Origin of the sequence: Paenibacillus donghaensis (genome assembly GCF_002192415.1) — a bacterium.
In the GTDB taxonomy this organism is placed as follows: domain Bacteria; phylum Bacillota; class Bacilli; order Paenibacillales; family Paenibacillaceae; genus Paenibacillus_AQ; species Paenibacillus_AQ donghaensis.
In genome coordinates this window covers 3,054,628-3,169,970 of record NZ_CP021780.1, presented here as the reverse complement: position 1 = coordinate 3,169,970, position 115,343 = coordinate 3,054,628, and the positions used below count along the sequence as shown (strand labels likewise).

Sequence of the window (115,343 nt, the reverse complement as noted above, 5' to 3'; positions counted from 1 at the left end):
ACTGGCGATAGCCAAGCTGGACGGACTGATTCTCCGGTCGGGAGAGGCTTTCTCCTATTGGCGGAACATCGGCAAGCCTACAAGGCGCAAAGGTTACCTGGATGGAATGGTGCTGCATTATGGCGGCTTCCACTCCGGCGTAGGCGGCGGATTATGCCAGCTATCCAATCTGATCTATTGGATGACGCTGCACACCCCGCTTACCATCACGGAGCGGCACCGGCACAGCTATGACGTTTTTCCCGATGAGCAGCGGACGCAGCCTTTTGGAAGCGGTGCTACTTGTTCCTATAATTATCTGGATCTGCAGCTGCGCAATCCTACGGAACATAGCTATCAGCTTAGGCTGTGGCTGGACGATACACATCTGCACGGAGAATGGCGATGCAGCGGACAGCAGTTATACAGCTACGAGGTGTACGAAAGTGATCACCGGATCAGTCTGGAGCCTTGGGGTGGATATATCCGCAGCAACCAGATCAGCCGGAGGGTGTTCACGATGAGCGGAGAGCTTGCGATGGACGAGGAGGTTACCGGAAATTACGCCTTGATGATGTATTCACCGCTGTTGCAGGGATAAGGAAACGGGATTTGGGGTTATAACATAATAAGGAATTCTCCATTTCCCGAAGGAGTGAGATTCATCATGCGAGCAGTCACCTATCAAGGCAAGAAGAAAGTCGAAGTCAAGGAAGTAGCGGATGCCAAGCTTGAGCAAAAAGATGATATTATTGTCCGTATTACCTCTACAGCGATCTGCGGCTCGGACCAGCATATTTTTAACGGTAGAATTCCGGGCATGCATGATGACTATATTATTGGGCATGAGCCGATGGGTATTGTGGAAGATGTCGGTCCCGAGGTAACTGGAGCATGCGAAACGCACCAATAACGTTGAGGTCTTCAACTTCGAGGAGACCAAGGATATCGAGGTGCATCTGAAGGAAATTACGCGCGGGGGAGCGGATGTGGTGATCGACTGTGTCGGTCTGGATGCCAAAATGTCGGTGATGGAGACGGTCGAGACCAATCTGAAGCTGCAGGGCGGCTCGCTCAGCACATTCAGGATTGCCGCTCAGGTGGTACGTAAATTTGGCACCATTCAACTGATCGGAGTCTATGGGTTGATTTATCATCTGTTTCCGCTTGGCCAGCTGTTTGAACGCAATATCAGCCTCAAAATGGGCCAGGCGCCAACATTTTTTGGTTATCATGTTTCAGTTTTAAACATAAACTGATACAATTAATGTATGGATAATTATAGAAGAACCAACACAACCGTATCGCTAATCAATTATCACTTTGTTTTTTGTCCACGATATCGAAAGAAAATCTTTCTTGAATTTGATGTTGAAAGTAGATTTAAGGAGTTGATTAAAGATGTTTGTGATGATTTGAAAATAGAGATTATCGCAATCGAAACAGATCAAGATCACGCACATCTATTTTTGAATGCTTTGCCGACATTTAGTCCTGCTGATATTATGGCAAAAATTAAAGGAGTCACATCTAAACGACTGAGAGAGGAGTTTAAACATTTAGCTCATTTGCCTTCACTTTGGACACGTTCATACTTTGTAAGTACCGCAGGAAATGTGTCTAGTGAAACGATCAAAAGATATGTTGAACAACAAAAAACAAGGGGGTGATAGAAACGATTGCGATAAGTCTCAAATTAAAATGCCAAAGGGATATATACGACAAATATTTTGGCTAGGTGGCTGGTCTTTAATTAGAGAATCAACATTTGACGAGTATAAATCAATCAAAAGAGCCAAACAAATTAAGGAGAGAGGTGAAAACTTATGCAGTCCGTCACTATAAAGATAAGATTATTTCCAAGTAACTCAATCGAATTAAAGGTATTAAGTAGAGAATATATTCGAGCTATTAATTCATTAACAGAACAAGCAGAAAAAGAAGGTTCATTCCCCAAACTCACAACGAAAGATGTAGAAGCTAAACTCCCTTCTGCTGTACTTAATCAAGCAATTCGTGATGCTAAAAGCGTATTTAAGAAAACGAAGAAGGAAATGAAGCGTCCAATATTAAAGAAACCAACCTACTATATCAACAACCAAAACTATTCCATTGGCCATTCCTCTATTGCTTTTCCTATCATCGTGGACAACAAAGTGAAAAAGACGATTTTTCCTGCTCTTTTAACAGAAAGAGATAAACAATTTCTTCAAAATGCAACATGTGGTCTTATGAGAATCGTTGAGAAATCAGGAAAATGGTTTGCTCAAGTTTCACTTGAAATTCCTACAGAGACAACAACAGGCGAACAGGCAATAGGCATTGATTTAGGATTAAAAGTCCCTGCTGTTGCTGTGACTAGCGAAGGAAAGACGAGATTTTTTGGAAATGGTAGAGAAAACAAATATATGAAACGCAAGTTCCGTAGTGAACGAAAAGGATTAGGAAAGAAGAAAAAGCTACGTGCTATTCGTAAACTGGATCATAAAGAACAAAGATGGATGAAAGATAAGGACCACAAAGTAAGTAGACAAGTTGTCAATTTTGCCATGGAGAATCAAGTGTCTGTCATTCGCTTAGAGAAGCTGACAAACATCAGAAAAACGACAAGAACAAGTCGTAAAAACGAAAAGAATTTGCACACATGGTCATTCAATCGCTTGGCACAATTCATTGAATACAAAGCAAATATGGCAGGGATCAAAGTGGAATATGTGAATCCTGCGTATACATCGCAAAAATGTCCATCTTGCTCTACGCTAAATAAAGCGATAGATAGAAAATATTCGTGTCCATGTGGGTTTCATACTCATCGTGATAAAGTCGGTGCAATGAATATTATTCACGCACCTGTGATTGGTGGTAATAGTCAATCAGCCTAAGATGCTAAAACGCACTGTCTTAGGAGGGCTGATGGCACAGCCCAATCTTGGGGTCATACTTCGATCGCAGAAATGCACTTCGACTTAATCACCCAAGAATCCCACAGCTCTATAAGATGATTAAAGAGCATACATTCGATCCGACGGATATCATCCCACCGGCTGCCAATTTCCTGGGCGGAGCATGGCTACAAGGTGTTCGGTGATAAGGAAGAGGACTGTATCAAGGTTATTCTTAAGCCTTAAGGATAACCCGGCGGGCGTATAGTGCTTACGGTACAGAAGCATTTCTCGCAGAAACGGATATCGCCTCTTTCAGAGGACGGTGAAGCCGTTTCTTTTTGCATGATTATTTTTGTGAAAAAATGCTGCAATTTTCTGCAGTCTGCGTTACATTATCATAAGTAAACTGCTTGTTATGGAAAGGACGCCTAGCCGTGAATCATAAAAATCCGCCAGTCCCCGTTCCGCTGCTGATGCTGATCGGGATTATCGCCATTTCATTCTCATCGATATTTATCAAATGGTCGGCTGCTCCGGTGTCAGTTCAGGGGATGTACCGCCTGCTCTTCACCTCGCTGCTGATGCTGCCCTTTGCCCGTCCTTATACGGGAGCTGCCGCAGCTCTCCGTGCCAGAGACTGGTTGCTGCTGCTGTTCTCCGGCTGTATGCTGGCCTTGCATTTTCTGCTCTGGATGGGCTCACTGAGCTATACCTCGGTAGCCAGCTCGACGATGATTATGGCGCTGGAGCCTGTTTTTATTATGCTGGGTGCGTACATCTTCTATAAAGAGAAGACGGCTGCCGCAGCGATGCTGGGGATGGCTGTAGCCATCGGTGGCGTTGTATTGATAGGGTGGGGGGATATTGGCATCTCACCGGACAATCTGAAGGGCGATCTACTGTCCATTGGCGGAACCGCGGCTGTGGCCGTCCATTTGCTGGTGGGTCAGAAGCTGGTGATCCGCATGCCTTCTTACCTGTACAGCTTGATTGTTTTTGTGGCGGCGGCAGTAGTGTTTGCCGTTTACAATCTGGTGATGGGTATCTCATTCTTCCATTATCCATCCAAGGAATGGGGCATATTTGTACTGCTGGCTGTTGTTCCTACCGTATTCGGCCATATTTTGTTCAATTGGCTGCTGCAGTATGTCTCCGCTACCACGGTATCGATGAACATTCTGGGTGAACCGGTGGGTGCGAGCATTCTTGCCTTTCTATTATTGGGTGAACAGCTGAAGGTACTGCAATGGGCAGGGGGTCTGCTGGTCATGTTGGGTTTAGGGGTATATTTGTATACCGGCAGGAAAAAAACGGCTCAGTCGGAAACAGCACTGCCCAGCGCCTCCTGATGCTTGAATAAGTGAATACACATAAAGGGGTTACATTAGATGAAGGAACTGGAAGACGAACCGATGCAACAAACAGGAGCAGACACCGCTCCATCAAGCGAAGAGCTATGGAATGAGGATACGTATGCCGCTTGGGTCAGTCGCTTCGGCACACCGGCGGAGGCTGCGCTGAAGCTTAAGAAGGACCCTGGGGCGAAGCTGTACCCGTTGTCTGCCTATTTCGGTGAGGTGAGCGGGCGCAGGATGATGAATCTAATGGGCTCCAACGGCATGAAGGCCGTGGCGTTGGCACTGCAGGGTGCGCAGGTCAGTGTGGCCGATTTCTCGGAAGCCAATGCACGTTATGCCGGGGAGTTGGCGGAGCAGGCCGGGGTAGAGCTGAACTATATCGTCTCGGATGTGCTAAAGCTGCCGGAGGAAGTAACGAATGGTACATATGACATTGTATTTGCCGAGCTGGGGATCGTTCATTATTTCACCGATCTCGCGCCATTTATGGATACGGCGTACAAGCTGCTGGCTGCCGGTGGACGTTTCGTGCTGCGTGATTTCCATCCGGTGACCACCAAGCTGATTACCTCCAAAGGTTCTACGGCCAAGGTCCGCAAGCACAAGGTAACCGGGGATTATTTCGATACAGCTTTGCAGGAGAAAAAAGTATCCTACTCCAAATATCTACCCTCCTCCGGTGAAGTTACGGGAGCAGCAGCGCATAGTGTGGTGTATTGGCGCCGCTGGACGCTGGGCGAGCTGGTAACGGCGGCCGCAGCCAGCGGCTTGATCATCAGGCAGCTGGTGGAGGAGCCCAACCTATCCTCCGACGTCTATGACCGGGGAATTCCCAAGACGTTCACGCTAGTTGCTGAGAAGGCTTAAGTTGTTGCTATATTTTGGTGAAAAAATTGTAAAAAGAAACGGCCTCGGTGTCCTCTAAAAGGAGGCCGGCATCCGTTTCTGACAAAAAACCGTCACCGCCTCAAGGCTGCAGCCTTGGAGGCGGTGACGGTTTTTTGTTTGAGAATAGCTCAGACTTGGCTTCGTGATGGTTTCAAAGATATCCGAGCCCTTGTTTTAGTTGCCACAACTGTGTAACTACTTAGGCCTTATTATGACGAGAACCCTCGAAGATTCGCTCCGTGGCGGTTTCATAAGTTCGAATCATTAATTAGTTGCGAAACTGCATCTAATTGGCGGGATTCTTGCGTTTTGGTGGAAATAAATGCAAAAAGGGTTACTACTTAGGTCCCCTAGCCCTCTTCGCTCGTAACCCTCGCTTCGATTTCAGACGGTTGCGGACTCAGGAGCCTCTATTTGCTGTACATAGGCCGTTTTGCAGGATTAACGGACCCAGGAGCCTCTATATCACAGAAAACCCTCGCTTTAGAGCCTGTTTTGACGACTTAGGGGCTATACGATCCGTAAGACGTCAAAAGATCGCAGATAGGAGGAAATAGGGGCTATACGGTCCGCTAGAATGCAGGTTACCTAGTTCAAGGGCTTGGAGTGTCGCAGGGTCCTAAGTAGTAACCAGTTTCGCATCTATTTACTTCGAACATTCCAGGGCAACATTGCTTAGTAGCATCCGTAGGCGGCATATGGGTATGGGGAAAAACTAGCGCTAGATTCTGGCTAATCCCTCCGTTGTAGTGGCATATAGGGAAAATTCCCCATCAAATCATCCATCGATGGCATTTCGGAGCAGATACGCAGTAATTAGTGGTAGGAAATCCCTATAATGAGTCTGAAAAGTCAGCCTACGTTCACAATGACAGGAATTACGCTCGCGGTCGGCGATCCAGTTATATGTAGATGTTACCTGGCTTGTGTTTACTTTGAAAGATCGATTTACTCCTAAAGTGCAGGGCAATATTCTAATCGGGAGCGAGCCATCGGGCGGGAAAGAGAGGCATAAATGCCTCTGAATGCGTACGGAAGCGGGCCATCGGCGGAAAGAGAGGCATAAATGCCTCTGAATGCGTGAGGAAGCGGGCCATCGGCAGAAAGAGAGGCATAAATGCCTCTGAATGCGTGCGGGAGCGGGCCATCGGCAGAAAGAGAGGCATAAATGCCTCTTACTCGCCCGCAGCAGGCGGCTCCCCGCCCGCGATCATCGCGGCAAAAGCCTCCTGCAGCGGCGAAAGGTCGTAATCCTTTCGCCAAGCCAGCACGAATCCGCCGCTCTCCGGGAGAATACCCGGCAGCGGGGCGGATTTGAGCTGGCCGAGGGCCAGCTCGGCGGCAATCCCCGCGCTGGAATACACGCCCGCGCCGCCACCAGCGGCAATCAGCCGCTTCACGCTTCCGGGCGAATTCAGCTCGGCGCGGTTCCACAGCCGCACATGGTTCAGCTCCGCCCAGCGCTCGGAGGTGTGCCGCAGGAAGGAGCCGCTGTCCTGCTGAATCCACGGCTCCCGGGCCACCTGCTCCGGGGTCAGCGGCTCCGCTACATCAAGCGGATGCCCCGGCGGGAAGATCAGCACCGGCTCGTCCCGGGCGATCAGCCGGAAGTGAAACGATTCATCGTTCCAACTGCTGCTGTGCAGCACGGCCAGCTGAATCTCACGGCTGCGCAGCCGCTCCCGGACATCAACATCGCTGTTCACCGCCAGCTTGAACTGAATCCCCGGATTCTGTTCCATGAATGCGGAGACCGCTTTTGGCAGAATATATGTAGTAGGGATATAAGCCGCTTCCAGCTCCAAATGGCCTGTAGAAGAGGAAGCCAGCTGCTTCACACTGCGCTGTGCATCCGCCGCGAGCGCTACAATCTTAACCGCGTAGGAATGAAGCGCCCGTCCAGCATCGGTCAGGAGCACCCGGCCGCTGCGGTAATGAAACAGCGAAGCGCCAAGCTCCGTTTCCAGATTCTTCATATGAAAGGACACCGTAGGCTGCTTAAGGCCAAGCTCGGCGGCTACATCGGTTACCTTTTTGTATTTTTCAAGTAAAACTACAATTTGAAGCTTCATAATATTCATCTTTTTTCCACCTGTCTAAAGAACTTATATTACAAATTATATCGTTATTATCGAAAAAATCTATCTGAATATACATAATCTATTCGAATTTTTATCTTTCATTTTACATAACCAAGATGTTCACCTAATGAACGAGCCCTAGAATAAGAAGAGTCAGAAGCGCGGCAGTGCTATGACAGCATCAACCCAATATGCACTCGAAAAAGGGAGTCAGACAATCGGGGCGTATAAAAAAAACTCTACAACACAATCAGGAGGAGACAAACAAATGCAATTCAAAAAATCTTGGGTCATGACTTTGGCTTTAACCAGCGTACTGGCACTTTCAGCCTGCGGCAACAATAACGGTACAAATAATGCGGCAACCAATAACGGAGGAACAAACGCAGGGGCAACCAACGCTCCTACGGAGACAACCGCTCCAGCAGCAATAAGTGGTTCGATTCTGGCTTCCGGCTCCACAGCACTTCAGCCTCTGGTAGAAATGGCAGCTGAGAAATTCATGGAAGCTAACGCAGACGTGGACATTCAGGTTCAGGGCGGCGGAAGTGGCACAGGTCTTACCCAGGTAGCTGAGAAGCAGGTTGATATTGGGAACTCGGACGTGTTCGCTGAAGAGAAGCTGAAGGATGCCGATGCTGAGAAAGCCAAAGCACTGGTGGACCACCAGGTGGCAGTAGTAGCAATCGCAGCAGTATCCAACCCTGACGCAGGTGTAGATGGCCTGACGAAACAGCAGCTGGTTGATATCTTCACTGGCAAAGTAAAGAACTGGAGCGAGGTTGGCGGTGCTGACCAGAAGATCCAGATCATCAACCGTCCGGGCAGCTCCGGCACACGCGCAACCTTCGAGAGCTTCGCGCTTGGACAGAAGACAGAGGACCAGGGAGGTTCCATTCAAGAGGATTCCTCCGGTACTGTTAAGAAGCTGGTTGGCGAAACACCGGGAGCTATCGGTTACCTGGCTCTGTCCTACCTTGATGATTCTATAAAAGTTCTTACTTATGACGGTGTTGAGCCTTCCGTTGACAACGTAATTGCTGGTAAATATCCGGTATGGGCTTATGAGCACATGTACACTAACGGTGAGCCAACTGAAGTTGTAAAAGCATTCCTGGACTTCATGATGACTGAAGAAGTGCAAACTGGTGAGGTTGTAGAGCTTGGTTATATCCCGGCTTCGCAGATGCAGGTTGCCCGTGATGTGGAAGGCAATGTTACAACGAAATAAACCAGTATTCTAGCTAAGAGTATTCATTCGAATTTCAAGTGATTAGAGGCGGGATTGTCCTGCCTCTCTTTTCACTTTAGAAAGAGGGAGCAGCTTGAGGGTGAAACCAAAGAAATCGCGGATTGAAAAACATCATATTGAGGATTTCATAGGACGTTCTTATATGTCCTTTTGTGTATTGCTATTGATCGTAATTATTATATCGATGGTTTATTTTGTAGCTTCTAAGGGGCTGTCAACCTTCTTCAGCGGCAATGTCAGCGTGGCTGACTTCTTATTCGGCCGTAAATGGGCGCCTGAAGCAGATACACCCTTATACGGTGCCTTGCCGTTTATCTCGGGTTCCTTCCTGGTAACCCTGCTGGCCGCACTCATCGCGAGTCCGCTTAGTATTTGCGCCGCATTGTTCATGACCGAGATCGTTCCTGGTTGGGGCAAAAAACTGCTGCAGCCGGTCATTGAATTGCTCGCAGGAATTCCTTCTGTAGTCTACGGATTCATCGGACTCAGTGTCATTGTGCCGTTCCTGCGGAACACCCTGCCTGGACAGGGGATCGGGGTAGCTGCAGGCGCGCTTGTGCTGTCGGTTATGATCCTGCCGACCATTACAAGCGTGGCTGCAGACGCATTGGCTTCATTGCCGCAAAACCTTAAAGAATCTTCCTTTGCGCTTGGTGCCACCCGGTGGCAGACGATTTCCCGTGTCATTATTCCAACGACATTCCCGGCGATTATGACCGGGATTGTGCTGGGGATGGCGCGTGCCTTCGGTGAAGCGCTGGCGGTGCAGATGGTTATCGGTAACGCACCGTTCGTGCCGAAGTCGCTGTTCGAATCGGCTTCTACCTTAACAAGTGTAATCACGCTCAGCATGGGTAACACGACTATGAATTCACCGCATAACAATGCGCTGTGGAGCATGGCGCTGGTCCTGATGGTGATGACCTTCGTATTCGTCTTCCTCGTGAGATTGCTTGAAAGGAGAAATAAAATTTGAAGCCGAGAACTGTAGATAAAATTGCCACCAGCCTGATCGTCTTCTTCGCCTTAATTATTGTTGCGATTCTCGTAGGACTACTGGGGTACATTATGTTCCGTGGATTAAGCCATATCAGCTGGGATTTCCTGACCTCCGCGCCGCAGAAGATCCGTGCCGGGGGCGGGGTAGGCCCACAGTTGTTCAACTCGATCTTCCTGCTTGTGCTGACGCTGATCATAACAGTGCCACTTGGTCTGGGAGCCGGTATTTTTATGGCTGAATATGCCCGTCCCGGCAAGCTGACCGGCTTCATCCGCCTGATCGTGGAAGTGTTGTCTTCCTTCCCTTCCATCGTAGTGGGTCTGTTCGGACTCCTGCTGATTGTGAATTACTTTAACCTGGGCTTCTCGCTTATATCCGGCGCGCTGGCCTTGACGGTCTTCAACCTTCCGCTGATGGTGCGGATTACCGAGCAGGCCTTCCGCAGTGTGCCGAAGCAGCAGAAGGAGGCAGGGTTCGCGCTTGGCTTGTCCAAGTGGAAAATCGTAACCTCTGTGCTGCTGCCGGTCGCCTTGCCTACGATCATCACCGGTACGATTCTGTCGGCGGGCCGCGTGTTCGGGGAAGCCGCCGCGCTGATGTTCACCGCCGGCATGAGCAGCCCGCGCCTGGATTTCACCAACTGGAATCCGCTCAGCCCGTCTTCACCGCTGAACCCGTTCCGTCCGGCCGAGACGCTGGCCGTGCATATTTGGAAGGTCAACAGTGAAGGGCTTGCCCCGGACGCAGCCCAGATTGCTGCAGGCGCATCCGCTGTGCTCGTAATTACGGTGTTGATCTTCAACCTGGCGGCACGCTTCTTCGGAAGACTGATCTACCGCAAGCTTACAGCATCCAAAACAATGAACTAATAGGTTTCAGGAGAGAAGAAACGAACTGGAGGCGTGGGATATGGGAGCAGCAACAATAGCACAACCAATGGCAACACCGGTCGATGAAGCCTTTCAGACCGAGGACTTAAGTATTTTTTACGGAACCTATGAGGCGGTTAAGGGAATCAGCCTGCCTTTTGCCCAGAACACAGTAACTGCGCTGATTGGTCCTTCAGGCTGCGGGAAGTCGACCTTCCTGCGCTCGCTGAACCGGATGAATGATGAAATCTCCGGCTCCACCACCAAAGGCAGCATCTGGATTGACGGGATAGACATCAATGCCCCCGGCACGGACGTAATCAAGCTGCGGCAAAAAATCGGCATGGTGTGGCAGAAGCCCAACCCTTTTTACAAATCGATCTACGACAATATTGCCTTCGGTCCGAAATATCACGGGATTAAAGGCAAAAAGGCGCTCGATGAAATCGTCGAAAGCAGTCTGCGCCGCGCCGCATTGTGGGATGAGGTCAAGGACAGGCTGAAGGACTCCGCCCTGGCACTCTCCGGCGGCCAGCAGCAGCGACTGTGCATCGCCAGAGCGTTGTCGGTTAATCCGCAGATCCTGCTGCTCGATGAGCCGGCATCTGCACTCGACCCGGTATCCACAGGCAAAGTGGAGGAGCTGATTAAGGAGCTGAAAGAAGAGCTGCGCATCGTGATTGTAACCCATAACATGCAGCAGGCAGCACGGATTTCCGATTACACGGCTTACTTTTACCTGGGATCACTGGTGGAATACGACAAGACGGACAAGGTGTTCACCAACCCGGACAATCAAATGACTCAGGAATACATCATGGGCCGTTTCGGCTGATGCGTATTATGGAGAGAGGGCTGCTGAGAAGCAGCTCTTTTTTTGTGACACTAGAAATAATGATGAAATATATAGTGTACATAATGACGGATATAGATTACAATGGATGAGGTTGGAAAACGATTTGAAGGAGTGTGAGCCGTGGGGGAGAACAAGAATGTCAGGCTGAAGCTGGCCCGGATTCAAAAGGACCTGTCCCAGGAGCAGCTGGCAGAAGCGGTAGGTGTCACCAGACAGACCATCGGGCTGATTGAAGCGGGGAAATATAATCCAACCATCCGGCTGTGCAACGCGATCTGCAAAGTGCTGGAGACGACATTAAATGATATTTTTGGGGAGGAATAAGGTTGTTGAAGCAGCGACAGGGGAAAGTAAAGGATGAACGGATTATGGCGGAGGTGAACCGCTTCAGCGCGCATGGATTTGCGATTGTTATGGTTGGCCTACTGGTGAGTCTGGTAGTGAAGATATGGATTCTTGAGCTGGATGTGAGTGCTTATCTGGATACGTTTCTGATCCTTATGGCGGCCTGCCTGTATGTGACGGTCCGCAATATCCGTGCAGGCATGTTCCTGCTGCCGGACAAGCCGTCTGAAGTGAAGAAGCTTAAGTCAGCCAATCTCATGGGCAGTGCTTTGTCGGCAGTGATCTATACCGTGCTGATGTTTGTATATGACCTGCGTGGGAGTGGTGAGGTGGAGCTATGGAAGGAAGTTTCGGGTGCCCTGATTGGAGGGGTGATCTTCTTCTTCGGTACACTTGGTCTGCAGTGGCTGATGCTGAAATGGTCCAATAAGAATGCGGAAAAAGAGCTGGAGTAACCGGGATGAAAAGATAATTGTAACCTGCCTCTTGTAAAACTAATTCGATTAGTTTATATTATGACTAATAACATTAGTTTTGGAGGGGATATCCACTATGAGAGTGACACGTGAAGGTAATTTGCTGCAGTTGACTTGGCTGCCCGGAATTTTTCCTGTGAATTGTTATCTGGTTGAAGAACAGCAGGAATTGACATTGATTGATGCGGCTATGCCGTTTAGTGTGAAGGGGATTCTTGCTGAAGCGGCGAAGTTAAATAAACCGATTACGAGGATTGTGCTGACCCATGCTCATGATGATCATGTGGGTGCGCTGGATGAATTGAAGAAACAGCTGCCTAACGCCAAGGTGTACATCTCGGAGCGGGACTCGGCGCTGCTGGCAGGCGACCGTTCCCTGCGAGCCGGTGAGCCGCGGACTCCCATTAAGGGCAGCGTGCCCAAGAAGGTGACTACACGTGCAGATGTGCTGCTGCATGAAGGTGACACTATCGGGTCTTTGCGGGCGATCAGCACCCCGGGGCATACACCAGGCTCGATGTCGTTTCTTGACCAGCGTAGCGGGGCTGTGATCGCCGGAGATGCTTTTCAGACCTTTCGGCGCACGGTAGTGGCGGGTACGGTTGTCCCTTGGTTTCCGTTCCCGGCGCTGGCAACCTGGAATAAACAGCTCGCTCTGGCGAGTGCACGGAAGCTGCTGCAGACAGAGCCAGCCTTGCTGGCGGTAGGGCACGGTGATCTGCTGATATCACCGGCAGGCAAGATCAGCCAGGCGATCAAGCGGGCGGAGCAGCTGCAGAAAGGAAGGAACTAAATGTCACCAAGAGCCGGATTGGATTCACAGACGCTGGTAATGGCGGCCGCTGAAATGGCGGATCAGCAGGGGATCGGGGAAGTGACGCTGGCGGCGTTGGCGGCCAAGCTGGGCGTGCGTTCTCCTTCATTGTATAATCATATTAACGGTCTGACCGGCCTGCGTACACTGCTGGCCGTGTATGGACTGGAGCAGCTGAGTACGGCCATTGCTACGGCGGCTGCTGGACTGGAAGGCGACGAGGCGGTTCATGCGATGAGCCGCGCATACGTTGATTTCGCCAGAAGCCGTCCTGGCGTATATGAGACTACGCTGCGGGCACCGGAGCCGGAGAATCAAGGACTGCAGGCGGCGAGCGAGCAGATCCTGGAGCAGATCATCGGGGTGCTGCGTTACTATCAGCTGGGAGCCGAAGGCGAACTGCACGCAGTCAGAGGATTGCGCAGCATTCTGCACGGCTTCGCCTCCCTGGAGCATCAGGGAGGCTTCGGAATGCCGCTGGATCTGGGCGTCAGCTTGACGCGGCTGGTCGACACTTTTATCCGCGGAATCGGGTGCATGAAGGATTGAGAGTAAGCGCTTTGAGCAGAAGAACACCCATCAGTATTGGGAAGATTTGCTCGGCAGATCACATTTGAATTTGATAAGGAGAGAGAGTCGTGGACCATTTAGACATTCCTGAGGTTGTCACAACTTACGAAGAAGCGGCAGAGGTAGTTGCGCGTATGGGTATGCTGCCGCTGGCGCCGCTGATCCCGCAACATCCTTCCCTGAACGGACTGACGAAACCCGAGAACTGGCACACGGGCACCGAATTGGACCCTTGGTCCTGGCGGGCGAGATTTCCGGGAGACGGCTTGGCCGGGTATGGCAAGTTTATGAAGAAAAAAGCCCTATTGGTATCGAAGGCTTGGTTTCCGGCTTATGTAGCTGCAGCAGGCAGTCTGCGATCGTTGGAGGAACGTTATGACAGCGGTCTGTGCAGTAAGGAAGCGCTGATTCTACTGCAGATCATCCGTGCCAATGAGGGGATTGAAACCCGCAGACTGCGGACGGAAGCCGGTATGAAAGCACCGGAGCAGAAGAGAAGCTTCGATAATGCGGTCATAGAGCTTCAAGGCTCCCTGGACATTGTGATTAGCGGAGTCAAGCAGCGGGTGAATGAGCTGGGTGAGGCTAGTGGCTGGAACAGCACCTCCTTTGAGACCACCGGTCACTGGATGGAAGCAAGCGGGATTTCGCCGTTTGCAGGCGAGCGGGGAGAGGCAATTACCTGGCTGCATGAGCAGATGGCTGCTGCGGGCTGGTCACCGGCTGCGGCAGCGTGGATCGACAAAGCGTTGTCGTGGTAACCTGCTGCATAATCGAAACGGCAAATAAAAACGGCTAGTCTCAGCCCCGAAAGGGAGGGATTAGCCGTAAGCGCTTTCCATAGTTTCATTATATAAGGTCAAACCCTTACAGCATAGGGCCAAGGTACTGGACGAGAAAGTAAAGGAATCCGAACAGCAGCATTACATAAGCAGTGTATTTTATGGCATCGGAAGCTTGGATACTGGATGGTGTAGGCGGCTGCAGTTTCACTCGTGTTTCTTTTGTCTCTTCCGTCTGGAGAGGCAAGTGATCACTGGCCATCATAATCTCCTCCTTGTAAATACAATCCTTAATTGTATTGTGACATATTTGTGAATTAAAATCAACGATATTGTGAACAAGGTTTGAACAAAACTTCAAATTTGGACTAATCTACTCCGTGCCGAGGTCTGCTGAGAGGATACTTTCAGGGAAACCTGCAAAAGTACAGGCTTTTTAAGAGCGAAGCTGAAGAAATCTCGAATACCTGCAAAAATACATCTTTTGGAGCGGGAAATAGTCGTTTGAGTCAACTAAGCTGGGAATGCCTGCACTTTTGCAGGCATTTCTTTTTTTACATCTGATTTGCTCGAAAAAACTGTACTATTGCAGTTATTCTATTGTGACCTACTGGTAAGATACTGCTAAGAGGTATTGCCAGGATATTAGAAGAGGGAACTCTCAAGCGTATGTAGATGCACAGCAAGCCTATGTAGATGCAACTTTAGGGCACTAATTAGGCCTCGTTAAGATTAGAAGTAACCTAACTACATTTGTATGTAGTCCTTATGCATCCGCATTCAAAGGTTCTCCAATCCGTATAGATGGGGGCATGGTACCGACTATTTTTTAACATTTGATAAAATATAAAAAGGGGCGCTGAGGGTGATTTATTCCTTACGGCTGTAAAATACTATATGGACCGAAAAAATCGCGACCTGCAGGAACTGATGGATCAGCCGGGAACGGTCACTGACAAAGTGGAGCAGGCCTTTTATACGATGTACTTTCACAACCCTTTTGACATTTTCCGAATTATAACATATATTCAAATGACAATATTTTAAAAGCGTTGAACAAGGATCTGTGCTTTAACTATCACCAGAACAGAGAAGGGACTCACCGGCTGAAAGGTCTCTCGAAAGTGATGAAAGCATATCCTGCCTTGGTAGCTGTGGCGATGCCACCGGTCCCGACCGTTATCCGGCGTTGAGGATTGCCGTGCTTGTCATAGCAATTGAAAAAGGGTGGTATCACGACACATTCGTCCCTGACGGATGTGTCTTTTTGCGCTTTTGTAAGAATTCGACGAAAGAGGGTTGGTTGATATGCGCCAAAGAGATCTTTTAACAACTACACTTCGAGAGACATCTGCAGATGCAGAAACGATTAATCATCAGCTGTTGCTGCGAGCAGGATATATTCGTCAGCTGGCGGCGGGAATTTACACCTATCTGCCCCTCGGACGTCGTGTGTTACGAAAGATTGAAGAGATTGTACGTAAGGAAATGGATGCTGCGGGTGCGCAAGAGATACTTATGCCTTCGATGCAGCCTACGGAGTTATGGAAAGAGTCGGAAAGATATGATGTGTATGGGCAAGAGCTCATGAAGCTTCAAGACCGCCATAAGCGCGAATTTGTGCTTGGACCTACACATGAAGAGGTTGTGACAACGTTAGTTCGGGGAGAAATCAGCTCCTACAAGAGGTTGCCAGTCACACTGTATCAAATTCAGACCAAATTCCGCGATGAACGCCGGCCGCGTTCAGGATTATTACGAGGTAGAGAGTTTTTGATGAAAGATGCCTATTCGTTTGACACGGACTGGGAAGGATTAGATGATTCCTATGTGAAAATGTTTAGTGCCTACCAAAGGATCTTCGCACGCTGTGGTCTAGATTATCGAGCAGTTCATGCGGATTCTGGTGCTATAGGAGGCGAGGGGGGGAGTCATGAATTTATGGCTCTTTCAGACATCGGAGAAGATACGATTGCCGTCTGTTCCCATTGTGATTATGCAGCCAACCTGGAGCAGGCAGAGGTTCGTACTCATGCTGCAGATGCTAATTCAGACTTACTGGAGATTCCAACCTATGAAAAATTCCACACTCCCGATACAATAGATGAGTTGGTGAAGGGGCTGAATATTCTTCCGGAGCACATCATCAAGACATTAATTTATGCAGATGAGGGTCAATTGTTCGCAGTGCTTGTGCGGGGTGACCATGAAGTAAACGAAATTAAACTGGGACAATTTTTAGGCACAAGTGATCTAGCCTTAGCGGATTATCAAACCGTACAGGATGTTACAGGAGTTGAGATTGGCTTTGTTGGTCCTACCGAATTGCTGCTGCCTTTATATGTGGATACAGCTGTGGCTGCAATGTCTCAAGGGGTATCAGGAGCCGGGGAGAAGGATTACCATTTAAGGAATGTGGTTCCAGGTCGTGATTTCTCCTTAGAGCGCATAGGCGATTTTCGTAATGCCGTCGAAGGTGACAGTTGTCCATCCTGTGGGGAAGGGGTGCTTCACCTCCATAAAGGAATCGAAATTGGGCATGTATTTAAGTTAGGAAGAAGGTACAGCGATAAGCTTGGTGCTTCATTTCTAGATGCTGCTGGTAACAAAAAATCGATAATTATGGGTTGTTACGGCATCGGTATTTCTCGTTTGATGGCCGCAGTTGCAGAACAGAACTATGATGAAGAGGGACTTGTCTGGCCAGCGTCGTTGGCTCCTTACGCTGTTCATATCCTACTGATGTCTGTCAAAGATAAGGAGCAAGTAGCTTTAGCTGAGGCCTTGTATAAACAACTTACACAATTAGGTGTGCAGACCCTTTTAGATGACAGGGACGAGCGGGCGGGAGTCAAATTTAAGGATTCTGGGCTGATAGGTATTCCCGTATCCCTGATAGTAGGCAAAGATGCTGCAATGCAAAAGGTTCAGTATATGAGTCGACTGACAAATACTAAAGAGGTCCTAGACATCTCTGAGGCTATAATGAGGATTACTACTTCCTAATTCTCTGATCTTCAGTATGATTAAAACCACCCGCAACTGTTGTTTAATAGTTGCGGGTGGTTTGGTTTCTGTATAGGACAGGATGATTTACTTGTGTTGTGGTGCGTTGTGCAGGAACAGCCTGCCTTTGCTGTTAACCTCTCGCCCAGTTCCCGTTACGGAAAATGGGCTCGGCCGTTCCTTCATCGGTAATACCGTCGATGTTCATATCGGCAGATCCCATCATGAAGTCGACATGGCTCAGACTCTGGTTCATGCCGTAAGCTGCCAACTGCTCCTTGGTCATGGAGACGCCTTCCTGCAGCGTAAAGGCATAAGCGGCGCCAATCGCCAGATGGCTGGAGGCATTCTCGTCATACAATGTATTGTAATAAAGAATGCCGCTCTCGGAGATCGGGGAATGATGCGGCACCAGAGCCACTTCGCCCAGGTAAGCAGAGCCTTCATCGATCGCCAACAGCGAGGCCAGTGTATCCCGGCCGGTCTCGGCGGTATATTCGGTGATCTTGCCGTTCTCCAGCGTCAGGGTGAAGTTGTCGATCACTTTGCCGCCGTAGCTAAGCGGCTTGGTGCTGCTTACCTTGCCGTTCACGCCGCTCTTCAGCGGTGCCGTGAATACTTCCTCTGTAGGAAGATTGGCCAGGAAAGACACGCCGCGTCCGTTCACGGCTCCGGCCTGACACCAGATGTGCCCTTCGGGCAGTTCAATCGTCAGGTCCGTTCCAGCTGCGGTATAGTGCAGCTTGCGGTATTTCTTCGCATTCAGCACCGCGCAGCGCTCTTTGAGGCCGCCGAGGTGTTTCTCCCAGGCGGCGACAGGGTCCGGCTGATCAGCACGGACCGCCTTGAAGATCGCGTCCCACAGCAGTTGGACCTGGTCTTCTGCCGGAGCCTCTGGAAATACTGTGGCGGCCCACACCGGAGAAGCGAAGCCAATCAGGCTCCAGCTGGCATGATTGCCCATCAGCAGCTCCCGGTAAGGGGCCAGCGCCTGTCTGGTGGTGCGCTGATTGTCCGTAATCCGCTGCGGATCAACCCCGCTCAGCAGGCCGGGATTGGCCGATACTATCGACAGGAATGCCGCACCGTCGCGCGCCAGCTCCTCCATCTCCTCAGCATGGTGTTTCGGAGCCTCCAGGAACGACTCCGAAGGTGCCAGATCATAACGGATGCGGGTAGTGATCTCATCGGCGTAATTCACTTTAATAAGCTTGGCGCCTGACTCATACGCTTTGCGCACCACAAGGCGCACCAGCTCGGCGGAAGCGATATCCGCGTTCACGACCAAGGTCTGGCCAGGCTGGATATTGACTCCAATCTTGACGGCCAGCAGTGCATAATTCTCCAGCTTTTGACTAAAACTCAGCATAGCTATTGCTCCTCTCCAAACCTAATCTCTCTATATCGGCCAGCAGGAATTGACGTGTCTTCAAACCTGAGCTTCAGGAGGATTTGTCCTCCGAATCACCGGGTTGGAAGGCACCTCCTAGAACGCCCAGTTTCCGTTCAGGAATACAGGCTCTTCCTTGCCATCCGCGGTAATGCCGTAAATATTCATCTCTGCCGAACCAATCATGAAATCGACGTGAGTGACGCTGTCATTCAGTCCGCGTTCCATTAATTGCTCCGGAGTCATTTCCTTGCCGCCTTCGAGGCAGAAGGCATAAGCCATGCCAATCGCCAGATGGTTGGAGGCATTTTCGTCAAACAGGGTATTATAATACAGAATATTGGATTCCGAGATCGGAGACTTGTGCGGTACCAGGGCCACCTCGCCGAGATATTTCGCACCTTCATCCATGCCGATCAGATACTCCAGAGCTTCCTGGCCTTTCTCTGCGGTCACCTTGACAATCCGGCCTTTCTCGAAGGTGATGGAGAAGTTGTCAATGATGTTGCCGGCATGGCTGAGCGGTTTGGTGCTTCGAACGGTACCGTCTACACCTGTCTTCAACGGTGCGGTGAATACTTCCTCTGTAGGCATATTGGCCACAAAAGAAAATCCATTCTCATTGATGCTGTCGCCCTGCGCCCATAAATGGCCTTCAGGAAGTTCGATGGTCAGATCTGTACCGGGGGCTATGTAGTGAAGTTTCTTATATTTCTTCTCATTTAGCACGGCTGCGTTCTTATCGAGCGTATCGAGATGCTGCTGCCAGGCGGCAACCGGATCTTCGTGGCCCAGGCGGACCGAATGGAAAATCGCCTCCCACAACTTATCTACACGCTCCTCGGCCGGAAGCTCGGGAAATACCTTGTCTGCCCAAGGCTGTGAAGGGATGGCTACGATGCTCCAGCTGAATTTGTCCGACATCTGGTAGGCCCGGTATTTGGTTAATGCGGCTCCGCGGGTCTTCTGCCAGTTGGCGATCCGCTCCTGCTCGATACCTTTAAGGGCATCCGGATTCTCGGCAATAACGTGAAGAACGGCGGCGCCTTCCTCCGCCAGTTCGGTCATTTCCCCGGCCAGCCAGGTTGGAGACTTGGTGAATACCTCGGGTGCGGCGTGTTCGAATTGCTGACGGGTAATAAATTCGTCATTCCAATTGACCTTTACCCATCCGGCTCCTACTGCGTAAGCCTTGGCGGTAATCATTCTTACGAATTCTGCGGCCAGTACGGGCGCGTTGATTACCAGCGTCTGTCCCGGCTGAATGTTCACTCCAATCTGTACAGCTAAATCCGCGTATTTACTGAGCTTGGCTTCAAAATTACTCATATTAATATCCTCCATTCAAATAAGGACCGTCAGATCCTGCTTAAGTATTGTGGCTCAAAACCAATATCAGCAGTTCCCATCTGTGAATAAATCCGCTGCGGGTTCGGAGGGTTGTTGAGATCGTTGTGAAATCCCTATTTCCTGATTGGAGTAGGAGTAAGCATCCAAGATTAAGCATCTGATCGCCACAACAGTCCAATCCACCGAATTAGTTGCAAATCTGCATCTAATTAGCCGATATATTCCGTTTTAGAGCAAATAAGTGCGTAAACGCATCTAATTTCGGATTCTGAGCGTTAAACCAGCGTATTTCTCGAAAATAGTTGCGGATTCGCACTTATTTGTCCGGGGACAGGTGTTCCAGCTGAAATTAGATGCACTTTCGCATCTAATTTCTCTGAAAGCTCTAGTGTAGTCTTCTACATCTTCAATGCGGCCTAGGTAGTAACGAAATCGGTCTTTAAAGGCGAGCACTATCGTTTCTCCAGAATCCCTCAGGGCCCTCCGCTCTGTTCACCCGTATATTCGACCGCTGATTTAAAATTGAGCCAGTATTGTATTAAATTATTAACCGCCGGATGAAAAAAGTCAATTAGTGCGTTAAAGCAGTATAAAGAGCAGGAATTGCTGCGCTTTGAGTGGTATACTGGACAAAGGATTGGAACCGATGAATGGAAGGAAGATCAACAGATGAAGATCGAAATTATAAGCGCGGAATTAAGCCGCCAGGAAGACCGGAGTTATGTGGGCAGAACGGTGTTTACCATCGAGAACCACAAGGAGCCTTATGAAATCACTTTCTCTAGCAAAAGAGGGACGGAATGGGATTACAGTCTCAGCTTCGCCGCCGAGCCGGGGAATGAGGATCAATTCCTGGAGACGGATGCGCTGCTGGAGAATGATGATGAGGTCTACAACCTGCTGCTGGATGCAGCCCTGGACAAGCAAGAGCTTCCAGAAGAATAGAGAAATCAAAAGCCGCTTGCAGGATATATCTGCAAGCGGCTTTAAAGTATATAAAGGTCTTGCGCATTCCACGGGAACAGCTGGCCTTTGTCCTTACGATCTTGCGCATTCCGCAGGAACAGCCAGCCTTTGCCCTTACGATCTTGCGCATTCCGCAGGAACAGCCAGCCTTTGACCTTACGATCTTGCGCATTCCGCAGGAACAGCCGGCCTTTGACCTTAGTCCCGGCGCGCATCCCGTCAGGGATAGCGGGCCGCCCAATCCGGCGTTCAAGCGGTCCCGCAGGGATAAGCGGTCCATCCTCCAGCCCGCCTAATCACAGTACCGCCCAGCTCATTCGCCAAACTTGCGGGAGTCCAGAGGGTGCAGCCCTCTGGGGCCCTCCCTTGGAAGGGAGGGTTTGGGAGGGTTCGAGTCACCCGATCGTAATATCCCCCTCCGGATATCGATACAGCTCCTTGTTCTTCTTGGGCTTCAGCGCATAAGCCAGGGTGAGCGGGCCCGTCCGGCCGACGAACATCAGGACGATGATCAGGACTTTGCCGACCGTGGTAAGCTCGGTGGTTAGACCCATGGTAATTCCCGAAGTGCCAAATGCCGATACCGCCTCGAACAGTACACTCAGAAAGTCGGCGCTTTCGGTCACGGACAGCAGCATCGTGGCCATCACCACCAGCATCAGCGACAGCAGGGTCATCGTAATGGCCCGGTACACATTGTCCTTGGAGATACGGTTGCGGAACAGGATGATATCCTCGCGTCCTCTTACTCGGGCGTACACAGTGGCGATCAGGATCGCGAACGTCGTGATCTTGATGCCTCCACCGGTCGAGCCTGGTGCAGCCCCGATGAACATCAGCAGAATCATCAGGAACTGGGTGGACTCCCGCAGCAGCGGAATTTCAATCGTGGTGACGCCTCCCGAACGGGGGGTGATGGCCTGCAGGAACGACGCCATGACTTTGCCTCCGGCATGCAGCGGCTTCAGCGTGTGGTGTAGCTCCAGCCAGAAGAACAAGGCGGCACCGAGCACGATCAGCGCGGCAGAGGTGGTCAGCACCACTTTGGAATGGAGAGTCAGCCGTTTGCGCTTCGGAAACTCCAGCACATCCGACAGCACGATAAATCCGATCCCGCCGAGGAAGATCAACACCATCGAGGTGAAATTGATGATAGGGTCCTCGACATATCTAGTTAATCCGCTGTAAGGCCCGTGAATATCGCCAAACAGATCAAAGCCTGCATTGTTAAAGATCGAAATGCTGTGGAACAGCCCGTAGTACAAAGCCCTGGCGAACGGCATATCCGCCATAAACCGCACGGCCAGTACAATCGCTCCTGTCAGCTGGATCACCAGGGAATAAATCAGCACTCTGCGAATCAGCAGCACAATGCCCTGCATGGAGTGCTGGTTCATCGATTCCTGCAGCAACAGGCGTTCCTTCAGCGAGATCCGCTTGTTCAGCACCAGCGTGATCAGGGTAGCCATCGTTACGAACCCGAGTCCCCCGAACTGGAACAGCACCAGCAGCACAACCTGCCCGAAGGTGGTCAGCTGGGTGCCGGTATCAATCACGGCAAGGCCGGTGACACAGGTGGCCGAGGTCGCCATAAACAAGGCATCGATAAACGATATTCTTCCAGCAGTCGAAGCGGCTGGCAGGCATAGGAGCAAGGTTCCGGCAGCGATCAGCAGCACGAAACCAAGCGAGAGTATTTTGGGCGGGGTCAGCCTGAGTCCTCTGAAATTAAGATTGGCCAATGGTGATTTCTCCTGACGTACATATACTTTGGAATAACTGCTGCCAGCATTATACCACATCCCCAAATCGCTTCCTAAATAAGATGAACTTAAGAATGAGAGGGTAGAGTTATCAGAAAGCCTGGCGCACAGGGCTACTCGGACAATTCCAAAAAGTACATTCTTAAGTTCACGTTCTATAAGCCTAGGGAGGAAAATGACATATTTTATCGAATTGGTACAGAGTAGACCTATCCCGCAAGTTCAAAAGGAGGCCAATGTACTGTGACAAGTCCGATTCTGAATCAGATTGGTGCAGTGTTTATTTCAGTCAGCGACATTGAGAAGTCGAAGGAGTGGTATTGCAGATTGCTGGGGTTGCCCACGGACGGCGAGGTGCTCTTCGGACATCTCTATGCAGTTCCCATGAAAGGGCCGGGCCTTGTGCTCGACAGCAAGCTCTTCACCTCCGAGTCCGTGCTGAAGGTGCCCTCCTTTCATCTGAACACGGAGGATATTGATGCCGCCTATGATTTCGTCAAACAGAATGGTGGGGAGATTATGACCGATATCGAGCATGATCATTGGTTCAACTTCAAAGACCCGGACGGGAACGTCATTATGGTGTGCCGATGTTAGAGCAGGCTAAAGTCGTCATAAGAGAGCTGACTGTAGAAGATGCTCCCAAGCTGACGGCCCTGCGGGAGCAACTGGACCGGGAAACAAGCTTTATGCTGATGGAGCCGGGGGAACGGCAGGTCACGCTGAAGCAGGTGGAGGACATGCTCGACAGCTACGACGGCTCTGACAACTCACTGATGATCGGTGCTGAAGCAGAAGGGCGGTTGACAGGGTATTTATCTGTTCAAGGCGGCAAGGCAAGGCGCAACCGGCACAGCGCGCATATCGTCGTTGGCATTCTGCAGGAGGCGCAGGGGATAGGCATAGGAAGCGCTTTTTTTGAGCGTATGGATACATGGGCTGTAGCGCAGGGAATCGTGCGTCTGGAGCTGACGGTCATGGCCCATAATGAAAGAGCCTTGAGGCTGTATCAGAAAAGCGGCTTCGAGATTGAAGGCACCAAACGCAAGTCACTGCGGGTAGACGGCAGATGGGTTGATGAATATTATATGGGCAAGCTTCTGCCCGAACAAGAACCAGAGCAAGAAAGCCCGACTTCCCATTAAGGGAGCGGGCTTCGTTTTTATCAGAAGACGGAATTCGCTTCTTGACCGCCACATAAGTCCAATCCACCGATTTAGTTGCGAATATGCATCTAATTAGCTGGTTTTTTCCGTTTTAGAGCAAATAAGTGCGAAAACGCATCTAATTTCGGAGTTTGAGCGCTAAAGAATCGATTTACTCGAAAATAGTTGCAGATTCGCACTTATTTGCCCGATAACATGAGTTTCAACTGAAATTAGATGCACTTTCGCATCTAATTTCTCTGAGAGCTCTAATGCGGCACTCTAAATCCTCAGTTGGACTTAAGTAGTAACCAAATACGCATCTAATTTACTCTGAACGTTCCAAAGCAACATTCTAATTACTTGCTGGACTCAGGCAGTAACTAGCTTTCTTGCTTAATACGCGTTATTCTTCCGTCTTCTCCGATGCTTGCGTATCTGCCGGCAGCTCCATCTGCAGCTCCACCTTGCGGATCCGGTGCCGGTTCATCTCACGGATGGTCAGCGTCACATGGTTCAGCACAATGCTTTTGCCCAGAGCCGGCTCGGGAAGGTGGCTGTACAGCCATCCGCCCACTGTAGTTACTTCAGCGTCGTCGAAATCAAGTCCGGTCAGGTTCTTCACTTCAAGCAGGGATACCTTGCCGTCGAACAGATAATTATATTCGCTCAGCTTCTCCACATTCTTGCGTTCGTCTTCGTCAAACTCATCGCGGATCTCTCCGACAATCTCTTCGAGAATATCCTCAATCGTTATCAGGCCGGAGGTTCCGCCGTATTCGTCAAGCAGCAGGGCAATATGCACACGCTCTACCTGCATACGGGTCAGCAAGGTCTTGACCGGAGTCACCTCGGAGACCGTCAGGACGGGCTGGATCAGGCTTTTGAAATCAAAGTCCGGGTTGTTGTCATATTGCAGATACAGCTGCTTGGTATTAATCATGCCGATAATATTGTCCTTGCTTCCTTCAGCTACCGGGAAACGGGTATATTGCTCTTTGCGTATAATGTCAAAATTCTCTGCCAGGGAATGGTTGGTGAACAGACAGACCATATCCGTGCGGGGAACCATAATTTCTTTAGCCAGCATTTCATCAAAAGTGAAAATACGGTTCACATATCCGTATTCCGCCTTGTTAATCTTGCCACTCTCATAGCTCTCGGAGAGGATCAGACGGATCTCTTCCTCACTATGCGCATCGCCATGCTCACTGGCAGGCTTCATTCCAAACATACGGACAAGAAGATTAGCGGAGCCGTTCATGGTCCAAATGAAAGGGTACAAAATTCTGTAGAACCAGATAATCAGCGGGGCTGTGAATTTACCGACTTTTTCCGGAATGTTGATAGCGGCAGTCTTCGGTGCCAATTCACCAACAACCACATGCAGGAACGTTGCAATCAGGAACGCCAACGCAAAGGCAAGCGGATGACTCAGACTCGGACTCATAGGGGTCAGGTCAAATATCGGCAGCAGCAGCTGCTCGAACGCCGGTTCTGCCAAAGCCCCGATTCCGAGCGCGGTGATCGTGATCCCCAGCTGGCAGGCTGACAAATACCCGTCCAGATTGGCCGCAACCCGTTGAACAGCTAATGCGTTCTTCTGCCCCTCAATCACCATTTGGCTGATCTGGCTGCCTCTAAGCCGTACCATTGCAAACTCCGTAGCAACAAAAAAAGCGGTTAAAACAATTAAAATGGCCACCAACGTCAAACTAAGTCCTATACCCATATAATCTTTACCATCCCTCTCGTTCTTAAAATAGGTTATACTTTAAATAATAAGTTCTTATGAACTATTCTACGAACTTTCTGCCAAAATATCAAATGTGGAGGGATGCCACGACATGGAATCATTTACACTCTCACGTATAGAGATGTCCAGTCTTCTGCTGTCTTTAAGCGGAATGTCGGAATGCAAGCCGCTTGGCATACTGCAGGAGGCCTGGAGCAAATTCCACCGGGAAGAAGTCATGAAGGGCAACTCATTGTCTGCTTTCTTAACCACGGAAGTACCGCCCATCCTGCAAAAAATTATCAAGGGAGGGCGTGTTGAGGGGCTGTCGCTGGGCGAGATTTCATCGCTGGGTCAACTCATAGAGTATTCCACACTTACCGTGACCTCTATGCAGAATTGGGTGAAGCGGGATTTCAAGGAGTATCTCGGAGCGCCTAAAGTTGGCAAAAAATATTCCTTCAATCAAGCCGCGCTGCTCTTCATTATTGATGATCTAAAGGCCGCTCTGGATTTCGAAAGTGTGCGCCAGCTATTCCGGATTCTGTTTCTGCAGCCGGAGCGGGATGACGATGACCTGATTGAGCCGGTCCAGCTGTATTCAGCGTATGGCGGATTGTTTGAAGAGATCAAACTCAGCGGCACACTGCCGCCGCAGGATAAGCCCCTTCAGGGAACAGAGCAGGAGGCTCCCGCCAAGCCGGACAAGGCCTTGGCCGCTTCAGCGGATGGTATTATCAAACGCTTGACCCATTTGACCCAGCCGCAGCGCGAATCGGTCCGCAATACGCTGCTGATTGCCGCTATTTCCGTGCAGACCTGTTACTTTCAGGCAATGGCCAGACAATATTTTAATGCTGCATTATTTCTTGATTTTTGAAGGCTCCGATTCTAGAATGAGGAAAGAATGGACAGGCTGTGCCGTAAGGCGCGGCCTAATGTTACATAAAGAGGGGGCTCCAAAGTGAATCAAATGACGCTGCTGCGCAATCCGAAGCAGAGAAAGCTATTATTCAGCGCAGGCTTAAGCTGGATGTTCGACGCGATGGACGTCGGCATGATTTCTTTTGTTGTGGCGGCACTGGCGAAGGACTGGAGTCTAGGGCCGGAACAGGTGGGCATTCTGACCAGCATCAACTCCGTAGGGATGGCTGTTGGCGCGGCGGCTGCCGGAATCCTGGCCGACCGCTTCGGACGCAAGCCGGTTCTGCTGTGGACGCTGCTGATCTTCTCCATAGCCAGCGGCTTATCCGCATTCGCGGCAGGCTTCGGTATTCTGTGCGTACTGCGGTTTATCGCGGGTGTCGGTCTCGGCGGCGAACTGCCGGTGGCTTCCACTCTGGTATCGGAGAGCATGCCTGCCAATCAACGGGGGCGGGCCGTGGTGCTGCTGGAGAGCTTCTGGGCCTTGGGCTGGATTGTCTCCGCGCTGATTGCCTTCTTCATTATTCCTGATTACGGCTGGCGTATCGCCTTCGGTATCGGAGCATTGCCGGCACTTTACGCGCTGTACCTGCGGAGGGCTATCGATGATTCGCCCCGCTTCGCAGAGATCAAGCGGAAGCCGATCTCCCTGCGGAACCGGATTGCGACCGTATGGTCACCGGAATACCGCCGCTCTACGATCATGCTGTGGATCTTGTGGTTTACGGTAGTCTTTTCCTATTACGGGATGTTCCTGTGGCTGCCGACGGTGATGGTTATCAAGGGCTTCAGCCTGGTCAAAAGCTTCGAGTATGTGCTGATTATGACGCTGGCGCAGCTGCCGGGCTATTTCACCGCCGCTTATTTCATCGAGAAATTCGGGCGCAAGTTCGTGCTTGTCGTCTACCTGCTGTTCACTGCCGTCAGCGCTGCCTGGTTCGGCAATGCAACCACGGAAGGCATGCTGCTGGCTGCGGGAATCTGCCTCTCCTTCTTCAATCTGGGAGCCTGGGGCGGAATGTATGCCTATACGCCTGAGCTGTATCCGACCTCCATCCGCTCGACTGGGGTGGGGCTTGCCACCTCCTTCGGACGAATCGGCGGGATTATCGCTCCGCTGCTCGTAGGTGTGCTGGTAGGGCGTTCGATGGCTATCGGTACGATCTTTATGCTGTTTTTTGTCACGATTCTTGTGGGTGCGGCTGCCGTGCTGTTTCTCGGCAAGGAAACCAAAGGAACAGAGCTGCTCTAAGGGTACAGGTGTTTGCATCTTTAGCTTGAAGTACATCTGTTATCAGTGCTAATATTAGAACAGTCAGAGTTGCTTATACTTGATCATCAACGGTTCTTTCACCTATGTGAACAGAGCCGTTTTCTATAGGACAATCTTTAATGGGCAATGCCGGAATGGAGTGATAGCTATGAGTCAGGAACGGAAGCCGCATTTCAGTGAGCTGGTCTGGGAGAGCACGGAGCAGGGTATCCCAATTCCGCCGCGCGGCTCGTCAGAGACGCTGCCCGCTAAGCCTGCCAAGGCGAAGACAAGCTCCGGGTATGATAATGTGCAGCTGCAGCTCTGGGATGTGGAGCTGGAAACCCCGGAACCGGTAACCACTACGGAGAGCCAGTTCGTGCAGCGGGCGAAAGAGCTGGAAGAGCACAAGGAGGAGGCCTGCCTGCTGGTTCCCTTCAAAAGCTACTGGCCGACCTACGGCCATATGACTGGCGCGCAGAGCCGCTGGTATTTCTATTGGCGTCATGAGGTCCGGCAGGGAAAAGCACCTAAGACGGATCTATCATACATTTTTCTGCATGTGTATGAGCTGATTAATGGGGTAGGCTGGAAGGAACCGCAAGAGGGCTACCGTCAGCTGTGTCATCTCTGGGAATCGTACCGTGAGCAATATAAACGGCTGGATCAATACTTAAGCGGCTGGATCGCAGATTTCACGCTGGTGCACAAGCTGGAGGTTCCGCTGACGCTGATCGTCGCCCGCTCCCGTGGACTGGCTGGCGACCTTGCTGAGCTGGAGCTGATACGCTGCCTGTCCTCGGCTCCCGAGCAGCTGTCGTTCGAAGTGCTGAGCGCAATGAGCGATTATGATATCAGTAAATCCAAGTTCTATCTGGGAGAGGGCAAAGCTGCTTGCGAGCTGTATATTCCAAGGGTGGTCGCCCTGATCGACGCTTACGTAACGCGCAAGCATGGCAATCATCTGCTCGGGCTGTTCCCGCCGGGAGAGCCGGTGACACGGGAGCGTTATTTATTCCGCAGCGCGGTATATGACATTTCACTTTATGGGTACTCTGTGCTTGTGCCGGTGGTTCGGATCAGCAAATCCCCGCCGCTGCGCAGCCTGATCACCCGGCTGTTCCGCCTGACGGAGAATAAGCTGCGTGGGCTGCTGGGCTTCCGGGGACGGCTGAAGGATGTCAAGGTGGACGCTGATATGGAAGAGCTGGTGACCCGGTTCCTGGAGCGGGAATTCCGCAGGGAGAAGCAGCAGGACAAGGGTCCGGCTGTGGTCATTGACCGTGAGAAGCTGGAGCGCCTGGAGCAGGATTCGGAGATCGTCCGCAGCCTGCTTACTATAGAAGAGACGGAGCCTATGGAAGAGGCTGAGTCAGTTGTGGAAGCTGTAAGGGAAGCGGGCATGGAAGTGATGCAGGAATCAGCGGCTGCGGATGCTGTAACAGGGGCTGAAGACGGCTTGGATAGGGCGGCTGTGGATACAGCAAGCGGTATGGAAGCGCAAGGCGGTCTGAATCGGGCGGCAGTAGCTGCTGTAACAGGAGCAGAGGACGTTCTGGAAGAACCAGCTGCGAACGCTGGAACAGAAGAGCAGATCGCCTTGGGAACAGCGTCCGTGACAGCGGCAAGTGCCATTTCATATACGCGTGCACATACGGCAGAGGATGAGAATGGAACAGAACGGGCTTCAGAAGCGGAAAAAGCGGAAGAACCAACGGCATTGGAGCAGCTGGCAGCAGCGCTCAGTCCGCTTCAGCAGCAGCTGGTCAGCTTATTAATAGAAGGTGGCGGTCTGCAGGAAGCTTCACGGCTGGCTGCTGCCCAGGGATTTATGGCAGAGCTGCTGATGGATGAAATGAATGAGCTGGCGATGGAGATCATCGGCGATCTGCTCATAGACGGCGATGAGGTCGCTGCAGAATATAGCTCGATATCGCAATACTTAAAGAGGTGAACGTTAGAATGAACATGCTGAGAATACCGAAGAGAATGACAACGGCGCTGGTCAATTCCCTGACTGCGGGTGTTGTTCCACGTATCGGGCTGGAGCATATCGCCGTCGGCCGCAGGCCGGAGGTTGAAGCTATCCTGAAGGATATGGACAACATCGCCGAAGGCGGGGCCGCCTTCAAGCTGATTACGGGCAAGTTCGGCAGCGGCAAAAGCTTCCTGCTGCAAATCATCCGCAACTATGCGATGGACCGTGATTTCGTGGTTGCGGATGGCGACCTGTCACCCGAGCGGCGGCTGGTAGGCACCAAAGGGCAAGGTCTGGCCACCTACCGTGAGCTGATGAGCCACATGTCTACGAAGACCCGCCCGGATGGAGGGGCGCTGGAGATGATCCTGCAGAAATGGATCTTCGGCCTGCAGCAGGCCGTGATGCAGACACACGGTTATGCGCCGGACCACCCCGGCCTTGGCGAGGAGGTTGAGCAGCGGATCTATGCGGTCACCTCCGAGATGAGGGGGCTGGTGCATGGCTTTGATTTCGCCAAGGTGCTGGCCTCTTACTGGAACGGGCACAAGCTGGATAATGATGAGTTGAAGCAGGCCTCGCTGCGCTGGCTGCGCGGCGAATTCCCCACCCGCACCGAAGCGCGGAAGGAACTGGGTGTAGGCGTCATCATTGACGACGACAACTGGTACGATTATATGAAGCTGTGGGCGGAGTTCACCGCAGCGATTGGCTATAGCGGGCTGCTGTTGTTCATTGATGAGGGGGTCAACCTCTACAAAATCACCAACAGCATCTCCCGTCAGAGCAACTATGAGAAGCTGCTCACAATGTTTAATGATACGATGCAGGGCAAAGCGGAGAGTCTCGGGATCTTCATCGGCGGCACTCCGCAATTCGTCGAGGATGGACGGCGGGGGCTGTTCAGCTACGAAGCGCTGCGCTCGCGGCTGGTCGCCGGACGTTACGGCAGCAGCGGCATGAACAACTACACGGGACCGATCATCTCGCTGGATATGCTCTCCCATGAGGAGATTCTCGTGCTGCTGCAGAAGCTGCGCGACATCCATGCGCTGCATTACGGGTACGAAGCGCAATTGACGCAGGAGCAGCTGGTGCATTTCATGGAGGAGGCCGTCGGCCGGCTGGGGGCGGACGAGCTGCTGACCCCACGCGAGGTGGTGCGCGATTTCATGGATCTGCTGCATACGCTGCGCCAGCATCCGGAGGCCACCTTCGGGCAACTGGTCGGGGAACGTACAGCGAAGCCGGCAGAAGCCGGGCAGACGGAGCTGGACGGCTTCCTCGCGGAGTTCGAGCTATGAGCGGCAACCCGTTTCACCGGCTGGCTCCGTTCATTAAGGAATTTATCTACAGGAACCGCTGGGAGACCCTGCGCGAAGCGCAGGTGGATGCCTGCCGGGTGCTGTTCGATACGCCGCATCATCTGCTGATCGCCTCGGGAACGGCTTCGGGGAAGACGGAGGCGGCTTTTTTTCCTGCGCTGACCGAGCTGTATGAGCATCCCAGCGCTTCGGTCGGCATCCTCTACATCGCGCCGCTGAAGGCGCTGATCAATGACCAGTTCACCCGCTTGAACGATCTGCTCCGCGAGGGCAGCATCCCGGTCTGGCATTGGCATGGCGATGTGCCGCAGGCGGACAAAACCAAGCTGGTGCAGAACCCCTCCGGCGTGCTGCAGATCACGCCGGAGTCCCTGGAAGGCCTGCTGATGAACCGTCCCAATGCCATCCCGGCGCTGTTCCATGACCTGCGCTACATCGTCATTGACGAGGTGCATGCCTTCATGGGCGCGGACCGCGGCATCCAGGTGCTCAGCCAGCTGGCACGGATCTCGCGGATGGCCGGCTGCCATCCGCGCCGGATCGGGCTGTCCGCCACGTTGAGCGATTATGCCTCCGTCACCACCTGGCTGGCGGCAGGCACGCGGGAACGCGTGGAGGTGTCTGCTCCGCAGGGCGGGCGCAAGCTGCGCCTCAGTGTGGAGCATTTCTCCTTCCCGGACGCGCGGGACGAGGTCCAGGCGGAGCAGCTGGAGCGGGCACGTCAAGCGTATTATGACTTCATCTATGACCACACCCGCCAGAAGAAAGCGCTGATCTTCACCAACAGCCGCAGCGACGCCGAAACGGCGATCCTGGAGCTGCGGCGGACGGCGGCGCGCCGCAGCGAGCGGGATGTGTTCCATGTGCACCATGGCAGCATCTCCGCCATGCTGCGCGAAGAGACCGAGGCCGCGCTGCGCGAGGGCTCGGGCCCAGCCGTGGCCGCAGCGACGCTGACGCTGGAGCTAGGCATCGATCTTGGCGAGCTGGAGCGCGTGCTCCAGCTCGGCGCACCTTACAGCTGCGCGAGCTTCGTGCAGCGGCTGGGCCGTTCCGGCAGGCGGGGCGACGCCGCCTCCGAGATGATCTTCGTCACGCCGGAGGAGGAAGACGAAGAAGCGCAGCTGCCCGCCCGCATGCCGTGGACGCTGCTGCGGGCGATTGCCGTGATCGAGCTGTATGTACGCGAGAAATGGGTGGAGCCGCTGGAGGTGCGCAAGCTTCCGGTGGGGCTGCTCTACCACCAGACGATGAGCATGCTGAAGAGTATGGGCGAAGCCGAGCCGGACGAACTGAGAGCGGCTGTGCTCAGTCTGCCCTCCTTCCAGGGCATTACGGAAGAGGATTATGAAGCGTTCATGGCCTATATGCTGGGCATGGGTCACATTGAGCGGATGGATGAAGGCAGTGTGCTGGTCGGTCTGGCGGGGGAGAAGATCGTCAACAACTTCCGCTTCTACGCCGTGTTCAAGGATGACGAGGAGCATGTGGTCTACAACGGCACGGAGGAGATTGGCTCGATTACCACTGTGCCGCCCCCCGGCTACTGCTTCACGCTGGCAGGCAGACTGTGGAAGGTTGAGGAGGTGGACACCCGCCATAAGGCCGTTTATGTCAAAACCTCGCGCGGCAAGGTGGACACCCTCTGGCTCGGAGCAGGAGGCGATGTGCACACGCGCATTATGACCAAAATCCGCGAGGTGCTGGGCGCGACGATGCTGTACCCTTATCTCGCTCCCAGTGCGGCGGCGCGTCTGGAACGGGCTCGCCGCCTGGCGAAGGAGAGCGGCTTGCTGACGCGTTCCGTCCTGCCCGCAGGCGGCGACTCCATGTTCATCCTGCCTTGGGCTGGCAGCCGCCAGTTCCGCACGCTGGAGCGGCTGCTGAAGAACAACCTGAAGGGCACTATGGGCCTGCGTTCCGTCGTACCGATGGAGCCGTATTATATGGTGGTTGCAGGCAAGGCCGATGCGGAAACGCTGGAAGCGGAGATTCTTGCCGAAACCGTAGCTGTGCAGGATCCGCTGCAGCTTCTGTCGCCAGACGAAGCGCCTTATCTAGGCAAATATGATGAATTTATTCCGCATGACCTGCTGCGCAAAGCCTTCTCGCTGGACGGCCTCGATCTCCCTGGACTCACCGAGGTGCTGAAGCTGTGGAAGGGGCAGGATCAGCCGCCGGAATAAGATCACTGGTTAGTTAAACAACTGCGAAAGACAGCTCCTAGTTCGTACATCGCAGGTTAAAATGGAAGGTGGACCAGCCATTCCAGAGCTGCATGCGAAAGAAGCTGCTACTTCGACTAATAACATGAATTGTATCCAGGTTTGGAAACACCCTGAGATAAATTGCGCACCCGGTAAGGGGTGTCCGGTAGCGTCAAGACAAATTAGTTGCGAAAGTGCATCTAATTTCAGCTGAAACTCCTGTTTCGGGCAAATAAGTGCGAATCTGCAACTATTTTGGAGAAAATCGCTTCTGTACTGCTCAAAACTCGAAATTAAATGCGTTTTCGCACTTATTTGCTCCAAAACAGAAAAAATCGGCAAATTAGATGCGTTTTCGCACTTAAATCGGTGGCTGGACTAATGTGGCGATCAAGAGACCAAGTCTTGGATGCTCCTATCTAATGGAGGCCTAAGCAGCAACCGAATCTGCAAGTATTTCAGTTAAAACACCATTTTCAGTCCGAGCACCAACCTATGAGTAGAAAACGAAATTGTCTGCTTGTGTCTACTTGTATCTGCTTGTGTGTGGTGCTATTTGCTCTAATGGTGCTAACAGCAGATTTAGTGATAGAGAATGAATACCGCTAATGTGTCTGAGAACAAGAATAGGAGTAGTTAGAGTCGATAGACGAAAGGGGCCATACTCATGAACATGTCATTATCTTACCCTTTGGGTCATTTCACCCCGCAGGAGCAGCCGACAGCGGAGCAGCGGGCAGGCTGGATCGAGGATATCGCCGCTCTACCGGCCGATCTGAAGCGTACGGTAGCAGAATTCACACCCGAACAGCTGCGCATACCCTACCGGCCGGGAGGCTGGAGCACGCAGCAGGTGGTGCATCATCTGGCCGACAATGATATGAACGCGTACATCCGCTTCAAACGGGCGTTGACCGAGGAATCCCCCTTGGCCGGTTCTTACCGCGAGGATCTATGGGCGGAGCTGGCCGACTATGAGGAGACGCCGATAGTGTTCTCGCTGCAGCTGCTGGAATCCCTTCGCCACCGGTTCGTGATCCTGCTGCGGACATTGCCTGCGGAGCAGTTCCAGCGCTGTTTCACAAGTCCCACACATGGGGCGATGACCCTGGAACAGGCTACGCAGCGGTTTGCCTGGCATGGCCGGCATCATCTGGCCCAGATCAGCTCGCTGAAGCAGCGTTTGAACGGATAACATGGGTGTCGATAGGCGTCCAGGTTCTTGCGAGTAACACAGCCGCTCCATCGCTTGCCTAACATACGAACCAGCGAACCGGCTGAATCCTATAGATAAGGTGAACAGGATTGTCTCGTCAGCGGAATTGCTGCGAATGAGACAGTCCTGTTCCAATTTCTATACTATATAAGTTGAACTTTAGATTTTCATATTGGGTCTGGTCGTAACTGCGGGGAATGTTTGGACTTCCGGCCGCTGTTGTCTGCAGATTTCTTGATGGGTCCGCTCCTACAGTTCTAAACATTCTAGAAAAAACAAACCTTTATCCTTAAGTTCGCATCTTGTTGGAAGCGCTTCACCAAACGATAATGTAGCTATATAAGCTGAGCTTGCGCAAGAAGAGTGACGCGAATTACAGGGCACGGGGTGCATGCGGACTTGGATTTTCATCTTGATGCATACCTGCCCAAGACTAAGCGTCCTTATTCGCTGCCACAGCTTGCTTAATATACCACGATAACAGGGGGCATTAAATATGGTCCAGAAGAAGTCAAAAACAACCTTTGTATGGGTCCTGTCGGCTGCGTTGGCACTTACTCTGGCAGCTTGCGGCAACTCCAACAATGAAGGCAGTGACACCGGCAACAAAGATGCCGCTGCGAATACCGGCACGAACACCAAGGAAACTACGGCTCCGGCCAACACCTCCAGCGACAAAAAGGTATCGATCACGTTCCAGAATATTTACCCCGATCCGGCCGCTCCGTCCTACAAGATGGTGCACGAACTGTCCGAGCAATATGAGAAGGAGCATCCGAATATTCACATTGAGCTGGATACGCTGAACACCGACCAGCAGAAGGTGAAGCTGAAGACCCAGGCGGCTTCCAAGGAAGTACCGGACATCACGATTGTCAATCCGGCTGCGCAAATGAAGCCTTTTGTCGACGCAGGGCTGTTCGCACCGCTGAATGACATGCTCGGACAGAACGGGCTGAAGGATACCTACCAATCCGGCCTGCTGGATTATTACAGCTTCAACGATAAGGTGTATGCGCTCCCAGACGGCAATAACATTGAAGTGGTCTTCTACAATAAAGAGCTGTTCGAGCAGGCGGGCATCGCCAAGACGCCAACCACCTTCGAGGAGATGCTTCAGGATGTGAAGATTCTCAAAGACAAGGGTATCACACCGCTGGCTATCGGCGAGAAGGATTCTTGGACCGGCTCGTTCCTGTTCATGAACATTCTGCTGCGCACCAACGGCGGCCCGGGCTTCCTGCAGGATGTGCAGGATGGCAAAAGAACCTTCGAAGACCCTGCCTTCATCGAAGCCGTTGACGCCTTCCAATCGCTGGTTCAGGCGGGTGCGTTCCCGGATGGGGCGACCTCGATCGACGCCACGGCAGGCGGCAATATTTTCAAATCCGGCAAAGCGGCGATGTGGGTCATCGGCTCCTGGGAAACCGGGGCGATTGATGCTTCGTCCGTATCCGGCAAAGTAGGCGCGTTCCAATTCCCGACCGTAAACGGCAAGGGTGACCCGAATGAATTCATGCTGGCTCCAGGCAGTGCTTTTGCTGTATCCGCTAACAGCGAGCACTTGCAGGAAACGATGGACTTCCTAAATTTCTTCGCGCTGAACCTGCCCAAGAAGCAGTTTGAGCTGAAGAATGCGGTAGGTATCGGGCAGAAGGTGGACGGCGACCTAAAGGCAGCAGGATACTCCGATCTGGCGATCAACATTGCCGGCCTGTTCAACCAGGTGAAGGGCGGCGATCTCGCTTTTGACAATACGATGAATCCGGCAACGGCCCAGGTGCACTTGAGCAGCATCCAGAACCTGTTCGTGCAGAAGGTGGATTCCGCGCAGGTAGCCAAGGAGCATCAGAGTGCTTTTGAAGCCAATAAATAAGTAATAAGCAATAAGGAAACGCCGGCAGCGACCAACAACTGCCTTCCCGGTGTGAAGCGAAGCGCCCCACGCGGCTTCACACCGGATTAATCTGATGTTTCACTTGCTGGGAGGCGGAAGTCATGAAAGTTCTGAAGGTGCCCGCACGCACAATAGCCGTCTTCATCCTGCCGTGTCTGCTGCTGTATGTGTGTCTTGTATTTATCCCGATTCTGGTGTCCATCTACACCGGGCTGCTGAAATGGGATGGCATTAATCAGGCGGAGTTTGTCGGACTGGCGAACTTCAGAGAGATGTTCCTGCATGATCCGGTCTTTTGGCCTTCGGTCAGACGGACCCTGCTGTATGCGGTAGCATCGATGCTCGAAATCCCCTTGTGCCTCGCGATGGCCATACTGCTGAACCGTTATCTGCGCAAAGGCAATACCTTGGTCTCGATCTATTTCACTCCGGTCATTCTGTCGGTCGTTATTATCGGCCAGCTGTGGAAAACGGTCTACAACCCCACCTCGATGGGCGGCATGCTGAACGGCTTGCTGATCTCGCTCGGACTGGACAGCTGGACACATAACTGGCTGACTGAGCCGAAGATTGCGATGTTTTCGATCTATCTGGTGTCACTGTGGCAGTATTTCGGCTATCATCTGCTGATCCAGTATACGGGGGTGCGGAACATTCCGGACGAGCTGTATGAAGCGGCAAGGATTGACGGCGCAGACGGCATCAAGGCGGATCGTTATATTACGTTTCCCCTGATTGTGCCGATTTTCAAAATATCGATGGTGCTCGCTTTTATCGGGTCCCTGCAGGCCTTCGACCTGGTGATGGTAATGACTGCCGGAGGTCCGGCGCATGCCACCGATGTCATCTCAACCGTGATGTACAACAATTCGTTCCTGTCCTTCAAATACGGCTATGGCAGCTCGATTGCAACCTTTCTGGTCGTGCTATGCCTTGTCTTCACGGTTATCATCAACTTCCTGTTCAACAAGCTTGAACGCAAATTCAGTTAGGAGAGGAGTGCGCGGTCATGTCTCAATGGAAAAAAGGATTCGTGTATCTTCTTTTTGCCGTGCCTGTAGTTACCCAGCTCTATCCGCTGCTCTGGCTGCTGCTCTATTCCCTGAAGACCAACGAAGAGATTCTGGACGGCAGCTTCTTCTCCTTCCCGAAGGAATTTCAGTGGCATAACTACAGTGAGGCTTACAAGTCCGGCAGCTATCTGAAGTACCTGTCCAACAGTGTGCTGGTGACCGGAGTGACGATGCTCTGTGTAATTCTGCTCAGCTCGATGGCGGCGTATGCGATATCCCGTTTCCGCTGGCGCTACGGCAGTGTGGTGATGACGATTTTTCTAATGGGGATGATGATCCCGATGCAGGCCACCTTGCTTCCCTTGATGATTATTTTCAAAAACATGCATATTCTCAACACCCATCTGTCGCTGATCTTTCCGTATATTGCCTTCTCCACCCCGATTGCCGTCTTTATTCTCAGCGGGTTCATGAACAGCATCCCCCATGAGATTGAGGAGTCGGCGTTCATCGACGGGGCGAGCGTCTACCGTATCTTCCGCAGCATCATCCTGCCGGTGTCTGTGCCGCCGGTGATGACTGTCTGCATTCTGACCTTCATCAACATCTGGAACGAATATATCCTGGCCGCCACGTTCATCTCCTCGGAGAAACTGAAGACGCTGCCCTTCGGAGTCTACACCTTCGTTAGCCAGTATTCGGTCAACTACGGAAATATCGGGGCTTTCCTGGTGATGGGCGCGCTGCCGGTTATCCTGATCTACTTCTTCCTGTCCAATCAAATTACGAAAGGGATGGTTGCCGGAGCGGTTAAAGGTTAATTGATCTTGCATAATCGCAAAGCGGATTTATAATGATGATACCAGGGCAGCAGAACACAGTTGGGGGAGGGGAGAGGTACTGCGACGCTTTCATTCCATTCACCAGCGGATGTTTTTGCTGTTTCTTTTTGGCATGTCCAGTATTCTGCTGATTGTCAGCCTGCTCTATTACGGACGGACCACGAACCAGTTCCATGAGAAGATCAGCGACCTCTCGCAGAAAAATGTGGCGCAGACCGCCGGACTCTTCAACCTGCTGTATAAGGGTTATGACAGCCTCTCCAAATCGCTCAGCAACAACTTTGAGCTGATCCGGCTGCTGAACGAAACCACCGATGAACCGGCGGTAGCCTATATTAACGAGCAGACGATTACGAATATTATCGGGGCGATATTCTACTCGCGGGATGATCTGGTTGGCATCCATGTCATTACCGATTACGGCAAGATCTATAACTATGGCAACAATATGAATGTGGTGGACCCAAAATACAGGGAGAAGGATTGGTACCGCCAGCTGCAGGCCTCTTCAGGCAAAATGGTCTGGCTTGGCGTCTATGAGCATTCGCTGATTGACCAGGTCGAGGACAGTCCGGTGTTTGCTTTTGGCCGCCAAATCTATGATCTGAATGAACACAAGCCCATCGGCATTGTGCTCTATGAGACGAATCCGCAGCGTGTCCTGGACGCGCTGGATAATGTGAAGCTGGGCGAGCACAGCCAGGTGTACCTGCTCTCCGAGGATGGCCGCTTCGTGACCTCGGCTACAGATCCGAAGCCGGCGCTGGACCGTCTCCCGTCGCTGAAGAACTCGGAGGAAGTCATCGTGAGGCAGGAAGCGGACCGGTTGGTCGTCGCCTCCAAGCTGACCTTCTCCGGCTGGTGGGTGATGATTATTACTCCGGACCGTGACCTTAACGTAGAGCTGGTGGAGATGAAGCGCTATCTGCTAATTGTCATCTTCATCCTCATTCTGCTCTCCACCCTGATTGCTTCGCTGGTGTCCAGATCGTTGTCACTGCCGCTGAAGAAGCTGATCCGTGAGATGAAGCAGGTCGAGATCGGCAACTTCCGCGGCATGGTCAAGGTGTCCTCTTATCAGGAGATCAATATTCTGGTGGCCTCCTTCAACCGGATGGTTCACCGGATCGAGGAATTGATTGAACAGGTGAAGCATTCTTCTGTCAGTGAGAAGAACGCGGAGCTGCATGCCCTGCAGTCGCAGGTTAACCCCCATTTTCTATATAACACCTTGGATATGATCTACTGGATGCTGGATGAGGAAGGCAATGAGCAGCTGGGTGAGCTGGTGCTCTCGCTGTCCTCGATGTTCCGCTACAGCAGTGCTTGGGAGGACGGTGTAGAGGTGACGCTGCAGGAGGAGCTGGAGCAGATTGGCCATTATCTGAAGATCATCTCCCTTCGTCTGGAGGGGCGGCTTACCGTTGAATGTGAGATTGAGGAGCGGTATCTGCAGGTGCGGGTTCCCAAGATGACTCTGCAGCCGATTATTGAGAACGCAGTCAAGCATGGACTGGAAGCGCTTAAGGATGGGGGTGTGCTGAAAGTGTTCATTCAGGAGGACGGGGAGACGCTGAGGATCATCGTGGAGGACAACGGCAGCGGATTGGAGGCGGCCAAGCTGGAGCAACTGCTGGAATCGCTGGCATGGCCTGGACGGCAGTCGTCCAGAGACAATGGCACAGGCGGCATTGGCCTGCAGAACCTGCACCGCAGGCTGCAGCAGCTGTTCGGCAAGGCCTACGGTCTGGAGATTCACAGCACCCCCGGGGCAGGAACACAGGTGGCCATTGTATTGCCGGCTCCGCAGGAAGGAGGCACGCACCCAACATGAATATCTTGATAGCGGACGATGAGCGGGTGATCCGGGAAGGGATCAAGCGGACGATACAGCAGATCAGCCCGGATCACCGGGTAGTGGTGGCTGCCTCCACAGAAGAGGCTGTGCGCCTTATGGAGGAGCAGCAGATCCAGATTGTGCTGACGGATATTCTGATGCCAGGCATGAACGGCCTGGAATTCATGCGCATTTCAAGGCGGCGTTATCCGTACGTCAAATGGGTGGTGATCTCTGCACACAGCGAATTTGCCTATGCGCAGGAGGCGGTCCGTCTGGGCGCGAGGGATTATCTGCTGAAGCCGATCGGCAAAAGCCGGCTGCAGGAGCTGATTGCAGACCTGACCCTGGAAATTGAGCAGGATAACCAGCTCAGTCAGGCCGGGGCAAGGCTGAAGACCAGCCTGAAATATTTGCGCGAAGGCGTATTCCAGCGGCTTGCGCGAGGACTGGATGTCGGCAATCTGGATATTGGTCCGTTTATCGCGGATTACAGCAGCTTTTATCTGGTTATGGTTCAGCTGAATGCAGTTAGGCAGAGTGTGACGCTGGAGCATTTCATTGTCGAAAATGTGCTCTCCGAGCTGATTGAGGGCCATGGGTGCGGGGTTGTCGTCAGCTATGATCGGCAGAGCCTGCTGGCGCTGCTCAGCTTGCCGGAGGGGGCCGGAATTGAGCCCTTCCGGCAGGAAGCGCAGGTCCATCTCAAGCATTATCTGAAGGTGCCGTTCCAGCTGCTGCATTCTGGCCTCTGCTTCGACTTCAAGACTGTTCCGCAGGTCGTGAACGGGCTGAGGGAAACCTCGGCGGCACAGGCCTGCGAAGCGGGGCCTCATACAGGCAGCGGAGAGAAAGCGATTAACGTGGCATTACAGTATATCAAGGAGCATTGCTATGAGGACTTGTCTTTGGAGAAAATCGCGTCCGTAGTCTTTCTGAATCCGGCCTATTTCAGCCAGCTGTTTAAACAGAAGACCGGTCAGGGCTATAAGGAGTATGTCACTACGCTGCGGCTTGCACAGGCGAAGCTGCTGCTGCTCCATTCCAGGTTGAAGCTGGCCGATATCGCCGAGCAGGTTGGCTATCAGGATATGAGACATTTCACGCAGATGTTCCGCAAGCGGTTTAAGCTCACACCTACTGAATACCGCCAGCAGCATACGATCTCTGCCCTGCCGGCCAGAGGCAAGGAAGAATAACTTTCCTGGCACTTGTCCTCCAGATTCCTTTCCTGAATACCCAAGCGTAGAAGTAGCCTCTGCATATTCTGTGATGTACTCAATTAAAAGGAGTAAAAGGAGGCGTTAGGAATGAGTGAATGTGGAGTCGGCGGATACGGCGGCGGGTTTACTTCTACCACAAGTATTCTGGTATTGTTCATCCTGCTGGTTATTATCACCAAGGCATTTGTGATCTAATTTAAAATATTGCTGCAAGGGTCTGCTGTTTTATTTGATCCGCTGGTCTGCTTAGCAGGCTGGCGGATTTTTTTGACATTTGTAAGCCTGTACGTATGCGAGTATAATACAAACAAATGTTCGTATTTGAGAATCGTCAGGTCATGGAGGCAGACAGCATGAGAAAGAAACTGGAAGGCAACGGTCTCTGGGAGAGCAGCCGGATGATGTTGATTGAGCACAAGGATCGGATTCTTGACGACGCACAGCGGCAGGAGCTGCGGCGCAGACCCGAGCTAGACCCTCAGGCGCTGGACGAGCTGCAGCACATCTTCGCCCAATCGATGGAGGAGCATAGCGCGATTACCTTGACGCTATTCGATCCGGAGGGAGACAGAACTGCCCGCGGCATCGTGATGATGGTCAATGTTCAGCACAGACAGCTTAAATTCAGGTGGTCAGAGGATGATTGGGACTGGATCAGCATCAAGGATGTGATGGATGCGGCCCCGTGAGTGGCTTGATATAATAAAATGAACATAAATTATGGATTGCTTAGGAGGTTAATATCATCGTGGCAAGAACACAAGCCATAGAAGTAGTACCCTATAACCCGGAATGGGCGCATGAATTCACTAGAATCAAAGAATACTTGCTGCCCTATGTGGACGATCTGATCCTTGCCGTTGAACATGTCGGCAGCACCTCTGTCCCAGGGCTCGATGCCAAGCCCATTATAGATCTGGATCTGGTAATGGCAAGTTATGATGTGCTGCCGGAAATCATCGAGCGGCTGGCGAAGATCGGGTATGTGCACGAGGGGAACCAGGGAATCGAAGGCAGGGAGGCATTCAAGCGGATACAGGAAGACGAATTCATGAAATATCACTTGTTCGTCTGCCCACAGGACGGCAAAGGGTTCGTGGAGCACCTTGCTCTGCGTGACTATTTGTGTTCCCATGAGGCGGACCGTCAAGCTTACGCTGAACTTAAGAACAGGCTCGCCGGGCAGCACCGCAACGATAGGGATGCTTACGGCGCTGGCAAAACGGCTTTTATACAAGCTATTCTAGAGAAAGCACGTGCAGGTGCGGATACATCCTGGTACAGGCGTAAACAGTAATCAAGGCAAGGATTGCGAGCTACAGAACAGGACTAGCTTAGGTTTGGAATACATAATGAACCTCCTTTAGTGGTAAGGGTATCATCGACAAGACACGGCAGTCTGCTCTAGCGCAGGCTGCTGCGGAACTCGCTCGGTGACATCCCGCACCATTTGCGGAAATGCCTGGAGAAATATAGAGCATCGTTATAGCCGACCGAAGTAGCCACCTGATCAATCGTCAGCGGGCCGTTAAGCAGCGCCTGCGCCTTGTCCATTCTTACCTTCAGCAGATACTGCTTGGGGGACAGTCCGGTCCGCTGCTTGAAGACCTTGGATAGATGCGCCCGGTGATAACCCAGCGTAGAGGCCAACTGGTCGATGCTAATCTGCTGGTGGAACTGCAGCGAGAGCCAGCGGATCGCCTGGTCAATCTGCAGCTCGATCACGTCCGGCAGCAGCACGGAATGCTCGGGCAGGCTTGCGGCATTGGCGAGGCCAAGCTGGCAGAGTAAGAGGCGCAGCCAGCCGGAAGCCTCCAGATTCTCCAGCCGGGGATAAGCAGACTGCTTGAAGGACAAGCGGATGCGTTCATACAAGTGGTGCAGCTCGGCGACATTGGCGGCTTGCTGCAGCGGACGGCCACGGATAATGCCAACCTCGGCGAACAGCTGCTGAACGTCTTCACCTTGCAGGGCAACCCAGGCATAATGCCAGGGATTGGACGAATCGGCCTGGTAGCTGAACAGCGAGCCGGGAAAGATAACGAAGGTGTCCCCGGCCCGGCAAGTCTGCGAGAGGCTGCCACTCTGGAAATGGCCTTCACCGGTCAGCACGGTATGGATCAGATAATAATCGTGGACAGAGGGGCCCATCTTGTGACCGGGAATCGGTCTGCCTTCACCGCTGAACAGCACGGTCAGCTCACGTTCCTCAGGTTGCGGATTGAAGCCCACCATAAATTCATAATGTTCAGGGTTCATAGCTTCCTACCTTCTTTTATCCTAACATTGTTCTCCCTTCAACATACGATACCGCTTGCAACAATGCAACAAATATCCATAATCGAATTAGGTTTCTCCATAGGGTTTGGGAGCGCTCTACTCTATAGTAGATAAGGAAGAGAGCAGCGGAGAATGCCGACATTGCAGCAGTTATTGGCTCTGGAAGCATAGGCCGCCTTAACTAAGAGGAGGAATATTTGCCATGCCCAAAATTACATTTATCGGTGCGGGAAGTACCGTGTTCGCCAAAAATGTGCTGGGGGACTGTATGCAGACCCCCGCGCTTCAGGGCTTCGAGCTGGCCCTGTTCGACATCGACCTGCAGCGCCTGAACGATTCGGAGAATATGCTGAACCATATCAAAGCAAGCAGCGGCAGCACCTGCCAGGTGAAGTCCTATACCGACCGCAAGGAAGCACTGCGCGGAGCCAGCTATGTGATCAACGCTATTCAGGTCGGCGGTTATGATCCGTCTACGATTATAGATTTTGAGATTCCAAAGAAATACGGACTGCGCCAGACCATTGCCGATACTGCGGGTATCGGCGGGATCTTCCGCAATCTGCGCACGATTCCGGTCATGCTCGATTTCGCGGCCGAGATGCGCGAGGTCTGCCCGGATGCACTGTTCCTGAATTATACCAACCCGATGGCTGTACTGACGAATGTTATGAACACTTACGGCGGCGTGCAGACGGTAGGTCTGTGCCACAGTGTGCAGCAATGCATCCCCGGCCTGTTTGAGCATCTGGGTATCGACCAAACCGGTGTGCAGGCCAAGATCGCCGGGATCAACCATATGGCCTGGCTGCTAGAGGTCACTAAGAATGGAGAGGATCTCTATCCCGAAATTAAACGCCGGGCGGCGGAGAAGCAGCAGGAGCACCATGGGGATATGGTCCGCTACGAGATGATGCTCAAATTCGGCTATTACATTACTGAGTCCTCGGAGCATAATGCGGAATATCATCCGTATTTCATCAAGCGCCATTATCCCGAGCTGATTGAACGTTTCCAGATTCCGCTGGACGAGTATCCGCGCCGCTGTGTGGAGCAGATCAGCAACTGGCAGCAGATGCGCGAGGAGCTGGTGGGCAACAAGCAGCTGGAGCATACCCGCTCTCATGAATATGCCTCCTACATTCTGGAGGCGATGGAGACGAACATTCCGTTCAAAATCGGCGGCAATGTCATGAACACCGGCCTGATCACGAACCTGCCGCGGGAAGCCTGCGTCGAAGTCCCTTGCCTAGTAGACAGCAGCGGTGTTACGCCTACCTTCGTCGGTGATCTGCCGCCGCAGTGCGCGGCTCTGAACCGCACGAACATCAACACCCAGCTGCTGACGATCGAAGCGGCCATGACCCGCAAGAAGGACCATATCTATCATGCAGCCATGCTGGATCCGCATACCTCGGCTGAGCTGTCGATGGATGATATTGTCAGCATGTGCGACGAGCTGATCGCGGCTCATACGGCCACCGGATTCCTGCAGGACGTCTACAAGTAACCGTGTTGGCTTCCTGGCAAACAGTAATAATCAAGCACAGCAGTGATTCTCGGGTGATTGGAGAATCGCTGCTTTCTTTTTGTGGTTGAGTGTGGCTTGATGTTTTTCTATTTCTTGCGATGAAAAAACTTATAACTGAAATAATTAATAAAATTGAAGTTAGTATTACATAGATCTCAAGGATCATAAAACACGGGCATGAACTGTCAATGAATGTATCGGTAAGTACAGGTGAGCCGAATAAAGAAAACCAGTATTACAAAGGTTTGCAATTCACTTTAAAGACAGTTATAGGTGAAACGGAGTATTACATTGGTGATGGAGGTTTTGTAGATGGACACAAAATATGTTAGGTAACAGGAAAGAACGGCTATTAATTAGTGCAATTGGTCTGGATAGACTAACAGAATGTATGAATAACAGACCTTCACCTCGTGCATAGTAAAGACGAACTCTGAATATGAAGTGAAATAAGAAGGGAGAGATATTGAGCATGAAAGACAAAGAAATTAAACAGAAAGCCATTGAAGCGGACAATTTGAACTTTCACGACCGTACTGATGATGTAATCCGAAATGTGCCCGCCACGAAGGGTGTCAACGAAGCAGTTGAAGCTATAACCTCACATATCGATAAATACGACGTACCGGATGAGCTGGAAGAAAATAGTTAATAAATCAAGCGCGTGCAGGTTACCCTGATCCGCGCTTTTTACATATTCAAGAGCTGGGCAGGAGGCAGCCTTTGAGCTGGTCTAAATCATAATCCTGTTTCGAACGTCCCCTGTTGGCTTTCTGGCCGATTAGGGCTTGGGGCTAGCTTCAGCGGCCCCTCCGGTGCCCTGAACTCCGTAAACACGCAAGCCCGTAACCCCACAACCCCACAACCCCACAACCCCACAACCCCACAACCCCACAACCCCGGACCATCGCACTCAACCAGTTATGTTCTCTGCTAACGGACCCCAGCGCCGCTATTTGTCCAAAAACTGCGTATTTATGCGGCTAACGGACTCCAGAGCTCGTATGTGGGCTACAACCGCTGGTTTAGCACTCATTTGCGGGAAATAAGGTCACTGGAGTCCGCTACCCAAGCAAAAGTGGCCACATCTGCACAAATAGCGGCTATACGGTCCCTAACGAAAGGCGGGGCACTCCAGAAGCAACTTTCCAAAAACTACGGGGACAGCAACCAGAGTAGAATTCATCGACTATACAGAGTAGAATTCATCGACTATAAGGAGTTCAGCCCGCAGCCGGAGAAGGTTACTAAGTTTTAAATCAAATGTGACGCTTTATTAACATCCTTAAGGAATGGGTATGGAATAATTAAACAATACATGACTTATTCCACCTAAGGAGGAAGTGAATTGAAGAGCAAGGACATGTTTCTCACCGCTTACGGTGCAGATCGGAGACCAGTCGAGCGCCTATGAGTGGAGAAATGTGGGCAACCCTTCTTTTTATCCGGAGATCGCTCTGGGCAATCTAGATGGCAAGGGGGAAGACGAGTTTGTGCTCATCCTGACTACGGGAACCGGCACAGGGGTGCATGAATCGGAGGTGCATGTGCTGACCCGGGAGATGGCAGAGATTCCGGTCGTTGCTAGCCGTTCCGGATGATACCTACAGCGTCCCGCAACCCATTAAACGGTTGTGAGGACGCTCTTTTTGTTTTGCCGCCAAGGGATTGACAACCCTGTCTATAGTGTATATATTACATATATACATTAATCACAATAAATACAAAGAGATGATGGTGCTGCAACATGAATATTTTGATATCAAGCACCTCGGGTGAACCAATCTATGCCCAGATAGTGGGCCAGATCCGCCAGCTGATTCTGCAGGGAGAGCTGGTCTCCGGTACACCGCTGCCTTCCATCCGGCTCTTGGCCAAAGAGCTGCAGATCAGCGTCATTACGACCAAGAGGGCTTACGAGGAGTTGGAACGGGAAGGGCTGGTGAATTCCATTGTCGGCAAGGGTTCGTTCGTGTCGGGTGCGGACCAGGAATTCATCCGCGAGCAGCGGCTGCGGATCGTGGAGAGCCGAATGAAGGAGATTATCGAGGAGAGCAAGCTGCTGGGCATTGATTTTGCCGAAATTACGGAAATGATGAAGCTGCTCTATGAAGAGGAGGACAAAGAATGAGTAACAACGTGATCGAAATCAGTCAGGTGAGCAAGACCTATAATCGCTTTGCGATCAAAGAGCTGGATTTCACCATCCGCAAGGGGTTTATTACTGGCCTGATCGGGCCTAACGGTGCTGGCAAAACCACGCTGATCAAGATGATCATGGGCATGGTGTACCCGGACCAGGGCAGCATCCGCATTTTTGGCGAAGAGAACTTGCTGCATGCCGCTTCCATCAAAGACCGGATCGGCTATGTGTCGGACGAGAACTATTACTACGAGCACCTCACCGTGAAGCAGATGAAGAAAATAACCGCCCCCTTCTACAGCCAATGGAATGAAGAGCTGTGCCAGCGGTACCTGGATCACTTCAAGCTTCCGGAGGATAAGAAAATCAAGGAGCTGTCCAAGGGAATGAAGATGAAGTTCGCCCTGGCGATCGCCTTGTCCCACGGGGCCGAGCTGCTGATTATGGATGAACCGACGGCAGGGCTGGACCCGGTGTTCCGCAGAGAACTGCTGGATCTGCTCAGTGAACATATTCAGGATGAGAATAAATCGATTCTGTTCTCCACCCATAATACGACCGACCTGGGCCGGATTGCGGACTACATCGTTTTTGTGAATGATGGCAAGCTTGTGTTTGATGAGATGAAGGATGTGTTGCCGGAGAAATACATGCTGGTCAAAGGCGGCAAGGAGCTGCTGGACCGCGATGTGCGTGCCTGGTTCACAGGTCTGCGGGAGACGGCGCATGGCTTCGAGGGACTGGTGAGCAACCGGGCGGAAGGGGAGAAGTATTTCAAGAGCATTGCGATTTGCGAGACGCCTACGCTGGAGGAAATTATGTATTTTACCGTCAAGGGAAGTGGTACGCTGCATGTCTAATGTGGTCCGGCTGATTCGGAAGGATTGTTATCTGGTCCGCTATTTCAGCTGCTTTGCGGTCGCGTACAACCTGTTTATCTTATACAATCTGCCGGAAAGCTCGGGTCTCGATGTTATGATCACTTGTCTGCTGCTGCTCATGTTCGGCTGTTCTATCGAGGTTCGTCAGAATAACTGGCAATATGTGATGAGTCTTCCGGTAACCCGCACGGAGATTGTCAGGGCTAAATACTTAAGTCTGATTCCGTATCTGCTGTTTGCACTGCTCTGTTCGTTCGTGCTCTCCAGTGTGGCTGGCCTTCTGGGCATCATGGAGAAAAGTGGTTACGGGAACGCTTTGATCCTAAGTATAGTGCTTATTCCTATCGGTGCTGCCCTGTATCTGCCCGTCTATTTCGGAATGGAGTACAGGAAAGTAATGAACACGCTGTTTAATGTTAGTACTAGTTTACTTATTATCAGCGCCGCCAAGCTGGACGTTGATGTTCTGATTGCCCAAGAATTGGGCTATACCGGACTCCCGGATACGTTGTTGTTGGCAGGTGCTGGTGTGTGTGATCTACTACTGCTCTATGCCTCTTACAGACTGTCATTAGTATTATTTAGAAGTTAAGATTATTGTTGCACATATATGATTACATAGAGGAGTGCTGTACATGACAAGCGCTGTCTACCTGATCCGCAAGGACATGATTTTATCCAAAAAATTTCTGCTGCCGATTCTGCTCTATTATCTGCTGATGGCTTATACGAATATCGATAGCTTCAGTCTATTCACCTTGCTGCCTTCCTTGCTGCTGCTGATCAATGCCTGCTCGATCGATGGCAGTGAGATGAACCAGCGGTATCTACTCAGTCTGCCCTTGCGCAGGCAACAGATTGTAGCCGCCAAATATGTCTCAACGGTTCCGTTTGCGCTGCTCGGCTTTCTTAGTGTTGTTGTCATTTTCATTGCAGCAACCGTGATGGGGAAAGAGCTGGGCGCTGGATTCTGGAGAGAAACTGGCCTTACGACTGCTGCGTTCCCGCTGCTTGCCGCTATTTATTTGCCGCTCTATTACTGGCTGGGCTCAAAAGGCTCACAGTATGTGAATATCGTGTTTATGGTGGTAATCATGGCCAGCTCCAGCGTGTTCGCTAACTTATCTACCAAGCTGCCTCTCATCAACAGCTGGTCTGATCTGGGCACGGACCGGAAATGGCTGCTGTACCTGATCTTTGCTGTGGCGTATGTGCTAATCCTAGGCTGCTCTTACCTGATCTCCCTGCGGATCTATCGGAACAAAGATGTTTGATTGAAAACCTCCTGCTACATTTAAACGGCTATGCCATCCTCTGGGAGGACGGCATAGCCGCTGTTAGCATTCGGACACGGTTAGAACCCCATTATAGGCTTAATAGCCATGACGCACCGCCAGCCCATCCACATAATCCTTGGCATCCTTCAGCGACATATTCGTCGCTTCACGCATCTCTTTAATAGCCTTAATCTTCTGCCCCTGCGAAATCAGCGAAAGCAATCGTGCGTCAAGATCAGCGTTGTTTGTCACAGCAGCCCCCGAACTGTACGCATAAGGCAACGGAACGGTAAGTGGCGCAGGGGCAGACTTCGTCATTCCCGGATGGCCGTTTATGCTGCTCAGCCGAGCAACGTCTGAGCGCAGCTCATTGACTTTGCCCTGCAGACTGAATACCTTGACCATTAGTAGAAGGGCAAGAATCAGAGCGGCAACGGCGATAATCTGTGTAGTTTCCACTGGGAATTCTCCTCTCTATAGCAAACTGCATAATTATGTTCATAACGTGGGCATGCTTAATTGTAAACGATAACAGCCAATGAGATGCCCTTTTATTTCATACCCCGTTAATCACCCATTAACACAGGTCGTCTATACTTAATAGAATGGACAACAGAATTCATCCCAGCAAAGGACGGTTGAACACATGGGCATACACAAATATTTCAGATCACTGAACGAATTGGAGCGGATCATCCGCTGTCCGGGCAAATTTAAGTTTGAGGAGCACAGTGTCGCGGCGCATTCATGGAAGGTCGTCCAATATGCCAAAACGTTGGCCGATATTGAGGAGAAGCACGGCGCACAGATCGATTGGAAGAAGCTGTACAATATCACCAGCAGCCATGATTACGGCGAGATTTTTATCGGGGACATCAAGACACCCGTGAAGCATTCCTCCATGCAGCTGCGGCAGCTGATTCAGCAGGTAGAGGAAGGCATGGTCAACCATTTCATTGAAGAGCATATCCCGCAGGAGTTCAAGGGGACGTTCTACCACCAGCTGCGCGAAGGCAAGGATGACTCGCTGGAAGGGTTGATTCTTGAGGTTGCCGACAAAATGGACCAGGTCTACGAAGCATTCGCCGAGCTGCAACGCGGCAATACGGAGAAGGAATTTGTCGTGATGTACCGCAACGCGCTGATCAAAATCAAACATATCAAACTCCGCAGTGTTGATTATTTCCTCGAAGAGATTCTCCCCGACATGGTGAATGAAGAAACGCTCTCCTCCATTAATATCCGCCAGATCACCGAAGAAGCACTCGCACTTTAAGATGCTTCACCTTAAAACTGAATAACTCACTGGAGGAATCATACATGTCTATGGGAATTGACCCCAAATCGAAAGCGAAATTCCGTACGCTGCTTGAGGTAGGGTTGGTCTCAACGAAGTTAGGACTCACCTCTTTCGGAGGGCCTGTTGCTCATCTTGGGTATTTTCATGTCGAATACATACAAAAAAGAAAGTGGCTGGACGAGCGCAGCTATGCTGATTTGGTTGCCCTGTGTCAGTTTTTACCAGGTCCAGCGAGCAGTCAGGTGGGGATAGGTATCGGCCTCCTGCGTGGTGGTTTACTCGGAGGTATGGTTGCCTGGCTCGGCTTCACACTTCCATCAGTGATCGCGCTCGTATTGTTTGCCTTGTTGTTGAAAGGATTTGAACTTGGAAATAGCGGTTGGATACATGGATTGAAGATCGTTGCTGTTGCCATTGTCGCACAGGCTGTTTGGAGTATGGGCCAGAAGCTAACACCGGATCGAACACGGCAAACGCTTGCTATTCTAGCCATGGTCTTTACACTCGTATGGCAGACTGCATTTAGTCAGGTTATCCTAATTGTGCTTGCTGGAATCGTCGGTTTGTTGCTTTATCGAAACAAGGAAGTTCCCCTAGCTTCGGAGTTGCACGTTCCCATCAAGCGTGCGGTAGCTGCAGTTTGTCTAATTCTATTTGCTGGCTTACTTTTCGTGCTGCCTATACTGCGCCAATTGACCGATTATTCCTGGGTTGCACTTGCCGATAGTTTTTACCGATCAGGTTCCCTTGTGTTTGGTGGAGGACATGTGGTGCTGCCTCTGCTTGAAAGGGAAGTCGTTCCTATGGGATGGATTAGCAAACAAGATTTTCTGGCCGGATACGGCGCGACTCAAGCTGTACCTGGTCCTTTATTTACATTTTCGGCATATCTGGGCACTATGATTCACGGAGTTTGGGGAGCTGCTGTAGCTACTGTAGCCATTTTCCTGCCTGCCTTCCTTCTGATTGTTGGAGCCTTGCCTTTCTGGAATAGTGTGCGTAAAAGCCCTGTTATGCAAGGTGCGCTAATGGGTGTGAATGCTGCGGTTGTGGGTATTCTTCTTGCGGCATTGTATAACCCGATTTGGACTTCTGCAATACTTTCTACGGGAGATTTTGTCCTTGCAATTGTCTTATTCGGTATGCTGATCTTTTGGAAATTGCCACCTTGGGTGATCGTAATTGTAGGAGCCCTTGGAGGAGAGCTTTTTTTAAAATGATTCACCGAGGAATCCCTCGCGTTATAAGATTCACCTGATCATTCATCTTTCGAGTTGCCGCAGAAACGGATGCCCTCCCTGCAGGATGGCGCAGCCGGTTCTTTTTGCCGTTCTAAGGGGGAGACTAGTACGGATTTGCAACTTCAGGACATATGTCCTTCCGTAAGATCATTATCTATTATTTAATTAGACAAGAAGAACTAAAGAATAAGGAAGCAGAGTTGACAGAGGGAGAGAGAGCAGCAATGAAGGGATTTATATTTGCAATACTGGGTGGGGCTTGTATTACCTTGCAGGGTGTGGCCAACGCAAGAATCGGTCAGGATATCGGAACGTGGCAGGCGGCGACGGTTACCCAGTTGACCGGATTTCTGATGGCGCTGCTGATTCTGCTGTTCGTGCGGGACGGCAACTGGCAGGAATTCCGCAAGGTCAACCCGCTATATATGACCGGCGGCGCATACGGCGCGGTAGTTATTTTCAGTGAAGTGACGGCCATCCAGCAGATCGGGGTTACATTTACCATTGCCGCCCTGCTGATCGCCCAGCTGTGTCTGACGATTGTGATCGACACGAGCGGCTGGTTCGGGGTAGTGAAGCAGAAGATGAACCGGACGCAGTTTATTGGTCTCTTCATGATGATTGCGGGCGTCATTATTCTGAAGCTGTAAGGAAAGGCATGATGGCTCAGGAAGACTGAATAACACACTGGAGGAATTACACATGGTTATGGGATTACTATTGGCGATGATCGCTGGAGCGCTCGTCAGTCTGCAAAATATATTTAACAGCAATGTCAATCAGCGCACAGGGGCGTGGTCGGCTACAACACTTGTGCTGGGCATGGGGTTTGTCGCTTCCTTTACGATCAGCCTGATCGTGGAGGGCAGAGCTACGTTTGCGCTGCAGAATATGCAGCCATGGTACTGGATCAGCGGTCTGATCGGTGTCGGCGTCGTGATCTGCCTGATGCAGTCGATGCGGATGCTGACTCCCACGTATGCCATTTCCATCGTAATGGCTTCACAGATCGGGTTCGCACTCTTGTTCGATTCCCTGGGCTGGCTGGGGCTGGAAAAGGTTCCGTTCACGTTTAATCAGCTGCTTGGCGTGCTGGTGATCATCGGCGGCATCTTCGTATTCAAGCTGGGTGGAAGCCGCCAGGCGAAGCTGAATACGAAGCCTGCGGGAGAATCCCTATGACCGCTGTCATCGATAAGGTCGCTTGGATCTGTATCCGCGATCAGCGGGTACTGGTCGCTCGTTCCCGCGGCAAAGAGCTGTATTACCTGCCCGGCGGTAAGAGGGAATCCGGCGAGTCGGATACCGACACGCTGGTGCGCGAGGTCGCCGAGGAGCTGTCGGTGCGGATCAAGCGGGAAACCGTGTCGTACATAGGTGTGTTCACCGCGGAGGCTAATGGCAAAGCGGATGGTATCCAGGTGAAGATGTCCTGTTATTCGGCGGAATATGAAGGTGAACTGCAGGCAGCGGCCGAAATCGAAGAGTGGGCATGGTTCTCCTATGATGAGCGTGACCGGGTATCTGAAGTCAGCCGGGTGATCCTGGAGAAGCTGCATGAACTGGAGCTGCTGTCGTAAGACGTGGTAAACTGGTTTATAAGAAATTGAACTTGATCATTTATCATGCTCAAATCCGACGTATGGAGGAATACACATGCAGACGCTGTTTCAATACAACTGGATCGTCAGGGATGAGTGGTACCATTGGTGTGAGAATCTGTCGGAGCAGGAGCTGCTGAAGCCACGTTCCGGCGGGGTGGGCAGTATACTGAAGACCTTGTTCCATATCGCCGACGTGGAGTGGAGCTGGATTCAATCCATTCAGGGCAAACCAGATTTCCAGGAGGACTTCGAAGGCTATCGCAGCCTCGCCAAAGTGCGTGCGCTGGATGCCCGTTTCCGGGCGGATATCGAGCCGTTTGTACGGGGCTGGGATGAATCACTGGAGCGTAGAATTTATACGCAGCAACGCATGGACGGAAGTATGGAGGACTTGGCCTGGGGCGAAGTCATGCGGCATGCCCTTGCCCATGAGATCCATCATGTTGGCCAACTGTCCGTCTGGGCAAGAGAGGTGGGCAAAACCCCGGTCTCGGCCAATCTGATTGGCCGGGGACTGGCAGACAGCCTGCCCGGGAGAAAAGCGTAACACGAATAGCTACGGCAATGAGCATCCCGGGCTGGCTGACGGTGATGCTTTTTGTGTTGAACAATAAGCTGATACTGGAAGGGAATTCTTATAGGATAAGAAGAACTCCTTTTTCGAAGGTTGGATCGATTTGCAACAAAGGAATAAAATGTTATATATACAAATATAACCAAAAAGTGTAGAATGGGGACAAGCTGATGTCTACGCTTACATTTTGCCTGAGGAGGAAGATGATGAGAAGAAAAAGCTTGGTTGCTGCTGCCGTCGCCCTGGTGCTGATGTTCAGTATGTTCTCTTCCGTTTTCGCCGCTTCGTCTACAGTAGTGATTCCGAATCTGAATTATTTCGTCCAGCACAGTTTGAAGAATGACGATACCGTCACCTTCAAGTACACTAACCCGCAAGCGGTCAATCAGACAGCCATTTTTCGGATAACTAACGTAGGACCCCTCGATACTGCAACCGACCAGGTAGCTGGTAAGCTGAATGTCCAATATTCGCTGGTGTATGCCAACGGTTCGACGGTTAGCCTGGGAAGCGGAACTTCGCTGTCCGGCGGAATCTCGCTGGCTCCCAATGCCTCTCTGGTAGTCAAAGTGAAGAATGTCAATACCAACAGCCAGGTGGGCTTCAAGATCAGATTTGATAATCAATAAGCTGTAGCAGGTTTCTATTATGCCAGCCATTCTCAGCATTTCGTGAGAGTGGCTTTTTGTTGTAGCTGCAAATTGTCTGTACAGGGATAATATGGACATGGTAGGCTGATAGGGATGAGTGGAACAAAAGAATACATACGAGGTGGCACAATTGACCCAAACTGAAGTGGAAATGACCAGATTCAAACGAAGGCTGTACGGTATCAAGAGGAGGATGGCAGCCCTCACTCCCGGCTGGAAAGGAGCTTGTGCCGGTATTGGTTTGACTGCACTGGTGCTGTTTCTCTTTCAAGCTTATTACATACTGGAGTTCCGCAGTATCGGGGAGAAATTACTTGGAACTGCGCTATTGCTAGCAGCGTTTCTGCTAGTATCTGGATTGCTCGCTGCAATGTTTCATCTTATTAAGAAACTGCCGACACGTTATGTCTGGATAGCTCTTGCATCGATGCTGATGATTCTATTCTGTTTCATCGCTGCGATGCTGATCGGGATTCTTATTTGGTTGGCAGTTCTTGTAGTGTGTTCTGGATTGGGGGCATTGGTCTACCGCTGGTCTGCGGGTAAATACCGTGAGGCCAGATTCAGATCCAGAGCGGTTGCCCTCGTGCTGGCCTTATTCATGCTGCTTATGGGATTGACCGGTGGATATTGGTTATTGTCGAACGGCTCTACCGAACAGCCTGTCGGCTACCTGCTGCAAGAGCTGAAGACAGCGGAGCGCTACGCCAGTGATCTGGCCAATCCGGCTTCTAAAGGAACGTACAAGATAGGCAAGATCACTTATGGCAGTGCAGACGGCTACAGGAAGGAATTTAATCAGGAGAACTCCCTGGTCACAGAACCGGTCAACGGCTCTGCTTTTGTAGACAACTGGTCCTCTCTGCGCAAATCAACCTTCGGATTCGGCTCGGACCGGATGCCTCTTAATGGTCATGTCTCGTATCCTGAAGGTGACGGGCCATTTCCTCTCGTAATCTCCGTTCATGGGAATCATGATGCGACAGATTATTCAGATACTGGGTACGAGTACTTAGGGGAACTGCTTGCCAGCCGGGGATATATCTTTATTTCGATTGATGAGAATTTCCTCAATTCCTCACCGTATGACGATCTGATGCTGCTGAATACGCTAGAAGCTGAGAATCCGGCCAGAGGCTGGTTGATGCTTGAACATCTGAAGGTGTGGGAGCAGTGGAATACGAGTCCCGGCAATCCTTTTTACGAAAAAGTGGATATGAACCAGCTTGCGCTGCTTGGACACTCGCGGGGAGGAGAAGCGATTACTTCAGCCGCCGCATTTAACAGAATGTCAGCCTACCCTGAAGACGGCAATATCAAATTCGATTACGGCTTCAATATCCGCTCGATCATTTCAATTGCGGGGACAGACGGACAATATAAACCGGCGGGCCAGCCAACGTACTTGAAGAATTTGAACTTTCTGGCGCTGCAAGGCGCACATGACATGGATGTTAGTTCTTTTAGTGCGGCCAGCCAATACAACCGGCTTTCTTTTGCCAAGGACAGTGACTTCTTCAAAAGCTCAGTCTATATCTATGGAGCCAATCATGGTCAATTTAACACGACATGGGGCGACAAAGATAGTATAGGCCTCAACAACAAGCTCTATAATATCGCTCAGCTCATGCCCCCGAATGAGCAGCAACAGGTTGCACAGGTGTTGATTTCAGCTTTTCTGGATGCCACGCTCAAAGGGGCGGATGAGTATCGTGCCGTGTTTGCAGATCTGGGTTATGCGCGGGAATGGCTCCCGAATACGATGTATGTCAGTAATTATATGGATTCACAGACCACGTTGCTTAGCAATTATCAAGAGGACGTAGACCCTGGCAGCTCTTCGCTACCTGGTGGGGAGTGGACCGGAGAACATCTGGAGCAGTGGAGTGAGCAGCAGGTGGAGATGAAGTATGGCCCGGAACTGTACCGTGCGGTGCAACTGGGCTGGGATCAAGCTACTGCCGGCGGCGGTGTTCCAGCTTATACCCTTCGTTTGCCGGATAATCAGGTGGGTGCGGGGAGCGACAGCCTGATCGTTTTTGATATGGCTGACCAGAATGAGTCCGGCGAACCAGCTCTGATCGATATGAACGTTGCCCTAGAGGATACACAAGGTCATGTGGCAACCGTAGCACTGAGCAAAGTGTCCTACCTGCTGCCGATGGTGACTGGGAATCTGCTGAAATTTCCCTTTACCTCTTTTACACCGACGAAAGAACCTGTGTTTCAGAGCTTTGCTATACCCGTGTCCGAATTTGTAGCCGCGAATCCCGAGTTTGATCCAAGCGAATGGCGTTCGCTCAGCTTCAGGTTTGAGCTAACGCCAGCAGGAACCGTTCTGCTCAGAGAAGTTGGCATTCGTGAGCCTGTTAAAGAGTGAATTGACTTTTGGCATCCGGCATATTACGATTTAACGAAACGCTTTGGAGGTGAGAGCTGCCCTGCTGAAACAGCAGTCAGCGAAATCATGAGTATTCATATTGGTGCACAAGCCGGTGAAATTGCCGAAACGATCCTGTTGCCAGGTGACCCCCTGCGCGCAAAGTATATCGCGGAAACCTTTCTGGAGGATGCCGTTTGCTACAACCAGGTCAGAGGAATGTTCGGATTTACAGGTACATACAAAGGCAAACGGATCTCCGTACAAGGAACCGGCATGGGGATTCCCTCCATCTCAATCTATGCGACTGAGCTGATCCGGGATTATGGAGTGAAGCAATTGATCCGTGTCGGAACCTGTGGCGGCATTCAGGACGATATTAAGGTGCGTGACGTGATTATTGCCATGACGGCAAGTACGGATTCCAATGTTAACCGGCTGCGTTTTCCAGGCTTTGATTATGCCCCTCATGCCGATTTTGGGCTGTTGAGACATGCCTATGAGGCGGGCGTGAGCAATAACCTGTCGATCAAGGTAGGTAATGTGCTTACAGCAGATACGTTCTACCGGGACAGCATGGAGCCTGTGAAGAAGCTGGCCGCTCATGGTGTGCTGGGTATCGAGATGGAAACTGCCGCCCTCTATACGATTGCTTCCTCTTTTGGTGCCAAAGCCTTGTCGATTCTGACCGTCAGCGACCACTTGTTCAGCGGTGAAGCAGATACTACGGCAGAGGAACGGCAGACTACCTTTAACCACATGATCGAGATGGCGCTGGAAGCAGGCATTCAGGAGTAATGTTGGTTGAAGGATAAGGGTGCTGGAATACACTCCGAGGGTAGTTAGATAAGTTGGAACCATAAATTAGATGAAAAACTGGTTACTACTTAGGTCCCCTAGCCCTCTTCGCTCGTAACCCTCGCTTCGATTTCAGACGGTTGCGGACTCAGGAGCCTCTATTTGCTGTACATAGGCCGTTTTGCAGGATTAACGGACCCAGGAGCCTCTATATCACAGAAAACCCTCGCTTTAGAGCCTGTTTTGACGACTTAGGGGCTATACGGTCCGTAAGACGTCAAAAGATCGCAGATAGGAGGAAATAGGGGCTATACGGTCCGCTAAAATGCAGGTTACCTAGTTCAAGGGCTTGGAGTGTCGCAGGGTCCTAAGTAGTAACAAAAACTGCAACTAATTGGCTAATGTTAATACCTGGCTCATGCTCGATTGTCGTGGCTTATAGGGAAAAGTGACCACTACATCGTCCATTTAGGGCTATTCGGAGCGGATAGGACCTCATCAGTGGTAAAAATTCCCTATAATCTCACCAGAACGCCCAACCTTCGTCCAACTAGCGGTAGAATTTCCCTATCATTCCTCACTGGACCTAAGTAGTAACCCATTTCGCATCTAATTTCTCTGAACGCTCTAGTGCAGCACTCTACACCCACAGCGGGTCCTAAGTAGTAACCATTATGTTACCTATACTAACTCTTGAGCATGTACTTGAGTAACGTTGATCTGAATTGCTCCTTGGAGCGCCGGTTGGTGTAATGAGAGGCATAAAGGCCTTTGAATTGCTCTGAGGAGTGCCGAATGGTGAAATGAGAGGCATAAAGACCTTTGAATTGCTCTGTGGAGCGCCGAATGGTGAAATGAGAGGCAAAAAGGCCTTTGAATTGTTCTGAGGAGTGCCGATTGCTGAAATGAGAGGCAAAATTCCCTCGAATTCCTCGCTGGGCCTAGGTAGTAACGATGTAGTAACCTTTTTCTGCTTAACCAGCGGAGAGGACGGACTGATTGTGGAAAAGCGGCAGCGGTCGCCTCAACGATTGGAACAACGGTCCGTTCGCGGAGCGTCCACAGCTATAGCCTACATCGATCCTGTTCAAAATTATAAGGGTGTCCCAAGCAGCCATTTCAAGTAACTTAATTGCCAGCACAAAAGAATCCGATCCCATTTCCGGGATCGGATTCTTTGTATTATACGGGTCGCTTCTATACGACCGTCTCGAACTCCACCTCGTCCGCCGCACACAGCTGGACAAACCGTCCGCCGAGAATCGCGTTATGGTGCAGCACAATATCCTCCCGCTGAGATAGGCATTGTCAAAGGTGCTGTGGGCATCCTCGACCAGGATGCTCTCATACCCCAAACTGTAAGCGCGTCTGCAGGTGGTATCGAGGCAGAATTCACTCTGCATTCCGGCGATGACCAGCCGTTTAATGCCTCTGCGCTGCAGCTCCTCATGCAATACCGTCTGGTGAAAAGCATCCCAGGTAGGCTTCTCGACAATCAAATCACCCGCTTGCGGTGCGATCCGCGCGCTGATCTGCCAGGTGGGGGTTCCTTTGGTATATTCCTGATCCTCTGTATGCTGGATATAGACTACCGGCACCCCGTTCCGGCGTGCTTTGCCCAGCAGGGCGATGATCCGCTTCATCACTCCAGCCTCATCATATAAGCGGATACCAGGATAGGAGAACATGGCTTCTTGTACATCTATTAAGAGCAGTGCGGTGTGTTTATCCGTATTCAATGTTAGAACCTCCTTAATAGGTCTCTAAGAGAAAACTATACATTTTTACGGAAGAAGAGACAAGAGGGTGGGGGAAGCTTTCATTAATCATATGGAATTCCAGATGTTCAGATTCAGGCTGAATATCAATGGACCATATGTTCCATCCTATAGGATAAGGATACAACGCTAATCAAGATTATAAAGGCTCCGTTAAGGGTAAACATTGATCGTCTAAAAAATAAAAAAAATCCATTGCCGGAGGCTTAACTATGAACCTGCTGAACAGTAACTCCGAGGCGGCGATTCTGGGAATTGGAACGGCCTTGCCCGTCCATTCAATTGCACAGTCAGACGTTGCGCAGTTGATTGCTTCCTCCCTGCAAGACCACCCGGATCTGGCCCGCTTCGCCAGAAGAATCTTCAAATCCTGCGGAGTTGAAACGCGTTATACCTGTGATGACAGCTACTTGGGTTCTGCAGAGGGCTGCCGCTATTTGCTTTCGGGAGACCAGTCAAGCATCCCGACAACCGAGGAGCGGATGAAGAAATATCAACAAGAGGCGCTTCCGCTGGGACTAGCGGCGGCTGAGAAGGCCTTAAGTGATGCGGGGCAGTCTCCCGGAGACATCACCCATCTGATTACCGTCAGCTGTACAGGCCAATACTTGCCGGGATTGGATGTCATGCTGATCAGGCAGTTGGGGCTGTCGCCGCGCGTGAATCGGCTCCCGCTAATTTTTCAGGGCTGTGCCGCCGGCTTGAAGGCTATCCAAATGGCGCGGGATGTCGTCCAGGGCGCCCCAGGCTCCAGGGTGCTGGTCGTCTGTGTCGAGCTGTGTACGCTTCATTTCCAACCCGCTAAGGAAAGAGAAGCGTTATTTGCGGCTTCCTTCTTCGGCGATGGGGCATCTGCTTGTGTGATCGGGGCTCCGGAATCCCGCCACCACCACTATTTGAGCCTGGGTTCGGGCTACTCTGTACTGCTGCCGGATTCAACGGAGGATATGACATGGGAGGTGGGCAATACCGGTTATGATCTGTATTTATCCCCACGGATTCCGAAGCTGCTCGGAACTCACCTGGAATCAGAGCTTGGGGTGCTGCTTGGAAACGACAAGCTTCCTGAGCTATGGGCGATACATCCAGGCGGACGGGGTATTGTCGATTCGGTGCAGAACGTAATGAACTTGAGCGATCAACAGACTGGGTACAGCAGGGAGATTTTAAGAACAGCAGGCAATCTGTCCTCCGTTACCATCATGTTCGTGCTGCAGGCGATGCGTCTGGACATGAAAGCTCAGGAGGGGGCATTAAAGGAAGGTGTAGCGATGGCGTTTGGACCCGGTTTGACAGCGGAGCTGATGCGCTTCACCTATGTTCCGGCGTATTCTCCGTCTGTTAAGGAGCAGGACCATGCCGTTCTTTAGAACGTTGTCGGTCCGGGCGCAGGAAGATGAGCTGATGGATGACTTCTCCATGGGTGGAGAAGAACTGAGCGAAGCACTGAAGCACCTGAGACGGCTGAATCGAATCTTTGCTGCGCCAGGTCCCACCAAGGATGGCGTAGAGAAGTTATGGCAAGCAATCGGGGAGCCTACCACCCTCAGCATTCTTGATGTGGGCGCAGGCTCGGGTGACGTGAATCATAAGCTGCTGCAATGGGCCGATCAGAAGGGAATTCAGCTGGAGATTACGCTTGTTGACATGACGGAAGAAGCCTGCGAGGAAGCCAGGCGTCTATTCCGTAATGAACTCAGAGTGAAGGTTCAGCAGGCGGATCTCAAAGATTTGGCGGATGCCTCTGCTGATATCGTGACAGGTTCCCAGTTCGTTCATCATTTTGACGGAGAACAGCTGGTCGATATGGTGTCCCATATGCGGAGAGCTTCCAGATACGGCGTGGTGATCAACGATATTCACCGGCATCCGGTATCTTATACGGCGGTCTGGGTTATGACGCGGATCATCTCGCGCAACCGGTATATCCGGCATGACGGACCGCTGTCGGTGGCCAAGGGTTTTAAGGGCAGGGACTGGCAAGAATTAAAGCATAAGCTTCAATCTGAAACGATGACTTATACGTGGAAACCGCTGTTTCGCTATTCGGTTGTGATTCCTAACGAAAGCAGGTGAACTGATCATGTTGAAGCAAGTAGACGCCGTTGTGATAGGAGCGGGGATTGCCGGCAGCAGCAGTGCGCTTCAGCTTGCCCGCCTAGGTCACCGGACGATCCTGCTGGATCGCCAGGACTTCCCGCGGCATAAGACCTGCGGTGAGTTCATGTCTCCGGAGACGAAGGAAATGCTTGAGGTTCTCGGCGTAAATCTCCTGAGTCAAAAGGTTTCACCCAGCACCATGGACAAAGCGCGCATCATTATGCCTCACGGCGGGGAGATTGAAGCCCCTCTGCCGGGGCAAGCGTTCGGTATTAGCCGTTATGAGCTGGACCGAATTCTGCATGAGAAAGCTAGTGCAGCGGGAGCGGAAATTGTAACGAAAACTACAGTTACCGGCATCCGCAAGTTGGATAATCATATATACGAAGTGGACACTAGGCAGGGAGGCAAGCAAGTTCTTTATCAGGCTAGAGCTGTCGTAGGTGCCTATGGAACCAAGAAACCTCGCGGGGTAGCTTCCTCTGAAGAGGTTGCCCGAGATGTTACCGTATACATCGGTGTAAAATCTCATTACAGCGGCATTAGTGTGCCGGCGCAGGTAGAGCTTTATTTCTGTGATGGAGGCTACATCGGAATTTCTCCGATTGAAGACGGAATGACGAACGTAGCCGCGCTGCTGACCTTGGATTCCGTGCAAGGGAGCGGAAAGTCAGTGTCGGATATTCTGCAGGCAGCTGCCCTCACAAACAGCCGATTAGCTAAAAGGCTTGCCGAGGGAACACCTGTACCAGGTTCACAAGTGTCGATTGCGCCAGTCCGCTTGTCGGACTTACCGGAACCTTGGTCTGAATTCCCGCATGTCGGGGATGCGATGCTCATGATTCCCCCGCTGTGCGGCGACGGAATGTCGATTGCCCTGCGATCTTCGCTGTTGTGTTCCGGCTGGACAGATAAGTATCTCAAGGAAGTGATTAGCTATAATCAGTGGCAAATCGGCTATACAGAAGAAGCTAATCTTGAGTTCACCCAACTGCTTAAGCGAGCTAGACGAATTCAGAAGCTGGCCTTCGCCAGAACCAACCGGCTGTATCCTGGACTGGCCCGAATATTCCCCGGTTTAGCGAAGTATGTGGTTAAGGCTACACGACTGTCGGAAACCGGGATGATTCGTTGATGGCAGCGGCTTAGGGCTAGCCATTTCACTAAGAATTGTCAGGCAACACGGAGGTGAACTTGCAGCAGGTAACCATCCAGAGGGTGGAGCGCTGCTGTCGGGTTGGATCCCTATGGCAGCCCTGGATTAAACATGGATTCGGATGGCTGTTCGGCAAAGTTTGACACTGGAAAGATAATTAATTATTATTAACTCAACATACGTTTGGTGAAAGGAGCTTAGTTAGCTATGGTTCAAGATCATAAATCAAAACGGATGACAAGTCGCGATGTACAGGCAGCGGAGAGAAGACAACAAATCCTCGATATCGCCAAGCGTTTGTTCGCGGAAAATGGATATCATGCCACTTCCATGCGTGAATTAAATAAAGAGATTGGCATGGCAGAGGCTTTAACATATCATTATTTTCCTGGTGGCAAGCTGGAAATCCTAAAAGCCGTTTTGCAAAATGCACAAGAAGAAAGAATGACCAGCATAGTCGGTTTTTTTACAGTAACGTTCCATGCGGACCTGTCCTTGCAGACTGTGCTACTTAACTTAATTCAAGGAATCACCGAGCGTATTGTGAACGATCGGCAATACTTCCAAATCCTGATTCGGGAAAGAACCTTATTGGAACAGGAGCAGAAATTCGCGTTAAATGAACTGGCCAAACAACCATTTGCGGCCATGTCTACTTATTTGATGAAGCAATTCACCCAAGGGTATATCCGCGAAATGGATTTCCCAATCGCTGCTTCACAGTTTTTGTCCCATATCGTGGTTCTCATTGTTCAGCAAATTGGGAACGACAGAGTCATGGATCAAGCGGAAGTGGAACGAATTGTCGATTTTTATGTTCAATTATGGTCCAAATAAGGGATGAATTTTTTTGCATATTTAACTCAACGATCGTTAGGTGAATTAGAGTGGTTAACGCAATAAAAAAGGATAAGGAGCAATTAACCATGAAGGAAATGATTCGAACCGTGAATCTGACAAAACGATACGGGGATAAAACCATCGTTGATAATGTGTCGTTATCGGTAAACAAGGGAGAAATATATGGTTTTCTGGGATTGAACGGGGCGGGCAAAACAACCACTATTCGCACTCTTTTGGGCATGATTAGGCCAACTTCCGGAGATGTTTATCTATACGGTAAACGTCTAGCTGAGGGAGGACAAGATTTATGGAAGCGTGTGGGCTACATGGTCGAAATGCCCTATGCTTATCCAAGTTTCTCCGTTAGGGACAACTTGAAGCTATTTGCACGATTGCGAGGCATCTCGGATCAAAGGGCGATTGACGAAGTGATGGACAAGATAAACTTAACTTCGTATGCGAAGACAAAAGCTAAAGATTTGTCATTGGGTAATGCACAGAAGTTGGGTTTGGCGAAAGCACTTATTCATAACCCCGATATTCTCATCCTGGATGAACCCACCAATGCGCTTGATCCGGTCGGGATCGTTGAAATCCGGGGATTACTGAAAAGACTCGCTTCTGAGCACGGGGTTACGGTGTTTATTTCAAGCCATATTTTGGAGGAAATATCGAAACTGGCTTCACGAATTGGCATTATCCATCAGGGCGTTCTCCTTCAGGAAATTACGGCGCAGGAGTTTGACCGTATTCGCCAGAAGCGATTGTATATGGATGCCTGCGATAAAGGAGCTGCCGCAATGTCCAGACTGGTGAAAGAAGGATATCAAGTTCAATTATCCGACAAGGGGCTGCTCGTGGTGGCGGATGAGCGAGCCGTTCGTCACCCGGAAGTCATTGCAAGGCTTCTCATAAGAGAAGACATTCCGCTTTCCTTATTGAAAGTGGAGGAAGAGGATTTGGAATCCTATTTTTTGAAAATAGTCGGGGCGAATGGAGGACAAGGGCAATGAAATCGTTCTTGGCAGCTTTTAGTGTTGAAAGTTATAAATTGCGCCGCTCCTATGTGTTATGGGCAACCCTTCTTTTCATCATGTTCGTTACGTCATTGCGTTCCGTGGAACCTGATTGGACATCTTATTTAGGAGAGGTCACTTTCTTGTTTGCCTCTGTATTTGGAATAATGGCTTTTGGTGTAGTGATGAGCTGGGTGTTTGGCCGCGAGTATGCGGATCGTACCTTTAAGGATTTACTGGCGCTACCCGTATCACGAAGCAAGATCGTTATGGCGAAATATATGTCAGTTGTCCTCTGGTGCTTGATTATAACCCTAATCAGTTTTGGCTTTGCTATAGTACTCGGGCTTATCGTCGGGATTCCTGGATTCTCAGCAGCGATTGCACAGCATTATTTTATTCTGTTTATGCTTCTCGCGGTCTTTCATTTATTATCTTGTGCCCCTATTGCTTTTTTGGCGAGTATATCGCGCGGCTATTTAGTACCGATCGCATTTGCCTTTACGACGTTGATGGTTGCTTTGACTGTGGGCCCCACTAGTTTTGGAGCTTATTTACCCTGGTCTATACCGGCTCTGCATCTTAAAATGAGCGATTCGGTTGTATTCCCCTTGGACGGGATAAGTTATGTCATTCTTTTACTGATCGGCTGCATTGGTTTGATTAGTACATTGGTATGGTGGCGTTCGGCAGACCAGAAGTAATCAGAGCATGGACGATGGACGACAAACTCAAAATGTATCACGAATCAATGAGGCTACAGTTGCTTATACTCGATATATGAATTGGGACAAAGACGCTATATTCAAAGCACTTGGCGACTCGACTCGGCGTCTTATATTAGACGAACTATCCGAACGCAACGAGCTGACGTTGTATGAACTTACGGTACGTCTCATTATGAAGCACGACCTTTCCATTTCGCGACAAGCGATAGCTAAACATCTTGCTGCATTGGAAGATGCAGGACTCGTAATATCAAAACGAAAGGGAAAATATCGAGTAGTTTCGTCAGTTTATTGCTCATGACTTTGGTGAAATTAATAAAGAGAACCGTAGGATTTACCGTTTCCATGAATTTAATCGCGAAAGAGACACGGCTATTGTATCATTAATTTTAGGTTCCGGCCTTCGTTTATCAGAAGTAGCGGGTATAAACATTTACGATTTAGATATGAACAAAGGCCAGGTGCATGTGCTACGAAAAGGTGACAAAGAACAATACGTATATTTTAGTCAACAAGCTCTATTGGATCTGGAGAGTTACAGAAAAATAAGGGAATCTAGGTATGCACCAGAAAAATCATCTAATTATCTCTTTTTAGCTGCTCCTGTTGGTCGAAAGGGAACCAGTAGACGGTTAACACCGAGAGCTATTGAAAAGTTGGTTGAAAAATATGCTAATGCATTTGGCAAACCAGCTTTAACCGTTCATTCGCTGCGACATTCTTTTGCAACAAGATATCACCTTGAAAACAATGATGTACCTAGATTAAGAAATCAGTTAGGACATTCATCAATACAAACTACAATGATCTATACACATTTATCTGATCAAGAAATGAGAAATGCAGTTAACAATATGGACAAGATAATACAAAGTTAAATGAAGAAAATGACACAAAGATTACCCCTTAAGAGGAAAATGACACCAATATTAGTCCTTACAGGGAGAGTGACACAATGTCGCTGAACAACAACAGGACAAATAAACTTGCGGCGTTAAGAGGTTTTTCTTAGTCATATGCACAAAACCCGTATTTTGTACATATGTTTGTGAGTAAGAATTAGGTGATGTCCTGTCAACTTTTCAAGTGTCATGTCGGTGGACAAGAACGTTCCTTCGCTCTTCCCACATTTCCCTCGTGTCCCTCGTGGATCACTGTCAGAATATTAAATTCCACCTGTTGGCGCCGGAGTTGTCCGATACCAGCCATCATATACCGAGCTTCAAAACCTACATCGGCCGGTTGATGCTGCTCCAGCATCACGGCTAACTGACGACGCTGCTCCTCCGTGAGTTTTGTCGGTTGTCCAGGAGAGTGATCCATCTGAAAGGCCGGACAGTCCCTGTTCCTGGTAGGCATGCCAATAGAGGCTGATAGTTTGACGTGCACGTCCGAGTATATTACCGATCTCTTCCAGTGTATGGCCTTCCAGACGAAGTCGGACCGCCAGAACCCTTTCGTAGAGTCGTTTGTCTGATACCTCTTTCATTGCTGTATTCAAATACTCGATTTCTTCGTTGTTCATCTTCATCGCCGCCTTGTGGAGAGTTAACTTTATTACCCAATTTGGCGATTGGAGTGAATTTAGTACCTTATTAATTGCGTTCTATATAACCCTTATTTTCAAAGGTAATTTCATCCGGCTGCGGTCTTATCCGCTGCGCACGTCCTTGCCGGCAAGGGCGCGGCGAATGAGACCTAAAAGCCGGGTACGGCCGGACTGGCATCATGCGAAACGCTAGTCCGGTTCTATTTGTTATTTTTTCGCTTCGCCAAGCTTCTTTCGCTCGATATGAGCCGCGCCCCATTGATGTAAGATTTCCAAAACCGGAGACAGGCTTTTGCCATATTCCGAGATGGAGTATTCCACTTTCGGCGGGATTTGCGGATAAATGACCCGTTTAACGATCTCTTCCTCCTCCAATTCGCGCAGATGGAGCGTAAGCATCCTTTGCGTGATATCGGGCAGCAATCTTCTTAATTCATTGAACCGCAAAGGTTTACCTTGAAGCAAATGATAAAGAATAATCGGCTTCCATTTGCCGACGATCGAATCCATCGCCACAACGAATTTACACTGGTTTGGGTTCTTTTGCACACATATGCCTCCTTACAGTACCTTTTTTCATACTATACCACATTATTGTGCCTACTTAACAAAAGAAAGTAAATATAATATGATAACCAATGAAATTGTAATTACTCTGATTAGAGAAAGGAAGTTTTAGTTCATGGCAACTGTACTGTATATCACCGCACATCCTCTTGATCCTCAGGAGTCGTTTAGCCTCGCGGTAGGAAAAGAATTTATTGAAGCGTACCGTGAAGCAAATCCAGCAGATGAGGTTGTTCATTTGGATCTGTACAAAGTGAATATTCCGCAATTCGATGCTGATGTTTTACATGGCTGGGGAAAGCTCCGGTCCGGTTCCTCTTTCGATCAGCTGTCTGATGCGGAGAAATTAAAAGTAGCCCGTCTTGAAGAGATTGTCGATCAATGGCTGAAGTGTTATACGGTGCAGTGCTGCCCAGGCTCGCAAATTCTGCTTCATCATCGCCGTAGGTGACTACATTGTTCAGGGTCTTTCCGTCTTCGGACAGTCCTACAATCCAATTGCCCCCGGCTCCGTTTACTCCGTTATCTCCAACTCCCGGAATTGCCCCGCCGCGGATCAAGGGAAGCTTATCCTCACCCGCAAAGAGTTTGAAGAAACCGTGGTCGCCCTTCAGTGCCAGAGGGATCATCTTGGGGTCATTTTCCTGTACTTTTTTCAGGTAAGCTTCGAGGTCATCGTAGCTTGGAACCGGCTGCAGACCGTATTTCTCGCGCAGATCCTTGCGGATCAGTACTGCTTCAATATCATAGTAGTATTGGGTGAACGGAACGGCATAAATGTGACCGTCGATCTTATTGGAATTCAGAAAGTCCTCAGAGAAAGCTGCTTTCAGTCCAGGGTAAGCATCATTATTAAAATATTCATCAAGCGGCTGGTATAAACCCTGGCTGACATTCTGGTATAGATTCATCCAGCTGGCATCAAACACAGTATCCACTTCTTCACCCGCCGACATTTTCAGCTTCAGCTTCTGCTTGTGGTCATCGGCCGAGTTAAACTCAATATTCAGCTTCGTATTCAAGGTATCTTTTGTTCTTGTTTCGAATTCTGCAAGCACCTTGTCTAAATCAACCGGTTTATCTCCGAACAGCATCATTTTTAAGGTAACGGGGTCCAGCTTAGCTGACTTACCCGAATTAGCACTAGCTTCTGGTGAGGCCGCATTCCCAGTGTTTGTGTTCGCAATCCCGACCATCTCACCAATATGACTGCCAGATCCGTTCCGCAGATTCCTGTCATTTCGATTTTCACTTTGACATCCGTAGCACGTATAATTACCGGAATATTAAGTTCAGTCAGGTTCAAATGTTGTGACTGCCAGACCAATGCAGGCATTTTCTCCGGTTGTCTACCAATAGGATGAAATGGATGCATTGCTTAATAAGCCTCCCATCCCCTTACGCTAACTTACAGTTCATTTCAATCCAATGCACATTTTTCAGAAAAGATCATTTTTCGCCTCCATTTGTTCGTAAAAGAGAGTAACTGCAACGCAAAAAAAATCGCGCAGCGCGCGATTTATGATGGTACCAGACTGTTAATCTGTTGAGTTTATTCCTCCCGTAAAATCCCTTATTTTTTCAGAGATTTCTTTTGGATGGGAACGATACAGATAATGTCCCGCGTCCAATAAGACCATTTCTCCATGCACAGAGTTCTGGATCTGCTTCTCATGTTCCGGAATCCATCGGTCCGTCGCAGGGTGATTCGCCTGAACAAAGAAAAGGACAGGTAAATTGGCAGGAAAAGTAAGCTTTTCTGCTGCTTTAAAGTTGGAATACATGCTCACTGCCTCATTTAATTGAGTTGTATTATACATGTTTTTGCGTATCAAGATGTCCAATTGTTCTTTAGCCGCTTCATCATAGGGCAGTCCTTCATAAGGGTCAGCACTCAGTTTCAATTGTAACCGGGCGAAGCCCAGGTTGCGGAACCATTTAAGCGGTTCTATATCAGACGAATCAATTTTCTGTTCGCTTAGTGACGGAACACTGCTGTCCAGCCCGATAAAGGCTTTCACTTCATTTGGATATTGGTTCACATAATCCAGACTATAGAGCCCGGAAATGGAGTGAGCAATAAGGATGTAACGATCGATCCGGAGACTTTGTAACGCTTCATGAATTTCACTTACAATGTTAGCTGAACTACGCTCCTTCCGGGATTGATCGCTCAATCCGTAACCAAAAGGTTCGATCACGACGACTTTATAATAAGGGCTTAACTCTGATAGGAGTGGCTTAAAATCAAGTGCAGGCGCCGCTGTTCCATAACCGGGAAGAAGCACTACGGTTTCTTCGCCTTTGCCTTGGATGAAAACATTCATATGCTTACCATCTACAGACACAAGCTGACCATATTGTTCCATTCTTTTTTGTTCTGAATGACTGCTGATTTTCTTTACGGTAAACACGATGGCGATAAAAAGTAGAATAGCTATAACCACTGCGGCGATTACTTTTAATGAAATATGCAGCACTCTTTTTACTATTGAACGCTTCCTTACTTCCTCTACTGCTGGTTGTGTCAAACTCTCTCGCTCCTCTTATTATCTGAATGGTTGTGTTTGCTTCATGTATGCTTTGAATGCCCCGGCGATTTCTTTGAATTTCGTATGATGCAGGTAATGTGAGCCTTCCATCGGGATCATTTTTCCCTGTGCCGATTGTTTGACTTGTGCCTCATGCAGCGGAACCCACTGCTCATTGTTCTCGTTATTCGACTGGACGAAGAGAAGCACCGGCAAATCGTTAGGGTAGGTAAGTTGTTCTCCATTTTTGAAATTGGTACCGAGATGTCTGAGCTCATCCATCATTGTTGGATTGGTCGCGACTTGATTCGAAATGAGACGCATTTGTTCTTTAGTATACTCATCGAAGGCAAGTGACTCATATGGATCTTCGCTCACCTTTTGGAGCAATCTCATCAGACCTGATTTTTGCAGAAACTGCATGGATTTCAGAGGCAATTTGACATCCATGCCGGGCTGATTCGGAACACTGCTGTCGATGCCGACAAAAGCAAGAACCTCATCCGGGTAGCTGTTCACGTAGGACACTCCGTATAGTCCAGTGATGGAATGTCCCATAAGAACGTAACGGTCAATACCCAACTGCTGCACAGCTTCGTGAACTTCACTGACGATATTCTCTGTTGTTCTTGCCTTCTCAGTTTCGTCGCTCAACCCGTATCCGAACGGCTCAATCGCTACGACTTTGTATTCTGGAGACAATTCATCGATCAGCAATTTGAAATCAAGCACTGGCGAAGGAGTTCCTTGTCCAGGAAGAAGGACGATTGTCTGTTCGCCGCTGCCTTGAATAAACACATTCATTTTTTTACCATCCACATTGACATACTGGCCGTACGGTTCGATTTTCTTTTTCTCGACCCCGTTACTGATCACATTAACGATAAACAAGATGCCCATGAACAGCACAAGCGCTCCGAGAAGACCTCCTATTATTTTCAACCATAGTTTCTGCTTTTTGCGGATTCTGTTCCCTTCCTTGATTTCCACCGTTCCTGTCACGTTCATCTTCTCCTGTCCTTATATCTGTAGAGCCGCGCTAGCGACATATTCAAAGTGTAATCAACCAAGATGTCCCCTTCGTGACGGCAATATGAACGGAGTATGAACAGGCACAGAAAGAACGTTATCATGACAGCCAAACCTGTGAAACCCTTCTCATGTCCTGCATAGCAATGAACCGAAATATATAACTAATACTAGCTTTGGAATTACAAATTAAATACTTCGAGTACTACTTTACTTATCCAATATAATAAATACTCTCTTTTATTTGCTATACAAGCAGATAAAAGAGAGTATTTTTGTTCCTAAGCTATTCCCACTCAATCGTTGCTGGTGGTTGGAAGTAATGTCATACAATACTGGTTTACGTTTTCAATTCGTTGACGATACGTATAGAGATTTTCTCAAGAACATCCCGTGGGATTCATCGATGGAAGTTACTGGGGTGAATTAATTACCTTATTATGACAAAATAACGAAACCTAAACTTAGGCATCTCGTTTACGGTAAAATACAATAGCTACTGTAATAAAGATCAGTGTCCATAACATTAATATACATGTCCCTTGCACTGGTGTAAGGCCATTTATTTCATCAGAGGAAGGCGGCATATACATATAATGTCCTGCCGTATCCGGAAAATAAATTCTAATACTAGGTAGAAAATCTCTCGTCAATGGACTGACAATGAAATAATAACCCAGTAGTATCACTAAAGCAGGAGTGGTCCGTCTTAGTAAACCACCTATAGCTGCACTGAGAAGTGTGGTTAATGTTAGATAGCCTGTTGCACCTGCTAATGATTCTATTATTGCGTCTATTTCAATCACTACTGCTGTGTCTTTCATCATGATAAAAGTATATAGTACACCTGATGCAGTAATAATAAACGCCGCAGGAATGGTTATAATGGCCATTGCCAAGTGCTTCGCGGATAATTGAAACCCGCGCCAAGGTATCACAGTTAAAGTAGTTCGAATCTGTCCACCCGTATACTCCGAACAAGTAGCTAAGATACCAAGAATAATGAACCCTGCTTGAAGATACCCCATAGAAGCAAGTCCTATATTCAGTATATTTTGCGTTCCTGCTGCCCCTTGTAGACCAACAGAAGTATAAGCTGCGGCTAAAACTAAATTAAGCATGAATGTCCCCATAAGAGTGATCCATATCCATGGTAATGTAACTAATTTATCCAGTTCAGCACCAAGGATTGGTGTTATCTTTCTACTAGATGAGACACTCATGCTGCAACGTCCCTCCTATGAAATACAATAGCTGCAACAATGAAAATAACGGCTACCCAGGTAAACATGACTAACCCCCCTGTGAACGGGGTGTGATATCTATCGAATAAACTGCCTGTAAGCGGGGTGTGATATCTGTCGCTCGTAAACATAAACATTTCAAAGCCAGCCCTATCTGGTAAGTAAAACGCCAACTTTGTAACCCTATAAAGCAGGACACTAAATGATACAACGGATGAATTTATCATGAGCACAGCAAGCGGGATGATGCTATTCTTAGTTAGAACAGTAATCCCAAGTGCTAAAAGAGCAGTGAATGTCCAGTAACACACTGCACCGATAAGTCTAGACCATTCCAATGCAGGGGTATATTCACCAAGAATAAGATGCGTTGCTGACACAGTTGTTATAATAGCAACCATACAAAGCAGGATGCTGATCACTGTCACCGCACCTGCTTTTGCCAGCAAAAAATGAAGCCGGGATGAAACAACAGTTAAACTTGTTGTAATCTGTTGTCCTCCACCAGATTCACTGCTCTCTGTTAAATACTCACTGCTAACAGCAAGCACACCAAGAATAATGACACCTTGTACACCAAGAGCTAATCCGATATAGCCAACTTCCGATAGCCGTGTGCTAACTCCAGCTATAATCTCTTCCTTTTGTGCTATACTGTCCAAGGCAGCAATGACTGCTGGGGCAAATACTCCAATAAGGAAGGCAAGCCAAATGCCCGGCAGGGAGAACAATTTAGATAGCTCCGCGTGGAATGCTCTCATACACCATCACCTGCATGTTCAGATGTCAGGGCAAAAAAGGCCTTCTCCAGCGTGGAATGGTTACCTATTACTACTTCCAATGTTCCATCTGCAACGATTGTTCCATGCTTAATAATCACCACATCATCAACCGTCTCTGCAAGCTCTCCCATTAGATGACTGGATAGTAACACCGTGTTTCCAGACTCAGCACGTTCACGCAGAAATGTCCGAATCCACCGAATTCCTTCCGGGTCTAGCCCGTTTACGGGTTCATCTAAAACCAATATTTCGGGATCACCAAGTAGCGCAGCTGCTATTCCAAGTCTTCTCCCCATACCAAGAGAATACTTCCCAACTCTTTTCCCGGCTGCATTAGTAAGACCTACTATTTCCAGAACTTCCTCGACACGTGAGTTAGACAATCCTGCGGCACGGGCAATCCAACGCAAGTGTGCCCGTCCTGTTCGCATACGATGAGCTCCAAATCCATCAAGTGCGGCACCTACTGTTGCTAGAGGATTATGTAATTCTGCGAATGGCTTTCCATTGATTAGTGCACTCCCTGAGGTGGCACGATCTAATCCAAGCAGGATGCGAAGTGTAGAACTTTTACCTGCCCCATTTGGACCTAAAAAACCAGTTACTCTACCAGGTCTTGCTTTAAAACTGATACCTGATAAGATTTCCCCAGTTCCGCGATGTTTGACTAAGTTATTAATAGTAAGCAACCATAACACTTCCTTTCTGTTATGGTTCTAATTATAAAGAAGCAAAGTTACATCTCGGTTATCCTGCTGTTTACTTCTGGGTTAACTTTAGGTTAAGCTCTACCAATAGCTACTCTTGTGCCGTTTTCATTTGATGTAAAGTCAGCTTTCAGCTTCATTTTATTCAACATATAATTTGAAGTCGATAAACCTATCCCCGCCCCACGCTCATTGGAAGAGTTATCCATCCCCGGACCTCTGTCTGCAACAATGATCTGTTCTTTTTCTACATCAACTACAATGTTTACATATTTCCCCTCTGCTGCGTGGCGAAGAATATTCTGAAATAAATTATCCAGAATCCGTGTCATCCATTTAGGATCTGCTTCCCAATAAAAAGTCTTCTCTGTCGGTAAATCAACATCGATCTGAATTTCTTGTTCTTCAAATACAGGATACCACGCAGCAACAGATGCTCTTACTAAACGTCCAATATCTGTTGAAGTGGGCCCAAAAGGATGTTTCCCTGATGTAAGCAATGTATAGGAAAGTAAATCATCCATTAGATCTCCGACTCTTGTAATCGTATGGTTCATCTCTGTTAATGAGTTTTGCCCTTCTGAACTTAATGATTCTTTATTTAATCTGGTGACATGTCCTCTCAAAATGGTTAGTGGCGTTCGTAAGTCGTGAGATAAATTCGCAATGAGTCGATGTCGTAACAATTCCTCTTCATATGCTCGCTTGCGACTGTCTTCAAGCTGCTGAATCATCCAATTAAAAGAACTTCCTAACTGGTCTATTTCATCCATACGATCACTTTGAACAGATATGGGTTTAGGAAATGAATTATGATTAGCTGAAAATGACATGACTTCCTGTAAGCGGGTGAGACGTTTACGAAGCCTCAAGAAGAACAGCCAAGATATTACAACAAATGCAATCATAATAAAACTAAACAAAAGCAGTGTAACGTAAAATAGATTTAACGTATTCAGATCTTCTTCATTGATACCCGAAAACTCAAAAAACGCAGAGAAGAAAAAAAACACAATTGGAGGAAAAAAGATAAACAGAAAATGCACTTTTAGAAAACGGCCAAATAATGATCTAGTCTGCTTCATAGCTTCACCCGATAGCCTATTCCCTTCAGCGTTTCAATAATCTCCGGGGAATCTGGATGACGTTCCAGCTTTTGACGCAATCGATGGATATGCACCATTAATGTTTTATCACCAGTTATATAGGTTTCTTCCCAAATGGCTTCATAAATTTGTTCTTTTGGTAAAACTTGACTAGGGTGGCGTAGGAAGTACATTAAAATTTGATGTTGTTTCCCTGTCAATATAATTTCTTCTCCGGTACGTGTGTCAATTACCATTTGGGCTTCTGGATCTACTTCAATATAATTTCCTAATGAAATGCGTTCAGAATGTGTCCCGCCGCTTCGACGGATTAATACTTCTAATCTTGCAACTAATTCATCCGTATGGAATGGTTTCGTTAAATAGTCATCAGCAAATTGTAAACCTTCTACCTTATCATCTATCGATGTTCGAGCAGTTAACAGCAAAATAGGAACAGCAGGAGCTGCCCTTTTTAATCGTTTTCCCACAGTAAATCCGTCTAAACCGGGTAACATGATATCCAAAATAACGATTTCATACTGATTTACTTCTTTTTCGGCTCCATCACCAGAAAGCAGCCACTGAACTGAAAATCCTCGCTGTTCCAATTCTTCTTTTACCCAACTGCCTATTTTCTCATTATCTTCGATATATAATACGTTTCTTTTCAAGTAACATCCCGCTCTCTAAATTGAGTTCACTATTAGACAGAATAACACAATCTAAAGAATGGCTTCCAGTTAAGGGAATTTTATTGTTCGTTAATAGAGATACACCGGCGCAGCCGTTTCCACTTGTTATTGTCCAGTTTCAGCAAATTGTTTGATGCGCCCGCCCACTTGATCACGAACCCGCTGGAAGACAGCCCATTTTTCTTCATCTGTTCCTTGCGCTTTCGCCGGATCATCAAATCCCCAATGTTCACGTTTCACTTTAGGCGGAGTAATTGGGCATTTATCTGCTGCATCTCCACACAATGTAATCACGAGGTCAGCGTTATTAAGCAGCTGCGGATCAATAATATCCGAAGTTTGACCTGAGATATCAATTCCTGCCTCGCTCATCGCCTGAACGGCTTTCGGATTCAGACCGTGAGCTTCTATGCCGGCACTGTATACATTCCATTCATCGCTCAAGTATTTCTTGGCCCAGCCTTCGGCCATCTGGCTCCGGCAGGAGTTTCCTGTGCACAAAAAGTAAATGTTTTTCTTATCCATGAGTCGTAATCTCCTTTGAGTTTAAAATAGGGTCAGTGTTATATATAGGCCAAGCAGTGTGATAAACAGCGTAGGGATCGTCAAAATAATGCCTGTTTTAAAATACGTTCCCCAGGATATTTTCACACCTTTGGTGGAAAGCACATGCAGCCACAGCAAGGTAGCCATTGAACCGATCGGTGTAATCTTCGGTCCTAAGTCAGAACCGATGACATTCGCATAAATCAAAGCTTTCTTAATCAGTCCCGAGGTATGCGTAGCATCAATGGCCAGTGCATCAATCTCAGGTTTTTTCAGCTGGGAGCTATCAAAGTTTCTTGGAATACTTTTACGGAAGAAGAGATAGAGCACGAGAATACTTGCCCCTAAGGAAAAGAAGGTAGGCATTAACATCCGACCGGCATATTCCATAAAGGTAAGCCCGAAAAAGTCAGCCGATACGATATTCACCAGATTGCTTACAACCAGCGGCAATGATGTAGTATCGGCAATGAACCCGCTGGCAATGATGAATGGAAAGACCTTCTTCTCATCAAAATTCAGCGCACGAACCATAGCCAGCACAATCGGTGTTAAAATGAGCGCAGCTCCGTCGTTAGCGAAGAACGCGGCAACTATCGCACCAAGAATGGTGATATAGATAAACATCCGGGTTCCATTCCCGCTGGCAGCTCTGGCCATATGTAGGGCAGCCCATTCGAAGAATCCAATTTTATCGAGGATCAACGAGATTAGGATGATTGCAACAAAGGCCAGTGAAGGTAACTACAAATATGAAACTTGCTAATAGCACCGAAGCCAATCCGCCTACCTCCAATTAATCACATGAATCCTTAAGCCTTTTTTATCAAGTTCTTCTAATTCATGATCTTGTGAAGGAACGAAGGCAATCAGATTCTGAATCAATTCATGCTGCATACTGTTTGGATTAGCCGAGTAATAAATCCATTGGCCTTTCCTGTTTTCTTTTACTAGGCCTGCATCTTTTAGTTTCCGCAAATGCTAGCTTACGGATGGCTGACTCGTCTTGGAAATTTCAACGAGCTCACATACGCAGTATTCTTGCTTCACCAGAAGCTTCATCATCGTCAGCCTGGTTTTATCGCCTAAAAGCTTCAAGGTCTGCGATACTTCATCCAACTCATCCAAATCAAAGCTCATCGTTCGTCCTCCTCTTTCATCATTATATAAGCATGTGCTTATATAAACAGGTGCGAATATAATGCATAACCTTACTTTTTCACTTACAATCACATGGTGTATATTTGCCCTTCAATAAAAATAATTGTGATTCCGTATCTGGTAGTGCATTCAATATGGTCTGAATATAGGAATCCTCTTCGATATCTAAAGCGTAATATACCCATTGTGCGCATTTTGTTTCTTTAACCAGTCCTTGTACCTTTAATTTTCTTAAATGTTGGCTCACACTGGGTTGAGACATATTTAGTATATCCACTAAATCACAAACACACTATTCTCTATCCTTTAACAGTCCCATAATTGTGAGTCTGGTCTTGTCACCCAGTAATTTTAACTTCTCAGCCATTCCGTGTTGAACATATACACTGTCCTCTCAAAATTCTAAATCAATGGCACATAATTTCACAGTTACCGGATTTTCCGGTGTTGTAAGACGCGTAAAGCTACGTAAACAAGACCGCCTTCAGTAAGAGCGGTCTTGTTCTATACACTCTTTTCAATCATACCTTAACCTTGTTGAACTGCACAACACCGCACAAATTAATATTCCAAGACATCCGTTTTAAGAGTTTTGCAATTGTCTATAATGTAAGATTCCCTTGTATCCTCTCTCAGCGAATGGAACCTTACCCCATCCACCACGAGCCGTTCAACATTTCTGATATCCATGAAGCTCGTCCGGCTCCAGGACGGATAATAATTTTCCGATACGTGTTCCGGATGATCAAACCGCATGTCCCACACCATCGGGTATTCCGCAGGAATATCCTCTTTTCTCACACCGCCGGCAGAGGTATAGATAATATTCTTCAGCGTCAAATCGCGGATCGGGTGACTCTCGCAGGCATCGACCCGTATCCCGTTGAAGGAAGGCGAGCCCATGATATCATCGGTGAACCGGTAATGGGTATTGTACATCTCTTCGTCATCGGTTGCGATAATATCGGACAGTATAATTCGCTCCATGATACCGATCTCAGGCATGACTTCAAGACCTATAGAGGAACCGATGAAATCCAAGCGGTTGTTCAGCAGAATAAAAATCGGTCGTGTTACATTTCGCATAACAAGTCCCGAGGCTACGATGTCGGTGATGCTCCCGCCTTCGGTACATTCAATCTTGATGCCTTCGCGCCACACATTCTCAAAGGTGCTGTTATGAATGGTGACGTTCGAAATGTCGCCTACGGATTTAAGACCAATCCGGATGCCGGCACAAATAGAGGTGAAATGGCAGTTTGAAATATGCACATTTCTCATCGGGTATTCCTTGCTGCTGGCCTGCAGACAGAGGTTATCATCAGTCCCGAGGATTTTGCAGTTTGAGATGAACACATTCCTGCAGCCGTCATAATCCAGCCCGTCGCCGTTGTATTTTTGGTCGTTGCGGATATCGAGATCCTCGCACCATATATTCTCGCTGTCCAGAAAAGCCGTCGTCCACGCAGTCGAGTTATAGAGTCTGAGTCCTTTGACGTGAATGTTGCTGCTGCGTAAAAAGCGCATCATCATCGGCCGGTAAATGCTGCCTTCGTTCGGAAATTGCTCGGCGTTGCCGTTGATCTCGCCTTGACCGATAATACCTATGTTCGTGGCATCCTCGGCATAAATAAAACATCTGTCCATATCCTTCTCATTGGTATATCGGTTGTAGTGCGTCCCGTCCACAAAGTCGTTAATATCCGGACTCGCAAGCAGCACCGCAGAAGGATTCACCTGTAAGTATACATTCGATTTCAAGACAATCGTGCCAGAGACGAACGTGCCGCCGGCCAGCACCACATAACCCCCGCCTGCACTATGGCAAGCATCTATGGCTTTCTGGATTGCGATTGTATCCACCGTAATGCCGTCGCTCATCGCGCCGTACTGCTTCACATCGAATTCATCACGCATAGTCCGCCACTGCTCCCTTTGGGTCCCTGTTGTAGTACTCAAAATAATCAAAGTCGGCAGGCTTACGGAAGCCGGTTAAATCCTGGCAGCAGATACCGACGAATGACCCGGTGAACCAGCCTTCCTGGCAAGCCTCATCAGACAACGTACTGGCGTCCAGTACCGGGCCGATAGTAATGAATCTGTCTTCCCCGTTTACGGAGTAAGCAAACTGGAGTTTATCATGATCAACTTTTGCGCGCAGCCAAATTTGCTCCGTCTCATCCGGCAGCGCAATATATCCGATGGGTTCAGAGTTGTTGTTGTTGACGGCACATACAATGCTGATGCAGCGTCCCAAATCCTCGTGATGCGTCACATGCAGGTAGTAATAATTCTGTGTGTCATAGAGCAGGATAAGTCCAGCCATCTGCTTGTAGCTTGCCGGATCAAATTCCAGGCATGTACTGGCGGTAAAAGCATGTTCTTGCCACCTTCTTGCGACCAGGCTTTGCCGGTATTTCGAACCCAGGCCTTCTCTGCCGTAAAGCCGCAGAAATCCGGCCCGCTCAGTCAGGGAGTAGAATGTATGGTCAAGCGGAATCCGTAACGACTGGAAGTGAATATCGAGCTTGTCGCCATTAAAATCATCTCTCGCCGGCCTTACCGGGAAAGGATGCAGCGGCAGATCAGGTGCGTCTACCTCTATGTCCGGCAATGTGGTGCCATTAGCAAGTCTCAGCCAGCCGTCCTCCGTCCACTCCATTTTCTGCAGCGCTGTTTCACGCCCTAGAGTATACTTACGGTCACCTTTTTCTGTACGGTTCTCAAGTGCCCGGCCGCATAAGTGCGCCATATACCACTCACCGTTCTGCGTCTCGACCAAATCGCCATGCCCTGCCTTCTGCAGCAGCAGCTCCGGGTTGTCTCTGGAGGTCATCATCGAGTTGCCTTTATAGGCTTCATATGGACCTAATAGATTTCTGGATCTCAGAATGCTCTGTCCATGCCCTTCACCTGTGCCTGTATCCGCCGCGAACAAATAATAATAGCCGTTACGCTTGTAAATATGCGGCCCTTCCAGATAAGTGTCGTTGCTGGCATAAATCGTAACGGGTTCCCCGATCATCACCTGTTCGTCCACGGAATACTCCTGGATCACCAGATGGCCTCTGTACCGCTTGTTTACCCGGTGATCTGTCACCATACTGACGATGTATTTGCGGCCGTCATCGTCGTGAAACAAGGAGGGATCGAACCCGTAGCTGTTCAAATACACGGGCTCCGACCATTCTCCGCGAATATCTGTTGCGGTTACGAGGTAGTTGGGCGTATCGTACATTTTGACATAGAATGAATTGACGACTGTGTATACCAGATAATAGATACTGTTATCATAGGTCAGGCAGGGTGCCCAGATTCCCTGGGAAGCGCCGACTCCTCTGAGATCCAGTTGAGCCACGGTGTTAAGCGGATGCGTGAGTAACTGCCAATGAATCAAATCCCTGGAATGATGAATCTGCACGCCCGGGAACCACTCAAAAGTGGAAGTTGCAATATAATAGTCGTCCTCTACTCTTACAATAGAAGGATCGGGATTAAAGCCTCTCAATACCGGATTAATAATTTTATTGCTCATTGAATGATATCCTCGCTTTCCATTCCCTACCACAGATACAAGTCATTTCCCTTCAGCTTGAACACCGCTTCCATGAAATAGAAATCTCCGTAAATGATCGGGTGATGATGCTTATTGCGTGGCTTGTGATAAGACTCCGAACCTTTTTGGAGGATGCAGTCGCTTGCCTCTGACCAGTCAGATCTCTCATCCAGCGCCCGGAGCAGCTTGAGCGCCGCGTTCAGATACAGCTCACGCTCCAAGTCACCTACAGCCTTGGCAATTTCAATTAGACCGCAGGCGGCAATTGCAGCTGCTGTGTCGTCTTCCAGCTTCGGTTCAGCAGGCTGCCGGAAATCTAGTGGAATGACTCCGTCTTCAGGAATATTAGCAATGAAGTAATGTGCGATCATCTTTGCTGTCTGTAGATACTCCTCTTTGCCTGTATGAATATAACTCATCATGAAACCGTACAGCGCCCATGTCTGCCCTCTTGTCCACGAGGAGCCGTCTGCATAACCTTGCCCGCCATAGGTGTGCACAACACCGCCGTTAAACGGGTCGAACTCCACGATGTGATGCACGGAACCGTCCGGACGGACGAACGTGGACATGACTGTATCCGCATGCCGCATCGCGATTTGCTTAAACCGCGGATCACCGGTTTCCTCTGTCGCCCAGTATAGAAGCGGAATATTGAACATACAGTCGATAATCGCCCAGCCTCGGGTATCGCCATCCTCCAAGTCATTCCATGCGCGGATGAATCCGCCCGCCAGGTTGAAGCGTCCCGCCAACAGGTTGGCGGCATGCAGTGCTCTTTTACGTGATTCCGGATTCTTGGTCACCTTATAATTAGCTACGCTGGTAGGCAGCCACATGAATCCTACGTCATGATGCAGCCCGTAGAAATCTTGAAAGCACCGGTCGAGGTACTCTTCGGAAATAGTAGCAATCTCTTTGTACTTCTCATTTCCGGTTTCGTGGTACATCAGCCACAGCATGCCGCCCCAGAAGCCGTTGGTCCACCAGCAGATTCCGTCTGCATCGAAACCGCTTGCATTATGTGACGCTTTGTCGTCATGATTTCCTTCGAATGCTGTATAGGGAATTTTATGGCGCGATTTCTCGCTGACTGTATCCATTTTGACTGTGATTTTCCCGATGATGGAGTCTATCCAACTGCGGTCTTGTTCTTGTAGCATCCCTTAACTCCCACTTTCTGTTATTGATATTCTGATTTGTCTTCATTTTATGGCACAAGCTCCGGCATTGGTATGCGACTTTTATAGGATTACATGCACATTTTTAAGAAGTTTGGCCTGATTGAGCTCCCTTGTGAAAAGAAAGAACCGGTCAGCGCATTTCTTCGCCGGCCGGTTCATCTCAGTTACTTATTGGCCGCCTGCATCCAGGTATGCCTGAACCTGCGATTTGATCTCTTCACGGATTTTATCCAGTCCCAGACCTTTCAGATCCTTGTTTATTAGGACGAATTCTGCTTCCCAATCCTTGATTTGACCGGCTTTCAGCGTCTGGATGAATGGGTCTGCTTTGGATTGAACATTAGCGAATTCACCTTTTACACTGGAGGTATCGAAGGCAAACTTGGCAAGTACAGGTGCGTAATACGTATCCGCATTAGCAGAATACTCGAGATATTTCTTGGCTGTTTCATCCAGATCCTCAGGTGTGCGGATCATATTCGGATTCCAGGTGAATTCATAGCCTGGGAATGTGTAGTTATCCGACTCATCGAGCAGCTTCAACTGATTCTCGCCAACCGGCTCCCAATGCTTGCCCTGAATTCCATATTCGAACAGATCGTGGTTCTCGCGGCTTTGGAACATCCAGTCGAAGAACTTCATAGTCCGGTCAATATTTTTGGAGGACACCGGAATCGCGACCGAATTGTTGGATTTGTAGTTGGTCGCAATCGCCTGCGGCTCCATGTTGCGGATATGCTCTTTAAAGACAAAGAACTCCAGATCTGCGCCGGCAAGGGTTTCCTGCAGCATTTTCTTGTCGGCTGCATAGGATGAGATCGTTCCATAGAAAGAAGCTGCTTTACCAGACATGAAGTAGGCCTTCTGGTCCTTCTGGCTGAGAACATCCTTCTCCAGATACTTGCTCCACTCCGCCCATTTGTCATACTGCGGGAATGCCGATTTCATCGTGTTGAAAGGAGCCGGCAGCTTCGCCCATTCGGATTCCGCATCACCAAAGGCCACTACATTCTGCACCTGCTTCAGATCATCGGTTAAATGGACATAATAGACAAGTCCTCCCAAGTTCAAAGGACGGACAGTATCCAGTTCTTTCCGGTCCGGTGCAAAAATCTCCTGGAAACCTCCGTTACCCTTAACAGCCAGTGGAGTGATGCTCTTCTCTGATTCAAGCAGCTTCTCGTAGAACTGCTGAAGCTCCTCGTAGCTGGTAATCGGTTCACTGAAGCCCAGCTTCTCACGAAGGTCCTTACGGATGTACACAACCGGAATATCATAGAAGTATTGTGTGAAAGGAATTGTGTACAAATGATCGTCATACCGTTTGTTCATCTCGATGAATTCAGGCGAAAATGCGGCCTTGAGTCCCGGATATTCATCGTTGTTGAAGTATTTGTCCAATTGCGCATACGCGCCTTGCGGAATCAGCTCCCGCAAATTCTGAAACTCCGCGTCGAATACAAAATCAACCTCTTCTCCCGCCGTCATCATGAGCTTTACCTTCTGCTTATGATCGGAGACCGGATTCCATTGAATATCCAGCTTCGTATTCAGGGTGTCTTTAGTTTGCTTCTCGAACTCTTCGAGTACAAGCGGCAGATCTTTAGGCTCATCACCAAAGAGCATGCCTTTGAGCGTAACTGCTTTAGGCGGCTGTGCTGCCGAGCCGGAATTGCCGTCTTGGGCGGACTGCTCCGGTTCATTCGTGCTGCTGCTGCATGCGGCCAAGGAAGCGGCCAGTGTAACGGACAGTATTGCAGTTGCCACAGGTTTCATTTTCATATTACTTATTCATCCCCTTTTCTTCTACCCCATTTTTAAGACATATACTAAACCGCCCGGAAGCGGAATTAGCCCTTCACGGCACCTACCATAAGACCTTTTACGAAATACTTCTGCAGAAACGGATACAGGAACACGATAGGACCGATAGTCACGACTGTTGTGGCCAGACGGACAGTCATCGCCGGCGGGATGAAGTTCGGTATACTGATATCCGCCGAGATCTGGTTAATGTAATCCAGATTGTTCATAATGCGCTGAATCAGATACTGGAGCGGAAACAAATCTTTATCGTTAATGTAGAGAACAGCATCAAACCATTTGTTCCAGTAGCCCAAAGCGTAGAACAGGCCGATGGTCGCCATAGCCGGAAGCGAAATAGGCAGAATAATCCGGAACAGAATATAGACATCGTTAGCCCCGTCGATTTTGGCGGATTCCGCGATTGAATCGTCAATAGAGGCGAAGAAGTTGCGGAGCAGGAACATATTCCATGCGCTGATCATACCGGGAATAATGAGAACCCATATTGTGTCCTTCATATCCAGATACTTTGAGATCAAGAGATAAGAAGCGACCAGCCCCCCATGGAACAGCATCGTAAAGTAAATATAAAAAGCCAGATGATTGCGGTATTTCACGGATTTGACCGATAGGGTATACGCCATGGCGCTTGTGAAAATCATGGACAAGATCGTGCCTACTACGGTCACGAAGGTTGTAATGCCGTACGCCCGGTAAATGGTATTGTCCTTAAAAATCATTTTGTAGGCATCCAGGCTGAAGTCCGAAGGCCAGAACATGTATCCATTTTTGACAATAGACGCTTCCGAGGTGAACGAGCTGGCTACGACAGACCAGAACGGTATCAGGCAGTACAGCGAGAACAATCCGATAGAGAGGTAGAAGAAGCCTTTTAGCAGACGATCCGGCAAGCTTTCCTTAATCATGATTCTGTTTCACTTCCTTATTAGAAAATAGCTGACTCAGGTGCAACTTTTTTGGCGATGTAGTTAACTGTCAGAACGAGGATGAAGCCTACCAGCGATTGCATGAAGCCGATGGCTGCTGACATGCTCATATCACCAAGGTCCATCATGGCCCGGAAAAGATACGTGTCGATCACATCCGTCGTCGGATACAGCATCGGGTTACGGCCGATAATCGCATAGATCATGCCGAAGTCTCCGTTAAAGATGCCGCCGACAGCGAGAATCGTAAGCAGGATCACCGTAGGCTTCAGCAGTGGCAGCGTAATATAGCGGATTTTCTGGATTCTGCTCGCGCCGTCTATAGAGGCCGATTCATAGATATCCGGATTAATGCCTGAGATGGTGGCCATGTAGACAATTGATCCGAAGCCTGCGCCGTGCCAGATCTTGAGCAGTACAAGTATCAATGGCCAATAACCCGGCGATGACAGAAATTGGACGGGAGCGATTCCGAACATGGCCAGGATTTGGTTAATAAAACCTCCGTCTGTCGAGACAAAAGCCATTACGAACATGGCGACAACGGTCCAGGACAGGAAGTGAGGGAAGATCATGACGGATTGGGTGATTTTCTTGAACCATTTACCGCTCATCTCTGTGACCATAATAGCGATAATAATGGCCGCCAGTGTATTAAAGAAGATAAACAGTACATTCAGGAACACCGTGTTTGTCACGATTTTAATCCAGTCGCTCGACTGGAAGAAAAACTGAAAGTTCTTCAGTCCGACGAATTCGCTGCCGAAAATGCCCTGCATTGCCCTAAAATCCTGGAAAGCGATCACAATCCCTCCCAAAGGCAAGTAGGCGAATACAAAAAACCAGATTATCGCGGGCAGAGCGAGCAGATACAGAAATCTGTTTTTCACCAGTTCAGAAAAGAATGCCCCGATTTTCCCCTGCTTCCTCTTCTTCGGGTAAGGTTGCTCGGGAAGGCTCACTGCGGTATTGCTCATTGTAATCCTCCTTCAAATTCGTTGCTGTTGCTTGAGTTCACTGTATCTCCGTCTGCCTGCATGTAAAACCTCAAATATCGTGTAAAATGCATAATTCCACAGGAAAGACAGGGTGTAAAATGTAATCATCCGTTCAATAACTGCGAAATGAGCATAAAAATCCCCTTTGTTCTTTGGAACAAGGGGACTGTAATGCTGCTTTTTTAGGTGAATCCGCTGCTCTCTTCGCTGCTTTTCCGGAAATGATCCGGTGTTTTCCCGCTGTATTTCTTAAAGGAGATGTAGAAGTACTTCGTGTTGTCGATCCCCACCATCTCGCCTATACGGTTAGCCGGCAAATCCGTCGTCAGCAGAAGCTCCTTCGCTTTCTCGAAGCGGTAATCACTGATGTACTGGTTCAGGGAAACGCAGACGATATCCTTAAATATCTTCCTCAAATAGTTGACGGAAAGCCCCGCCACACCTGCCAGCATTTCTACCGATAGATTAGGATCTGTATAGGACTGGTGAATGTGCCCTCTTACCTTCTCCGCGATCATTATGTTTTTCTGTGAAGATTGCCTGTCTCGCATGCTGATGGCCGTCTCTGCAAGTCCTGTAAACCAATCCTCCGCCTGTTCCAGCGTCTCGCATCTGTACAATTGCTGGCCCAAGGTTCCGATATCGGTGCTAAGTCCGCCCGTGTCTCCCGCTGCCATAGCTTTAGACGTTCGTGTAACAGTAAATAAAAGCTGGTTAAGCAGAATGATCATTTCATCAAAAGGAGCTTTGCGGAGCAGTGCAGTATACTCCTTCAGGGCATGGACGGTCTTCCCGGAATCCCCCAGCTTCATGCTGTCCGACACCTGCTTTTCCATGGAAGCTGATACGCTGCCCTGCACGGGTTTACGGCTCTCTTCCACATCCTCCGGGATGAGGCAGCGCCTGCCGAACGCCATACGGTATCTTGAAGCATTGTAAGCATTTTGCCAAGACAGCGGAATTTCCCGCAGACAGGCTGCATGTGACCCAATGGAGGCTGATACGGTGAGCTTGAGGAAACGCTCTGTATTATCTTGAATGTCTGTTAGAAGCAGCCGGAGCAAAGGGTCTGATCCTTCGGGCTTCACTAAAAGAATGACGACCCTGTCTTCCTCCCCATCGAAACTGTAGGCTGGGAAATGTGCCCCGCTTAATTCACCCGCTATATTAGAAATTGCATATTTCAGGAGTGACAGATCGTTCAGGCTGTAGGCTTCCGCAAGCTCGTTAAATCCATCCAGCCGCAGTATGCAGACCTGGAAACCGTCAGACCCAAGCTGAATACCGATCCGCGATAACCTGTTCACCATATCTTCTTCGCTGCTCCAGCCTCCCGTCATAAGCAGCCGAAGCGCATCTTTCCGCTCTGTATTGTGATAGCCAGCCATGCTGGTCTGCAAATCCTGTACCTTCCGTTCCAGGTAGTGGAACGCGCCTGAGAGTATAGCGAATTCGCTGGCCGGCCGAACGGTGGATCCGGAAGCAGGTGTCGCTGCGATATTTTTGACCAGTCTGTGAATGGGGCTGTAGATCATGCGGGTGAAGAAAGAACCGCTCAGTAATACGATAATTAATATAATCGCTGTAACTGAAAGGATGTAGGTCCTGATCTCATTTACCTGGCTTAAAAGGGCCATGTAATTCACATCGCCGATGAATACCCATCCCAAGCTGTCGGACTTGATATAAAACAGGCGGTGGGCTGTTCCGTCCAGCTCCGTTTCGATGACCCCTTGAGCGGACTCCGATAGCAGAATCGGTTGAATCGCTTTTGAACCGGATAGACTTGAGCTGATCAACGAATGATCGGAATGGGAAATGACGACCCCCTGCTTGTTCAAAATCATCGATTGGAACGATTTATTTCCTGCGCCGTTCATCATCATGGTCTGCAGAACCTGCTGATCCAGATTCAAAATCATGGCTCCGTTCACCGCGCTTCCGTCTCTCAAGCTCATATAAGCTATGGAGATCAGATTGCCGCTAAACGGCTTTGTGTCCGAGACAAACGACGTGTTCCTGGGAATAAAGATGCTGTCACGCATGGCTTCCATATTCTTGAGCAGATTCAAAATTTGCACATCATAGAATTCATCAAAAGACCTCACCGTAGTCAGTGAAGAAAACACCATCTCTTGCTGGGTGTTGACCAGGTAGACGGAATGCACCAGCGGATTTGTATTGGCCAGGTCGGTCAATTTGTTCCCGATCCGCCCCATCATACCTGTATCAAATTCATTGGCGTAGAACCCGGCTTGAATGTCTGCCGAAACGTAAGCGCTTGCAAATTGCTGGTAGGTCGAGCTTAATAGAATATTCGCCGTATTGTAGGACTGCTCCAAAGACCGGTCCGTTGACACCGTTAATTCATTCTTCAAGCTTTCGGATACTTTAGAGGTAATCACAATCGTCAGCGCAGCAATGATCAGCAGGCCGACGAACAGATAAGACAGAATAATCCGGATCAATAAGCTTTTCTTTAGCAAAAAATGACGTACCGTGCTCATGGGCTCCTCCTGTTGTGTTTAGTGGTAGCTTTAATTATAAGAAAGGATATCTTGCCAGGGTATGTCTTTTTTTAAGTTCTTAGTCAGGTTGTTTAAGAAGGTAGTGCGAACTGTACAAATTTGAACAAAAGCAAAGGCATGAAACGGGTGTTTCATGCCTGACTGCTTATTTGTCCGCCGCCAGCTCCTCGGTGATCAGAATGCCGTTCCGGTATTCGCGTAATAGCAGTGAGCAGTATCCGGATTCAATATCATTGACGGTAATTTCCTGTGTCCGTCCGTCTATCAGCTCTACCCGTACGGTATTTGGGTCTGCCGCCTGTACAGAGTGTATCATCTGCTGCGACTCGTAAGGCTCTACGATTGTAATGAACCGTCCGAGTTTGCCATGCGTCTGGATCCCGTAGGTCATCCGTCTTTGGGCTTCTTCGCCCGGGAATGCATCTGCGCCAATCAGGCCGACGAAGCGAACCGCCTGCAGCCCTTCCAGATTGACGCTGATTACAGCCTCATGCTCATGATTTACCGGACTTGTCGGCATGGCATACGGATATTCCTCTCCCACGATGGTTACGCGGCCGTTCTCATAATCCTTTCCAATTCCGAAGCCGTTGTCCACATTCTCATATTTGGGAGACAATTCGCTTAACGGAAGCTTCGCCCCATCCGCAGTGATGACATACGCTTCGCCCCAGAACAAACCTTGCTTCGTATGGATAGGGTACTTCTGCTCGGTGTAAATCGGATGGTTTTTTACCCGCAGAGTCAATAGTTGAATGTCAGCTTCCAGCTCCAGTTGGACCTTGCCTTCACCAAGGAGCCAGGCGCCGAATCCCCCTTCCGCGAGCGTAACCCCGTCAGCCTCCACCGTATAATCCAGCGGGATTGTAATTCCATGATACTCAGCCGCCCGGCCTATAATCTGTTCTGTCTGCTGCGGCCAGGCTGTATGCACATCCATCTTAAGCAGCCCGGGTGTATTATAAGCCGTTCTTGTTCCCCGCAAATCTTCTCCTTCGCCGAAGATTGTCTCAAAGCGGGCAACGCTTGTACCTTTCGCCTCGTACCAATGACAATCTGTAATGAACTGCCCATCGGAGAGCGGATTGTTACACCATTGGCTGGTATGCTTGAGCTTGGTTAATTCCGTTGCCTGCAGCTCCTTGAAACCCTTAATCTGGAACAAGCAATCGAATGCATGCTCCTTCTCCCCTTGTACGTAGTCGAACAGTACGATAAAGTCATCCGTTAAGCCCATCACCCGCTTCTGACGGACAGGCTCCGTATAGTCTGACAGCTCGCCGTATTGGGCACCGTCCGGTGCCTGGGGCAGGGAGCTGGCATTCATCGCGCAGCGCTCCTCCAGCGTCTCGCCATCAGTATAGATCATCCCGCCGTAGGGCGGGTGCGCCCACCGGGCTGTTGTCTCTACTGCGACTGCCTGAATGGCGCTCCCGCTATAGAACAGGCTCCGTCTGGAGTCAGCAGGGATCTGCATTTTCCCGTCGATGACAACCATATTCTTGGTCATTGAGTTTTGTACGTAGAATTTATACATGAAATGGCCGTATCCCCACCATACATGCTCCGGATTGAAGAAGCTGCGGCCATATCTCATGACGGAGAGCAAGCCTGTCTTGTCGAAATGACCGTGGGCATACCCGTGAGAACCGTAACGGAGAACAGCCTGAATCTGTTCCTTCTGCTCTCTGCCTTCAGCTTGGCTCCGCAGCATCGCAACCCCCACATTATCCGAGAAGGCATTGCTCTTCACACTGGAAGATTCATGGTCAGGAAGCTGTGCATGGCCGAATACCGGATCGACCGCATGGTTCATCCGTATGACCGGGACGTATTCAGGATCCTTGTAATAGGTATAGGCTAAATCGTATGTTGAACCAAAATGTACACCCTCCAGCTTCTTCTCTTCGGAATCACTGATGCCGAACAACACACCCCTATAGTCCAAAAAAGGAATTGTCGCATCGAACATATCTTTAATGCGGACGAAGCCCTTACGGTTTCCGCCCCATCGCTTGTTGTACATTCCGAAGCGGAGTTCGGCAGGCTCTCCGTTAAACGTGCTGCTCACTTCGTCATTAAACGGAGCAGGAAAATGCGTATGGACAATATTAATGCCGAACGGTAAAAGCGCATGCGCCGTATGGATATACATTGACGATACCCAGGTGTTGTAGCTGACAGAGCATTCATGCCACCAGCCGTCGTTGAACAGCCCGAACTTCAGCTGCTCGATCGTTCCTCCCGGTCCAAATACGAAACGAAGCGCTCTCTCCATATCCTGAATCGCCAGTGCGCAATAGAAAGCACCTGTTATTTCTGACAACAGCCAGTTGGACATATGCCCGCTGCGGATATGGTGATCGAGGATGTCCATATACATTCGGAAACATGTCTCAACCCCTTGATGTTCTGCTGGTGTCAGCACCCCTGTGTCATGGATGATGTCATAGGGAATAGCCAGATGCTGAAAGAAATGACCTTCCTGTACGTAACTCTGACTGCAGCCCTTCTTCTTTGTGGGATAGCCGGTATCCTTATCAATAAAATAACGGAAGAACTGCGCTACCTTCTCCGCATAACGTTTATTACCAGTCAGTGCATAAGCGTATGCGGCAGACATGATGTAATGCTCTTCCGCAGTGTCGTAGCAATAATCCCGTTCATCAACAGGTACAGGTGGTTGTACAACCCATGAGTCCGCATCTTCCAGAATCCGTTGATATCCAGGTATGAAGCTTTCATGGCGATCGATAAGCATCCTGCGCTCAGCCCACTGCTCTTTCGACCAGTAAATATAGGGATGGGCAAGACTTCTTAGCGTCTTCAGTTCAACAAGCACGGCACTTCCGCCATCCCCGTTAGCTGTAAAATGGAGTACAGTGTTCTCATGACCGCCGGGTACCATCGAATCGTGCACTTTTACGGCTGCAGTCAACTCTCTGCTTGCATACGGTTCAAGGTCGAACTCCCCGGGAGTCATTTCAGCCAGGAGCGATTCCCAGCCGTCCAAACGCTGCTTCACAGATACGTGCTGCCGAAGCTCTGTGCAGTTATATACCGTCATCTTATAGACAACTGCTTCCCCCGCCTCGCCGGACTTGCCCTTCACATCCGCTTGGACGAACAGCTTCTCCCCTCTTACCAGGCGCGCCGAACGAAGCTCAGCATTGCCTTTCAGCTCAAAGCTCCGCAGTAAGCGCCAGATGTTGGCCTTGGCCGACTCGATTGCGAAATCCTCCAGCTTCACCTTCAGCTCGTGGATCCCTGGACCTGATATCCCTGCCTTGGCCTGAACCGGCGGATGGCCGATAAAGTTCGCCTGGAGAGTTATCGCTGTCGATGCATCTAGCGTATTGATTGTTAGAATTAAGCCGTACCAGTCCATTGCATCCAGCGCGCCATTGTGGCCCCGCTCGAAGCCGATCGGATACCAGCCTTCGGCATCAAGTGCGACAGGATATTCCAGAAGAAGCTTACGGTCTAGGCTGTACCCTGATTCTGAAGGGCTTCCTGCAGCCTTCCAATCGCTAAGCAAATCAATATGGACGTTCATTGTTTACCCTCTCCTTGGTGCACAGTCTGATATAGCTTGACTCCATATCGCTCGGAGCTAATTTCTAACCGATAGCAATGATCTCCCGCCTGCAGAGATATGGAACCAGCCTGATCCGTCTTTACTTGGAGTTTCCGCTGTCCGCGTTCCTTCGGATATAAAATGGTAAGGAATCCGTCCTTTGCATCCGCAACGGCACGGATATAGTCCATCAAGGAAACGTCTTTGTCCGTATCGCCGCTATCGAAGAATGGAGTGGATCGGCCCTTCTCCACCTGGATCGACTGCACCGGACACAGGAAGATGGTTTCGAGATCAACACCATATACACCTTCAGATAAGAGTCTGCTTCCTTCGGCTTCCGTACGTTGTGCCGCAACCAGAAGATTAAATTGAACCAGACCGGTGAAATTCTCCACCGTATCCCGGATGACATAGAGATCAGCCTGCTTAACATAAGTCACATGCCGGATATGCTTTCCCTGTTCTTCGGGATTATTAATCTCAATCGTGATACTGTCTGCCTCTTCACTCAGCTTCACGTCCAGTACCCGGCTATTGCGCGGCACGTCCACCCATCCCCGCTCCAGACTGTAGGTTCCCGCCGAAAGATTGATTGCGCCTGATTTATTCTCCGGCATAGCGGTTTGTCTGGTTGCAAACTGCAGACAGGCGTGGGAATAGGAGCTGATATGCCAGCTTGTGCTGCTGTCGAAATAGCCTTCAATCCCCGAATCCATCACAAGCGGGATTGAGTTTTTGTACAGAATGAAGGAGCCTTGGTCCAAATGTCCATGTGCGATCGGCTCGGGACTGGACATGATGGCAAAGTAGCTTTGCCCCGGGCTTCCGTAAGAGTTGCGGAAAATGTAAATGCCGGCATTGGGGAAGCAATCCGTCGAGCTTAGGTCGAGTGTTGTTGCCGGTACGTAGCTGTCCCCTTGACCCAGTATATTTTCCAGGACGATGGCCTCCCCCCACAGCTTCTTGAATGGCTTGCCGGCAGCGGCCCATGTATGATACATCCTGTCCGCCAGTTTGCGGTCAACCTCAGCAACATCTTGCAGATAGGCCGCGAAGCTGCCGAATTCGCCCCTCCGCCGAGCGCATGATCGCCGAAGGGAGGCGTGCCGATCCGTCCGCCGAAGTATTCGTAACCCGGTGTCTGCATCTCAATGCTGAATCCGAACATTTGCGCTAGCGGGGTTGTTTGGAACCAATCGTCTCCCAGGACATTACGCGCTGCCTTGGCATAGCCGGCGAATCGTTCAAGCGCCGCATGATGGTAACGAATGGATTCCGGCCAGGAGTTATCCGGATTTACATTCAGCTCTAATTGGGCCTTCAGAATAGTGTCCGCATTATACAGCCAGGTGTGGCGGTTCGGAAAATCGGTTAACGTCATCATCATCAGCCCGGTGCCGGCGCACATGTCTGTCTGCCAATTGCTGCAGCCTGCCTGCGCCTCCCGGTGCGTCCACTCTGTCCGGTCCCGCAGATCCAGCATGTAGCGGAGAAGATATTCAACCAGCTCATAGAATCTTTCCTTGTCCTGACTTGAAAACACTCCCGCTTGCTTAATCAAAGAGTAGCTGACGGCCGCGCTGCTAAGCAGCCTTCCGCCTTGAACTGCGCCGTAGCTGTCACTTCCTTCCGGGCGGAGATTACTGACCATCCAATGCTCTGCGCCCTGGCAGAAGTCGTGAAGAATATACAGAAGGGCATATTTGACCTTTCGGGCGTAATCCAGCTCAGCGGTGATGGCGTACTGGATGGCGTCGCATTGCATAGCCAACTGGAAGCGGCCTCCGGGAAGTGAGGATTTCCGGTTGAACAAGTATTCGTATCCCCCTGCCGGGTTCCCCGATTCGTCATAATACGTAATGACCGTCTTCAGCCCTTGCTTCAGCTTGCCGTCAAGCTTGGCATTGAAGGTTAATGTGTAGCGGGCTCCGCCTTCTATCTTGAATTGCTCACTGTAAGTCCAGGCTCCCTCATCCTCACGGCCTGGATTGCAGAGATACAGCGAATGCTTGGCAACACCGTCCTTGTAACGAGGTGTTGCCTGTGATGAAGGGTTGGCCGTCTCCAAGCGTTTCCGGTCACCGCCGCCGCAGTAAGGATATCGGCTCTCCCACAGCATGACGGGATTCCCCTTGCGGACTTCCGGCAGCCAGCAGCTGGGTCTCCCGGTGCCTTCATCGAACCCGGGATTGCGGATTTCCAGGCTTCCCCCGCTTGCCGACAAAATTTCCAGATTGTCGATCCATACATGCCCCAAACCGTCTTGCTCGTTCTCTTGTGCTGGCAGCACGAAGGAAATCGTTGCGGTTACTGCATTCTCCGGTGCCTGGAAATTCACGATTTTGTCTGTAGAGCTCCATAGATAGAAACGGCGGTTCAGCTCACTGTAATCCGCTTCCTTGCCGATGATCATGGCCGCAGCATCCTTCAGGTCGTCTATGCTGAAATGCCCAGCAATGGAAGCAATCTGTTCGTACTGGGTCCGGACAAGGCGATCGGATGCGATTACACCTTTAACCTGCTCCAGTCCCTGCTCCGGCAAATAAAGAGAAGATGCCGGCTCCACATCCATGCGGAGCACGCGGGAGTGCCGGCATTCGCGGACCTGGTTAAAGCAATCCACAATGGCAAGTGCAAGCTCTTCACCGGATTCCTCTGAACGGAAGTTATTAATGCCCTGTTCCAGCATCCTTACAGAAATTTTAAGCTTACAGACTGCTTCTTCCCCGTAACAGCCGACTTGTGTTCCGGGTATGGCCCCCTTCAGTAGCTCATTCGCTTTTTCCAGCGCCAGTTCTGCTTTGGACGGAAGCAGCTCCTTGCCTCCATGGAACATATCCTGCTGCTCAAACCACTCCAGTGCCGGCTCCAGTCCATAGCGGGTATACACGCTGCCCTCTTCCGCAAAGGGAGGGACCATCGTAAACCGCCTGGTCGCAAACAGCACTTCCTCTTCCCCGCGCGGGATGTAAAACTCGCGGTTCCGCTTGAAAGGCAAACCGTTCCCGTCATTTAACGCTTGATCCGCTGCTTGCATCATGTCGTACAAAGCCAGCTTGGACCCGTTCGTGTAGTAGCGGCTTCTTGCTTCTATTAAGTCTTCAGCCCGCTCCAGCAAGGCTTGAAGCTTCTTCCTGTTCTCTGATACTTCGATAGCCATCTCTTTCCCGCCTTTTCTATAGGTTATCAAGTTGATTTCCTGAAAAGGATGACAGATGTTATGGAGAATGAATAGCACCAAATCGTAACGATTACCTCAATATTGAACTTCATGCTTCCTGATAGGTTCAAAATTTCCTTTTCTTAAGAAACCCGCATATCCTCCTTAAAAAACTGCACTTGCGTTTATGCTACTTTTTCATAAGGAGGTGAATCTGTATTGGCAATATAAAATCTGTTACGAATAACAACGTAGTGACGAATTCTTACTTTTCCTACTTGGAGGTATGCCGCAACATGAAATTATGTAAACAACACATTTCGTATATCCTGATCATAAGCATGATCGTCGGTCTCTTGACGGGGATAGTCTCTCCTGTTCATGCCGATGAACAATCATCGCCAAGCACAGTGATCGTCAGGCTTAGTCCGACGGATGATGCAAGCGTTCACAATGTAAATGTCAATACAAACTATGCGTCAGGGACGTTGATCTTGGGAGCCGGCAGACAATTTCTGATGAAGTTCGATCTGTCCGGCATTACAGATCCCATTACTAATGCCACGCTTAAGCTGTACAAGACCAACACGAACTCGGCTAACTTTACAGTGTTCCGCAGTGTATATGATGATTGGTCTGAAAGCACAGTGACTTATAGCAGTCTGCCGGGAGATTCTACGGGTGAGCATCTGATCGATGAAGCTTGCGGGGGCCATTCGTGTGTGGCTAGCGGCGGCAGCGGAACGATGATCCCGATCGATCTGAGTAACACAGTGCTCTCGGAAATGGACGGAGACAAGAAGCTTTCGCTTGTGTTCAAACGGGATAACACCGCCGCTTCTAAGTTGAAAGACATGATATTTAACATAGTTTGAGCATGCTCACAGTCACATCGGGAAAGACTTAACTGTGTTACGTTATAGCTAATTACTCCAGAGGAGTTTTTATAATGTCTACAACTTGTGAAAGAGGTGTGTAATTGAAACTTCCAACCATCCAATTCGGACATATTAAATCCAGAGTTCCTGTTATTCAAGGTGGAATGGGCGTAGGCATATCCTTAAGTGGACTAGCCGCTGCTGTAGCCAATGCAGGCGGGATCGGCACCATCTCTGGTACAGGGATCACTACTGAAGAGCTGAGAAAGCATATTCGCACAACAAGAGAACTCTCTAAAGGGATTGGCTATATCGGTGTGAACGTACTATTCGCAGTGAAGGACTTTGCCGAAAAAATGAAGGTTGCTTTGGAAGAAAAGGTTGACTTTATTATTTCCGGAGCCGGAATTTCTAGAGATATTTATGCTTGGGGTAAAGAATATGGTACTCCTGTAGTAACTATTGTTTCATCCGCCAAATTAGCCAGAATTTCCGAAAGACTTGGTGCCTCCGCAGTCGTTGTGGAAGGGTTCGAAGCTGGGGGCCATTTAGGTACAGACAGATCCATGTTTGATATCCTTCCTGAAGTCTTAGAGGCCGTTTCGATTCCGGTTATTGCTGCGGGTGGGATTCTGACAGGGGATGATATCGCAAAAGCCCTTCGGATTGGCGCATCTGGTGTTCAAATGGGTACCCGTTTTGTGGCTAGCCATGAGTGTGATGCTCCCTTAGCCTTCAAGCAAAAGTATGTAGATGCTCAGCAAGGAGATACTGTCCTCATCAAGTCTACAGTGGGTCTAGAAGGTAGAGCGATTCGGAATGAATTTACGGACCGGATCAGTGATGATGCCAAATTAAAGATAGTCAAATGCTATGATTGTCTAAAGGTTTGTTCACATCGCTTCTGTACAATGGAATCCCTGCTTACTTCCCTTAGAGGAGATGTTAAGAACGGTTTGGTTTTTGCTGGGTCCAGAGTTCATGAGATTAAAGAGATTTTGTCCGTACAGCAGATTATCGACAATTTAATGAATGAGTATCAAGGGGCATTGAACCCGACAACTTAAGGTTGTTATAAGATATAAAAGCACGATTAACCACTTAAGCTTGGGATTTCCGAGCGTAAGTGGTTTTTTATTTCCGTACCTTTCTTTTTTAATATGGCAACAGCCTTAAAACTCTTCCAAAACCTTGGATTTTTCCCCATGAACCTTTTCCAGGTGTTCTTCTCCCCAATAGCATAAATGGTCTAGCGCGGGTTTTAGTCCCCAGCCGTACGCCGTTAACTCATACTCCACTTTAGGTGGGATCTCTGTATAAACCTTTCGTGTAACAATCTCATCCTTTTCCAGGCCTCTTAGTTGAGTGGTCAGCATTTTTTGAGTAATACCAGTCATTAACCGTCGAAGCTCAGACGTCCGTTTCCGTCCAGTCATCAAATGATAGATGATTAAAGGCTTCCATTTCCCCCCCATTACTTCTAGTGCTGCCTCTACTCCAACTTTATACTTTTTTTGAACGCTATTTTCCCTCTTTTCAGTCATCTCTTATTCCTCCGTTAAAAGGCTGTGTTTTTGTTAGGAACATAGTATTCATTCCCTTCAGTCGGCTCTTGAGGTAAGTTTCTAGTTCATCTATGTAGGGCACTTCCATGTTCCTAAGGCACCTATATCATCCTATAGAACTTGAAAGTGCGTACTTCCAGATTAATTCATTACTGTTTATAATAGCATCAGCCATTGATCATGGCTACAAGTTAACTTTCAGAAAGGTAGTGAAGATACAAGCATGAGCGTATTAATCGTTGTTTCGCACCCGAGAAAAGATTCCCTGACCTTTAAGGTTGCCGATCGTTTCGCACAAGGTCTTGCCGAAGCTGGCCACGACTATGAGATATTGGATTTACACGGGATAGGCTTTGACCCTGTTTTAAAAGGAGTAGATGAACCTGACTTGTCAGTTGAGGAGCAATCCTTTTCACCTGAGGTGGAAAGGGAAATTAAGCGAATGAAGGAGCATGATGCCTTGGCATTTATTTTTCCGGTCTGGTGGTGGCATTTGCCAGCCATGCTAAAAGGTTATATTGACCGTGTATGGAACAACGGGTTTGCATACGGTACGAACCAGCTTCATCATCAGCATGCTTTGTGGATTGGTTTGGCAGGCGTTTCGAAAGAACAGATGAAAAAGCGTAACTATGATGAAATGATTACTCATCTGCTCAATGTGGGCATTGCAGATTATTGCGGTGTTTCCAATTCCAAGGTTGAATTTTTATACGAGACTTTAGATTCCAATCCCGAGCATTATGAGATGCTGCTTAACCAAGCTCATCACTTAGGGTTGAATTATGCCAAGGAACAGTAAGCTAGTTCTCGTCCCGAGCAAAGGATAAGAACTTGATCCCTTAAAATAGAAAACCCGCGCCAGGCGCAGGTTCCAATAGGACTATGTTCTTGTCCTTAGACGACCGGAGCTAAGAAACCGCAACCCGCAAAATTGCTTTTGCGGGTTGCGGTTTCTGCTTATGTCTGTGTCTGCCGTTACTTTTTCCCCTGCGCCTGCTGGGTAGGACCATAATTGACGGCCCCGGTGAAATGAACATCTTCCGCGGATGGATAGTATTTCGGGATGTGTAAATTCCGCTGGTATAGTCTCAAGTGCTCTCCGCGCGGAAAAATATCGATGACATCACAGCCTCTCCATGATACCGAATATTCCTCGCCCCGCACCGTTTCTTTCACCACCGCCGTCTCCAAAGGATGCTCCAGCTCCACAATATCCCCTGCTGCTACATTGCGGAACACTACCAGATTGCCCTCCCTTGAGGGTACGCAGGTTATTCCATTAATCCTCCCGCCCAGATCCTGACCCATCCAGTCGTAAGCCCGTACTGCAACGTCACACCGCCGCTTGGGCGTGATGGAAATATAACCTGTATCGGGATAATTCATGCTCACCGTGGCTTCCTCAGTTTCCTTATCAACGGGGATATTGACGAGAACCATCTCATCGCGGAATTCCACCGACCGGTTCCATACCATTTCCAGGGCCACCGGAGCCATGCCGACGCAGCAGCCCGCAATGGAGCGGAACTTGGACAACGAAATGGAATTGACGAGGGAGCCTCCGGTGAAGCCGCCAATCATTCTCTTGTCAATCTCCCTGTAGCTAACCCCCTCTCCGTCAGGCCGGGTATTGTCTGTAACTACATAGGAAGACACCTTCAACTGATTTTCCACCAGCTGGTTCCGTGCAAACAGGGTCATATCCTCCCAATATTCCTCGTACCCGGCCAGAATCAATTCATTAGCGCATTCGATCATATCTTTAATGCAGCAGGTTTCACAGTGCTCCTCATGCAGCGGATGCCACTGGGCATATTCGGGCACCCAGCCGAAGGAGGAGGACAGGGAACGGATATAGTCATATATCCCTTTGCCTGCGGCAATGTACCGTTGGCTGCCGGTGATGCGGCCAAGCCGGACGAGTCCAGAGGCAACCCAACCTGCCGAATGGACATGGCCGAAAAACTCCATTTTGAAATTAAAATAGCGCGAGGGTCCCAAGAGGTGGTTGGCAATGCCAATAGCCAAATCAAGCGCAACCTCGTCTCCGGCGATTTCATATCTGCGCACCAGGGAGTGAAGCACAATGGCATTGCGGATCCCCTGCTCCCCCCGCCCGGTGTGCCTTGACAGATCGAACCCGCCGTCTTTCAAATACACATCATTGGGGAATTCATAAACCGGCTCCTTTTCCTCATAATCTCCTGACCAGAAGGTTCTGACCTTTCTTTCGATTACAAGTGAACGGAGCCCTCTTACAAGCTCAGAAGCCCTCTTCTCCGGCTCCTGATCCCCGGGATTGTTCTCCAGCATCCTGTTCAGCGCCGGAAGGATATAGCCCATTTCGTGAAAGGAGCTGTGATTCGTATGGGTCCAGGGGTATGGCTCATGAAAGCGCAGCCCATGCTCTCCCCAAGACTTCATGAGATGGCGGTAAAAGGATAACTGAACCGGGGCGCCTTCTTCCGTCTTCAGCATTTTTCGGACGGCGTCAATGGCTTCATACCAGGAGCCAACCAGCTCCGCATCGTCTACCCGGCAGTGAGCGGCTTCAGCAGGCTTTTTATGAGGCAGCACAAGCCAATACGGAAGGTTGTCCGCCTTTTCATCCACCATGGATGTCAGATACCCCAAAACAAGTTTCGCATTTCTTAATGGCTCAAATTTTTCATATGTCGGATTTGACATATCCATCCCTCCATAGTTCCCGCAGGTTTATAATACCGATCATAGCGGTGACAGTCCCTGTAATGAATCTAATCTTTTGGTGCCCAAGCCCCTCGGGGCGCATCCTGTTCGGCTTTTTCCGCCACCGATGCAATCTTGACTTGGATATTATCGAAATCCACTTGCCCATTGGGGAAGCCGTCGATGCCGAAGACATGTCCCGTTAGTACAGTACTGCCCTCCGTACGGAATGCAAAGTTCTCCGCAATGATCTCATCCCCCATATAGACGCTGTAAGTCTGCGCATCCATATCAGCAATGATTTTGAAAGGATACCAAGTATCGTAGCGTAGGCACCTGCTTGGTTCTTCGGCTGGAAAGCATTCGCATACTGAAGTCCCGTTTGAAAGCGTGCGGAATACTCTACAACGACTTGGGTGTCTGTCCGGAAGGCGACTTCATCGCTACTGGATGAACCTGGGTAATCCGAGGCGCCTTAGGTTCCGGATCAGCAGTAATGCCGGCGTGAATGGCATTGGCAATCCAGGTGTAGCCAGCGGCATTGCCGTGTACATAATCCGGGAACTGATCCAGTGTTGCATTCTTCGTTGCATCGTGTACGTCAATAAAACTACTGTCCGCAATCCGTGCAATCTGCTTTTGGAGCGGAACAATCTCGTTATGCAACACATCGGCCTGGATGCCATATCGATTAGACCCTGGTACGACTGTAGGCGATGTAGCCAGGTATACAACGGGATGGGTGTCCAAATCACGGTAGCTCTGGATGAGCGCCAGAGCATCATCCACATACTCTGCTTTGTACGGATGCCAGTTCAGCACCTTAGAGTCATTGGTTCCCAGCATAATGATAACAACATCGGGCTGGAATGCCTTGCTCTCCATATATTTTCCCTGGTGCACATAGCCCTTCTTGGCGCCACCGGTATCGGTTCCCTTATTCAGCATGGAGGCACCGCTTACACCAAAGTTCGCCACCTCATAATTTCCACCCAACAGGCTTTGCAGCTTGGCGGGGTATTTGTCCTCGGGCTTAATGGGACCTGCCGAATCAGAGCCAAAGGTAATGCTGTCACCAACAGTGGCGATCTTGATCCGGGCTACTGTCACTTTGGCAGCAGCTTTGTGATCATTGGTGTTGGTTATTGTGCCTGTCAGGGTGATCGTTCCTGTAAAAATGTATTCACCAGACTTCGATGCGTCATAGGTCTCGTTATCCCAGGTCACATTCAGTTTAGCTTTGTCACCACTACCAAGTGTAACCCCCACCTTATTCGGTAGACTGTTCAACACGACTGCTTTATCCGTGCCGAGAGCTACAGGCGGAAGGGAAACAGGAGTAACGCCAGTAATATCATTAGGCGTCTCCGGCTTGGCAGGATTTATGATGCTAACCTTAAAGTCGTCGTAGTCGATTGAGCCGCCCGGCATGTTATCCAGTCCGAACCGCTGGCCAGTCAGCTTGCTGCCGCCTGTGTTGCGGAAGCTGAAGTCAGCGGCTACCGGAACAGGATCATTGTCCATATAGACGGTATAAGTCCGGGCGTCCCAGTTGCCCACCATCTTAAATGTGTGCCATTGATTGTAATTAAACGCTTTGACGCTGACCTTATCTGCATTGGATGTGCCCTTATGCACTTTGATCTGATGCACTCCACTTGCATTTTCAAAGGCAGTTACCATGGAATAATTGTTAGTACCGCTGTCGTTTCTCACCATGGCGCCATTGGCATACTGGAAGTTGCCGTTGAATCTGGCGCGGTATTCGATGACGATACGCTGATTCGAAGCAGCCTTTACCTCGCCTGCATACGGCAGAAACAGATCGGCCTTGCCGGCAGTAGAGGTTGTGGTCAGACGCAGGAATTGATTCCCACCCTCCTTTTGCACAGTGGCCGTAGCGCCATTGGTCATCCCTTCGACGTTAAAGCCGTAAGGATATTTGCCCGCCTTATCACCAGAGAAATCTCTGAAGGCATTATAGGTCATGCCATCCCGTGTAAGGACGAGAGAATGGGCCAGAGCTGTTTCGGCGGCAGTAATGGCATTCAGGGCTTCGTCAGCTTGCTGCTCTGTAGCCCTTCCGCTCTTGGCCAAGGCATCCGCTGCGTTCAGCGCACTCATCAAGGAGTCATAGGCAGCCTGACGGTAATGACCGAGAGCATCACCTAATGGATAAGAGGTCCCGGACATCCCGGCGCGCTTCGCGTTCACGGCTGCCTGGAGCCTCAGTCCCGCAGTGCTCCCCGCCCGGAGGGAGGGGTTCCAGAGGGCGTCGGTTGGGGTCTCGCCGCTCTTCGTCAGGTAGATGCGATCTACATACAGACCGTCCTCGCGCATCCACAGGCTGAAGGAATGCTCGTCCGCTGTGGCGACGTTAACCTTGCCCACGTTTTTCCAGTGCCATTTCTCATCCAAATTATTGCTAAAAAAAACATCTGTCGAGAAGTTGCCGAGACTGCCATCCAAACCGCCGCGAATAGAGTCGGAAGCGTTGTCCACATACCGCCAGCGGACCCAGACATTATACGTACCCGTGTTGCTAAAATTGATTTTGTATGTTAATTCCGGACTATATACAGGGAATTCGGCATTCTCTGACCACTGTCCGCCCAGATCGGGAAGGCGCATGGCCATGCCGGTGTCCGATTGAGTAAGGCGCCAGGCATTGGGAATCTTCCCTGCCACCTGGGCAGCCTTATCCCGCTTGGAAAGGGTGTACGCCTTCATGTCAGACGTAATCTGGCTTTCGGAATCAAGCACATGTTCCATGGCGTACTCGGCCTCAACGCTTACCTTTCCATCCGCTTCAACAACAGCTCCCCCTCCCCAGCCAGCCGGGATGTTAATCGGTTCAGCTACTGTTGAGGTCCAGGGCAGAAGATCGATGCCAGGGCTGAACTTAGTATTGTATTCATGGTGGTAACTCTCGTCAGGGCCAAGCTCGGTGGGAATGACACCCTCCGGACCGGTGTACAGCACCATCTTGTCAATCATAATATAGCTATCCACCATCCACAGCTTGACGGTGTGTTTTCCAGCTGACAGAGCGGGCATATTCACCACATGCTTCTCGATCATATGGAAGATGTTGCTCACCCAGATGGTGCCTTGCCCCTCATCGGCCGCGGCGGATTCCACGACAATCGGGGTTTCGTTGTCCACGGATACGGCAAAGCGTACCTTCCCCTTGGAATTGAGCGTGGGAATCCGGTATATCTCCAACGGGAACTGGCCTGCGGAGGTCAGGTTGATGTCATACTCCAGGCTGGGGGCAGCCGAGGTGATCGCAGTCTCATCCACGGCGCTCAGGTCAGGAGCAAAAGCACGCACTACATCACCGCCAAAAGCACGACCCAGGTCATGGACGATTTGCCAGGTCTTATCGCTGTTCGTGTTCAAGCGGCTGTAATGCTCGGCTTCAATCGAAACATAGCCGTCAGCCTCTGCGTAGCCCTGGATTGCGGACAGGGCCATTGCCGGATTCTCAATCGCCACCTGAATGGTCTTGTTCGTGTTGGCTGCAGTATCGGTAATCGTAATCGCTGCGGTTGCGCCTTTGTGGGCTTCCATCTGATCAATCGTAACCCAGAGACGGGTCTCGTCGCTGACGGTTCCTGCCGCGGCGGAGAGCTGTACCCAAGGCTGATCGGCGGCGGCAGTCCAGTTGATGCTGCTGGCTCCTTTGTTGAAGACTTGGATGAATTTACCATCCTGGTTGTAAGGGGAGAAGACCACCCTGGAGTTCTCCTGGGGCATTTTCTCGCCTTGCACGACCACGCCCATGGACGGTTCTCCCAGCACCAGCGCCGGCGTGCCGGGGGGAAGCTGATTAATGACGGGAGGCGACGCATTCTCGGGATCAATGAATCCCTTCCATTTGCCATCTGCCATCGTACTGTAACGCGCAATTTCCGCTTTCTTGGCCAGGTCAGCCTCCTGCGAAAGCTTGAGAAACGCATCGGCGGAAGCCATCCTGCCCTGATCGAAAGCCAGATTGCTTCTATCCGCATAATAGTAGGCTTTATTGACATAATACGCCCAGTTAATTTTGGACTGCACCAGTTCATAGAAGCTCAGCTTCTGCGCCTCAGGCAGTGCATGATAGATAGCGGCGGTGCGGTTGAACAAATCCTGATATACCGCCACCCGCTTGGAACTCTCATCTCCATAGTGAGTCTGGTTGAACAGGTCAACCTTCATATGCTCAAGCTTGCGAACGTTGGTGTGCTGGTAGAAAGTAGTGAGAATATCAGCTGCCTCGTCGCTATACTGGCTGCCGAAATGTTCAGAAGTCCAGTCTTTCAGAAATTGATCCGCCTGGTTCTTGTACTTCTCTACGTCCCATCCGTAACGGATAAAGAAGGTCATCTCGGCTTCCTGCGGCTTGATATCGCCCACATTCAGTATCCAGGACTTCCGAATATGATGATCCCAAGACTTGCTGAGCTCCTCACCCATCAAGGCAAGGGGGATCGAATTGAGCCACATATAGCTTTGGTCGACAGGAGCCCAGTAGGAAACGTGATAGTATAACCCGTGTCCGCCTTCGCGTGCACGTTCTGCAGCATCAGGTACCCTCCGCATGATTCCGTGATTATCGTCGCACCAGATCACTGTCACATTCTCGGGCAGATCAAATTTGGGGTGATTATAGATAGGCAGGACTTCCTTGTACGGGATAAATGCCTGGAAGGAATTCTCATATTTATCCTGGCCCAGTATCTCCTGAAGCAGATTCTGCTGCTCCCGGATGATCTCATTCATAAGGGCAGCTTTCCGCTCCTCCAGATCACCGCCCAAGTAATTATAGGCAGGTTCCATGAGATTCTTCACATTGAAAGCCTCATCATGTATCCCCCGCATACCCAGTGTCCATTGCGCATCGGTGTCTTTATGGCGTTCGATGCTTTCCCGCCAGTACTGGAGCACAGCCTCCTTGCTTACAGTGTAGTCATATTGAATCGTGTCGGGATTAACACCCTTCTGTACGACATAGTTCTTTTTCCACTCATCCCACTCGTGGGTGTTCGTCCGCAGGAGCATATCGGGGTGACTGGAGCCCAGCACGATGCCGTATTCCTGCACCAGATCAATATTGCCCGGTACATTGTTAATCGAATTGACATGCATAGCCGCCCAGATGTAGTTGCCCTTCAGCCGCAAAATGAGCTCGAAGATTTTGGCATAGGTTTGCGGACCCATCGTTTCCGGGTCTTTGAATACATCCTTTGCCCAGCGGCTGAGCTTCTCCTCATCATTGAGGAAAACACCGCGGTACCGCACATCGGGCATGTCAGTGACTGAAGTATTGGCCGTTACATAGACCGCATTCCTGCTTTTGATTGCTGCGTCAGCGAAAAAATACCAAGGATCTACACCCATTCGTTCCGAGAGCTCGTATACGCCAAAGATGGCTCCGCGAGAATCCGAGCCTGTGATGACCAGGGTGTTTTCGTCCACCACCTTGATTAAGTAGGCTTCCCATTCATCTTTAATAGCGTTTACCTCATTTGCGGTGATTTTCCCTTCGGTGACCAGCGCCTTAATTTGAGCGCTGCCAGCCAGTGTGCCCACGATCACGACGGGACCTGGGGGCAGGGCGGCCGCGCTACTCACATTGGCATCCAGATTGGTGACTCGCTTGATGTCCTCCTTCAAGTCCTTCACCACTCGTCTGACCGGCGCTTTCTCCGCGACGTCAACCCAGATGGCCGCTGCCGTTCCGTTAGCCGCTAGAGGGAAATCGCCAACTTTCCCCGCTTCCGAAACCATTCCTCCGTCCTCAGAGGATGGATTACTGGCTGCATAGGCGGGCATCATCCCGACAAAAAGTGCGATCGTGATCATCACTGCAATCATACGTCTTGTATATCTGATCACTTTAGCTCACCTCATTTTTTGTTTGTGTTTCCGCTTACATGCCAGTGATGCGCCCATCCTTGGCGTCTGCCGCTGTTTCGTTGCTTGTTTCCAGCCCCTCAGTTGCAACTTTCGATCCTCCGGTAACCATGACTTTGAAATCGTCGAAGTCGATGGAGGCGTTGGCGTAGCCGTCGATGCCGAACCGCTGTCCGGTCAGCTTGCTGCCGCCTGTATGGCGGAAGATGAAGTTAGTGGCCACCGGAACAGGATCATCGTTTATATAGACGGTATAAGTCTTGGCGTCCCAGTTAGCCACCATTTTGATTTTGTACCATGTATTGAAATCGAAGTCTTTAACTTTAATCTTACTGGATGCTCCATTCTGCACGACAATTTTACCCGTATCAAAAGCCGTGACCATGGAATAATTGCCAGTACCGCTGTCAGTTCTCACCATGGCGCCATTGGCGTACTGGAAGCTGCTGTTTAATCTGACACGATATTCGATGACGATGCGCTGATCCGACTCAGCCTTTACCTCGCCAGCATACGGCAGGAACAGGTTTACCTTGCCCGAAGTAGCAGTTGTGGTCAGTCGCAGGAATTTATTTCCGTCTTCTTCCTGCACAGTGGCGGTAGCGCCATTGGTCAGATCTTCGGTGGCAATGCCGTAAGGGTATTTGCCCGCCGTATCGCCGGAGAAATCCCGGTAAGCGTTATAGATCACGCCATCCTGTATGCTGTTAAGCGAACCTAACAGAGCGGCTTCCGCCCCGGCAAGCTTATCCAGTTCCTCGTCAAACTGTTCTTCGCTCAGATCAGCGTTTACGGCCATCTCCTCCGCCTTGTCCACCTCGGCCACGAAGGCATCATATTTGGATTGACTATAGTTGCCCAACCCATCGCCCAAAGGATAGGAGAAATTGACTAGCTTGTTGCGGAGTTGATTCACAATCTCATCAAGTCCCCACCCCGGGACAACTTCTACGGCAACGGTAGAAGAAATATCACGGTCACCCAGTTTCAGGGTAACGGGCACCTGAACAGTGCCAAGAGAGCTGAAGTCAAGTCCCACCAGCTCCCAGCTGACGACCTCTGCCTTCTTCGACTCGCTATTGTAGACAACATCAACAACGCTGGGCAGCTTAGGAGTCACTCCAGAAGGAGTCTTCACTAATGAAACAACCTGAATCGCGTCAGAAGCTGCAATTACAGTCAAGTTGAGTGTCGCTTTCTTGCCGTTGTATTCGGCTGTAATAAGAGCTTTGCCCGGTTTAATCGCATATACCGATTGGCTGACCGAATCAGAATCAATCCTGGCCACCCCGGGATCGCTGCTGGTATACTGAGCATCATCTGTCACATTCTGGACTTCATAATTGTTATAGCGTGCTGTTACCTGCAATGGCCGGCTTGTCTGCCCGCTAGTCAGGATGTTGTCCAATCCGCTGATGACAACGGACTGCACAGATTTAGGCTCAGCAGCAACGGTAACCGTGGCCGTGGTCATTTTCCCGTTATATGTCGCGGTGATTGTGGTACTACCCGCCTCGACAGCCTTAACCCTAACCCCTCCGTCAATAACGGCGACCTTCGTGTCGGAAGAACTGAAGTAAACTCCTGTGTTAACAGCGGTATAGGTAGTGCCTGTTACCGTATACAGGGGCAAACTGCGGGTTTCACCCAACCCCAGCGTGTACCCCGGAGATTCGAATAAAATTTCCGACGTATCAAGCTGGAATATATCCATACTGTCGATTTCGGCAAGGTTGTTACCCTTCGAGAAGCGGATGATGTTGTCGCCTTGCTTAAGATAGACTTTCGCCGTGGAGGTTCCCCAACGATTCGAGCCGGAATAGACGATGTTCAAATTGGCGCCGGAACTGCCGTTGACCGACAAGAAATGGGAGGCATCCGCCGCATTGGATGAGCCGTTGGCATTGCGCACGGACAGCACATAGAATCCCGCCTCCGGCACGGTTACTGTAAACTGGGCATAATCATTGGCGCTCTTGATGTTTGCGATCTTCATCCCGCCGGAAGCGGTACTTTCCCGCCAGACACCGGGAGAAGTTTCGCCACTAGGATCTTTCACCAGCAACGCGTTTTCCGCTTCATAGCGCTTCCGAACCGGCTCGCCCGAAGGCCTCACAATCGGTCTGTTCGGATCTACGGGTTCTCCCAGGTTCGGCGTATTGTTTTCGTTCCAGGTGAATTTCTGCGTGCGGACATTGCGGGTCCATCCTGATCCCGGCCAGCGGGCGGCATGGTAGATGATCCAATCCTCCGTGCCGTCAGGAGACGTGACGATGCTGTGGTGGCCCGGGCCGTAAACGCCATTGGCGCTGGAGAAGATCGGCTTGTCCTGTTTTACCCAGGAGCTGGGATTCATCAAATCGTTGCCAATCTTGGCGGTGATCAGCCCAAGGCAGTAACTGTCTGTCCAGCTTCCGTTGGCGGAATAGACCAGATTGATGGTTTCGCCCTTTATAGTGACTTGGGGGCCTTCATTGATTCTGCCCGGAGACGTTTCCCAAATCTGGTCAGGCGTCGAAATCAATACCCGTTCCGAACTGATGGTCCGTGGATTGCTCATCTTTGCAATATATAAATTTTGGAAGCTACCGTCTGTTTCCTCCCAGCCGGACCAGATGAAATAGTGTTCCTCATTTACAGTCAGCACCGTGCCGTCGATCGCCCAACGGTCGGTGGAATCGGTAATCTTTCCTTTGAACTCCCAGGTTCCGGTCATCGGATCATCACTGGCGTTCTCCAGCACGTACATGCGGTGGTTTGCGTTGGTTCCGTTGTCAGCCGCGAAGTAAATATACCATTTGTACTCTCCGTCGGTATCTTTGAGATAGTGCATTTCTGGCGCCCAAACATTGGAACTGTACAGGGTACCCTTAACCGGTGTCCAGGCTAGGCTCCTCTCGCCCGCATCAATGCCGGTGATGGTCTTCGCTCTGCGGACCATGATGCCGCTGGCGTTGACAAATACGTTGTAATAATAGCCGTCCGTGTGCTTATAAACCCATGGATCAGCTCCTGCCTGCATGATAACATTGTAGAAATCCGACACGTTCTTCCCCCCCTGCACCGATGCCGAATATGGCGTATCTGGCGTCGACTCTGCCGCAGCCGCCGCTCCACTCCATTGCGGCAGCATCAGCAGCACCGCGAGACAAAGCAGCAGATATCTGAATCTTTTCCTGAGCATTTGCAGTCCTCCCTCGACAGATAAAACCGCTTTCATTTTTTCATCTCCTTCTTGTATTGATTTTTCTGGTCAGCGTCCTCATTCTACCTTCCGGAGAAAATTAAAAAAATGTACTATCTTAAATTGTTTTTGTAACCGTTTAAGAAAAGGCGCCCTGACGTTTCATTGACTGTTAATAGCAGGAAACAAAAAGGACACAATCCCCAATTAAAGGATGTGTCCCAATTCTAATTTCCCTATATTAGCTTCCCGGCAACGATTTGTCTTATTTGTTCCAACGGAACCTTTACGAATTGCGGACGGGGATATTCTGTCCGCAGGATGGATGAAGTCATAGCTCACATTCCCTTCTTTTATATAATACAAAATAAATTTCCTGCTACTCTTCCAAAAGTTTGCGGTCGTTTAACAGCTGCGGAATCTTCACGGTCACTGTTGTCCCATGGCCGAACCGGCTTTCTATGGTGATCCCGTAGCCCTCTCCGAACAGTAGCCGGAGCCTGTTATGGATATTGGTTAGCCCAATGCCTTTTGCCGGTTGACCGTCTGCTGCGCGCTCCGGGTACTCCATGCCCAGCTTGAACTGGAGGGCGGCCAGCTCCTCCGGCTCCATTCCCCTCCCTGTATCTGTAATACAGAAGCATACATCCCCATGCGCATCCATGCTCCCGGTAACCAGGAGGCGCCCCCCTTGGTCCATCCGCTCCAGCCCGTGGTAGACGGAATTCTCCACAATGGGCTGGAGGATCATCTTGGGCGTTTTCATATCCATCAGCCTGTCCTCCACATCAAGCTCCATGGAGAATTTATTCTCGTACCGGATTAAGATAATCTTCATATAAGCCTGAATACAGTCAACTTCTTCCCTGATCTGTACAAGATCATCCTTTTTGATGCTGTAACGGAAGATTTTAGACATGCAAAACGTAATTTGCGCAATCTCCCTGCTTCCGTATTCCAATCCGATGCTGCTGATACAATTCAGCGTATTATAGAGGAAATGGGGATTGATCTGGCTTTGCAGGGCGGAAAACTCCGCCTGCTTCTGGCTCAGCTCGGATTCATATAATCTGGCCTGGGTATTGAACATATCTCTGGCCATTTCCTCCATCTCATCCATCATCCGGTTAATGTCGCGGGCCAGCAAGCCTACCTCATTGGTAAACCGGACTTTAATGCGGAAGCCCATATCCCGCCTCCCCACCCTCTTCATATCCATAACAAGTCCCATCAACGGACGCATCAGATTGTTCATGAAAAAACTGCCAGTTATGATCATGGTTAGAATAATGCCAATCCCCACGATAATGCTGACCTTCCGCATGGGGGTCATGTCCGCAGTCAGTTCATGCACCGGAATCATACTAACGATCCGCCACCCGTCTGCTTGCTCCAAGCCCTTGACCTGGACGAGAATATCCTCCCCGTCGATGGTTGCTTTTACGCCGTTAAGCAAGTTGTCCTTATCCATAGACAGAACATCTCTGAACAACGTTCCCCGGGCATTGGAATTCGTGGATGCAATCACCTCATCCCGGCTATTCAGAATGTACAAGGTGGAGTTGGACGTTAATTCCGTATTTTCCACCAGCCCCTGCATCTTTTCCATATTGACCATCACTGTGCAGTAACCCGTAATTTGGGAGAAATAGATTCCTCCGATAGCCTCCACAATCGGTGCGATATAAAAAAACTGTTCCGTTTCTGTTCTGTCGTCTTTTAAAATCGTGGTGAACATTCCCTGATCCCGAAGCGAAGGATCATCCTTATACTTCTGAATAAAGCTTTCATAACGATTGAGGTAAAAAATATCGCCGCTTGCGGACTCCAGACTGTAAAGCCGCCTTCCCTGGATGTCATTAATTACAATTCCGTTCACATACGAATTAAAGGATCTCATATATTCCATGAGATCCAGTGCATATGGACCACTATCAAACGCCCTTTTGTAATCATCATTCACTACGGAAAATTCCTGAATCAGTTTGCTATTGACCGCAATGCTGGTGCTGACCCTGATATCATTAAATACAGAATCAATCTTGCGGCGTGTTTGCTCAATCATCTGGTTACCGTAAGTGGCAGCCCTCTTCTGGGTTAAATTAGAGAAACTATAGAAGAAATAAAATTCCATGACTGTGAATATAACGATAGAGAAAAAAAAGATAAGCCATATTTGATGTTTCAATTTCACTTTACTGGTCTTCATGGCCCGCCGCTCCGTTCATATTAACTTTTTCTGAATTTGGTGGGCGTCATCCCGCAATGCTTCTTGAAAACTTTATTGAAATAATAATAATCTACATACCCGGACTTAATGGCAATTTTCTCAATGGATAGGTCCGTTTGCTTCAGAAGCTCACGGGCTTTCTTGATCCTGAGCTCCGACACATATTCGGAGAAGGTTTTGCCCAGATTTTTTTTGAATAATTGACAGCAATACACCTGATTGATGAAGAATTGGACGGACAAATCCTTCAAATACAATTTCTGCTCAAAGTGCCGGTCGATATAGGCGATCATCCGGTTGAAGCAGGACAAGATATCCCCTTCCTGCAAGGAGCGGCTGTTCCCATGCCTAATGGAGGTGAGGACGTCATGTAAAAAGCTGCACATAGATTCAAAGTGTTCAAATCGTTCCTTGATCTCGGAATAATTCAGAAATTCCAGTTCCATATCTTTGAGTTCCTCGGAATATGCGTTTACAAGTATCCCGACTGCCTGATTCCACAAGTAGACAACCTCACACATGCCCAGATGATGATTCCTAAAGTATTCCTGCAGCCCTTTGATGTACACATCCATGTTGTCAAATTGATTCTCCTGAATGAGACTATAGAGCCCATCGATACATGGTTTCACCAGCTGAAGCTTCGGCTCGTAGTGAACGGCACCTGCAGCTTCCTCCAGAAAAACCCGGGAGGCGGACAGGTCTGCTTCTTTAATCAGCTTGCTCATATGCTTAAGCTGGCTGGAGATGCTGCTAATGCCCACAACATGGATGCCAGTCTTATTCAGAAGCAATTCATCCCAACTCCCCTCCAAACAAGCCCTATGCTCCGTCATCAGCACAACCAGCATTTTTCTGGTTCCGGCTTCAACTTCCACAGCATTAACAGGCCTTCCCTCCAAAGACAGCAGCTGTATGAAATCCTTGTTGTCCCCCTCGAAATAGATAGCAAGCACCTGGTAATAGCATACAGCCGCGCAATCGGAGAGCGGAAGGAAGCGCTTTATCTCGTCCTGATCCGCTGAGGTCAGCGCATCAAGAAGGAGATGATTGCGTGCAGCGCTTCTCCGGGAGAAGTGCATGGCGAGCCTCGCAATGAACTGATCAGCCATATCAACATCCAAAGGCTTCAGGAAATAATCCAGTGCGCCGTAACGCAGCGCTTCCTGGGCGTATTCAAATTCTGCATATCCGCTGACGATGACAAACTCAACGTTCAACCCTTGTGCTTTGGCCCGCTTCATCAAATCCAGTCCGGAAATGTCCGGCATCCGGATATCAGTAAACACTAAGTCCGGTTCCTGTGCTCTTATGGCATCCCACGCTTTGTAAGCGCTTGTAAATTGTCCTATGATTTCAAAACCATACTTATCCCAGTCAAAGGCGTTGCGGATTCCTCTAATCGCCCACGACTCATCATCTACAATTATGACCTTGTACATGGGTATCCTCCTGAACATATGGATTCCTCCGAATAATAGAAACACTGTTCGAAAATAGCAAACGAAATTCGGATAAACCACTGTGAAGAACAATAAGTGGCTTATCCGAATACAATGAATTACTTTTAGTTGGCTTTGACTTCTCTGTAATTCTTCACATTCTCATCTTGAACAGCCTGACCGCCGGCGTCCATATATTCCTTCACCAGCTTGTCATACAAAGCGTCGAACTCTGCCGGCTTGGCAACGACCAGCCTGTCAATCATTTGCTTGTTCATGTCACCCAACGTTTTGCCGTACTTGATATTAGCTTCGTTCGGGACGCCATAGTAGAAGCTGGTATAGCCGTCTGTCGTATTGATCTTGTATGAATCGATAGCCAGTTTCTCATAGTTCTGGTCTCCGGCTGCTAAAGCTGCTGCATACGTTCTGACATTCTTTTCGGTTTCGCCCAGCTCTGCGCCGTTTACAACCAGAGTATAATCCAGATTCAGATTGCTCATTTGCATATTTTTGCCGGTTTGCGCAATCCCTTGGGGGATGCCGTCTACCAACTTGTGGTTGAGGCCTTCTTCGCCGAACTGCAGGAAGAACAGCACTTCCGGGTCAGCCATCCAGTTCAGATACTTCATGGCTAGCTCCGCATTCTTACTGCTTTTCGGGATAAAGGAGAAAAGCCCGTTCTCATTGTATACCTCTTTCAGGTATTTTCCCTCATAGTTCTTGAAGGTATCTACAGGAACAAAGTTGGCACCCGGCGCATTTTGCAGCAGCGGATCACGAATTTTTTGCAACAGCGGATAATCCCAGTTGGCAGCGTAGAAGCCTACCTTGCCGTTGCTCACATCGGCATCCGCTTGCTTGGTTGTTTTGTCCAGAGCAAAATCGGGGCTGATCAGCTTTTCATTATACAGCTTGTTCAGCCATTTGAAAGCATCCTTGTGGCCTGGCTTCAACCAGTTGGTGGTGGTAATGAATTCCTCCTCCGACATCGCACCCCAGAAGGATTGTACCAGGTTACCGAAGGTGTAGTTCATGCCGGCTGCCGCTGTTGCCCACGGAATGACACCGTTTACATCACCGGGGTTCTTGTCGCGGAAGGCAACCAGCGTTGCATACAATTCATCCCGGTTAGTCGGAACAGGCATTCCCAGACTATCCAGCCAATCCTTGCGGATAAACATACCGTTCCAGGCAATCAGAGTCCGCTTGCCCGGGATGGAGACTTGTTTACCATCATATTTCCCATAGGAAAGAACTTTCTCGCCCAGGTAAGACTTCAATTGCTGGCCTTGGTTCTCGAGCAATTCATCCAGTGTATAGAGGCCATTGCTTTTGGCGTAGCGGGTTACTAAAGTACCGTCGTAGGTGAAGGAAATATCAGGAGCCTGGTTGGCAGCCATTAATACATTCAGCTTGTCTACTTCCTGGGAGCGGGGTACAGAAACATATTCTACAATGGCGTTATTGGGCTTGCCGAATTTTTCATTGACGTATTTGGTCCACGTGTTGTTGTTCAAGTCCGGCTGCCCCTGAACACCTCTGTCAAACACTTCCACAGTCAAGGTTACAGGAGGATCAGAAGGTGATGCTGATGCAGCGGTTGACGCCGCCGGTGATGCCGTCTCTCCACTCTTCTTGTCATTACCTCCACAGCCTGCCGCAACACTGGCCAGAAGCGCTGTACTAAACAGAACTGCTGATATCTTCTTCATGCCCATATTCACTTTAAACCACCCTTTCATGCCCGTATTTATTGAAATCGTCCACGCTGTAAATCCCTTGCATCTTTACATCCATCATCCACCAGCCCGGGAATCCCTCCCTTCATTCTAATATGTTTTACCATCAGCCCTTGATAGCTCCGGTCATCACACCATCTACGAAATACTTCTGCAGTTTGGGATAGATCAACAAAATCGGGATGGTTGTAAACATAACGCTGGCCGCTTTCAGTGACTCAGGCACAATGTAGGAGCCGATACTTCCTTCTCCTCCTTGTTGGCTATCCAGCTGCTGATTGGCCGAAATGATCTGGTACAGCTTCAACTGCATAGGATACAGTTCCTTTTTCGTAATGTAGAACAGTGCATCCTGGAATCCGTTCCATCTGTCCACCGAATAGAAGAGGCTTAATGTGGCAATCGAAGGCAACGAGAGGGGAAGCACAATCTTGATGAGAACACCTAGATCCGAACATCCGTCAATAGCAGCCGATTCCTCCAGACTCTCCGGAAGAGAAGTGAAGAAGGTCTTCAGGATAATCAAGTTAAACACGCTCATGGCGCCCGGC

97 protein-coding genes and 8 pseudogenes (2 of these 105 only partly in view) are annotated in these 115,343 nt (G+C 49.7%); 63 read left to right on the top strand and 42 right to left on the bottom strand.

All coding sequences use genetic code 11. The annotated features are described in order from the left end of the window. From B9T62_RS13625 to B9T62_RS13600, 6 genes and pseudogenes are all read left to right on the top strand, one after another. Positions 1 to 580, top strand: the 3' portion of a protein-coding gene (locus B9T62_RS13625; RefSeq protein WP_087915744.1) for a VanW family protein. The gene continues 239 nt to the left of window position 1, outside the view; only the last 580 of its 819 coding nucleotides appear in the window; its start codon lies off the left edge, out of view; it ends in the stop codon at positions 578 to 580. 66 nt (positions 581 to 646) lie between these two features. Next, positions 647 to 1,196 (top strand): annotated as a pseudogene (locus B9T62_RS13620) (alcohol dehydrogenase catalytic domain-containing protein); the annotation flags it as partial. A gap of 54 nt (positions 1,197 to 1,250) precedes the next feature. Further along, positions 1,251 to 1,649, top strand: coding sequence for an IS200/IS605 family transposase (gene tnpA / locus B9T62_RS13615; RefSeq protein ID WP_087914159.1), 399 nt, complete (start codon positions 1,251 to 1,253; stop codon positions 1,647 to 1,649). A gap of 156 nt (positions 1,650 to 1,805) precedes the next feature. Continuing rightward, positions 1,806 to 2,861 carry an RNA-guided endonuclease InsQ/TnpB family protein gene (locus tag B9T62_RS13610; protein WP_087915743.1) on the top strand — a complete coding sequence of 352 codons (1,056 nt, stop codon included), beginning with the start codon at positions 1,806 to 1,808 and terminating at the stop codon, positions 2,859 to 2,861. 437 nt (positions 2,862 to 3,298) lie between these two features. Further along, on the top strand, positions 3,299 to 4,213 hold the full coding sequence (locus tag B9T62_RS13605; RefSeq protein WP_245864451.1) for a DMT family transporter: 915 nt from the start codon (positions 3,299 to 3,301) through the stop codon (positions 4,211 to 4,213). A gap of 39 nt (positions 4,214 to 4,252) precedes the next feature. Next, positions 4,253 to 5,089 (top strand): class I SAM-dependent methyltransferase, encoded by an 837-nt coding sequence (locus B9T62_RS13600; protein WP_245864450.1) that lies wholly within the window; start codon positions 4,253 to 4,255, stop codon positions 5,087 to 5,089. Between the two features lie 1,196 nt (positions 5,090 to 6,285). Here the strand turns inward: B9T62_RS13600 and B9T62_RS13590 are convergent. Further along, on the bottom strand, positions 6,286 to 7,191 hold the full coding sequence (locus tag B9T62_RS13590) for a LysR family transcriptional regulator (protein WP_087915741.1): 906 nt from the start codon (positions 7,189 to 7,191) through the stop codon (positions 6,286 to 6,288). A 268-nt stretch (positions 7,192 to 7,459) separates the two neighbouring features. Between B9T62_RS13590 and B9T62_RS13585 the strand changes: the two genes are divergently transcribed. From B9T62_RS13585 to B9T62_RS13545, 9 genes are all read left to right on the top strand, one after another. Then, positions 7,460 to 8,422, top strand: coding sequence for a phosphate ABC transporter substrate-binding protein (locus tag B9T62_RS13585; RefSeq protein WP_087915740.1), 963 nt, complete (start codon positions 7,460 to 7,462; stop codon positions 8,420 to 8,422). A gap of 94 nt (positions 8,423 to 8,516) precedes the next feature. Continuing rightward, positions 8,517 to 9,419 (top strand): phosphate ABC transporter permease subunit PstC, encoded by a 903-nt coding sequence (gene pstC / locus B9T62_RS13580; protein WP_087915739.1) that lies wholly within the window; start codon positions 8,517 to 8,519, stop codon positions 9,417 to 9,419. Beyond that, positions 9,416 to 10,312, top strand: coding sequence for a phosphate ABC transporter permease PstA (pstA, locus tag B9T62_RS13575; RefSeq protein WP_087915738.1), 897 nt, complete (start codon positions 9,416 to 9,418; stop codon positions 10,310 to 10,312). Before pstC ends, pstA begins: the two co-directional genes overlap by 4 nt. 40 nt (positions 10,313 to 10,352) lie before the next feature. After that, the gene (gene pstB / locus B9T62_RS13570) at positions 10,353 to 11,147 is read left to right on the top strand and encodes a phosphate ABC transporter ATP-binding protein PstB (RefSeq protein ID WP_245864449.1); all 795 of its coding nucleotides are present in this window, start codon (positions 10,353 to 10,355) and stop codon (positions 11,145 to 11,147) included. 141 nt (positions 11,148 to 11,288) lie between these two features. Continuing rightward, the gene (locus B9T62_RS13565) at positions 11,289 to 11,492 is read left to right on the top strand and encodes a helix-turn-helix transcriptional regulator (RefSeq protein WP_087915737.1); all 204 of its coding nucleotides are present in this window, start codon (positions 11,289 to 11,291) and stop codon (positions 11,490 to 11,492) included. A 2-nt stretch (positions 11,493 to 11,494) separates the two neighbouring features. After that, on the top strand, positions 11,495 to 11,968 hold the full coding sequence (locus B9T62_RS13560; protein WP_087915736.1) for a DUF6773 family protein: 474 nt from the start codon (positions 11,495 to 11,497) through the stop codon (positions 11,966 to 11,968). 97 nt (positions 11,969 to 12,065) lie between these two features. Continuing rightward, complete coding sequence (locus B9T62_RS13555; RefSeq protein WP_087915735.1) at positions 12,066 to 12,782, top strand: MBL fold metallo-hydrolase; 717 nt, start codon at positions 12,066 to 12,068, stop codon at positions 12,780 to 12,782. After that, the gene (locus tag B9T62_RS13550; protein ID WP_087915734.1) at positions 12,783 to 13,352 is read left to right on the top strand and encodes a TetR/AcrR family transcriptional regulator; all 570 of its coding nucleotides are present in this window, start codon (positions 12,783 to 12,785) and stop codon (positions 13,350 to 13,352) included. Between the two features lie 89 nt (positions 13,353 to 13,441). After that, positions 13,442 to 14,134 carry an AlkZ-related protein gene (locus B9T62_RS13545; protein ID WP_087915733.1) on the top strand — a complete coding sequence of 231 codons (693 nt, stop codon included), beginning with the start codon at positions 13,442 to 13,444 and terminating at the stop codon, positions 14,132 to 14,134. 106 nt (positions 14,135 to 14,240) lie between these two features. Here B9T62_RS13545 and B9T62_RS39035 read toward each other — a convergent pair whose 3' ends face one another. Then, positions 14,241 to 14,420, bottom strand: coding sequence for a hypothetical protein (locus B9T62_RS39035; protein ID WP_157685600.1), 180 nt, complete (start codon positions 14,418 to 14,420; stop codon positions 14,241 to 14,243). A 478-nt stretch (positions 14,421 to 14,898) separates the two neighbouring features. Between B9T62_RS39035 and B9T62_RS40710 the strand changes: the two are divergent. Together B9T62_RS40710 and B9T62_RS13540 are read left to right on the top strand one after the other, a co-directional pair. Beyond that, a pseudogene (locus B9T62_RS40710) lies at positions 14,899 to 14,988 on the top strand (SDR family NAD(P)-dependent oxidoreductase); the annotation flags it as partial. 475 nt (positions 14,989 to 15,463) lie between these two features. Continuing rightward, complete coding sequence (locus tag B9T62_RS13540) at positions 15,464 to 17,161, top strand: proline--tRNA ligase (protein WP_087915732.1); 1,698 nt, start codon at positions 15,464 to 15,466, stop codon at positions 17,159 to 17,161. 133 nt (positions 17,162 to 17,294) lie between these two features. Here the strand turns inward: B9T62_RS13540 and B9T62_RS13535 are convergent, their stop codons facing one another. Beyond that, positions 17,295 to 18,530, bottom strand: a complete 1,236-nt coding sequence (locus B9T62_RS13535) for an aminopeptidase (protein WP_087915731.1) — start codon at positions 18,528 to 18,530, stop codon at positions 17,295 to 17,297. Between the two features lie 117 nt (positions 18,531 to 18,647). Next, positions 18,648 to 19,880, bottom strand: coding sequence for an aminopeptidase (locus B9T62_RS13530; protein ID WP_087915730.1), 1,233 nt, complete (start codon positions 19,878 to 19,880; stop codon positions 18,648 to 18,650). 690 nt (positions 19,881 to 20,570) lie between these two features. On the opposite strand from B9T62_RS13530, the gene B9T62_RS13525 reads away from it, so the two are divergent. Both B9T62_RS13525 and B9T62_RS39025 read left to right on the top strand, forming a co-directional pair. Continuing rightward, the gene (locus B9T62_RS13525; RefSeq protein ID WP_087915729.1) at positions 20,571 to 20,846 is read left to right on the top strand and encodes a hypothetical protein; all 276 of its coding nucleotides are present in this window, start codon (positions 20,571 to 20,573) and stop codon (positions 20,844 to 20,846) included. Between the two features lie 59 nt (positions 20,847 to 20,905). Beyond that, positions 20,906 to 21,163, top strand: coding sequence for a hypothetical protein (locus B9T62_RS39025; protein WP_157685599.1), 258 nt, complete (start codon positions 20,906 to 20,908; stop codon positions 21,161 to 21,163). 99 nt (positions 21,164 to 21,262) lie between these two features. Here the strand turns inward: B9T62_RS39025 and B9T62_RS13515 are convergent, their stop codons facing one another. After that, positions 21,263 to 22,669 carry a TrkH family potassium uptake protein gene (locus B9T62_RS13515; RefSeq protein WP_087915727.1) on the bottom strand — a complete coding sequence of 469 codons (1,407 nt, stop codon included), beginning with the start codon at positions 22,667 to 22,669 and terminating at the stop codon, positions 21,263 to 21,265. A gap of 204 nt (positions 22,670 to 22,873) precedes the next feature. On the opposite strand from B9T62_RS13515, the gene B9T62_RS13510 reads away from it, so the two are divergent. Then, positions 22,874 to 23,227, top strand: coding sequence for a VOC family protein (locus B9T62_RS13510; RefSeq protein WP_087915726.1), 354 nt, complete (start codon positions 22,874 to 22,876; stop codon positions 23,225 to 23,227). Continuing rightward, positions 23,173 to 23,775, top strand: coding sequence for a GNAT family N-acetyltransferase (locus tag B9T62_RS13505; RefSeq protein WP_342746169.1), 603 nt, complete (start codon positions 23,173 to 23,175; stop codon positions 23,773 to 23,775). Before B9T62_RS13510 ends, B9T62_RS13505 begins: the two co-directional genes overlap by 55 nt. Before the next feature lie 406 nt (positions 23,776 to 24,181). Here B9T62_RS13505 and B9T62_RS13500 read toward each other — a convergent pair whose 3' ends face one another. Continuing rightward, the gene (locus B9T62_RS13500) at positions 24,182 to 25,507 is read right to left on the bottom strand and encodes a hemolysin family protein (protein ID WP_087915724.1); all 1,326 of its coding nucleotides are present in this window, start codon (positions 25,505 to 25,507) and stop codon (positions 24,182 to 24,184) included. A gap of 115 nt (positions 25,508 to 25,622) precedes the next feature. Between B9T62_RS13500 and B9T62_RS13495 the strand changes: the two genes are divergently transcribed. The 14 genes from B9T62_RS13495 to B9T62_RS13435 all read left to right on the top strand — a co-directional run bounded on the left by B9T62_RS13495 (position 25,623) and on the right by B9T62_RS13435 (position 42,521). Then, on the top strand, positions 25,623 to 26,390 hold the full coding sequence (locus B9T62_RS13495) for a DUF1836 domain-containing protein (RefSeq protein ID WP_087915723.1): 768 nt from the start codon (positions 25,623 to 25,625) through the stop codon (positions 26,388 to 26,390). Between the two features lie 93 nt (positions 26,391 to 26,483). Beyond that, a complete protein-coding gene (locus B9T62_RS13490; protein WP_211296502.1) occupies positions 26,484 to 27,686 on the top strand; it encodes an MFS transporter in 1,203 nt (400 codons plus the stop codon). 169 nt (positions 27,687 to 27,855) lie between these two features. Then, the gene (locus B9T62_RS13485) at positions 27,856 to 29,640 is read left to right on the top strand and encodes a TerB N-terminal domain-containing protein (RefSeq protein ID WP_087915721.1); all 1,785 of its coding nucleotides are present in this window, start codon (positions 27,856 to 27,858) and stop codon (positions 29,638 to 29,640) included. An 8-nt stretch (positions 29,641 to 29,648) separates the two neighbouring features. Beyond that, positions 29,649 to 30,968 (top strand): ATP-binding protein, encoded by a 1,320-nt coding sequence (locus B9T62_RS13480; protein WP_087915720.1) that lies wholly within the window; start codon positions 29,649 to 29,651, stop codon positions 30,966 to 30,968. After that, positions 30,965 to 33,175: a DEAD/DEAH box helicase gene (locus B9T62_RS13475; protein ID WP_087915719.1), complete on the top strand. Its 2,211-nt coding sequence runs from the start codon at positions 30,965 to 30,967 to the stop codon at positions 33,173 to 33,175. The genes B9T62_RS13480 and B9T62_RS13475 overlap by 4 nt, the downstream gene beginning before the upstream one ends. Before the next feature lie 688 nt (positions 33,176 to 33,863). Continuing rightward, a complete protein-coding gene (locus B9T62_RS13470; RefSeq protein ID WP_087915718.1) occupies positions 33,864 to 34,391 on the top strand; it encodes a YfiT family bacillithiol transferase in 528 nt (175 codons plus the stop codon). 517 nt (positions 34,392 to 34,908) lie between these two features. After that, entirely contained in the window at positions 34,909 to 36,288 is a 1,380-nt protein-coding gene (locus tag B9T62_RS13465) for an extracellular solute-binding protein (protein WP_087915717.1), read from the top strand. A gap of 122 nt (positions 36,289 to 36,410) precedes the next feature. Continuing rightward, complete coding sequence (locus B9T62_RS13460) at positions 36,411 to 37,301, top strand: carbohydrate ABC transporter permease (protein WP_087915716.1); 891 nt, start codon at positions 36,411 to 36,413, stop codon at positions 37,299 to 37,301. Between the two features lie 17 nt (positions 37,302 to 37,318). After that, entirely contained in the window at positions 37,319 to 38,143 is an 825-nt protein-coding gene (locus tag B9T62_RS13455) for a carbohydrate ABC transporter permease (protein ID WP_087915715.1), read from the top strand. Between the two features lie 109 nt (positions 38,144 to 38,252). After that, positions 38,253 to 39,998 (top strand): cache domain-containing sensor histidine kinase, encoded by a 1,746-nt coding sequence (locus B9T62_RS13450; protein ID WP_087915714.1) that lies wholly within the window; start codon positions 38,253 to 38,255, stop codon positions 39,996 to 39,998. Next, positions 39,995 to 41,200 (top strand): response regulator, encoded by a 1,206-nt coding sequence (locus B9T62_RS13445; RefSeq protein WP_087915713.1) that lies wholly within the window; start codon positions 39,995 to 39,997, stop codon positions 41,198 to 41,200. Before B9T62_RS13450 ends, B9T62_RS13445 begins: the two co-directional genes overlap by 4 nt. A 111-nt stretch (positions 41,201 to 41,311) precedes the next feature. Beyond that, positions 41,312 to 41,419 (top strand): YjcZ family sporulation protein, encoded by a 108-nt coding sequence (locus tag B9T62_RS40250; RefSeq protein ID WP_211296457.1) that lies wholly within the window; start codon positions 41,312 to 41,314, stop codon positions 41,417 to 41,419. A 158-nt stretch (positions 41,420 to 41,577) separates the two neighbouring features. Beyond that, on the top strand, positions 41,578 to 41,913 hold the full coding sequence (locus B9T62_RS13440) for a YolD-like family protein (RefSeq protein WP_157685598.1): 336 nt from the start codon (positions 41,578 to 41,580) through the stop codon (positions 41,911 to 41,913). 59 nt (positions 41,914 to 41,972) lie between these two features. Next, positions 41,973 to 42,521 (top strand): GrpB family protein, encoded by a 549-nt coding sequence (locus tag B9T62_RS13435; RefSeq protein ID WP_245864448.1) that lies wholly within the window; start codon positions 41,973 to 41,975, stop codon positions 42,519 to 42,521. A 107-nt stretch (positions 42,522 to 42,628) separates the two neighbouring features. On the opposite strand, the gene B9T62_RS13430 is transcribed toward B9T62_RS13435, so the two are convergent. After that, a complete protein-coding gene (locus tag B9T62_RS13430; RefSeq protein WP_087915710.1) occupies positions 42,629 to 43,483 on the bottom strand; it encodes an AraC family transcriptional regulator in 855 nt (284 codons plus the stop codon). Positions 43,484 to 43,706: 223 nt separating this feature from the next. On the opposite strand from B9T62_RS13430, the gene melA reads away from it, so the two are divergent. From melA to B9T62_RS13400, 7 genes are all read left to right on the top strand, one after another. Continuing rightward, positions 43,707 to 45,014 (top strand): alpha-glucosidase/alpha-galactosidase, encoded by a 1,308-nt coding sequence (melA, locus tag B9T62_RS13425; RefSeq protein WP_087915709.1) that lies wholly within the window; start codon positions 43,707 to 43,709, stop codon positions 45,012 to 45,014. A gap of 493 nt (positions 45,015 to 45,507) precedes the next feature. Next, positions 45,508 to 45,687, top strand: coding sequence for a hypothetical protein (locus B9T62_RS13420; protein ID WP_087915708.1), 180 nt, complete (start codon positions 45,508 to 45,510; stop codon positions 45,685 to 45,687). 772 nt (positions 45,688 to 46,459) lie between these two features. Continuing rightward, complete coding sequence (locus B9T62_RS39015) at positions 46,460 to 46,636, top strand: hypothetical protein (protein ID WP_169834377.1); 177 nt, start codon at positions 46,460 to 46,462, stop codon at positions 46,634 to 46,636. A 146-nt stretch (positions 46,637 to 46,782) separates the two neighbouring features. After that, positions 46,783 to 47,166 carry a GntR family transcriptional regulator gene (locus B9T62_RS13415; RefSeq protein WP_087915707.1) on the top strand — a complete coding sequence of 128 codons (384 nt, stop codon included), beginning with the start codon at positions 46,783 to 46,785 and terminating at the stop codon, positions 47,164 to 47,166. Then, positions 47,163 to 48,038, top strand: coding sequence for an ABC transporter ATP-binding protein (locus tag B9T62_RS13410; protein WP_087915706.1), 876 nt, complete (start codon positions 47,163 to 47,165; stop codon positions 48,036 to 48,038). The genes B9T62_RS13415 and B9T62_RS13410 overlap by 4 nt, the downstream gene beginning before the upstream one ends. Continuing rightward, positions 48,031 to 48,651, top strand: a complete 621-nt coding sequence (locus B9T62_RS13405) for an ABC-2 transporter permease (protein WP_087915705.1) — start codon at positions 48,031 to 48,033, stop codon at positions 48,649 to 48,651. Before B9T62_RS13410 ends, B9T62_RS13405 begins: the two co-directional genes overlap by 8 nt. A 43-nt stretch (positions 48,652 to 48,694) precedes the next feature. Then, on the top strand, positions 48,695 to 49,333 hold the full coding sequence (locus tag B9T62_RS13400) for an ABC-2 transporter permease (RefSeq protein WP_087915704.1): 639 nt from the start codon (positions 48,695 to 48,697) through the stop codon (positions 49,331 to 49,333). 99 nt (positions 49,334 to 49,432) lie between these two features. Here the strand turns inward: B9T62_RS13400 and B9T62_RS13395 are convergent, their stop codons facing one another. Continuing rightward, positions 49,433 to 49,795, bottom strand: coding sequence for a ribosomal protein L7/L12 (locus B9T62_RS13395; protein WP_087915703.1), 363 nt, complete (start codon positions 49,793 to 49,795; stop codon positions 49,433 to 49,435). 187 nt (positions 49,796 to 49,982) lie between these two features. Between B9T62_RS13395 and B9T62_RS13390 the strand changes: the two genes are divergently transcribed. From B9T62_RS13390 to deoD, 9 genes are all read left to right on the top strand, one after another. After that, entirely contained in the window at positions 49,983 to 50,612 is a 630-nt protein-coding gene (locus tag B9T62_RS13390) for a YfbR-like 5'-deoxynucleotidase (RefSeq protein WP_087915702.1), read from the top strand. Positions 50,613 to 50,656: 44 nt separating this feature from the next. Continuing rightward, entirely contained in the window at positions 50,657 to 51,856 is a 1,200-nt protein-coding gene (locus B9T62_RS13385) for a chromate transporter (protein ID WP_169834376.1), read from the top strand. A gap of 245 nt (positions 51,857 to 52,101) precedes the next feature. After that, complete coding sequence (locus B9T62_RS13380; protein ID WP_087920265.1) at positions 52,102 to 52,527, top strand: DMT family transporter; 426 nt, start codon at positions 52,102 to 52,104, stop codon at positions 52,525 to 52,527. Positions 52,528 to 52,579: 52 nt separating this feature from the next. Continuing rightward, positions 52,580 to 53,059, top strand: coding sequence for a DMT family transporter (locus B9T62_RS13375; protein ID WP_087915701.1), 480 nt, complete (start codon positions 52,580 to 52,582; stop codon positions 53,057 to 53,059). Further along, positions 53,056 to 53,457, top strand: a complete 402-nt coding sequence (locus B9T62_RS13370; RefSeq protein WP_087915700.1) for an NUDIX hydrolase — start codon at positions 53,056 to 53,058, stop codon at positions 53,455 to 53,457. Before B9T62_RS13375 ends, B9T62_RS13370 begins: the two co-directional genes overlap by 4 nt. Positions 53,458 to 53,533: 76 nt before the next feature. Next, positions 53,534 to 54,028: a DinB family protein gene (locus B9T62_RS13365; RefSeq protein WP_087915699.1), complete on the top strand. Its 495-nt coding sequence runs from the start codon at positions 53,534 to 53,536 to the stop codon at positions 54,026 to 54,028. A gap of 230 nt (positions 54,029 to 54,258) precedes the next feature. Continuing rightward, on the top strand, positions 54,259 to 54,684 hold the full coding sequence (locus tag B9T62_RS13360; RefSeq protein WP_157685595.1) for a hypothetical protein: 426 nt from the start codon (positions 54,259 to 54,261) through the stop codon (positions 54,682 to 54,684). A gap of 142 nt (positions 54,685 to 54,826) precedes the next feature. Beyond that, positions 54,827 to 57,085 carry an alpha/beta hydrolase gene (locus tag B9T62_RS13355; protein ID WP_342746192.1) on the top strand — a complete coding sequence of 753 codons (2,259 nt, stop codon included), beginning with the start codon at positions 54,827 to 54,829 and terminating at the stop codon, positions 57,083 to 57,085. An 87-nt stretch (positions 57,086 to 57,172) separates the two neighbouring features. Further along, a complete protein-coding gene (deoD, locus tag B9T62_RS13350; protein WP_087915697.1) occupies positions 57,173 to 57,883 on the top strand; it encodes a purine-nucleoside phosphorylase in 711 nt (236 codons plus the stop codon). Between the two features lie 974 nt (positions 57,884 to 58,857). On the opposite strand, the gene B9T62_RS41480 is transcribed toward deoD, so the two are convergent. Beyond that, positions 58,858 to 59,622 (bottom strand): cysteine hydrolase family protein, encoded by a 765-nt coding sequence (locus tag B9T62_RS41480; RefSeq protein WP_342746168.1) that lies wholly within the window; start codon positions 59,620 to 59,622, stop codon positions 58,858 to 58,860. Between the two features lie 251 nt (positions 59,623 to 59,873). On the opposite strand from B9T62_RS41480, the gene B9T62_RS13340 reads away from it, so the two are divergent. The 8 genes and pseudogenes from B9T62_RS13340 to B9T62_RS13305 all read left to right on the top strand — a co-directional run. Beyond that, the gene (locus B9T62_RS13340) at positions 59,874 to 61,031 is read left to right on the top strand and encodes a type III polyketide synthase (RefSeq protein ID WP_087915696.1); all 1,158 of its coding nucleotides are present in this window, start codon (positions 59,874 to 59,876) and stop codon (positions 61,029 to 61,031) included. Then, positions 61,018 to 61,737 carry an SAM-dependent methyltransferase gene (locus B9T62_RS13335; RefSeq protein WP_087915695.1) on the top strand — a complete coding sequence of 240 codons (720 nt, stop codon included), beginning with the start codon at positions 61,018 to 61,020 and terminating at the stop codon, positions 61,735 to 61,737. Before B9T62_RS13340 ends, B9T62_RS13335 begins: the two co-directional genes overlap by 14 nt. A 7-nt stretch (positions 61,738 to 61,744) precedes the next feature. Next, on the top strand, positions 61,745 to 62,896 hold the full coding sequence (locus tag B9T62_RS13330) for an NAD(P)/FAD-dependent oxidoreductase (protein WP_087915694.1): 1,152 nt from the start codon (positions 61,745 to 61,747) through the stop codon (positions 62,894 to 62,896). A 228-nt stretch (positions 62,897 to 63,124) separates the two neighbouring features. Then, complete coding sequence (locus B9T62_RS13325; protein ID WP_087915693.1) at positions 63,125 to 63,754, top strand: TetR/AcrR family transcriptional regulator; 630 nt, start codon at positions 63,125 to 63,127, stop codon at positions 63,752 to 63,754. 89 nt (positions 63,755 to 63,843) lie between these two features. Beyond that, the gene (locus B9T62_RS13320) at positions 63,844 to 64,773 is read left to right on the top strand and encodes an ABC transporter ATP-binding protein (protein ID WP_087915692.1); all 930 of its coding nucleotides are present in this window, start codon (positions 63,844 to 63,846) and stop codon (positions 64,771 to 64,773) included. Continuing rightward, positions 64,770 to 65,480, top strand: a complete 711-nt coding sequence (locus B9T62_RS13315; protein WP_087915691.1) for an ABC transporter permease — start codon at positions 64,770 to 64,772, stop codon at positions 65,478 to 65,480. Before B9T62_RS13320 ends, B9T62_RS13315 begins: the two co-directional genes overlap by 4 nt. 76 nt (positions 65,481 to 65,556) lie before the next feature. Then, positions 65,557 to 65,805 (top strand): ArsR/SmtB family transcription factor, encoded by a 249-nt coding sequence (locus B9T62_RS13310; RefSeq protein WP_087920263.1) that lies wholly within the window; start codon positions 65,557 to 65,559, stop codon positions 65,803 to 65,805. After that, positions 65,783 to 66,382, top strand: a pseudogene (locus tag B9T62_RS13305) (tyrosine-type recombinase/integrase); the annotation flags it as partial. The gene B9T62_RS13310 and the pseudogene B9T62_RS13305, both read left to right, overlap by 23 nt. 344 nt (positions 66,383 to 66,726) lie before the next feature. On the opposite strand, the gene B9T62_RS13300 reads toward B9T62_RS13305, so the two are convergent. Continuing rightward, positions 66,727 to 67,029, bottom strand: coding sequence for a helix-turn-helix domain-containing protein (locus B9T62_RS13300; protein ID WP_157685594.1), 303 nt, complete (start codon positions 67,027 to 67,029; stop codon positions 66,727 to 66,729). Positions 67,030 to 67,260: 231 nt separating this feature from the next. Further along, on the bottom strand, positions 67,261 to 67,602 hold the full coding sequence (locus tag B9T62_RS13295) for a winged helix-turn-helix transcriptional regulator (RefSeq protein WP_087915688.1): 342 nt from the start codon (positions 67,600 to 67,602) through the stop codon (positions 67,261 to 67,263). A gap of 133 nt (positions 67,603 to 67,735) precedes the next feature. Between B9T62_RS13295 and B9T62_RS13290 the strand changes: the two are divergent. Further along, positions 67,736 to 68,008 (top strand): annotated as a pseudogene (locus B9T62_RS13290) (NAD(P)H-dependent oxidoreductase); the annotation flags it as partial. Positions 68,009 to 68,228: 220 nt separating this feature from the next. On the opposite strand, the pseudogene B9T62_RS13285 reads toward B9T62_RS13290, so the two are convergent. The 22 genes and pseudogenes from B9T62_RS13285 to B9T62_RS13185 form a co-directional block, all read right to left on the bottom strand. Next, positions 68,229 to 68,714, bottom strand: a pseudogene (locus B9T62_RS13285) (ABC transporter substrate-binding protein); the annotation flags it as partial. Positions 68,715 to 69,158: 444 nt separating this feature from the next. After that, positions 69,159 to 70,151, bottom strand: coding sequence for an alpha/beta fold hydrolase (locus tag B9T62_RS13280; RefSeq protein WP_087915687.1), 993 nt, complete (start codon positions 70,149 to 70,151; stop codon positions 69,159 to 69,161). Positions 70,152 to 70,169: 18 nt separating this feature from the next. Then, positions 70,170 to 71,159 (bottom strand): alpha/beta hydrolase, encoded by a 990-nt coding sequence (locus B9T62_RS13275; protein ID WP_087915686.1) that lies wholly within the window; start codon positions 71,157 to 71,159, stop codon positions 70,170 to 70,172. Positions 71,160 to 71,644: 485 nt separating this feature from the next. Further along, the gene (locus B9T62_RS13270; RefSeq protein ID WP_087915685.1) at positions 71,645 to 72,403 is read right to left on the bottom strand and encodes an ABC transporter permease; all 759 of its coding nucleotides are present in this window, start codon (positions 72,401 to 72,403) and stop codon (positions 71,645 to 71,647) included. Then, positions 72,400 to 73,185 carry an ABC transporter permease gene (locus B9T62_RS13265; protein ID WP_087915684.1) on the bottom strand — a complete coding sequence of 262 codons (786 nt, stop codon included), beginning with the start codon at positions 73,183 to 73,185 and terminating at the stop codon, positions 72,400 to 72,402. The genes B9T62_RS13270 and B9T62_RS13265 overlap by 4 nt, the downstream gene beginning before the upstream one ends. Continuing rightward, positions 73,182 to 73,895 carry an ABC transporter ATP-binding protein gene (locus tag B9T62_RS13260; RefSeq protein ID WP_087915683.1) on the bottom strand — a complete coding sequence of 238 codons (714 nt, stop codon included), beginning with the start codon at positions 73,893 to 73,895 and terminating at the stop codon, positions 73,182 to 73,184. Before B9T62_RS13260 ends, B9T62_RS13265 begins: the two co-directional genes overlap by 4 nt. Before the next feature lie 92 nt (positions 73,896 to 73,987). Then, the gene (locus B9T62_RS13255; protein WP_087915682.1) at positions 73,988 to 74,998 is read right to left on the bottom strand and encodes a sensor histidine kinase; all 1,011 of its coding nucleotides are present in this window, start codon (positions 74,996 to 74,998) and stop codon (positions 73,988 to 73,990) included. Continuing rightward, positions 74,995 to 75,672, bottom strand: a complete 678-nt coding sequence (locus B9T62_RS13250) for a response regulator transcription factor (RefSeq protein ID WP_087915681.1) — start codon at positions 75,670 to 75,672, stop codon at positions 74,995 to 74,997. The genes B9T62_RS13255 and B9T62_RS13250 overlap by 4 nt, the downstream gene beginning before the upstream one ends. Before the next feature lie 126 nt (positions 75,673 to 75,798). Further along, positions 75,799 to 76,218 (bottom strand): arsenate reductase (thioredoxin), encoded by a 420-nt coding sequence (gene arsC, locus B9T62_RS13245; protein ID WP_087915680.1) that lies wholly within the window; start codon positions 76,216 to 76,218, stop codon positions 75,799 to 75,801. 21 nt (positions 76,219 to 76,239) lie between these two features. Further along, positions 76,240 to 76,977 (bottom strand): annotated as a pseudogene (locus tag B9T62_RS13240) (ArsB/NhaD family transporter); the annotation flags it as partial. Between the two features lie 48 nt (positions 76,978 to 77,025). Further along, positions 77,026 to 77,379: pseudogene (locus B9T62_RS13235) on the bottom strand (ArsR/SmtB family transcription factor). Between the two features lie 79 nt (positions 77,380 to 77,458). Then, positions 77,459 to 77,767, bottom strand: a pseudogene (locus B9T62_RS13230) (ArsR/SmtB family transcription factor). A gap of 194 nt (positions 77,768 to 77,961) precedes the next feature. Next, complete coding sequence (locus B9T62_RS13225; protein ID WP_087915678.1) at positions 77,962 to 79,317, bottom strand: glycoside hydrolase family 28 protein; 1,356 nt, start codon at positions 79,315 to 79,317, stop codon at positions 77,962 to 77,964. After that, complete coding sequence (locus tag B9T62_RS13220; protein ID WP_087915677.1) at positions 79,310 to 80,935, bottom strand: glycoside hydrolase family 43 protein; 1,626 nt, start codon at positions 80,933 to 80,935, stop codon at positions 79,310 to 79,312. The genes B9T62_RS13225 and B9T62_RS13220 overlap by 8 nt, the downstream gene beginning before the upstream one ends. Before the next feature lie 26 nt (positions 80,936 to 80,961). Further along, a complete protein-coding gene (locus tag B9T62_RS13215) occupies positions 80,962 to 82,119 on the bottom strand; it encodes a glycoside hydrolase family 88 protein (RefSeq protein WP_087915676.1) in 1,158 nt (385 codons plus the stop codon). A gap of 189 nt (positions 82,120 to 82,308) precedes the next feature. After that, positions 82,309 to 83,922 (bottom strand): ABC transporter substrate-binding protein, encoded by a 1,614-nt coding sequence (locus tag B9T62_RS13210; RefSeq protein ID WP_087915675.1) that lies wholly within the window; start codon positions 83,920 to 83,922, stop codon positions 82,309 to 82,311. 68 nt (positions 83,923 to 83,990) lie between these two features. After that, entirely contained in the window at positions 83,991 to 84,872 is an 882-nt protein-coding gene (locus B9T62_RS13205) for a carbohydrate ABC transporter permease (protein WP_087915674.1), read from the bottom strand. Between the two features lie 20 nt (positions 84,873 to 84,892). After that, the gene (locus B9T62_RS13200) at positions 84,893 to 85,870 is read right to left on the bottom strand and encodes an ABC transporter permease (protein WP_087915673.1); all 978 of its coding nucleotides are present in this window, start codon (positions 85,868 to 85,870) and stop codon (positions 84,893 to 84,895) included. Positions 85,871 to 86,073: 203 nt separating this feature from the next. After that, on the bottom strand, positions 86,074 to 88,398 hold the full coding sequence (locus B9T62_RS13195; protein WP_087915672.1) for a helix-turn-helix domain-containing protein: 2,325 nt from the start codon (positions 88,396 to 88,398) through the stop codon (positions 86,074 to 86,076). Positions 88,399 to 88,564: 166 nt separating this feature from the next. Beyond that, positions 88,565 to 91,975: a hypothetical protein gene (locus tag B9T62_RS13190; RefSeq protein WP_087915671.1), complete on the bottom strand. Its 3,411-nt coding sequence runs from the start codon at positions 91,973 to 91,975 to the stop codon at positions 88,565 to 88,567. Further along, the gene (locus tag B9T62_RS40700; protein WP_245864591.1) at positions 91,972 to 92,844 is read right to left on the bottom strand and encodes a heparinase II/III domain-containing protein; all 873 of its coding nucleotides are present in this window, start codon (positions 92,842 to 92,844) and stop codon (positions 91,972 to 91,974) included. The genes B9T62_RS13190 and B9T62_RS40700 overlap by 4 nt, the downstream gene beginning before the upstream one ends. A gap of 35 nt (positions 92,845 to 92,879) precedes the next feature. Beyond that, on the bottom strand, positions 92,880 to 95,159 hold the full coding sequence (locus B9T62_RS13185; protein ID WP_245864447.1) for a hypothetical protein: 2,280 nt from the start codon (positions 95,157 to 95,159) through the stop codon (positions 92,880 to 92,882). Between the two features lie 296 nt (positions 95,160 to 95,455). Between B9T62_RS13185 and B9T62_RS13180 the strand changes: the two genes are divergently transcribed. Together B9T62_RS13180 and B9T62_RS13175 are read left to right on the top strand one after the other, a co-directional pair. Further along, on the top strand, positions 95,456 to 96,034 hold the full coding sequence (locus B9T62_RS13180; RefSeq protein ID WP_087915670.1) for a DNRLRE domain-containing protein: 579 nt from the start codon (positions 95,456 to 95,458) through the stop codon (positions 96,032 to 96,034). Between the two features lie 104 nt (positions 96,035 to 96,138). Beyond that, the gene (locus B9T62_RS13175) at positions 96,139 to 97,104 is read left to right on the top strand and encodes an NAD(P)H-dependent flavin oxidoreductase (RefSeq protein ID WP_087915669.1); all 966 of its coding nucleotides are present in this window, start codon (positions 96,139 to 96,141) and stop codon (positions 97,102 to 97,104) included. A gap of 105 nt (positions 97,105 to 97,209) precedes the next feature. On the opposite strand, the gene B9T62_RS13170 is transcribed toward B9T62_RS13175, so the two are convergent. Continuing rightward, complete coding sequence (locus B9T62_RS13170) at positions 97,210 to 97,581, bottom strand: winged helix-turn-helix transcriptional regulator (protein ID WP_087915668.1); 372 nt, start codon at positions 97,579 to 97,581, stop codon at positions 97,210 to 97,212. A 244-nt stretch (positions 97,582 to 97,825) separates the two neighbouring features. Between B9T62_RS13170 and B9T62_RS13165 the strand changes: the two genes are divergently transcribed. Further along, positions 97,826 to 98,404, top strand: coding sequence for an NAD(P)H oxidoreductase (locus B9T62_RS13165; protein WP_087915667.1), 579 nt, complete (start codon positions 97,826 to 97,828; stop codon positions 98,402 to 98,404). A 176-nt stretch (positions 98,405 to 98,580) separates the two neighbouring features. Here B9T62_RS13165 and B9T62_RS13160 read toward each other — a convergent pair whose 3' ends face one another. The 8 genes from B9T62_RS13160 to B9T62_RS13125 all read right to left on the bottom strand — a co-directional run. Continuing rightward, positions 98,581 to 100,293, bottom strand: a complete 1,713-nt coding sequence (locus B9T62_RS13160; protein WP_087915666.1) for a glycoside hydrolase family protein — start codon at positions 100,291 to 100,293, stop codon at positions 98,581 to 98,583. A 68-nt stretch (positions 100,294 to 100,361) separates the two neighbouring features. Continuing rightward, the gene (locus B9T62_RS13155) at positions 100,362 to 100,583 is read right to left on the bottom strand and encodes a hypothetical protein (RefSeq protein WP_087915665.1); all 222 of its coding nucleotides are present in this window, start codon (positions 100,581 to 100,583) and stop codon (positions 100,362 to 100,364) included. Positions 100,584 to 100,695: 112 nt separating this feature from the next. Beyond that, positions 100,696 to 106,176 carry a glycosyl hydrolase 115 family protein gene (locus tag B9T62_RS13150; protein ID WP_087915664.1) on the bottom strand — a complete coding sequence of 1,827 codons (5,481 nt, stop codon included), beginning with the start codon at positions 106,174 to 106,176 and terminating at the stop codon, positions 100,696 to 100,698. Positions 106,177 to 106,210: 34 nt separating this feature from the next. After that, entirely contained in the window at positions 106,211 to 109,378 is a 3,168-nt protein-coding gene (locus tag B9T62_RS13145) for a family 43 glycosylhydrolase (RefSeq protein ID WP_087920262.1), read from the bottom strand. Between the two features lie 379 nt (positions 109,379 to 109,757). Then, positions 109,758 to 111,587, bottom strand: a complete 1,830-nt coding sequence (locus tag B9T62_RS13140) for a sensor histidine kinase (RefSeq protein ID WP_087915663.1) — start codon at positions 111,585 to 111,587, stop codon at positions 109,758 to 109,760. A 20-nt stretch (positions 111,588 to 111,607) separates the two neighbouring features. Then, positions 111,608 to 113,050 (bottom strand): response regulator, encoded by a 1,443-nt coding sequence (locus B9T62_RS13135; protein WP_087915662.1) that lies wholly within the window; start codon positions 113,048 to 113,050, stop codon positions 111,608 to 111,610. Positions 113,051 to 113,175: 125 nt separating this feature from the next. After that, on the bottom strand, positions 113,176 to 114,765 hold the full coding sequence (locus B9T62_RS13130) for an extracellular solute-binding protein (protein ID WP_245864446.1): 1,590 nt from the start codon (positions 114,763 to 114,765) through the stop codon (positions 113,176 to 113,178). Positions 114,766 to 114,898: 133 nt separating this feature from the next. Further along, on the bottom strand, positions 114,899 to 115,343 hold the 3' portion of the coding sequence (locus B9T62_RS13125) for a carbohydrate ABC transporter permease (protein ID WP_245864445.1). Its footprint extends 431 nt past the window's final position; 445 of the gene's 876 nt are visible here — the last part of the coding sequence; the start codon falls outside the window, past its right edge; its stop codon occupies positions 114,899 to 114,901.

What these genes read in the sequence shown, in the direction of transcription:
- tnpA (WP_087914159.1), top strand. Translation starts at nt 1,251, where the DNA reads ATGGATAATTATAGAAGAACCAACACAACCGTATCGCTAATCAATTAT.
- B9T62_RS13610 (WP_087915743.1), top strand. Translation starts at nt 1,806, where the DNA reads ATGCAGTCCGTCACTATAAAGATAAGATTATTTCCAAGTAACTCAATC.
- B9T62_RS13600 (WP_245864450.1), top strand. Translation starts at nt 4,253, where the DNA reads ATGAAGGAACTGGAAGACGAACCGATGCAACAAACAGGAGCAGACACC.
- B9T62_RS13590 (WP_087915741.1), bottom strand. Translation starts at nt 7,191, where the DNA reads ATGAATATTATGAAGCTTCAAATTGTAGTTTTACTTGAAAAATACAAA.
- B9T62_RS13585 (WP_087915740.1), top strand. Translation starts at nt 7,460, where the DNA reads ATGCAATTCAAAAAATCTTGGGTCATGACTTTGGCTTTAACCAGCGTA.
- pstB (WP_245864449.1), top strand. Translation starts at nt 10,353, where the DNA reads ATGGGAGCAGCAACAATAGCACAACCAATGGCAACACCGGTCGATGAA.
- B9T62_RS13555 (WP_087915735.1), top strand. Translation starts at nt 12,066, where the DNA reads ATGAGAGTGACACGTGAAGGTAATTTGCTGCAGTTGACTTGGCTGCCC.
- B9T62_RS13550 (WP_087915734.1), top strand. Translation starts at nt 12,783, where the DNA reads ATGTCACCAAGAGCCGGATTGGATTCACAGACGCTGGTAATGGCGGCC.
- B9T62_RS39035 (WP_157685600.1), bottom strand. Translation starts at nt 14,420, where the DNA reads ATGATGGCCAGTGATCACTTGCCTCTCCAGACGGAAGAGACAAAAGAA.
- B9T62_RS13540 (WP_087915732.1), top strand. Translation starts at nt 15,464, where the DNA reads ATGCGCCAAAGAGATCTTTTAACAACTACACTTCGAGAGACATCTGCA.
- B9T62_RS13535 (WP_087915731.1), bottom strand. Translation starts at nt 18,530, where the DNA reads ATGCTGAGTTTTAGTCAAAAGCTGGAGAATTATGCACTGCTGGCCGTC.
- B9T62_RS13530 (WP_087915730.1), bottom strand. Translation starts at nt 19,880, where the DNA reads ATGAGTAATTTTGAAGCCAAGCTCAGTAAATACGCGGATTTAGCTGTA.
- B9T62_RS13525 (WP_087915729.1), top strand. Translation starts at nt 20,571, where the DNA reads ATGAAGATCGAAATTATAAGCGCGGAATTAAGCCGCCAGGAAGACCGG.
- B9T62_RS13515 (WP_087915727.1), bottom strand. Translation starts at nt 22,669, where the DNA reads ATGTGGTATAATGCTGGCAGCAGTTATTCCAAAGTATATGTACGTCAG.
- B9T62_RS13500 (WP_087915724.1), bottom strand. Translation starts at nt 25,507, where the DNA reads ATGGGTATAGGACTTAGTTTGACGTTGGTGGCCATTTTAATTGTTTTA.
- B9T62_RS13495 (WP_087915723.1), top strand. Translation starts at nt 25,623, where the DNA reads ATGGAATCATTTACACTCTCACGTATAGAGATGTCCAGTCTTCTGCTG.
- B9T62_RS13490 (WP_211296502.1), top strand. Translation starts at nt 26,484, where the DNA reads ATGACGCTGCTGCGCAATCCGAAGCAGAGAAAGCTATTATTCAGCGCA.
- B9T62_RS13485 (WP_087915721.1), top strand. Translation starts at nt 27,856, where the DNA reads ATGAGTCAGGAACGGAAGCCGCATTTCAGTGAGCTGGTCTGGGAGAGC.
- B9T62_RS13480 (WP_087915720.1), top strand. Translation starts at nt 29,649, where the DNA reads ATGAACATGCTGAGAATACCGAAGAGAATGACAACGGCGCTGGTCAAT.
- B9T62_RS13475 (WP_087915719.1), top strand. Translation starts at nt 30,965, where the DNA reads ATGAGCGGCAACCCGTTTCACCGGCTGGCTCCGTTCATTAAGGAATTT.
- B9T62_RS13470 (WP_087915718.1), top strand. Translation starts at nt 33,864, where the DNA reads ATGAACATGTCATTATCTTACCCTTTGGGTCATTTCACCCCGCAGGAG.
- B9T62_RS13465 (WP_087915717.1), top strand. Translation starts at nt 34,909, where the DNA reads ATGGTCCAGAAGAAGTCAAAAACAACCTTTGTATGGGTCCTGTCGGCT.
- B9T62_RS13460 (WP_087915716.1), top strand. Translation starts at nt 36,411, where the DNA reads ATGAAAGTTCTGAAGGTGCCCGCACGCACAATAGCCGTCTTCATCCTG.
- B9T62_RS13455 (WP_087915715.1), top strand. Translation starts at nt 37,319, where the DNA reads ATGTCTCAATGGAAAAAAGGATTCGTGTATCTTCTTTTTGCCGTGCCT.
- B9T62_RS13450 (WP_087915714.1), top strand. Translation starts at nt 38,253, where the DNA reads ATGTTTTTGCTGTTTCTTTTTGGCATGTCCAGTATTCTGCTGATTGTC.
- B9T62_RS13445 (WP_087915713.1), top strand. Translation starts at nt 39,995, where the DNA reads ATGAATATCTTGATAGCGGACGATGAGCGGGTGATCCGGGAAGGGATC.
- B9T62_RS40250 (WP_211296457.1), top strand. Translation starts at nt 41,312, where the DNA reads ATGAGTGAATGTGGAGTCGGCGGATACGGCGGCGGGTTTACTTCTACC.
- B9T62_RS13440 (WP_157685598.1), top strand. Translation starts at nt 41,578, where the DNA reads ATGAGAAAGAAACTGGAAGGCAACGGTCTCTGGGAGAGCAGCCGGATG.
- B9T62_RS13430 (WP_087915710.1), bottom strand. Translation starts at nt 43,483, where the DNA reads ATGAACCCTGAACATTATGAATTTATGGTGGGCTTCAATCCGCAACCT.
- melA (WP_087915709.1), top strand. Translation starts at nt 43,707, where the DNA reads ATGCCCAAAATTACATTTATCGGTGCGGGAAGTACCGTGTTCGCCAAA.
- B9T62_RS13420 (WP_087915708.1), top strand. Translation starts at nt 45,508, where the DNA reads ATGAAAGACAAAGAAATTAAACAGAAAGCCATTGAAGCGGACAATTTG.
- B9T62_RS13415 (WP_087915707.1), top strand. Translation starts at nt 46,783, where the DNA reads ATGAATATTTTGATATCAAGCACCTCGGGTGAACCAATCTATGCCCAG.
- B9T62_RS13410 (WP_087915706.1), top strand. Translation starts at nt 47,163, where the DNA reads ATGAGTAACAACGTGATCGAAATCAGTCAGGTGAGCAAGACCTATAAT.
- B9T62_RS13405 (WP_087915705.1), top strand. Translation starts at nt 48,031, where the DNA reads ATGTCTAATGTGGTCCGGCTGATTCGGAAGGATTGTTATCTGGTCCGC.
- B9T62_RS13400 (WP_087915704.1), top strand. Translation starts at nt 48,695, where the DNA reads ATGACAAGCGCTGTCTACCTGATCCGCAAGGACATGATTTTATCCAAA.
- B9T62_RS13390 (WP_087915702.1), top strand. Translation starts at nt 49,983, where the DNA reads ATGGGCATACACAAATATTTCAGATCACTGAACGAATTGGAGCGGATC.
- B9T62_RS13385 (WP_169834376.1), top strand. Translation starts at nt 50,657, where the DNA reads ATGTCTATGGGAATTGACCCCAAATCGAAAGCGAAATTCCGTACGCTG.
- B9T62_RS13380 (WP_087920265.1), top strand. Translation starts at nt 52,102, where the DNA reads ATGAAGGGATTTATATTTGCAATACTGGGTGGGGCTTGTATTACCTTG.
- B9T62_RS13375 (WP_087915701.1), top strand. Translation starts at nt 52,580, where the DNA reads ATGGTTATGGGATTACTATTGGCGATGATCGCTGGAGCGCTCGTCAGT.
- B9T62_RS13370 (WP_087915700.1), top strand. Translation starts at nt 53,056, where the DNA reads ATGACCGCTGTCATCGATAAGGTCGCTTGGATCTGTATCCGCGATCAG.
- B9T62_RS13365 (WP_087915699.1), top strand. Translation starts at nt 53,534, where the DNA reads ATGCAGACGCTGTTTCAATACAACTGGATCGTCAGGGATGAGTGGTAC.
- B9T62_RS13360 (WP_157685595.1), top strand. Translation starts at nt 54,259, where the DNA reads ATGATGAGAAGAAAAAGCTTGGTTGCTGCTGCCGTCGCCCTGGTGCTG.
- deoD (WP_087915697.1), top strand. Translation starts at nt 57,173, where the DNA reads ATGAGTATTCATATTGGTGCACAAGCCGGTGAAATTGCCGAAACGATC.
- B9T62_RS13340 (WP_087915696.1), top strand. Translation starts at nt 59,874, where the DNA reads ATGAACCTGCTGAACAGTAACTCCGAGGCGGCGATTCTGGGAATTGGA.
- B9T62_RS13335 (WP_087915695.1), top strand. Translation starts at nt 61,018, where the DNA reads ATGCCGTTCTTTAGAACGTTGTCGGTCCGGGCGCAGGAAGATGAGCTG.
- B9T62_RS13330 (WP_087915694.1), top strand. Translation starts at nt 61,745, where the DNA reads ATGTTGAAGCAAGTAGACGCCGTTGTGATAGGAGCGGGGATTGCCGGC.
- B9T62_RS13325 (WP_087915693.1), top strand. Translation starts at nt 63,125, where the DNA reads ATGGTTCAAGATCATAAATCAAAACGGATGACAAGTCGCGATGTACAG.
- B9T62_RS13320 (WP_087915692.1), top strand. Translation starts at nt 63,844, where the DNA reads ATGAAGGAAATGATTCGAACCGTGAATCTGACAAAACGATACGGGGAT.
- B9T62_RS13315 (WP_087915691.1), top strand. Translation starts at nt 64,770, where the DNA reads ATGAAATCGTTCTTGGCAGCTTTTAGTGTTGAAAGTTATAAATTGCGC.
- B9T62_RS13310 (WP_087920263.1), top strand. Translation starts at nt 65,557, where the DNA reads ATGAATTGGGACAAAGACGCTATATTCAAAGCACTTGGCGACTCGACT.
- B9T62_RS13300 (WP_157685594.1), bottom strand. Translation starts at nt 67,029, where the DNA reads ATGAACAACGAAGAAATCGAGTATTTGAATACAGCAATGAAAGAGGTA.
- B9T62_RS13275 (WP_087915686.1), bottom strand. Translation starts at nt 71,159, where the DNA reads ATGAACGTGACAGGAACGGTGGAAATCAAGGAAGGGAACAGAATCCGC.
- B9T62_RS13270 (WP_087915685.1), bottom strand. Translation starts at nt 72,403, where the DNA reads ATGAGTGTCTCATCTAGTAGAAAGATAACACCAATCCTTGGTGCTGAA.
- B9T62_RS13265 (WP_087915684.1), bottom strand. Translation starts at nt 73,185, where the DNA reads ATGAGAGCATTCCACGCGGAGCTATCTAAATTGTTCTCCCTGCCGGGC.
- B9T62_RS13255 (WP_087915682.1), bottom strand. Translation starts at nt 74,998, where the DNA reads ATGAAGCAGACTAGATCATTATTTGGCCGTTTTCTAAAAGTGCATTTT.
- arsC (WP_087915680.1), bottom strand. Translation starts at nt 76,218, where the DNA reads ATGGATAAGAAAAACATTTACTTTTTGTGCACAGGAAACTCCTGCCGG.
- B9T62_RS13225 (WP_087915678.1), bottom strand. Translation starts at nt 79,317, where the DNA reads ATGCGTGATGAATTCGATGTGAAGCAGTACGGCGCGATGAGCGACGGC.
- B9T62_RS13220 (WP_087915677.1), bottom strand. Translation starts at nt 80,935, where the DNA reads ATGAGCAATAAAATTATTAATCCGGTATTGAGAGGCTTTAATCCCGAT.
- B9T62_RS13215 (WP_087915676.1), bottom strand. Translation starts at nt 82,119, where the DNA reads ATGCTACAAGAACAAGACCGCAGTTGGATAGACTCCATCATCGGGAAA.
- B9T62_RS13210 (WP_087915675.1), bottom strand. Translation starts at nt 83,922, where the DNA reads ATGAAAATGAAACCTGTGGCAACTGCAATACTGTCCGTTACACTGGCC.
- B9T62_RS13205 (WP_087915674.1), bottom strand. Translation starts at nt 84,872, where the DNA reads ATGATTAAGGAAAGCTTGCCGGATCGTCTGCTAAAAGGCTTCTTCTAC.
- B9T62_RS13200 (WP_087915673.1), bottom strand. Translation starts at nt 85,870, where the DNA reads ATGAGCAATACCGCAGTGAGCCTTCCCGAGCAACCTTACCCGAAGAAG.
- B9T62_RS13195 (WP_087915672.1), bottom strand. Translation starts at nt 88,398, where the DNA reads ATGAGCACGGTACGTCATTTTTTGCTAAAGAAAAGCTTATTGATCCGG.
- B9T62_RS13190 (WP_087915671.1), bottom strand. Translation starts at nt 91,975, where the DNA reads ATGAACGTCCATATTGATTTGCTTAGCGATTGGAAGGCTGCAGGAAGC.
- B9T62_RS13185 (WP_245864447.1), bottom strand. Translation starts at nt 95,159, where the DNA reads ATGGCTATCGAAGTATCAGAGAACAGGAAGAAGCTTCAAGCCTTGCTG.
- B9T62_RS13180 (WP_087915670.1), top strand. Translation starts at nt 95,456, where the DNA reads ATGAAATTATGTAAACAACACATTTCGTATATCCTGATCATAAGCATG.
- B9T62_RS13170 (WP_087915668.1), bottom strand. Translation starts at nt 97,581, where the DNA reads ATGACTGAAAAGAGGGAAAATAGCGTTCAAAAAAAGTATAAAGTTGGA.
- B9T62_RS13165 (WP_087915667.1), top strand. Translation starts at nt 97,826, where the DNA reads ATGAGCGTATTAATCGTTGTTTCGCACCCGAGAAAAGATTCCCTGACC.
- B9T62_RS13160 (WP_087915666.1), bottom strand. Translation starts at nt 100,293, where the DNA reads ATGTCAAATCCGACATATGAAAAATTTGAGCCATTAAGAAATGCGAAA.
- B9T62_RS13155 (WP_087915665.1), bottom strand. Translation starts at nt 100,583, where the DNA reads ATGGATGCGCAGACTTACAGCGTCTATATGGGGGATGAGATCATTGCG.
- B9T62_RS13145 (WP_087920262.1), bottom strand. Translation starts at nt 109,378, where the DNA reads ATGCTCAGGAAAAGATTCAGATATCTGCTGCTTTGTCTCGCGGTGCTG.
- B9T62_RS13140 (WP_087915663.1), bottom strand. Translation starts at nt 111,587, where the DNA reads ATGAAGACCAGTAAAGTGAAATTGAAACATCAAATATGGCTTATCTTT.
- B9T62_RS13135 (WP_087915662.1), bottom strand. Translation starts at nt 113,050, where the DNA reads ATGTACAAGGTCATAATTGTAGATGATGAGTCGTGGGCGATTAGAGGA.
- B9T62_RS13130 (WP_245864446.1), bottom strand. Translation starts at nt 114,765, where the DNA reads ATGAAGAAGATATCAGCAGTTCTGTTTAGTACAGCGCTTCTGGCCAGT.